The following is a 110254-nucleotide window of genomic DNA, read 5'->3' as shown; positions in this document are numbered from 1 at the left end:
AGAAGCTCGTCGTCTCCCTCGATCCGACGGCGACGGGGTCCTGACCGGCAGGTCAGAGAGGTCGTGCGGCAGCCCTCCGTCGCGCTCAGCGGATGAGAGAACCCAACGCCCGCCGCTGTCAGGCCGACTCTCAGGCGATGCCGGACGTTCCGAGCAACGAGCCGAGAGCGAACGTCGCGGCGAGAGCGAGCGCCCCTCCGATCACGACCCTGACCGTCGGCCGGCCCGCAGGGTTCCCGCCGATCCTCGCGCTCACGAACCCCGTCAGCGCCAGCGCGAGCAGGACGACGATGAACGTGATCGGGACGCGCAGGTCGACGGGCGGCAGCAGGATCGCCAGCAACGGGAGCAACCCACCGATAGTGAAAGCAAGAGCCGACGCTCCAGCCGCAGCCCACGGGCTCACCACGTGGTCTTCGGTCATTCCGAGCTCTGCTTCGAGGTGCGCGGTGAGGACGTCGTGGGCGGTCAGCTCTTCCGCGACCTTGCGTGCTGTCTCCGGAGTGAGCCCCTTCGCCTGGTAGATACCGGTGAGCTCTTCGAGCTCCGCAGCGGGATCATCGACCAGCTCCTGGCGTTCCTTCGCGATCAGCGCCCGCTGGCTATCGCTCTGACTGCTGACCGAGACGTACTCGCCCAGCGCCATCGAGACCGCCCCACCGACCAGCCCTGCGATACCCGCCGTCACCAGAGGCGCGAAATCCGTCGTCGCCCCGGCGACACCCACGACGAGCGCAGCAACCGAGACGATGCCGTCGTTCGCGCCGAGCACTCCGGCGCGCAACCAGTTCAACCGCCCGCTGATGCCATCATCATGCGGCTCATCGGGGTGGCCACCGACCGGCTCGACGTCGTTCATATCGGTAGCTAAGCAGCGTCAGGGGTGCTCCGCCAGAAGGGGCGAGCGGCGATCGACAGCGACGGGAGCACGACGTTCGACTCCGAACACGGAAAAACCCCCTCACGAGGAGGGGGTTTCCATGGCGGTGACGGTGGGATTTGAACCCACGGTAGGGGGTTACCCTACACAACTTTTCGAGAGTTGCACCTTCGGCCGCTCGGACACGTCACCGCGGACAAGCTTACGACACCGCGCGCCCGCGCGCGAATCGAGACGGCTCACCAGCGCCCTCACCAGGCGGCGGCGACCTCCGCGTGCGTGTGCAGGATGCCCTCGGTCGATCCGGCCGGGGCGCGGCCGATGCCGCACTCGGTCGCGACGCCGAACGTCGGAACGTACGTCCGGGCGGCGGCGATGCGGCGCTCCGCGCCCTCGGCGCCGTCTTCACGGTGCACGAGTCCGAGGTACAGCTCGTTCACCGGCAGCAGGTCGGCGAGCGGGGCGAAGTACGCCTCGTCGTCTCGGTCGATCGGCACCGGCAGGTGCAGCCACGTGAACGCGCGATCGGATGCCTCGGCCACCGCGTTCGCATACGCCACGAGGTGCGAGGTGTCGGTCGGCTCGAAGAAGTGGTGCTCACCCGCATCGCCGTAACAGAGGTGCACGCCCACCTCGACGTCGGCGGGCACGGCGTCGACGAGCGTCGCCAGCCGCGCGACGAGTCCGGTGAAGACGTCGCCGTCCCACCAGGCATCCATCAGCGCGCCGTAACCGGACGCACCCTCGATGATTCCCATCTCGCTCGCGACGTCCCACTGGATCGCGAGGTCGCCGTGCGGGATGGCCTCGGCGATCTCGTCGAGCTCGCGCAGCATCGCGGCGGTGTAGTAGACCTCGAACGCCTCGCGATCGGCGCCCTGGAAGAACGACGAGATGACCGCGAGCGGCGTCGGCAGCGCGACCTCGAAGCGCGTACCCTCGGCGATCACGCCCTCCTCGCGCAGACGGCGGAACACCTCGTACGACTCGATCGCCGCCGACGCATAGCCGAGCGGAGGGATCGCGATGGTCGACGGGTCCACGCCCTCGGCGAGGCGCAGCCCGCGAGCGTCGATCCCCGCACCGAACGGGATCGGCTCGTCACCCACACGCTCGATGCCCTCGGCCTCGCCGAGCACGTCGGGCTGGAACATGATCCAGTGGAACCGCTTGCCGACCTCGCCGTCGGGAATGCGTCGGAGGCGATCCCCGAGCAGCTCCGATGCCGTGCGCATCGTCGTCTCGGCGTCGTCGAAGTTCACACTGCCCACGAGAAGGGCGCCCTGTGGCTGCGTCATGACCTCAGGGTAGCCGCGGCATCCGACATCGGTCCCGTCCGGTTAAGCACGGTGAGGTCCCCGGCGGGCGCCGGACCGCCAAGTTAGGATGGCCTCAGGGAAACCGAAGGAAGGATGCACCATGGCATTCATCACCTCCGATGCTCTGGCCGAGACCGGATACGTCGTGCTCGACGACCACGATCAGGCCGCCGACCCCACCGAATGGCTCGACCTCGAATACATCCCCTGGCGGTCCTCCGGCATCACCCGCTTCGCCCCGCTGGCCAGCTACGCCGGCGACCTCGAGTGCAACGGCTTCTGGAACCACACTCCCCCGCGCACCGACAAGCACGGCGTGTGGGTCGAGCCGCAGGTCGCGCTCGCCCCGACCCTGCAGGCGCGGGCGCTCGCGCCGGGCGCCGCGGTCGGCCGCTGCCGCGTGATCGAGCTGCAGCCCAACGAGTACGCCGACGCGGTCTACAACCTCCACCAGGACGACAACAACCGCCTCAACGACGAGGGCACCGGCTGGGTCGTGCGCGGGTACTACAACCTCACCGACGACCCCGACTCGATGCTCATCCTGCGCAGCGACCGCTTCGACCCGGCCACCGAGATCCGGCTGCCCCTCAGTGCGGGCTCGCGCATCATCGTCGACACCCAGCGCTTCTGGCACGCGGTGTGGCACCGCGGCAGCGCCCCGCGCTACGCCCTCATCACCTCGTGGACCTCGGGTCCCGAACTCGACGCCTACATCGCCGCGAACCACGGCGATCCGCACCCCGCGACCGTCGACCTCGACCCCGCGTTCGTGGACGCCGCGCAGGTCGAACTGCACCGCCGCATCGAGGAGCGCCGCCGCGCCTTCGAGGCGCAGGGCATCGTCATGGAACCCCCGACGCCCCTGCACATCTGACGCTGCGCCCTTCGTCACCTCGGTTCCTGAGCGAGCGCAGCGAGACGAAGGGCCGCCCATCCGCTCATCTGCACGGACAGGCCCCGTCTGCACGACCGTATGCCGCATCTCGCCGTGCAGACGTGATCACTCCGTGCACGTGAGCGCGGCATCCGCTCGCCCCCCGCTCATCGCGCCATCCCCCGCATCCGCAGGGAGAAATGACACGTGCAGGAAGATCGGCCGATTCGCCCTGCACATGTCACTTCTCCCTGCAGGTGGCCGGCCCGACCGGTCGACGGACGGATGCCGCGGCGCCCGCGCACGCGCGACCCCTCAGACCGTGCGCCCACCCTCGAGCCGCACGACCCGGTCGACCGACCCGGCGGGCGGTGCGATGTGCGAGATCAGCAGCACCGCCTGCTCCCCCGCGGCGCCGAGCAGGTCTCGCAGCAGGGCGTCGGAGGCATCCGGATCGACACCGGCGGTCGGTTCGTCGAGCACGAGCACCGGGAATCCCCGCAGCAGCGCGCGCGCCAACGCCAGCCGCTGCGCCTGCCCGCCCGACACGAGCGCACCGCGGTCGCCGACGCGGGCATCGAGTCCTCCGCGCTCCTGCACCCACTCCGCCAGCCCGACCCGTGCGAGCACGGCGAGCAGTTCGTCGTCGGTCGCGGTGTCGCGGGCGAACAGGAGATTCTGGCGGATGTCCTCGTCGAACAGCTGCGGGCTCTGCTCGCACAGTCCGACCACGCTCCGCAGCGCGGGCCCCGCGAGCGACGACGCATCGACATCGCCGACGAGGTACGAACCCTCCGCCCGCAGGAAACCCACGAGCACCGCGGCGAGCGAGCTCTTGCCCGCGCCGCTGGGGCCCGCGACGAGCACGCGCTCCCCCGGCTCCAGGTCGAGAGACACCCCGCGCAGCGCCGGAGCACCGCCGGGCCAGGATGCCGTCACATCGCGCAGCCGCAGCGCGGGAACGCCCGTCGGCGCCGCGTCGTCTCCCGCGTCGGAGCGCAGCTCGACCGGCATCCGCTCGGGCAGCACGTCGACGATGCGCGCCGCGCTCGACCGCACGCTCCGCCAGGATGCCGCGGCGATCGGCACCGCCCCGAACACCTCGAACACGACCATCGGCACGAGAACGACGACCGCCAGCCAGGGGCCGTCGATCGCGCCGGTCGCCAGGCCCGGCGAGGCGGCGGCGACGGCCCAGACGGATGCCGCACCCGCGACAGCCGAGACGACACCGGCGGCTGTGGCCTGCGCGAGCGAGGCGCGGGTCACGACGCGGCGGAGCGCGGCATCCGCTGCCGTCACCCGTTCGCGCGCCTGCGGCTCGGCCCCGTAGGCGAGGAGCACGTCGAGGCTGCCGAAGTAGTCGACGAGTGCGGCCGAGAGGTCGGCGCGACGATCCGAGACGAGGGCCTCGGCGCGCGAGCCGAACAGCCACCCCATCCCGATCGCGGCGGCGCCCGCGACGATCAGGCAGGCGAGCAGGGTGAGGGCGGCGATCGGCGAGACGAACGCGATGAACACGACCGCGCCGACGGCCACGAGCCCGGAAACGCCCAGCGGCTGCACGACGCGCAGGGGCAGGTTCTGCAGGTTCTCGACGTCGTCGACGAGCGCCGAGAGCACCTTGCCGCGGTCGGTGCGGCCGAGTCCCGCGGGCGAGAGCGGGATGAGGCGGCGCACCATGTCGGCGCGGGTGGTGGCGAGCTGGCGGAGCGCGGCGTCGTGTCCGCTGAGACGCTCGAGGTAGCGGGTGACGGCACGCGAGACCGCGAAGAATCGCACCCCGACCACCGCGATCGACAGCGGAACGAGCGAGTCGACGATCGAGGCGCTCACGATCAGCCAGCCGCTCACGGCGAGCAGGCTCACGGCCGCGGCGGCCGACAGCATGCCCCAGATCAGACCGGGCGTGAAGCGGCCGAGCGGCGGCTGCGCGAGACGCAGCACCTCGCGGATGCGCGCGGCGCGGCCGGCATCGGCGCGGCCGGCGTCCGGGCGACTCGTGTCGGGGCGAACGGCGGCGCTCATGCGTGCACCCCCAGTGCGACGATGTGGTCGGCGATCTCGCGGGCCGTGCGACGGTGCGAGACGAGGAGGATCGTGGCCCCGGCATCCGCCCGCTCGCGCAGCGACGACCACAGGCGCTGCTCGGTGTCGGGATCGAGGGCGCTGGACGGCTCGTCGAGCAGGAGCACCCGACGCGCGTCGCCGGCCTGCCGGTAGAGAGCGCGCGCGACGGCGACGCGCTGCGCCTGTCCGCCCGAGAGACCGTTGCCCTGCACGCCGAGCTCGAGTTCCGGATCGAGGTCGGCGCACGCCGCGTCGAGCGCGCCGCGCACGCGGGCCTCATCGGGCTCGGCATCGCCGAGCGACACGTTCGCGGCGATCGTGCCCTGCATCAGACCGGGTGTCTGGCCGGCCCACGCCGTCCAATCCGCCGGCGACAGCTCCCGCACGTCCACCCCGCCGAGCGTCGCCGCGCCCTCGAACGCCACTGCTCTGCGCAGCGCCGCGAGCAGACTGGTCTTGCCCGACCCGCTCGGCCCCTCGATCAGAGTGATCGTGCCGGGTTCGGCGGCGAACGACACCGGCGGCAGATCGCGCACGCGCAGGTTCTCGACGGTCAGGGCGGCCGGGGCATCCGTACCCAATTCAGGAAGAATGCCGGAAACGGGCCCCGAAACCCCGGAATCGGCGCTGCGCCGCTCCGTTGTTCCTGAGTTGGGTACGGCCCCCGCCCGCGCCCCCGCCTCGTCGAGCACCGCGAAGATGTCCTCGGTCGCCGCGACCCCCTCGGATGCGGCGTGGAACTGCACCCCGACCTGCCGGATCGGCAGGAACGCCTCGGGCGCCAGCAGCAGCACGAACAGCCCGATCTCGAGCGACAGGTCGCCCGAGAGCAACCGGAACCCGACCGCCACCGCGATCAGCGCGACCGCGAGCGAGGCCAGCAGCTCCATCGCGAAACCAGACAGGAACGAGAACCGCAGCACCTTCATGGTCTCGCGGCGGTAGTCGTCGGCCGTGGACTCGATGCGGTCGGCGGCGCGGCGCTCGCGCCCGAACAGCCGCAGCGTCGACAGCCCCTGCACGGTGTCGGCGAACCGCACGGCGAGCCGCTGCAGCGTCTGCCACTGCTTCTGCTGCACGGTGCGCGTCGCGATGCCGATGAGGATGAGGAACAGCGGGATCAGCGGCAGGGTGACGGTGGCGATCAGCCCGCTCTCCCAGTCGAACCACCACATGATCGCGAGCAGCACGGGCGTCGCGATCGCGGTCATCACCAGCTGCGGGATGTACCGCGCGAAGTACGAGTCGAGCGCTTCGAGTCCGTGCCCCGCAGTCACCGCGAGCCCGGCCTGGTTGCGCTGCGCGAGCCACGACGGCCCGAGCTTCCCGACGGCGCGGATGAGGGCGCCGCGCAGCTGCATCCCGGTCTTCGCCGCGGCGCGCGTGCCCGCGGCATCCGAGGCGGCGATCAGCAGCCCGCGCAGCAGGGCGGTGGCGAGCAGGGCGAGGAGGGATGCCGAGACGTCGCGGCCCGCGATGGCCCCGGTGACGGCATCCGTCAGCAGCCAGGCGAAGACGATCACGACCGCCGTCTGGACGACGCCGATCAGCGCGGATGCCGCGAGGAATCCCCTCGCGGCACCCGCGTAACGCAGCAGTCTCGGGTCGACGGGTTTCACGCGTGCGCCGGAGCCCCCTCGATGGACGAGCGCGTGACGCGCTTGCGGAAGACCCAGTACGTCCAGGCCTGATAGGCGATGACGAGCGGGGTGGCGATCAGCGCCGTCCAGCTCATGATCTCCAGCGTATATTGCGTGCTCGAGGCGTTCGCGATCGTCAGGCTGTAGGCCGGGTCGATCGTCGAAGGCATCACGAACGGGAACAGCGCGGAGAACAGCATGACCACCGCGAACAGCACCGTCAGCATGCCGCCGATGAACGCCCAGCCGTCGCGGCGCACGAGCGAGAATCCGACGGCGGCGATCAGGCTGACTGCGGCGAGCGCCCCCGCACCGATCACGAGCCACAGCAGCGGAGCCTCGCGGTTCATCGCGATCAGCACGGTCCACACCACGGTCGCCGCGGCCGCGAGGATCGTGGGTCCGGCCGCGAGCTTCGCGAGACGATGGGCGTCCTCGTGCACGGGGCCGTCGGTCTTGAGGGCGACGAACAGCACGCCGTGCAGGAAGAACAGCAGCAGCGTGGTCACACCGACCATCAGCGCGTACGGGTTGAGCAGCGAGAAGAAGCCGCCCACGAAGATGTGGTTCTCGTCGAGCGCGACGCCCTGCACGATGTTGCCGAACGCGACGCCCCAGAGCAGGGCCGGCACGACCGAACCGATCACGATCATCCGGTCGAAGCCCTGCTTCCACTTCTTGCTCTCGCGCTGGTGGCGGTACTCGAACGAGACGCCGCGCAGGATCAGCGCGAGCAGGATGAGCAGCAGCGGCAGGTAGAACCCGCTGAACAACGTCGCGTACCACTCGGGGAACGACGCGAACAGCACGGCACCGGCGACGATCACCCAGGTCTCATTGAGGTCCCAGACCGGACCGATGGTGTTGATGACCTGACGGCGCGAGACGTCGTCCTTGCCGAGGAAGGGCAGCGACATGCCGACGCCGAAGTCGAAGCCGTCGAGCACGAAGTAGCCGACGAAGAAGAAGGCGACGATGAAGAACCAGAGCGTTGCGAGATCCATGGTGTTCCTTCCTCTCAGTACACGACCGACGGCAGCTGGGCCGTCTCCTCGTGGGGTTCTTCGGTGGTGTCGGGCCCCTTCTGGGCGGCCCGGATGATGAGGCGGATCTCGACGACCGCCAGCGAGGCGTAGATCGCGGTGAAGGCGATGAGCGAGATGAGCACCTCGAGTCCGCTCACGCCCGGCGAGACGCCGTCCTGCGTGGTCATGAGCCCGAACACGATCCAGGGTTGGCGCCCCATCTCGGTGAAGACCCAGCCCATGATGTTGGCGGCGAGGGCGAGCGGGAACGACCAGATCGCGATCTTCCACATCCACGGCGCGGGCTCGCGCTTGGCGTTCTTGCGGGTGATCCAGAGGCCGACGAGAGCGACGAGGGCGGCGGCGATGCCGAGGCCGATCATCCAGCGGAACGCCCAGTAGGTGACCCAGAGGATCGGGGCGAAGTCGGTGATGCCGGTGTCGGCGAACGTCGTCAGGTACTCGGCGTTCAGGTCGTTGATGCCGTGCACGCACGCGTCGAAGGAGTGCGTCGACAGCAGCGACAGCAGGTACGGCACGCGGATCGAGAACAGCTCCGAGCTGCCGTCGGGTGTGCCGAGCGTGAAGATGCTGAACGAGGCGTCGTAGCCGCAGACGGTGTTGAACGTCGCCTCCGCCGCGGCCATCTTCATCGGTTGCGCCGCGTACATCGCGAGGCCGAGCTGGTCACCGGTGAGCACGACGCCGGCGGTCGAGACGATCATCGCCCAGAGGCCGAACTTCAGCGAGATGCGCATGGTGTCGAAGTGCTGGCGACGGGCGAGGTGCCAGGCCGAGACCGAGATGACGACACCGGCGGCGAACATGAGAGCGCCGAAGATCGTGTGTGGGAAGGCCGCGAGCGCGACCGGGTTGGTCAGCAGCGCCCAGAAGTCGGTGAGCTCGGCGCGGTTCGTCTCGGGGTTGTAGACGTAGCCGACCGGGTTCTGCATGAACGCGTTGGCCGCGATGATGAAGTACGCCGAGAGGATGCTGCCGATCGAGACGCACCAGATGGTCGCGAGGTGCAGCTTCTGCGGGAGCTTGTCCCACCCGAAGATCCAGAGGCCGATGAACGTCGCCTCGAAGAAGAAGGCGAGCAGACCCTCGAAGGCGAGCGGTGCGCCGAAGACGTCGCCGACGAAGCGGGAGTAGTCCGACCAGTTCATGCCGAACTGGAACTCCTGCACGATGCCGGTGACGACGCCCATGGCGAAGTTGATGAGGAAGATCTTGCCGAAGAAGCGCGTGAGGTGCAGGTACTGCACCTTGCCGGTGCGCACCCATGCGGTCTGGAAGATCGCCGCCACCAGCGCCATGCCGATCGTGAGCGGCACGAACAGGTAGTGGTAGACGGTCGTCAATCCGAACTGCCATCGTGACAGGACCAGGGGGTCGAGCCATTCCATGGAGCACTCCTCTTTCTCAGCCTGCTGCCACGCTAACGACGGGCCTGCCGCCCTCGCGGGGCTGCGGGCCGTGAATAAAACGGATGCTCGCCTAGGCGGCGGACATCTCCGTCAGACGCAGCTGCACGGTGCAGTCCGCCGGGAGGGCGGACGTGCGCACGGCATCCGCAGAGATCGGCCCACCCGCTTCGGTGAGCACCCCCTGCATGAGGCCGAGGTGCACGCTGCAGAGCATCGGACGGTCTTCCGCGCGGCCCGCGGCATGCGGGCACGGGCTGAGATCGACGGTGAGCTGCTCGTCGTCGACGACGGGCTCGAAGCCGCTCTCTTCCAGGTGTTCGATGAGTGCATCGAGTTGATAGGTCGCGTCGCGACCGAGATCGGATGCCGCACCCGGCATGACCCGGCGCAGGAGGTCTCCGCGGCGGGCCGCGGCGCTGACCTTGTCGCGCGCGACGGGGCTGGAGGCATCCGCCATCCCGGTCGCGGCGCTGTAGAGGGTGCGGGGGCGTCCGCGGGTGGTGCGGTGCTCGGTGGCCGCGATCACGTATCCGCCCTCGATGAGGCGCTGCAGGTGCTCGCGCACGGTGTTGGGGTGCAGGCCCGTGGCCTCGCACAGCTCACCGATCGTGCGCTGCGCACGCGTCTGCACGAGGTGCAGGAGCTGCACTCGCGAGTACGTGGAGATCGGCCCGCAAATGGGCCCGGCGCTGGCCATGACTCCAGTATGGCCCGCGGGGATCGGCGGATGAAGCCGTTCGCGATAGGGATGTCGGATGCCCGCGATAGCCCGGTCGCATGGGTGTCCGAGGCCCTCGCGACCGACGCGTGCGCCGCGATGTCGGATGCCGCGGCTAGCCTGGCTGAATGGCCACCCGTCGTCCCGCCCCGCCCGCGTACGTCTGCACCGAGTGCGGGTGGACGACCGCCAAGTGGGTGGGCCGCTGCGGCGAGTGCCAGCAGTGGGGAACGGTGCAGGAGCAGGCGACGCAGACCGGCATCGTGCAGCGTGTGAGCGCGCAGGCTCCCCTGGCGGCGAAGGCCGCGCGTCCGATCACGCAGATCACCACGACCGATGCCCCTCGCCGCACGAGCGGGGTCGGCGAGTTCGACCGCGTGCTCGGCGGCGGCATCGTGCCCGGGGCGGCGATCCTGCTCAGCGGCGAGCCGGGAGTGGGCAAGTCCACGCTGCTGCTCGAGGTCGCGGCGAAGGCCGCGCACGCCGGGCGGCGGGTGCTCTACGCGAGCGCCGAGGAGTCCCCCGCGCAGGTGCGTCTGCGCGCCGAGCGCACCGGGGCGCTGCACGACGAGCTGTATCTGGCGAGCGAGACCGATCTCGCCACGATCCTGGGCCACATCGATGAGGTGCAGCCGCAGCTGGTGATCGTCGACTCGGTGCAGACCGTCTCCTCGGCGATGATCGACGGCGCGGCCGGGCAGCCCAGCCAGGTGCGCGAGGTGGCCTCGACGCTCATCCGCGTCGCGAAGGACCGTGGACTGCCGATCATCATCGTCGGGCATGTCACGAAAGACGGTCAGGTCGCCGGGCCCCGTGTGCTCGAGCACCTGGTCGATGTCGTGTGCCACTTCGAGGGCGACCGGCAGACGTCGCTCCGCTTCATCCGCGCGCTCAAGAACCGGTTCGGCCCCACCGACGAGGTCGGATGCTTCGAGATGACCGGCGACGGCATCGCCGAGGTTCCCGACCCCTCCGGGCTGTTCCTCTCACAAGGGGCGACCGAGCCCGGCACGTGCGTGGCCATCTCGCTCGAGGGGCGCCGCGCCCTCCCCGTCGAGGTGCAGGCCCTCACCGTGCCCACGCAGGCCCCGAACCCGCGGCGCGTCGTGCAGGGCGTCGATGCGGCGCGGGTCGCGATGGTGCTCGCGATCCTCGAGCGGCGCGCGGGAGTACCGACCAGCAATCTCGACGTGTACGTCTCGACCGTGGGCGGAGTGCGCTTCACCGAGCCGGCCGCCGACCTGGCGATCGCGATCGCGGTGGCCGGGTCGATCCGTCAGATCTCGGTGCCGCGCACGGTGGCGGCCGTCGGCGAGCTCAGTCTGGCCGGCGAGATCCGCCCCGTGACCCAGTCGGCGCAGCGCCGATCCGAGGCCGCGCGCCTGGGCTACGAGCAGGTCGTCGACGACCGGTCGAAGACGCTGCGCGCCGCCCTCACCGATGTGAAGGCGCGCAGCGGCGGGGGCGGTCGACGCGACGAGCGCGATATTCCGCCGTTCTGAGGACAGTGCGGGCGGGAAGCCGTCGGGAAGCCGGCGGGAAGCCGCCGAGAGCGCGGCGTCGCGCGGCTCAGGCCTCGAGCGCCTTGAGCAGCTCCTGCGGCGAGGCCTGCATCGGGTGAGGACCGGCGATGTCGAGGAACACGGTCGTGATCGGATGCGTGCCGAGGAACTTCCGCAGCCACTCGGCCGTGTAGATGCCGACGCCGGGAGGCAGGTTGTCGGGCTTGTTCTTCGCGTCGCTGAACAGCAGCAGGGCGAGGTCGCCGCTGTTCGGGTCGCGGTAGGTCCACACCTCGCCGGTGTCGAGCGGGTTGTCGCGTGCGCCGGGCTTCACCAGCGGCACGACCGTCGTGCCGTTGCGCAGCGCGAGAGCGACCGCCGCGACGTCCTGCTTCTCGAGCGCCAGTGCCAGGGCATCCGATCGGAAGTCCTCGGGTGCCGGCTTCTGCTTCGCGCTCTTCGCCTTCTTCGCTGCCATGCCTCCAGCCTAGGCGCGCGAGAAACCACATTCGCCGCGAACCATCACGTCTGGCGTGGTGTCTCGCGGCGAAAGCGACGTCTCGACGCGGGCGAAGCCTGCGGAAACGATTGGGGCCCTCTCGAGTCCCACATTGGGGACTGGGGTACTCGAGAGGGCCCTCGGATTCTCGAGCGGCGGTGTCGAAGCGCTGGGGACGCTGTAAGTCGACGCCACTGGGGATGGCATGGTGCCGCATGAATCAGAGAATCGACTTCAATGGTATCCCAAAGAACCAGCCCTGTCAGCCGTTACCGATGCATCAGAGCTTTTCGGAACAATAAACCGGGACTTATACGCTTTTCGAAGCGTTCCGAGCAGAAGACGATCGGAATCGACTCAGTAGAGCAGGATCTGCTGCGTGGATACGCTGGCGAATCCACCGATCGACACGGCCACGTGATACGACGCGCCGCCACCCGGAGCCCGCTGGCGGTTCTCCTGCTCGCAGGTTTCGACGCTCGATCGCGTGCGATCCCAGGTGACCGGATCCTTGCTCGTGACGGTCGTTCCCGCGGTGAGCGTCGCGATCATGCTGCTCGGGTTCTGCTGGCAGTCGGTCGAGCGCCACCACACGTCGGAGCCGCTCGAGACCGTGATCGACTGCATGGTCGAACCGACGTCGAGCGTGCAGTCGCTCGAGCCTTTGTTGGTGAGCGAGATCGACAGCTTCGGCAGCACACCGTCGGCGTACGATTCGGCGTCGGCGACGGCCTTCACCTCGATGTCCTTCGCCTGGCACGCCACGATCGCGGGCGCCTGCGATGCGTCCGGCACATCCTCCGGAGCCTCGTCCGGCGGAAGCTGCGGGTTGGACGCCTCGGCATCCGGACTCGCGACCGTGCCGGGCGTCGGGGTCGACGCGGTCGACGAGGTCGTCGGGGTGGGCTTCGGGGTGCTCTCGGACGCGGCCGAGGCCCACGGCTGGGCGAGCAGCAGCCACACGCCGATACCGATCGCCGCGAGCACGAGGATCAGCCCGCCGAGCAACACGATGCGCCGACGACGATAGACGGCTGCGGACTGACGGGGCATGGGTTCCAGGCTAGTTCAGGTGCTTCAGCATCCGCGTGTTGCCGAGCGTGTTGGGCTTGACGTGCGCGAGATCGAGGAATTCCTCGACACCCGCGTCGCCGCTGCGCAGGAGCTGCGAGTACACGTCGGGATCGACGACCTGCTCGCCGATGGTCGTGAAGCCGCGGCGCGTGAAGAACTCGACCTCGAACGTCAGGCAGAACAGCCGCGAGAGTCCGAGCGTGACCGCGTTCTGCTCGAGGCGGTCGACGATCGCTCGCCCCACCCCGTGGTGCAGCCAGGCGTCGCTGACGAGCAGCGTACGCACCTCGCCGAGGTCTTCCCAGAAGACGTGGAGCGCGCCGCAGCCGATCAGCTCGCCGTCGGCCTCGGCCACGACGAACTCCTGCACCGCGCCGTAGAGCACGGCGAGGTCCTTACCCAGGAGGATGCGCTGCTCGACCATCGGCTGCAGCAGATTGCGGATGCCGACGATGTCGGCGCTCCGCGCCGGCCGGACGATGTAGTCGCTCACCCCTCCAGCCTAGAACCGCCGCCTACCTGCGACCTTGACGCGGGCACAGGAAAGGGGGCGGATGCCGAAGCATCCGCCCCCTTTCAGGATTCGTGCGGGGTCACTCCCCGCTGGCGATCGCCAGGTCGGGGGTGCCGGAGATGTCGCCGCCGGTGTTGACGCCGACCGAGACCGGGCCACCCTCGCGCGGGCCGTGCTCGAACAGGAACTCCCCGTCCTTCGCGTCGACCTTCACGTGGTCGCCCGAGTCGAGCTCGCCGTGCAGGATCTTCTCCGACAGGCGGTCTTCGACCTCGTGCTGCATCGCGCGACGCAGCGGGCGGGCACCGAGCGACGGGTCGAACCCGATCTCGATGAGACGCTCCTTGGCGGCCTGCGACAGCTCGATCGTCATGTCGCGGTCGAGCAGCCGCTCGCTGAGGCGCTTGGTGAACAGATCGACGATCTGCACCAGCTCCTCCTTGTTGAGCTGCGGGAACACGATGATGTCGTCGACACGGTTGAGGAACTCGGGCTTGAAGTGCCGCTTGAGCTCTTCGTTCACCTTCCCCTTCATCCGCTCGTAGGTCGTGGCGTTGCTGCCCTCGATCTGGAAGCCGACGGGACCACCGGCGATGTCGCGCGCACCGAGGTTCGTGGTCATGATGATGACGGTGTTCTTGAAGTCCACCACGCGACCCTGGCCGTCGGTGAGCCGACCCTCTTCGAGGATCTGCAGCAGCGAGTTGAAGATGTCGGGGTGGGCCTTCTCGATCTCGTCGAAGAGCACCACGCTGAACGGCTTGCGACGCACCTTCTCGGTGAGCTGGCCACCCTCTTCGAATCCGACGAACCCGGGAGGGGCACCGAACAGACGCGAGACGGTGTGCTTCTCGCCGAACTCGCTCATGTCGAGCGAGATGAGGGCGGCTTCGTCGTCGAACAGGAACTCGGCGAGCGCCTTGGCCAGCTCGGTCTTTCCGACACCCGTGGGGCCGGCGAAGATGAACGAGCCCGAGGGACGCTTCGGGTCCTTGAGGCCGGCACGCTGACGACGGATCGTCTTCGACAGGGCGGCGATGGCCTCTTCCTGACCGATGACGCGCTGGTGCAGGGCCTTCTCCATGAAGACGAGTCGCGAGGACTCCTCTTCCGTCAGCTTGAAGACGGGGATGCCGGTGGCCTGTGCGAGCACCTCGGCGATCAGACCTTCGTCGACCACCGCGGAGGTGGCGACGTCGCCCGCACGCCACTGCTTCTCGAGGCGCAGACGCTCGGCGAGGAGGCTCTTCTCCTCGTCGCGGAGGGCGGCGGCCTTCTCGAAGTCCTGCTCTTCGCTGGCGACTTCCTTCTGCTCGCGCACCTTGGCGATCTTCTCGTCGAACTCGCGCAGCTCGGGCGGGCTCGACAGGATCGACAGACGCAGGCGTGCGCCGGCCTCGTCGATCAGGTCGATGGCCTTGTCGGGCAGGAAGCGGTCGGAGACGTAGCGGTCGGCGAGGTTCGCCGCCGCGACGATCGCGCCGTCCGTGATCTGCACCTTGTGGTGCGCCTCGTAGCGGTCGCGCAGACCCTTGAGGATGTTGATCGCGTGCGGCAGGCTCGGCTCGTTGACCTGCACCGGCTGGAAGCGGCGCTCGAGGGCGGCATCCTTCTCGAAGTGCTTGCGGTACTCGTCGAGCGTGGTGGCGCCGATGGTCTGGAGCTCACCGCGGGCGAGCAGCGGCTTGAGGATGCTGGCCGCGTCGATCGCGCCCTCTGCGGCACCCGCACCCACGAGGGTGTGGATCTCGTCGATGAAGACGATGATGTCGCCGCGCGTGCGGATCTCCTTGGTGACCTTCTTCAGGCGCTCCTCGAAGTCACCGCGGTAGCGGGAACCGGCGATGAGCGAGCCGAGGTCGAGCGAGTACAGCTGCTTGTCCTTCAGCGTCTCGGGCACATCGCCCTTGACGATGGCCTGCGCGAGGCCCTCGACGACGGCGGTCTTGCCGACGCCGGGCTCACCGATCAGCACGGGGTTGTTCTTGGAACGGCGGGAGAGGATCTGCATGACCCGCTCCGCCTCCTTCTCGCGCCCGATGACCGGGTCGAGCTTGTTGTCGCGCGCGGCCTGCGTCAGGTTGCGACCGAACTGGTCGAGAACCTGCGAGCCGCCCTGCGCGCTCGGGGTGTCGTTGCTCTGCGCGCCGACGGCGGCCGGCTCGCGGCCCGGGGCGCCCGAGAGCAGCTGGATGACCTGCTGGCGCACCTTGTTGAGGTCGGCGCCCAGCTTGACGAGCACCTGCGCGGCGACGCCCTCACCCTCGCGGATGAGACCGAGCAGGATGTGCTCGGTGCCGATGTAGTTGTGGCCGAGCTGCAGGGCCTCGCGGAGGCTGAGCTCGAGCACCTTCTTGGCGCGGGGGGTGAAGGGGATGTGGCCGGTCGGCTGCTGCTGACCCTGGCCGATGATGTCCTGCACCTGCTCGCGCACCGCGTCGAGGGAGATGCCAAGGGACTCCAGCGCCTTGGCGGCGACGCCCTCGCCTTCGTGGATGAGACCGAGCAGGATGTGCTCGGTACCGATGTAGTTGTGGTTGAGCATCTTCGCCTCTTCTTGGGCGAGGACGACCACACGACGGGCTCGGTCCGTGAATCTCTCGAACATTGTCAACTCCTTGGTTCGCACGTTCCCTGTGGGTGCGAGCGCTTGTATACCGAGAGTAACGACCGCGGATGCCGTGTATGCCCGTGTTCGCCGTCGGCATAGTGCGGTGACGCCCCGCTACGGCGCCGATGGGACGGAAGGGTTGACGCCTTTATCGAGAGTCGATATGTTAACGGGAATCGATAACAACGATCATCGATAAGGAGTGGACATGAGCACCTCGCATCAGACCCGACCGTCGCGCGGCGACCGCTGGTCGATCGCCGCCTTCTCGCTCGCCGGCGTCGCGATCGCCGCGTGGATCGGCGTCAGCGCCGTGATGCGCATCATCGTGCTGGCGGGCGGCACGAACGTGCCGGTGACGCTCGAGTTCGTCGACGGGGTCGCCGATGTCGCTCTCACCGACGGCTCGGCGACGGTGCCGATGGAGCTCGACCGCGGCATCCTCGTCGCCCCGCAGCTCACGCCGATCGCGATCGTTCCCGGCATCCTGGGCCAACTCGTGCTCATCCTCACGGTCGTGACGGTGGTCGGATGCCTGCTGCTGCTCGCGCGCAGCATCCTGAGCGGTCACGTCTTCAGCCGCCGCAACTCCGCCCTCGTCTCGATCGCCGGCATCACCGGTCTGATCGGCTTCGCGGCCGTGCGGTTCTTCGACAACATGCTCGCGAACGCCACCGTCTCGCTGATGACCGACAATCGGCTCGCGACCGCGGTGCTCACCGTCGAGCCCTTCACCTGGGTGCTCGCGTCCTTCATCGTCGCCGTGATCGCCACCGCCTTCGCCGTGGGCGATCGCCTGCAGCGCGAGAAGTCGGCGCTCGAGAAGGAGACGGAGGGCCTGGTCTGATGTTCGCCTCCGCAACCGAACTTCCGGCCGCTCTTCTGCGCATCGCCATCATCCTCATCGGTGTCGCCGTCGTCGCAGGCATCGTCGTCGTGATCGGCCGCCGCCGAAAGAGCACCACGCTCGCCCTCGACGTGACGCTCACCCTCAGCTCCTGGTGGGCACTCCTCTCCGCCGTCGGACTCCTCTTCATCGTCGGCAAGGCCATCGGCGGCGAGTTCGCCGAGATCGGCAACGCGCAGATCCCGACCCCCTGGGCATCCGATCTCCCCTGCCGGACGACCGGCGAGACGTCCGGCCCTGAACTGTGGTGCATCGGTGCGACGTCGTCGACCCTGACGATCTCGCACCCGGACGATGCCACCCGGGTGCTCGCGGCTGCGGCACAGGCCGGCACTCTTCTCTATTCCACGATCCCCGCGGTGCTGATCGCGATCGTCTGCTTCCAGACTCTTCGCGGTCGCCCGTTCAGCACCACGATCACGCGAGCTTTCGTAGGCGGCTCGATCGCGGTGCTGGTCCTGGGTACCGTGAACGACCTGTTGCCGGCAATCGCCTCGACGGTCGCTCTCCGCTCCGTTCTTCCGACCGACAACGCGCTGTACCCGGAGACCTTCCAGATAGGCGTCACACCGGTACCGATCGTCGCCGCCCTCGCCCTGCTCGCTCTCGCGGCCGTCTTCCGGCAGGGCATGCGCTTGCAGCGCGAGAACGAGTCCCTGCAGAAGGAAACCGAGGGTCTCGTATGAGCCCCGCGGAGAACGACGACGAGCTCACCGGCATCCACTGCCGCCTCGACGAGCTGCTCGCCGACCGCGGCATGACGCTCACCGAACTCAGCGCGCGCGTGGGGGTGAGCATCGTGAACCTGTCGGTGCTCAAGAACGACCGCGCCCGCGCCATCCGTTATTCGACACTGCGGGCGATCTGCGACGCGCTCGACTGCGAGGTCGGCGAGCTGCTGGTGCTGGCCGAGCGCCCCTAGAACCGGGGCGGCTGCGGCGGCGCGGGCTGCGGGGCCTGCGGGGCGAGGGGCTCGACGACGACCGCGGTGCCGTACGCGCAGATCTCGGTGAAGTTCTGGATCGATCCGGCGTCGAAGCGCATCGCGACGATCGCGTTGCCGCCGCGCTGCTGGGCCTCGGCCCACATGCGCCCCATGACGACCTGCCGCGCCTCGTACATGACCTGGGTGTACTCGGGGATCTCGCCGCCGCCGAGCGAACGGAAGCCCGCGGCGAACCCCTGACCGAAGTCGGTCGAGCGCACCGTGAGGCCCATGACCTCGCCGAGCACCTGGGTGATGCGGTAACCCGGAATATCGTTCGTCGTCACCATGAACATGAGGCCATCGTGCCAGAGCACGGCGCCATTATCAGAAAACCGGATGGGTAAATATCCCCATCCAGATATTCCTATCAATGGGCTGAGAGCCGATAACCTGGCCGCATGATGAACTTCGACCGGAAACTGCGCACCCGCTCCCGCCTGCTGCTGGCCCTGCCTGCCGCAGCCCTCGCCCTCTCGCTCGCCGCCTGCGGAGGTGCGAGCCGTCCGTCCGAGACCCAGGTCGCCGACGGACTCACCAAGTACTTCGAGGAGGCCGGCCAGGGAGACATCTTCACCGCCGACGCCGCCTCCTGCTTCGCCGGATACCTCGTCGACTCCGACCTCAGCAACGAGACCCTCAACTACCTCGCCAACGGCGAGGACAAGCAGGCCAACCAGGACGACTACGACCTGCTCCAGACGGTTCTGAAGGACAACATGGAAGAGTGCCTCGGCACGGGAGAGTGATCCTCCCCGTCTGACCTCCGGTCGGATCGACATCGAAGGATGACGGATGCTACGGCATCCGTCATCCTTCGTCATTTCCGCCCAGGGAATTCTCAGACAGACCTAGCGTTGAACGTTCTGGCGTGTATATCGGCATGCCGCAATCTGTTCTGGAGTTCCCCCGCAATGAGTACCACCGCTCGCGCGCAGAAGGCGCCTGATACCCGCGGACCGATCCGGAAGCTGCTGACGTCGTTCGGCTTCCAGATCCTCGCCGCCCTCGTCCTCGGCATCGCCGCCGGCCTCATCGGCCGCCAGCTCGGCGCCACCGCCGAGAACCCGAACGGCCTGTCGGCCACCCTCGACACCATCGGCAGTTCGTACGTGACGCTGCTGCGCGCCGCCGTCGTGCCCCTCATCTTCACCGCCATCGTGGCGAGCATCTCGAACCTGCGCCGCGTGCAGAACGCCGCCCGCCTCGCCGGCCAGACGCTGCTGTGGTTCGCGATCACCGCGTTCATCGCCGTCGTTATCGGCATCGTGCTCGGCCTCGTCATCCAGCCCGGCGCCCGCGCGGGCGAGGGCCTCGAGCCCGGCGAGCCCTACACGGTCGGCACGTGGTGGAACTTCCTGCTCGGCCTCATCCCCCAGAACTTCCTCGGCATCGGCGTGAGCAGCTCGTTCGACGCCGAAGCCGGCGCCGTCTCGTCGAGCGTCAGCTTCAACATCCTGCAGGTCATCGTCGTCGCCGCCGTCGTCGGCATCGCCGCCCTCAAGGCGGGCAAGAAGGCCGAGCCGTTCCTCGTCTTTACCGAGTCGCTGCTCAAGGTCATCCAGCGCGTGCTGTGGTGGATCATCCGCATCGCCCCGCTCGGCACCTTCGGCCTCATCGGTGCCGCCGTCATCAAGTACGGCTGGGAGAAGCTCGCCTCGCTCGGCTGGTTCGCGATCGCGATCTACATCGGTCTCGCCCTCGTGCTCTTCGTCGTCTACCCCGTGCTGGTGAAGACCCACGGCCTGTCGATCAAGCAGTACTTCTCGGGTGTCTGGCCCGCCGTGCAGCTGGCCTTCGTCAGCCGCTCGTCGATCGGCACCCTGCCGCTCACCGAGCGCGTCACCGAGCGCAACCTCGGCGTGCCCCGCTCGTACGCCTCGTTCGCCGTGCCGTTCGGCGCCACCACCAAGATGGACGGCTGCGCCGCGATCTACCCGGCCATCGCCGCGATCTTCGTCGCGCAGTTCTTCGGCATCGAGCTCAACCTCGTGCAGTACCTGCTCATCGTGATCGTCTCGGTCGTCGGTTCCGCCGCCACCGCCGGCACCACGGGCGCGGTCGTCATGCTCACGCTCACCCTGTCGACGCTCGGCCTGCCGCTCGAGGGCGTCGGGCTGCTGCTCGCGATCGACCCGATCCTCGACATGGGCCGCACGGCGGTCAACGTCGCGGGCCAGGCGCTCATCCCGACGATCGTCGCCAAGCGCGAAGGCATCCTCGACGAGGGTCTCTACAACGCGCCGCGCGAGGGCCTCCCCTTCGCCGAGGACGATGACGACGACGCCCCCGAGGCGGATGCCGGCACCACCGCCGCACCGGAGCCCGCCGCCACGCGCTGAGCGCCACCCGCCGCATCACCGAACGAGCGCCCCGTCCTCTTCCAGGACGGGGCGCTCTCGTTCGTCAGCGGGATGCCGCGGCTACGCGCGCTCGCCCGGACGGGTCGCCCCGCGGGTGTCCATGGCGAGCTCCTCAGCATCCATCGCCGCGATCAGCTCGCGCATGACCTCCTCGTCGAGGTTGCCCTTGTCGCGTTCCTCGAGGAGGATCTCGCGGCGCACCTGCAACCAGCCCTTCGACAGGGCGACGAGGTCGTCGTACGAGGGCTTGGCAACCGAGTCCTCGACCTCCTGCGCCTCGTCGGTGTCCTTCTCGACGCGGGTCATGCGCTTGGCAAAGGCGTCGAAGATCGAGAGGTCGACCTCGCCGTACTTCTCCTCCCACTCCACGCGCTTCTCGGCGAGGAACGCCTTGCCGGCCCGACGACTCTTCTCCTTCACCGCGGCGAGGGCCTTCTCGTCCTCGGCATGATCGACGTCGCTGGCGATGCCGAGGCGGCGGATCAGCATCGGCAGCGTGAGCCCCTGCAGCAGCAGCGTGCCGACGGTCACGATGAACGCGACCACGACGATCGCGTGCGAGGCCCGCTCGTCGAGGGTGGCGAGGTCGGCCGCGGCGAGCGCCGTCGCGAGCGTGACCACGCCGCGCATGCCCGCCCAGGAGATGACCGCGTTGTCCTTCCAGGTGAGCTGGAGGCCCGCCATCCGCTCGCGCACGATCTGCGTGCGCAGCTCGTCGGGGGTGTACTGGCCCCAGCGCCGCGACTGCTTCTGCCGCTTCTGGAACTCTCCCGATTCGACCCCGCGATCCCAGCGGGCGAGGCGCCGACGGTCCTGGAAGTTCGCCCAGGCGTTGGCCGGGAAGATGAACAGCGGGCGCACGAGCAGCACGACCACGAGCACGGCGCCCGAGAGCAGCAGGATCTCGCCGATCGATTCGGCGCCGAGGTCGCTGACCACGCGCGGCAGCTGCAGACCGATGTACGCGAACACGAAGCTCTCGAGCAGGAAGTCGGCCGAGAGCCAGATCGGCTTCTCCTGCTGACGGGTCGTGTAGTCGGTGCGCGGAGCGTTGAAGCCGACGTAGAGGCCCATCGCGACGACAGCCAGCACGCCCGAGCCGTTGAGGTGCTCGGCGATCGCGTAGGCGCCGAAGGGCGCGAGCAGGCCGAACGTACCGATCACGACGGGGTCGGAGATGCGCATGCGCAGTTGGTGCAGCGCGACGCCGAACACCAGGCCGATGCCGACACCCACCGCCACCGCGACGACGAACTGCCAGATGCCGCCCCAGACGCTCACGGTCGCGCCCGCGAGGATCGCCGCGAATACCCGGTACAGCGTCAACGAGGTCGCATCGTTGATGAGGCTCTCGCCCGACAGCACCGTCATGATGCGGCGCGGCAGGCCGAGCTTGCGGCCGATCGCGGCGGCCGAGACCGCATCGGGCGGAGAGGCGATCGCGCCGAGCAGCAGCGCCCCGGGAAGGCCCAGATCGGGGAAGATCCACCACGCGATCAGACCGACGGCTATCGCCGTGATCAGCACCAGCCAGATGCCCAGGCGGCGGATCTGCGGCAGGCTGCGCCGGAACCCGACGAACGAGACGTCGAGGGCCGCCGAGTACAGCAGCGGCGGCAGCACGAGGTTCAGCAGCAGGTGCCCGTCGGCACGCAGCTCGGGCACGAACGGAAGGAACGACACCGCGAGCGCGACGACCGTGACGAGCAGCGGGGCGGGCCACCCGCGCCAGCGCGCGATGGCCGCCACGACCACGGCGCCGACGAGGACGTAGAAGATCTCGGCATCCATCCGGCCAGATTAGCGCCCGCGCCGGCGTCACCCCTCGTCGAGAGCGTCGCGCAGGTCGGCGTTCCGGCCCTGCAGATCGGCGTTCTCGTCCTGGAGGTCGAGCACCCGGGCGATGCCCGCGATGTTGATGCCGTCGTCACGCAGCTGCGCCGCCCTCCGCAGGCGATCGATGTCGTCGTCGCTGTAGCGCCGGGTGCCGCCGTCGCTCCGCGCGGGCGTCAGCAGCCCTCTGCTCTCGAACAGGCGGAGGGTCGCCTCGGGCAGTTCGACGAGCTGCGCGGCGACGGCGATGCCGTAGAGCGGGGTGCGCGAATCGCGATGCGGCATCCGGTTCTCCTTCGAGACGTCGGGACTTGCGGAAGTGGCTGGATCTGTTCTATAAAAAATCTACATCAAATGATGCAGATCTTCTGCATCGGTCATCGAGCCCGAGAGGGCCGCACGAAAGGAGACACCATGGCACTCACCTTCGATCCGTTCAGTCAGCTCGACCGCTTCGCCGCGAGCGTGCTCGACTCCGTTCGCGCCCCCCGGTCCATGCCGGTGGACCTCTATCGCGACGGCGACCGCTACATCCTGCACGCCGATCTGCCGGGCGCAGACCCGGGCTCGATCGACGTCGATCTCGACGGAGCGCAGCTGACCATCCGCGCCCAGCGCACCGCCGACAGCCAGGAGGGCGTGCGCTGGCTCGCTCGCGAACGCGGCGCCGGCACGTTCCTGCGCCAGTTCACGCTCGGCGAGGGTGTCGACCTCGACAGCATCAGCGCCTCCTACGAGAGCGGCGTGCTGTCGGTCATCATCCCCGTCAGCGAGCGCGCGAAGCCGCGCAAGATCACCGTCGAATCGGCCGACCAGCGGCAGGCGATCGACGCCTGATCCTCGGGGGCGCGCGATCGCGCCTCGCGCGGTCGCGCCTCCCCGCGGTCGCCTCCCCATGCACGGATCGGTGCGAACCGTCGGTTCTGAGAGACCATGAGCGACATTTCGCACCGATCCGTGTAGCCCCCACCTCTCGTGAAAGGAACGTCATGACCACCTCCCCCGACCTCGACCGCTTCCTCGCGTCGATGGAGTACCCCGCCACGCGCGACGACCTGCTGCGCGAATCCGCGCGCGACGGGCTTCCCGCCGAGGACCGCCGGCTGCTCGCCGAACTGCCCGAGCAGAGCTACAGCGCCGGCTGGAGCATCCGCTATCGCCTGGCGCGCCGCTCACTGGCGGATGCCTTCACCGCGGCACGCACGCCGGTCGCCGCCTGACCACTCTCTGCACGATCGGGGGTGCGGCGGGAATGCCCCGCCGCTCCCCCCGGTTGCAGCAGGGGATGAATGACGTCGCACTCTCCGTCCTCGACCTCGTGCCCGTGCGCACCGGTCAGACCAGCGCCGAGGCCATCCGCGCCTCCCTCTCGCTCGCCGAGATCGCCGACCGGATCGGCTATCGCCGTTACTGGTTCGCCGAGCACCACAACATGCCGGCCGTGGCATCCACCACTCCCCCGGTGCTGATCGCCGCCGCCGCGACCCGCACCTCGAGCATCCGCCTCGGCTCCGGCGGCGTCATGCTGCCGAACCACGCGCCGCTCATCGTCGCCGAGCAGTTCGCGGCCCTGGCCGCGATCGCCCCCGGGCGCATCGACCTCGGCCTCGGGCGCGCACCCGGCAGCGACCCCGTGATCACGCAGTTGCTGCGCGGCTCGGGCGTCACCAGCGACGTCGAGCAGTTCCCCCGCCACGTGCAGGACATCGCCGCGCTCGTCTCGAACGAGGGGGCGACCGTGCGCTTCACCTCCGGCGGGGAGTACACGGTGCGTGCGACGCCCGCGGCGACCGACGCCCCCGAGGTGTGGCTGCTCGGCTCGAGCGACTACTCGGCTCAGCTCGCGGCATCCCACGGCCTGCCGTACGTGTTCGCCAACCACTTCTCGGGCGAGGGCCTCGAGCGCGCGCTCGATCTCTATCGCACGAACTACCAGCCGAGCGAGGAGCACCCGACGCCGCTCACCTTCCTGACGGTCAACGCCGTGGCGTCGCCCACCGTCGAGGAGGCCGAGGCGCGCGCCCTGCCGCAGCTGCGCATGATGTCGCGGCTGCGTCTCAACAAGCCGCTCATCGCTCTCGAGACGGTGGAGGAGGCGCTGGCCGCCGAATCGGATGCCGCGACCGATCAGATCGTGCAGGCCGCCCGCTCACGCTGGTTCGTCGGAACGGGCGAGTCCGTCGCCGCCGAGGTGCGCGAGTTCGCGAGCCGCTGGGGCGTCGATGAGGTCATGCTCTCCCCCGTCGCCGGCGCCTACGAGTCCGAACCCGCCGACTCGGCCGCGGGCCGCGCCCAGACCCTGGAGCTGGTCGCCGCAGCACTGTAGCGGTTCCCGTTCCTCTCTCATTCCCTCCCGTTCCTCTCGCGTTCCCTCCCGTCCCTCTGCGCCCGCCCTCTTCCGTGCACTGATCGGTGCAAAGCGTCGGTTCTGCCGCGCCATTCCCGACATTTCCGACCGATCAGTGCATGTCGGGGGCTGCGCGGCGGGGCCGGCGCGACGGGGGCGGCGCGGCGGGGGCGGCGCGGCGGGGCGCGTCGGGGCCGCTACGACTTCTCCTGCACCGATCGATCGAGCGGGTGAAACGCGCGCAAACGCGGAGAGAAGGCGGATGCTCGATGCCGGCGCCGCCGAGAATCATCGGGTGCGCCGCTCGAACCCTCTCCCCCGTTCGCTCCCCGACAGCTTCGGCGTGCGCGCCGCGGCGGAACGTGGCGTCGGCAGGAGTCGCCGCGACGGCGTCGACCTCGAACGGCCGTTCCACGGCATCCGCTCGCGGAGCACGCCGAGCACCCTGAAGGAGCAGGTCGCCGCATATCTGCCGCGCCTGCGACCGCGCCACCGTTTCGTGGGGCGCACCGCCGCTCACCTCTGGGGCCTTCCGCTCTCTCACGACTGGAGCGCGGCCGACCCCGTGGAGGTCGCGGTGCCGCAGGAGTGCACGCCTCCCCGCACTCGCGGCGTGGTCGGGCGGCGACTCGTCGAGGAACGCGCACGCACCTGGCGGCTCGACGGCGCGAGCGTCGTCGACCCGATCGCGACCGTCTTCACCTGCGCACGGATGCTGGGGATCGATGAGCTGACCGTGCTCCTCGATGCTCTGCTCACCTCGGCCGAGAACTATCCGGGGCGCGTGGCGGGGCGTCCCTTGCTTACCCATGACGACATCGCCGCCCGGCTCGATGAGTGGGGACCGTTCGCCGGTTGCACCCGCGTGCGTGCGGCACTCCGAGCCGCGCGCGAAGGTGTGGAGTCGCCGAAGGAGACCGAGACCCGACTACTCATCGCGCGCGCGGGCCTCCCGGAACCGAGCGTGCAGTTCGAGGTGCTCGAGGACGGACGGCTGATCGCTCGCATCGACCTCGCCTACCCCGATCTCAAGATCGCGATCGAATACGAGGGCGACGGTCACCGCACCGACAGGCACCAGTGGCGACGGGACATCCAACGGCAACGCGATCTCGAGGACCGCGGTTGGACGGTCATCCGACTGACCGAACTCGACCTGCAGTCGCCCACGTCGGTCATCATGCGCATCCGTCGCGCGATCGCCGCCGCGAAGCGCCACTGATCGGCGCGAAGACGCGCACTGATCGGTGCGAAATGCCGGCTTTCGGACGCCATAAGCGTCGTTTCGCACCGATCGATGCACGGCAAGGCACGGCGCGGCGCGCGACGGAGGTCTGGCGCACCGGCCCCGGCGGGCGTAGCCTCAGCCCTGGAGAGGAGTTCGATGATGAGCACCAGCACCACACTCGGCCTCTGGGTGGCCTACGGCCCGAACGGCGTCGTCGGCAGCATCCGTCACGACGACGAGGGCTATCGGGTGACGATGGCGGGGGCGGATGCCTCGGCCGGAACCTACCCGTCGCTCGCCGTCGCCAAGAGTGCGCTCCACGCGCGCATGCGGCCGGGCAGCGACTGGCCGAACTTCCGGGAGCACTGACCCGGGACGGACGGAGCCGGAGGGCCGAGGGCCGAGGGGGCTGAGTGGGCGCGATCCGCGCCGGAGGGGGCTCAGGCCTCGGGCTCACCCGAGACGATGCCGCGCAGCCAGTCGCGCGCCTCGACGAACACGTCGTCGGCGTAGCGATCCGGGTAGTGCACGATCTGACGGTCGGCCCGCGGGTACGACCCGAGGAACACCACGCGCGGGCTGAACCGACGGATGCCGAGCAGCGCATCCGCCATGCGTTCGTGCTCGATGTGGCCGTCGGCATCGATGACGAAACGATAGCGGCCGAGTTCGTCGCCGATCGGGCGCGACTCGATGAGCGACAGGTTGATGCCGCGGGTCGAGAACTGCTCGAGCATCTCGAGGAGCGATCCCGGGTGGTCGTGGGGCAGCTCGACGATGAGCGAGGTCTTGTCGGCACCGGTCGGCGCGGGCGGCGCGGTCGTGCGCGAGACGAGCACGAAGCGGGTGACGGCGTTGGCGTTGTCGCCGATGCCGGAGGCGAGCACGTCGACGTCGTAGTGGTTGACGATGCCGGGGGCGGCGATCGCGGCCTGGGCGGGCAGGCTGCCGTCGAGCACGCCGATCGCCGAGGCGACGTTGCTGGATGCCGGAACGTGCGAGTGCGCGGGGATGTTCGCGCCGAGCCATCCGTGGCACTGGGCGTAGGCGACGGGGTGCGCGGCGATGACCGACACCTCGTCGAGCGTGGTGCCGCGCGGGGCGACGAGCACGAAGTTCACCTTAACGAGGTACTCGCCGACGATGCGCAGACCGGGGAGGGTCGCGAGGGCGTCCTGCGTGGTGGAGACGCCGCCTTCGATCGAGTTCTCGATCGCGATCATCGCGGCGTCGCTGCGGCCCTCGAGCACGTCGGCGAGGGCTTCGCCGACGTTGTGCACGGCACGCCACTGCTGGCCTCGGGCTTCGGCGACCTGGTCGAGCGCCGCCTCCGTGAACGTTCCGGCGGGTCCCAGATAGCTGTAGGTACGGCGTTCGGTCACGCGTTTCACCTTAGCCCTCCGCGTCAAGGCTCCGACGCGAAGTTTCCTCTCGGGCCGGATCGGTGCAGACTGAACTCATGACGAGCCGTGCCGGCCTCCCCGCGGAGGAAAGTGACCTCATCGATGTCGACGAGTTGATCGCCGCCTACTACGACCGCATCCCGCGCCCGGATGTCGCCGCCGAGCGCGTCGCTTTCGGCACCAGCGGCCATCGCGGGTCGTCGCTCAGCGGCAGCTTCAACGAGGTGCACATCCTCGCCACCACGCAGGCGATCGTCGACTACCGCGCGGGCCAGGGCATCACGGGCCCGCTCTTCCTCGGTCGCGACACGCACGCGCTGTCGCTGCCGGCCGAGCGCAGCGCGATCGAGGTGCTCGTCGCGAACGGCGTCGACGTGCGCGTCGACTCCCGCGACTCGTGGGTGCCGACCCCGGCGCTCAGCCACGCGATCCTCACGTACAACCGGGCCCTCGCGGCATCCGAGGGGAACGGGGGGCGCGCCGACGGCATCGTCGTCACCCCCTCGCACAACCCGCCCCGCGACGGCGGGTTCAAGTACAACCCGCCGCACGGCGGCCCCGCCGACACCGACGCCACGGGCTGGATCGCCGACCGCGCGAACCAGCTCATCGAGGCGAACCTCGAGGGCGTGAAGCGCGTGCGCTTCGCCGACCTCGACGCCGACACGATCGGCAGCTACGACTTCCGCGACGCCTACGTGCGCGACCTCGCGTCGATCATCGACGTCGAGGCGATCCGCCGCGCGGGTGTGCGCATCGGGGCCGACCCGTTGGGCGGAGCATCCGTGGAGTACTGGGCGCTCATCAAGGAGGTCTTCGACCTCGACCTCACCGTCGTGAACCCCGAGGTCGACCCGACCTGGCGCTTCATGACGCTCGACTGGGACGAGAAGATCCGCATGGATCCGTCGTCGCCGTCGGCCATGGCCTCGCTCGTCGCCAAGAAGGGCGACTTCGACGTACTCACCGGCAACGACGCGGACGCCGACCGCCACGGCATCGTCACCCCGGATGCCGGCCTCATGAACCCGAACCACTACCTCGCCGTCGCGATCGACTACTTGTTCTCGCACCGCACGGAGTGGCCGCGGGATGCCGCGATCGGCAAGACGCTCGTGTCGTCGATGATCATCGACCGCGTCGCCGAGTCGCTCGGCCGTCGCCTGCTCGAGGTTCCGGTCGGGTTCAAGTGGTTCGTCCCCGGTCTGCTCGACGGCTCGGTCGCGTTCGGCGGCGAGGAGTCGGCCGGTGCGTCGTTCCTGCGCTTCGACGGCTCGGTGTGGTCGACCGACAAGGACGGCATCTTGCTGTGCCTGCTGGCCGCCGAGATCATCGCCGTGACGGGCAAGTCGCCGTCGGAGCGCTATGCCGAGCTCGAGCAGGCGTTCGGCTCGTCGGCCTACCAGCGGGTGGATGCTCCGGCCACGCCCGAGCAGAAGGCCACGCTCGGCAAGCTCGCCCCCGAAGCTGTCAGCGCGACGACCCTCGCCGGCGAGGACATCACCGCCAAGCTCTCGCACGCCCCCGGCAACGGTGCGGCGATCGGTGGCCTGAAGGTGCAGACCGAGCACGCCTGGTTCGCCGCGCGCCCCTCGGGCACCGAAGACGTCTACAAGCTCTACGCCGAGAGCCTGCGCGGCCCCGAGCACCTCGCCGAGGTGCAGGCCGAGGCGCGCGCGGTGGTGTCGGCAGCGCTGGGGGCTTAGCGCGGCCGGCGCTCCGGCGCTACTCACGGTCGGAGCGCGAGGCTTCCCAGGCGTCGAGGTACTTGTCCGGTAGCTGCAGTCGCGCGAACATATCGAGCAAATCGAACGCTCTCGATGTCCTCTTTCGTGTTCGACGAACGTCAGGCTCGTGCCGAGGAACCTCTGAGTGAAGCGCTGCTCCGAGACTCTGTACTGGAACGCGAGGCTCGTCCAATGCCACTCGGGCATCGCGAGTCGGAACTCCTTCACCCCGTAGAGCACCAGGCAGACCGTTTCGTCTGCGCAGTTGATGGACGTCGGTCCTCCTCGCCCATGAAAGTACGCGCGAGCCCAACAGTTGGCTCACCTTTCTCGGTCGGTTGCGGGCCGACATGATCACCCCTCGCAGCCCTGCTTCTCGGCCGCCTCACCATCGAACAACTCAAGTACTTGTCAGGCAGCAACAGTCGACAATAGGCATCGACCACAGCGAACGCCTTCGTCACATCAGCCTCGAGGTTCTCGATGAAAGACAGGTCACCAGAATGAAGTCGCTGATGGGAGCCTCGCCCTCGACGCGGCGGCTCACCCCGAGCGAGCTGTAGGGACGCTCCAGGACCACGAAGTAGAAGCAAAGCGCCTCGTAGAGCAGGAACTGAACGTAGCCCCGCTCAGGGTGGCTTTCGCTACGATGCGTAGCTAAGTACCTCGCCGTCTTTCCGAAGTGATCCTCCACGGCATCGCGGAGTTCTCTCAAACTCGAGATGTACATCTGTACCGGTGACCCCCTCAACGCGTTTCCCGAGGCGATGCTTCGTCCCAGGGTCCAGATTTGCTCGTTACGATTCCTTGGGCGCGACTGGCGCCACGGCTGCAGGCAGGTCGCGCGCTGCAAGCACCTTGCCGACAGCTCGCCATTGCGCCGCTGATTCGGCCGAAAGCGGGCCTGCAGCCGAGCGAAGTTCGCGATCAAGCCGAAGGTTCTCTCGGTGTACATTTTGTGTTCTTAGCACTAAGCCACTAACCAAAGTCGTCGAGCGTCCAGGTGTTCTCTCGTCTTGACGGTCGGCGTTCATGGTCGCACCCGTAGGCTCGCGTTTACTTAGACGCAGTCGCAACTTCCCACGCTTCGAGGTACTTATCGGGAAGGTGAAGCCGAGCAAAGTTGTCGATCACGTCAAACGCTCTCTCAACATCTTCCTGGGTGTTCTCGACAGCGCTCAGCCTCACGCCGAAGAAGTCCTGAGTGCGAGTTGTCGCGGACACCTCATACTGAAACGTGATACCCGCCCTGGGATTATTTGGCAGCCCCAGATAGAACACATCTACACCGTATAGGAGTAGCTTTACCTTTCCGTCCGCCGAGTTCATGGACCTAACACGCCCTCGAGAACCGAAGTACTCGTTAGCTTTTCTGTAGAAATCTTTGAGATCTAAGATATACATATTCGACCCTTCGGTGGCGTCATCGTAAGCGTATCCTCGTCGAAGACATAGCCTTTTTCACCCAGGAACAGATACTCGTCATTCAGGTACCCCTCGTCTTTGTCGGGGTTTTCGGTGAACTTCACGGGCAGCCTCTTGTCAACGATCTCCTGGAGGAACGGCCGGTTGTAAAGCTCGAACATTTCGGGCCTGCTCAGACCAAACCTATCCTTCGCGTCCGTCCAGAGATCTTTCGGCGAAGATGGCATGTTCGTTTCTTGATTCAGAATTGCATATCGTCAATTGGCTGAATCCGGTCAGGACGGCTCGGATACCGACTCATCCCAGGCCCGCAGATACTTGTCGGGAAGGCGAAGCCGAGCAAAGTTGTCGATAACGTCAAACGCTCGCTCGACATCTTCGCGGGTGTTCTCTACAGCGCTCAGCCTCACGCCGAAGAAGTTCTGACTCCGAGTCGTTACCGAGACTTCGTACTGAAATGTGATGCCCTCCCGCGGCGATTTCGGCATGCCCAGGTAGAACACTTCCGTGCCATACAAAACGAGCTTGGCAGTCTTGTCCTCGCTGTTGTAGGAACGCGATCGACCGCGCGAGCCAAAATAGTCGTTAGCCTTTCGACGAAAATGTCGAATATCGCTCACATACATATTATTCTCAATTCCTGGTGCTGTCGTCGTTCGACATACGAGCGAGCTCGGCGCACGCACGTGCAAGCCAATCCACCGCCTTCGTGCACAAACTCAGCAAACATCGGCCAACGCCACTCTGAGGTGAAGCCACCTCCAAGTCGCCGAATCTGGTCAGGAAGGATCAGATACCGAAGCATGCCAGGCCTGCAGATACTTGTCCGGAAGATGGAGCCGCGCAAAATTGTCGATCACGTCAAACGCTCTTTCCACATCTTCCTGGGTGTTATCAACCGCGCTCAGCCTCACGCCGAAGAAGTCCTGAGTGCGAGTGTTCCCGGACGCCTCGTACTGAAATGTGATACCCGCTCTGGGGTTATTCGGAAGCCCCAGGTAGAAAACTTCTGATCCGTAAAGAAGTAGTTGCACCGTTCCACCTGTCGGGCTCATGGACCTACTATGCCCTCGAGAGCCGAAGTACTCACTAGCTTTTCTATAGAAATCCTCGAGATCCAAGATATACATCTTCAGCCTTTCGATACAGCAGTGTAAGCGCATGCCCGATGCCGGGATTGTTGGCGTCCGTAAGCCCGTGTCCGAGTGCGCCGATGGACGAGTTCCCTGACCGCTGCCGACGATGATGCCGTTTCGGGTCTGCAGAGAGAAAGATTTGCACATCGGTTTCCGGGCAGCTCTTGATCCCGACAGCTTCTGCGCCGAAGCGCTAATCTCGGGCTAGGAGTCAAAGAGCTTGAGATACTTGCCCGGGAGAAGCAGGCGACAATACGTATCGATAATATCGAATGCGTTCAATACGCTCATCTCGTCATTTCCAATGAGCGTGAGATCACCCAGAGCAAACTGGCTTATCGACTCATTCCCGTCGATTTGACGACTAATACCAAGCCCATTATAGGGTGGATCCCCTATAATGAACCGAAAGTGAAGCGCCTCATAGAGCAGGAAACGAACATACCCCCTCGATGGGTCGTTCTCACTCGCAGCCGTTGCGAGGTACCTCGCCTTCCCTCCAAAGTAGTCTTCAGTCGCATCACGAAAGTCTCTCAAGTTGGATATATACACAATTCACCTTCCGGGCGCGGGGGTAGCAATCAGCGTGTTTTCATCGAAATCATATCCGGCGGATTTCAGGAAATCGAGTTCTTTTTTCAAGGAAAGCGCTTCCGGATGATCGCCGGGGTTTACCGTGAATCGCACCGGCAGTCGCGCTTCGGCGATCTCTTTAAGAAATGGTGCATTGTATAAATCGAACATCTGGTCGGGGCTGAGCCCGTATTTCGAGACAGTTTCCGCCCAAATATCCTTCGGTGAGGACGGCATAGGGAAGAAGCGGGTACCGAACGGATGCCGTCACGGACGATCCGGATCGGTCTGCGGCGTCACGATCATGAACGCGAGTTTCTGCGCATGAGGCGGCGGGACGGTGTACACCTCGACGACAAGGTGGTATCCATCACGGTAATAATCACGCTCAAAACTCCGCTCGCCCGGAGGGAACTCAGACTCCTCGTTCCGCTCCCACCCCTGCCCCTCCAGCCACGGCTCAAGATCATCAGCCACCTCAGACGGCGCCCGTGCACCCTCGGCCTTCAACTCGACGATCTGGTCCCAGTAGTAGTACTTCGGCCAGTCGTCGTAGTCGCTCACCTTGCGCACGCCACCGATGTTGTACGACTCCGCCGCCGGCTCGATCTCCGCCACCGGAATCTGCGCAACGATCTCACCACCCCAACCATCAGCCTGCGCGACAAACACGTTCAACTGCGCTTCCTGCGCAGCCACGCTCTCCTCCGCACTCATCCCGGCACATCCGGTCAACATCACCAGCGAGACGAGTAGACCCGCCGCAAACGAGCGAGCACGCCCGGCGAGAACACGCGGGTAACGAACGGATGCCGTCACGGGCGATCCGGGTCAGTCTGCGGCGTCACGATCATGAAGTTGATCGACTGAACGCGGGGAGGCGCCTCGGTGTATACCTCCACCACGAGGTGATAGCCGTCCCGGTAATAGTCGCGCTCGAAGCTCTCCTCGCCTGGAGGGAACTCAGAACCCTCGTTCCGCTCCCACCCTTGCTCTTCGAGCCATGGCTCCAGATCATCTGCCACGTCCGAGGGTGATCGCGCCCCCTCCGCGTGTAGCACCAACATCTGGTCCCAGTAGTAGTACTTCGGCCACTCCTCGTAGTAGTCACTCACTTTGCGACTGCCTCCCGCATTGTCAGAGATCAACTCGATCTCCGACACGGGTATCTGTTCCAGAATCTCGCCGCCCCACGCATCAGCCTGCGCGGCCATGCTCTGTAACTGATCCGCTTGTGCCACTGTTCGATTCCCCTCGCCTACCCCGCACCCGGACAAAACGGCCCCAAGAACTGCGAGAAGGAGCAGCATCTTACGGGAACGCGCTCGACGATTCACTCGTCTACCTCCTCCAAGGTCTCTGACGAGATGATCTCATCTGGCCTCAAGTCCTCGGCTCCTGCACCAGCAATACTTGTCGGCACTCGCCCGCGCGAGCGGTTCCGCTCAAAGAGGCCGTCCTCGTGGAATAGAGACACCGGCTCGCCCATCACAGCGCCCGTGATGTTCCACATTGATGTGCTCCATCAACCATCACGGGCGCGAAGCCACCGCGAAGCTCGACATCGTCAGGGTGATACAACGACACTGGTTTACCTTCGACCACCCGCGTGATGTTCCACATCGATGTGCTCGTAGGCTCAAACACAGACGAGTGGCTCGGCACGGGCCCGTGCTGTAGCTGCGCGACGATTTCCGCGCCCCAACCTTCAGCCTGAACAATCATCTCCCACAACTGTTCGTCCTGCGCTGCCACCTTCTCCTGCGCTACGAACTCGCCTAACTGTGTTCTCTGCACCACCTGTTCTTTCGTGCTCGATCCGCATCCGACAAGCATCAACGAGGACGCGATGACGGCAGCTAGTAAGGCAGCGACCGGACGAAGAAGAATCGGATTAGGAGAGGACACAACTCAAGCGCGGTCTGGATCAGTTTGGGGCGTCACGATCATGAATCTCACCTTTTGAACGTGAGGCGGAGGTGTGGTGTAGACCTCCACGACGAGGTGGTAGCCATCCCGGTAATAGTCCCGCTCAAAGCTCTCTTTGCCGGCCGGGAACTCATTGTCTTTGTTTCGTTGCCAGCCTTGCTCTGCTAGCCACGGCTCGAGGTCGTCAGCGATCTTGGTGGGCGTTCGGACGCCCTCCGACTTCAACTCGACGTTCCGATTCCAGTAGTAGTACTTCGGCCATTCCTCGTAATAGTCGCTCGCTTTGCGCACTCCGCCGCTTGGGCTCGCCTCCGACTCGGGATCGAGCTCCGACGCCGGGATCTGCGCGAGGATATCCTCGCCCCACTCGTCTGCCTGAGAGATGAACTCGTCCAGTTGTTGCTCCTGAACCACTACCTTCTCCTCCGCACTCATCCCACCGCACCCCACCAACAACGCTGCACAGACCAACGATGCAACGATTGCACTCTGCTTTCGTAATCGATCACTCATTATTCGATTTCTTCCAGTGTCGTCGAAGAGATGAGCTCCTCCGGCGCCGCAGCGCCGCTGTCTGGATCCACATAGCTCCGTGGTACGCGTCCTCGGGTACGGATACGCTCATCCGCATGGTACAGCGAGACTGGGTCCCCTTGGACCGCGTTCGTGATGTTCCTCATTGACGTGCTCCCTGGGGTGAATACCGTTGAATGGGTGGCAACTAATCCAGGGTTCTTGCTCTCGATGGTTCCGCTGGTTGGATCGTCGGCATCGAGATAGCCAGTCTCCAGTCGCGTGACACCATCTGTTGTCAATGGATTGGTAGGTCCATGCCCCAGTCCCAGCCCGACGAGTCCTTGGTTCCACCCAACGACGGCATCGTTGCGCGCCTGCAGCGCGAAATGGGGGACATCCTTCGTTTTGGGAAAGTCTTCGATGCCGTCGACGTTATGCCCAAGACCGGCAGGAGCGACGTAAACCACACGGTCGGCTTTCAGGCCCAGGTATTCAGCTCCTCCGAGGACCGGGGCGCCATAGCTATGTGCCACCGGCACGACATCAACTCCGGCCGGAAGCCGAAGACTGTTGACGAATGCGGCCAGTCGTGGAGCAGCAACATCTGCATATCCCTGTTGCGCGGGCGGCAAGATCTGACCCAACATCGGGTCGAACCGGGGCATCGGCGCGCCGTGCCAAACGAAATAGCCGGACTTGTCTCCAGACTCCTTCATCAGATCATCGCCGAGGTTGATTTGATCCGTAAACCCCGCAAGTCGGGAGTTTGTGCCTGGGATCACGACCCCTGTTTGGTCCATCCACGCAGGGACGTCGCCTGTGGTGGGGTCGAGTGCGCCCTGGAACGTGATGTAGCTGTCTCTCAACGGATTGAACCCGACGACAATCACGCCGCGCTGATCACGCTCTACGCCGTTCTCGTCAAAGACCTTGTAGACACCGAGGGTCGGCTTGCCATCGGAGTCAAGATACTTCTCGTTGCGGTCTCCGAGCATCGCGTCGATGCTCTTCACCTCGTTCTTGAGGTCGTCGATCGTGCGCCCCATGGCGTGTGTATCAGTTCCTTTGTCCCAGAGGCCGAACAGCTCGATCTGCTTCTCCAGTTCGGCACGGTAAGCCTTCGCCGTGATCGCGTTGGCGGTGTTGCGATCGCGAAGCGGGATGCCTTCAAGGTTGCCGATCAGCATCGGGTAGTCAGAGATCAGCGCCTCGCGCTGCTCCGACGTCATTGCATCCCACACAGCGCGGATCGCCGCAGGGTCTTTGAGCCCAGCGAGATCCACCGCCGATACCGATCGAGTGGTGCCGTCGGGCATCGTCACGGATACCGAGACGCCAGCAGACAGGTGTGGCACCGCGGGCATGGCGTTTCGCGCCGCGCTGTATTGGGCAAGCGATGACTGGATGCTGGTCGCAGCTGTCGAGTCGATGCCCCGACGCTCCTCGTCCAGCGCAGTAAGTCGCTGCTGCGAGGCAGAGACCGCCTCTTCGGCGTGATCGACCGCCCTTGCGAGGCCGCGGCGTGAACGCATGTAGTCGTCGTCATCGTCGCTGGTGCGGTCGTAGGCATCCAGCGTGTCTTGCTTGGACATCACAGTCGCCTTGGCCTCGGCGAGTGTCAGGCGCTCGCTCCTCGTGCGAGTGGCGATGTCTTCCATCTGGCTGCCGAGGCTCTCTGACGCATCACCCCACGATTGGTCAGACAGGTGGACGAGCTCAGCTGGTGCTTGCGCGGCCTTCACGACGATGGCCAGGCGATCGAGCGATGCTGCTTGGCCCGATTGATCCCCCGCCAACAGATCGTAAGTACTGACCAGCTTCGTCCGAACGTCGGCGGCGAGCGTCCGTCCGCGCAGGTTGGCACCGACATCGCGCACGGTACCGGAGTTGCCGGCGAGCGCTACGTCTCCTTCAGTCATCGCGTACTCCTATGCTCCAGGCACTTGTGAGGCGATCTGCGCATCAAGGAGCTTGAACAGATTGATGAGTTCGGTGCATGCCTTGCTCTGCCCGATCATCACCTCGCCCATTGCTTTCGTCGTCGCGTTTCGCTCTGTGAGCGTGCTCGTATGGGCACTATCGGGGCCGGAGGCCCCGGATCCGAGATCACTTGGAACCGCACCCTCGGCGCTCACCGCAGACGCAGCCGTCGACAAAGCCGAGGCTGCAGCCTCCAGTGATCCGTAATCCACTTTCATCGCTCATCCCCCCCATTTCGAGCGAGGCGTGCCTCAGAGGTGCACCACTGGGCGCACCCGAGAGACACGCCTCGTCATCGACGGCGCTCGATCGCGATCAGTTGATCTTCGAGGCGATCTGGGAGTCGAACTCGCGACCCGCGTTAGCCGTGCCGCTGATGAACGCCGAGATCTCGGTCAGCTGGGCGATCACGGTGTTCGCGCTCTGCGTGTAGCGCGTGTAGGCATCGTTGAACTTTCCCGACGCCTGGTCGGTCACGAAGCCCGAGGCCACGAGCCCCTGGATCTTCGTCTGCATACCCTGCAGCTTCTGCGTGATCTCTTCGCGGCCGGCGTCGAGGTCCTTCGCCGCCGCGTCCATCTCGTCGTAGCTGAGCTTCACATTCGCCATGACAACATCCTCCGATTTCTCGGCACGAGATGATTTCTCGCGCCCCCGATCGGTTACATTAGCCGAACGCGTTCGCAAAATCGCCAATTCTGGCGATATACCAATTCGGGACGCGGCCGACAGGGGGGTCTGTGAGGCTCAAGTTCACGCTGCTCGAAACCGGGCAGGACGGTCAGAATCGCGCGCGCGACATCGTCGTGACGGCCGACGTCACCGCGACGGTCGCCGACCTCGCCCGCACCGTCATCCGCGCCGGAGCGGGCGACGGACGACTACTCCCGCATGCCCTCGACCGGACGGCGTCGCTGACGATCCTCGTTCACCGTCGCGGCGGGAGGGCCGTCGTTCTCGACCCCGCCGATCCGATTGGTATATCGGGCGTGCAGGCCGGAGCGGTTATCGAGGTAATTCGCGAGCAGGACGCCGGAAATGCGGAGCGAATGGTCGAGCCAGCAGGATATATCGACGTTCTCGATGGGCCGCAGTCCGGTGCGCGATATACCATTATTCAGGGCGAGAACGGTATCGGCCGCGAGCGCACGAATCGCGTCGAATTGCATGATCGCAGCGTCTCCCGGCACCACCTCGAGATGACCGCGTTCGGATCGATCCGCAGCGTGCGAGACCTCGGCTCCGCCAATGGCACCGACCTCGTCACGGCATCCGGAGAACTGCATCGCCTGACGGCCCCGACCCACCTCTCGCACCCCACCGTGCTGCGCCTGGGCGACGTGCACCTGCGCATCCATCCCGTCGCCACCGGTGGACCGGGCGCTCCCCGGGCCCGCGCGACCGTGCGCCATCAGCGGTCTCCCCGGGTCGATCCCGTGCATGCGCCGACGCCGCTCGAACTACCCTCGCCGCCCACCCCGGCCGAGCCCTCGCGCTTCCCGCTCGTCGCGATGGTGGCGCCTCTCGCCATGGGTGCGGCTCTCTTCGCCGTCACCCAGTCGGCCCTCAGCATCGCCTTCGTCGCGCTGTCGCCGCTCATCATGATCGGCAGCTGGCTCGACGGCCGCGTCGGACAGCGCCGTCGGCTGAAGAAGCAGCGTCGCGAGTTCACCGAAACGCTGGCGACCGTGCGCGACGAGGTGACGCGACGCCACGAGGTCGAGCGCCCCGCTCGCCAGCAGGAGAGCGTGCCGCTCGCCGACCTGCTCGCCGCGGCTCGCGACCGCACTCCGGTGCTCTGGACGCGACGGTCGGAGCATCGCTCCTACCTCGAGATCCGCCTCGGCAGCGGCGAGCTGCCCAGCCGCACCGTGCTCGACCTCCCCTCCCGCGGATCCTCCACCACCGAGGACTGGGCCCAGGTCGAAGACGCCCACACCGCGCTGTCATCGATCGCCGACGTTCCGGTTCTCGAACGCCTCGACCTGAGCGGGTCGCTCGGCATCGCCGGAGAGGGCGTCTGGGCCGACTCGATCACGCGCTCGGTGCTCGTGCAGCTCTTCGGGCTGCACTCCCCGGCCGACGTGGTCTTCACGGCCTTCCTGCCCGACGCCGAGACCAACGCCCAGACCAACGCCCAGACGAACGCCCAGACCCACGCCGGTGCGGATGCCGTGACGGGCAGGCACGCGGAAGCCGACTGGGACTGGCTCAAATGGGTGCCGCACGCCGATTCGGTCTACAGCCCGATCCGCACCCCGCACCTCACGGCGACCGCACGCGACCGGGCGCTCCTGCTGACGGAACTCGAGGGGATCATCGCGACCCGCACGGCATCCGCCTCGTCACGCACGATCCGATCGCGGGACCAGTCCCAGGCATCCGACACCGACTCCCGACTCGCCGCCGTGCAGAAGCAGCCGCTGCTGCCCACGATCATCGTGCTCGTCGTCGCCGGCGACGACGACGCGGAGCAGGACCTCACCCGCCTCGTGGGCCTCGCCGAGGACGGACCCGACGTCGGCGTGCACGTGATCTGGTCGGCACGCTCGATGGCCGATGTCCCGGCCGCCTGCCGTACGACCGTCGACGCGACCACCACGCCGACGACCGCGCATTTCGTACGCTCGGGAACCGTCGTGACGCTCGACACCGTCGAACGTGTGGACGTGCCCGAGGCCGAGGCTTTCGCCCGCAGTCTCACTCCCGTCGTCGACGCCGGCGCTCGAGTCCTCGACGAGAGCGACCTGCCCCGGAGCGTGAAGCTCGCCGACATCGATCGGCGCAACCTGCTCGACGACCCCCGCGAGGTCATCGCCGGCTGGGAGAGCACCGACTCGCTCACGAGCCGCTGGACGCCGGGGGCCGAGCGCGACCCCGGCACCCTTCCCGCCCGCATCGGCCAGAGCGATGCCGGAACCGTCGAGATCGACCTGCGCACCCACGGCCCTCACGCCCTCGTCGGCGGCACGACCGGTGCGGGCAAGTCGGAGTTCCTGCAGACGTGGATCCTGTCGCTCGCCGCAGCCTATTCCCCCGACCGCGTCACCTTCCTGCTCGTCGACTACAAGGGCGGAGCGGCCTTCGCCGACTGCGTGGCCCTGCCCCACACCGTCGGCCTCGTCACCGACCTCGACCAGCACCTGGTGCGCCGCGCGCTCACGTCGCTGCGGGCCGAGCTTCGTTACCGGGAGGAGCTCCTCAACGAGCACGGCGCGAAGGACCTCGCCGGTCTCGAGCGGCGCTCCGAGGTCGCCGCCCCGCCCCTCCTGCTCATCGTCATCGACGAGTTCGCCGCCCTGGCGAAGGAGATCCCGGAGTTCGTGGACGGCGTCATCGACATCGCCCAACGCGGGCGCTCCCTCGGACTGCACCTCATCATGGCGACGCAGCGTCCCGCCGGTGTCATCGGCGACAACCTCCGCGCGAACACCAACCTCCGCGTCGCGCTGCGCATGGCCGATGCGAGTGACAGCAACGACGTCATCGGAATCGCGGATGCCGCGCATTTCGCCCCGGAGACGCCGGGGCGGGCCGTGGTCAAGATCGGTGCCGGCCGGGTCGTGCACTTCCAGACCGCCTACCTGGGCGGACGCTCCGACGGCCAGCGCCGTGATGCCATCGACCTGAGCGACCTGAGGTTCGGGCACGCCCGACCGTGGGCCATCGCCCCGGAACGCGCCGGCGGAGACACGGGGGCCGCGGCATCCGCTCGTGACATCGAACGGCTGGTGCGCAACATCCAGGTCGCCGCCGACACCCTGCGACTCGAACGCCCTCGCAAACCCTGGGTCGATCAGCTGCCCGCATTCATCCCCCTGCCCGGCGAAGCCGCGGGCAGCGCCACCGACTCCGATCTGCTCATATCGGTCGGTCGCGTCGATGACCCCACGCAGCAGCGCCAGACCGATCAGATCGTCGACCTCAAGGCAGCGGGCAACGTCGCGATCTTCGGTGCGCCCGGCGCCGGGAAGACCACGGCACTCATCACCTTCGCGATCGCAGCGATCCTGCGCGACGAGAGGACGCGGATCTACGGCATCGATGCCGCAAGCGGACGGCTGGCCACACTCATCGGGCTGCCCGCCACCGGCGACATCGTGCCGGCCGACGACACCGACCGCGCGGTGCGCCTGCTCGGAATGATCCGCGACCTCATCGACGAGCGCGAGAACGACCGCTCTCCGGCCCCGCCCGTCATCCTCCTGCTCGACGGGTTCGGGGCCTTCCGCGACCTGTACGAGCACCACGGACCCGACACCGGCATGTTCACCGCACTCGTCGACATCCTCCGCGCTGGGCGGCACGTCGGCGTGCACGTGGTCCTCGCCAGCGAGCGCGCGATGTCGCTGCCGAGTGCCATCGCGGCGAGCATCGGCGAGACGTTCGTGCTGCGCATGCTCGCCGACCACGACTACGGCATGGTCGGCGCATCGGCCGACATGCTGCGCACCGCCCCGGCAGGACGGGCCATGCATCTCTCGTCCGAGCGGGAAGTGCAGTTCGCCATGCCCGCATCCGCACCCGACGACGAGGCCCTCGACACCGCACTCGCTCACATCGCGCAGACACTGCGCTCCCGCGGGATCGAGAACGCGCCCGGCATCCCGGAAGTCCCGACCTCGCTCGCGCGACACGAGCTGCCCCGCGCCGCGAACCCCCAGGCGTTCGCCGTCGAGACCACTCGCCTCACCGCCGTCGATGTGCCCCTCACCGGCATGATGCTGGTCACGGGACCGGCGGGATCGGGGCGCACCACCGCGGTGCGCAGCATCCTGGCGGCGCGGCGAGCGCACGCCACGGAGCACGGCATCGCGCTCGATCTCGCCCTGCTCTCACCGCGTGCGTCGACGCTGGCCCACGACGTCGCGTGGAGCCATCGCGGCGACTCCGCGCAGGATCGCCCGGATCTCATCACGGCGCTCATCGAGGCGCTCGGTGGGACACCGCGTACGTCGACGGCGTCGCTGCTCTCGGCGATCCCGCTGATCGGCAGCACCGGCGCTGCCGCCGACGAGCCCGAACCGGCCCGAGCGCAGCTCGCGTTCCCTCGTGCCGGACATCAGGGCATCGTGGTCATCGAGGACGTCGGCGGTTTCGACGGCAGCGGTGACGAGTCCGCCCTGGCGACGCTGCTCAAACTGCTGCGCCGCAGCGACCTCACCGTGATCGTCGAGGGCGAGAACGCCACGCTCACCTCGGTCTGGGAACTCGCGAGCCCCCTCCGCGGCGCGCGATGGGGACTCGCCCTCCAGCCGGACGCCAACGACATGCCCAGCGTCTACACCGCGAACTTCCCCCGCGCCCGGCGCGCGGACTTCCCGCCCGGTCGAGGGTTCCTGGTGCGGGGCGGCGCGGTGACGGGCGTCCACGTCGCCCAGCCGTAGCGGGGGTCAGCGGGCCCGGGGTCAGCGGGCCGCGGTGCTCGAACGCACGACCAGCGACGTCGGGACGACCGACGTCGCCGGCGCCTCGGCCGCGGCATCCGCTCCCCCCTCGATCTCGGCGACCAGCGCGGCGACCGCGCGGTCGGCGAGCGCCGGGAAGTCCTGTCGGATCGTGGTGAGCGGCGGGCGGTAGTTCGCGGCATCCGGCACGTCGTCGAAGCCGACCACCCCGACATCCGTCGGCACCCGGCGGCCCGCGTCTTCCAGGCCGCGCACGAGTCCGAGCGCCATCTGGTCGTTGGCGCAGAAGACGGCGGATGCCTCGGCCAACGACCCGGCGGCGGCGTGCCCCGAGTCCGACGACCAGTCGCCGCGCACGACGGCGGGCGGGCGGATGCCGTGGGCGACGAGCGTCTCGCGCCAGCCGCGTTCGCGCTCGGCGGCGGCGAAGGAGTCGGCGGGTCCCGCGAGGTGGTGCACCGTCTCGTGGCCGAGGTCGAGGAGGTGCCGGGTGGCGGCGGCGGCCCCTCCCGCGTGATCGCTGTGCACCGCGCGGAGGCCGTGGTCGGCGATCGCATCGACCACCACGAGACGCAGCCCCGCCGGGCGGGCGGCGGCGGGCACGAGCGCGGAGGCCTCGTTGAGCACGATCGCGCCGTCGACCTCCTGTTCGGCCAGCCGGTCGAACGCCGCGTCGACCCCGGCGGATCCCGCGGCGGCCGTGACGACCGTGAGGGCGTAGCCGCGGTCGGCGGCGGCCTCGGCGGCGGCCTGCAGCATCCGCGAGTTGCCGACCGTGGCGAGCGTCGTCACGACCAGCCCGATGGTCTGCGAGCGCCCGGTGCGCAACGCGCGGGCGGCGCGGTGCGGGCGGTAGCCGAGGTCGGTCATCGCCTGCTCGACCCGGGCGCGGGTGGCGGGGTCGACGCGAGGACTGTCGTTGACGACGCGCGAGACGGTCTGTCCCGAGACCCCGGCCCGGGCGGCGACCATCGCCATCGAGACGCGGCCCGAGGTCGCACGCGGAGAGGAGACGGGGTCGTTCACTCCTCCATGTTGACGTAATCACGGCCGCGGATCTACCATGTTTACGTGAACACGCCTGAATCTGCGGAGATGCGCACCTCGACCCTGAGCGCCGGCATCGTCAAGCGCGCGACGCTGCTCGCCGACGGCCGCGACATCATCTATTACGACGACCCCGACACGACGCTCGGCGCCGAGCGCGCCGTCGACGCCCGCACGCTCGACCCGCGCCCCGCCACCGCGACCATGCGGCAGGACGTGCTCACCGGCGACTGGATCACCGTGGCCGCCAACCGGCAGAACCGCGTCATGATGCCGAGTGCCGACGCCGACCCGCTCGCCCCGCAGACCCCGACCAACCCGTCGGAGGTGCCGTCGCGCTACGACGTCGCGGTGTTCGAGAACCGCTCCCCCGCGTTCGGCCCCGCCCTCGCCGAGGCGGTCGGCACCGCCCCCGCGGCGAGCGACGCGCCCCGGGGTCTCGACGACCTCGACGCCCTCGGTCTCGGCCGCACCCGCACCTCGGTCGGCCGCTGCGAGGTCGTGTGCTTCAGCCCCGAGCACTCGGGATCGTTCGGCACCCAGTCGGTCACCCGCGCCCGCACCGTGATCGAGGCCTGGGCCGACCGCACTGCCGCGCTCTCGCAGCTGCCCGGCATCCAGCAGATCTTCCCGTTCGAGAACCGCGGGGAAGCGATCGGCGTCACGCTGCCGCACCCGCACGGGCAGATCTACGCGTACCCGTACGTCACCCCGCGCACGGCCAAGCTCCTCGACTCGATCGACCGCACCGCGCCGGACCTGTTCGCCCGCATCCTGGAGTTCGAGCAGGCCTCCGAGCGGGTCGTCTTCCGCGGCGAGCACTGGACCGCCTTCGTGCCCTTCGCCGCCCGCTGGCCCCTCGAGGTGCACCTGATGCCGCACCGCCACGTGCCCGACTTCGCCGCCACGACCGAGGCCGAGCGCGACGAACTCGCCCCGCTCTACCTGCGCCTGCTGCGCGGTGTCGACGCGCTCTACGACACCCCCACCCCGTACATCGCCGCCTGGCACCAGGCACCGGTGAACGTCGGCCGCGACACCGTGCGTCTGCACCTGCAGCTCACGAGCCCGCGCCGCGCCGCCGACAAGCTCAAGTTCCTCGCCGGCTCCGAGGCCGCGATGTGGGCCTGGGCCGCCGAGGTCACCCCCGAGCAGGGGGCGGCCCGCATTCGCGACGCGATCGCGGCCGCCGAGGCGGCAGCCGCGGCATCCGCCCCGACCCCCGAGGAGACCCCCGCATGACCGTCACGGAGACCGGCCCGGAAACCACCGCTCAGGATGCCGCGCGCGCACTGTTCGCCGAGCTGACCGACCGCACGCCCGACGGCATCTGGTCGGCACCGGGGCGCGTCAACCTCATCGGCGAACACACCGACTACAACGAGGGCTTCGTGCTCCCGTTCGCGATCCCGCACCGCACGGCCGCCGCCGTCGGACTGCGCGACGATGCCCGCATCCGCGTCGTCTCGACGTTCTCCGACGAGACGGTCGAGGTCGGGATCGACGAGCTCGACGGGCTGTTCCCGACCCTTCGACATGCTCAGGGACCCAGTGGAGAGACGCCGGCCGTTCCGGAGTGGGCCGCGTACCCGCTCGGCGTCGCGTGGGCGCTGCGACTCGCGGCTCCGGAGGGAGCGTTCCGCGGGGTCGACATCGCGATCGCCTCCGACGTGCCCGTGGGTGCGGGGCTGTCGTCGTCGGCGGCGATCGAGGGCGCGACCGCGACCGCCCTCAACGACCTCTGGCACACCGGACTCGACCGCACCGCGCTCGCCCGCGTGGGCCGCCGCGCCGAGAACGAGGCGGTCGGCGCGCCCACCGGCATCATGGACCAGATGGCATCGATGCTCGGCGAGACCGATGCCGCGATCTTCCTCGACTGCCGCTCTCTCGAAGCGCAGCTCGTCACGGTCGGCGTCGCCGAGGCCGGTCTCGCGATCCTCGTCATGGACACGCGCGTCAAGCACGCCCACTCCACCGGCGGCTACGGCGAGCGCCGCGCCTCGTGCGAACTCGGCGCCGAGATCATGGGTGTGCCCAGCCTGCGCGACGTGTCGACCTCCGACCTCCCCCGCGCCGAGGAGCTCATGGACGACGTGACCTTCCGCCGTGTGCGGCACATCGTCACCGAGAACCAGCGTGTGCTCGACACGGTGCGCATGCTGCGCGAGCGGGGCGCCCGCGCGATCGGTGACCTGCTGGTCGCCTCGCACGCCTCGATGCGCGACGACTTCGAGATCTCGGTGGCCGAGCTCGACACGGCCGTCGAGGCCGCGCTGGCCGCCGGCGCGCTCGGCGCGCGCATGACGGGTGGCGGATTCGGCGGCGCGGCGATCGCGCTGATCGAACAGGATGCCGTCGCAGCCGTGTCGGATGCCGTGACCGCGGCCTTCGCCGACGCGGGCTTCACCGCCCCGCACCTGTTCACGGTCGTGCCGTCGGCGGGCGCGCACCGCGACGCGTGACCTGCGCTGTATCGGTGACGGCGGCGCCGGAGTCCACAGCATCCGCCTGAGAGAATCGAACCCGGAGTCGCGCGGTCGTGCGCGGCCGGAGAGGAACGCAATGTCCTGGATCGTCACCGGCGGCGCCGGCTACATCGGCTCGCACGTCGTCCGCGCCCTCGCGGATGCCGGGCTCACCCCGGTCGTCCTCGACGACCTGTCGAGCGGTGTCGCCTCGTTCGTTCCGGAGGGCGTGCCCTTCGTGCAGGGCAGCATCCTCGACCGCGACCTCGTCGAGAAGGCGCTCCGCGACCACGACGCCCAGGGCGTCATCCACGTCGCCGGCTACAAGTACGCCGGCGTCTCGGTGCAGCGCCCGCTGCACACCTACGCGCAGAACGTCGAGGGCACCCGCGTGATCCTCGAGGCGATGGAGGCCGCGGGCGTCGCGAACATCGTCTTCTCATCGTCGGCCGCCGTCTACGGCACTCCCGACGTCGCCCTCGTCGTCGAGGACACGGCCAAGAAGCCCGCGAGCCCCTACGGCGAATCGAAGCTCATCGGCGAATGGTTGCTGCGCGACCAGGCGGTCGCCACCGCAGAGTCGGCGACCCCGCTGCGGCACACCTCGCTGCGCTACTTCAACGTCGTCGGATCGGCCGACCCGACGGTCTACGACGTCAGCCCGCACAACCTCTTCCCGATCGTGTTCGAGGCGCTGCTCGAGGGGCGCACCCCGCGCATCAACGGCGACGACTACGACACCGAAGACGGCACCAACGTGCGCGACTACGTGCACGTGGGCGACATCGCCGCCGCGCACGTCGCCGCCGCGCAGCGTCTCGCCGCCGGTGAGCCGATCGAGCCCGCCTACAACCTCGGCTCGGGCGACGGCCTCAGCGTGAAGCAGATCATGGACGCGATGGTGCGCGTCACCGGCGTCGAGTTCGCCCCCGAGATCGGCCCGCGCCGCCCCGGCGACCCCGACCGCATCGTCGCCGACGGCACCCTCGCCGCCCGCGACCTCGACTGGCGGATGCGGTATTCGGTCGATGAGATGGTGCGTACGGGCTGGGAGGCTCGGGTTTCTTCGTCTTCTTCTTCGTAAGTTTCTTGTGGGGCGGGCGCAGGGATGCCGCCTTCGCTCGCAGAACGGGCGCCCTCCCCGCAAGCGGGTCCCCTCCCGATGCTCGCGCCGGCGGCATCCCTGCGCCCGCCAGTGGCATGCGTCGGCTCGCGTCCATCTTTCTGGGGGAGGAGCTGGCTCGCGCCGGCGGCATCCCTGCGCCCGCCAGTGGCATGGCAGTAGGGGCGGGTACGAGCGCTCTCAGCTTGCCGGGTTAGCGGCGGCCAGGTCGCGGGTGCGGATGGGGTAGAAGAAGAAGCAGATCCAGGCGAGCGCGACGAAGCCGACGGGGATGACGGCGAGCATCAGACGGATGCCGCCGTCCACCGCGTCGGGCTGCGCGTCGCCGAGCGCGGCATCGAACCCGGATGCCGTGAGCACCCACGCCGCGACGATCGCCTGCAGCACGACGGAGCCGCGCACGATGAAACCGTTGACCCCGAAGTAGGCGCCCTCCCGACGGTGCCCGGTGCGCACGGCATCCTCGTCGATGATCTGCGCCAGCACCACCTCGAGGAGCTGCAGCAGACCGCCGACACCGATGCCGACCGCGACGCCCACGAGGGCTGCGGCGAGGATGCTCGTCGGGGCGAGGAACCCGAGCACCGAGAGCCCGAAGACGGCCACGCTCCACAGCAGTGCGGTGCGGGGGCTGGTGCGACGGACGACTGCGCTCCACAGCACGATCGCGGGGATGGCGGTCACGAAGATCGCGCCGAGCAGGATGCTGCCCTCCCCCTCGGGCGCGCCCAGCGAGTAGCGCACGTAGAAGGGCAACGCGGCGAGGATCACGGCGATCGCCGTCTGGATGAACAGCGAGCCGATCACGTAGGGCACGAAGGCCCGGTTCGCGAACGTGTACCGCATCTGCATGCCGAACGGCAGCGGAGCCGCGACGGATGCCTCGGGCACGCGCCGCTCGACCATCCCGCCCGTGAACGACCAGACGAGGAACGCGAGGCAGACCGTGCCGAGCACGATCGCCATGCCGGGCCAGCCGATCGGCGAGGCGTAGAGCAGCGGCGCTCCGGCGGTGCCGAGGATCATGCCGAGGATCGCGAAGATCTGCCGGGGGACGTTGCCCCGCGCACGCTCGTCGGTGGTGCGGAAGATCTCGGGGAACAGGGCCGAGATGTTGAGCACGACCACCACGTAGGCGATGTCGTACACGGCCACGACCACGAGGAACCAGGCGATGAGGCCCGCGGTGGGCAGCTCCGGCGGCATCCACACCAGCGCGAACGCCACGACCAGCGGGACGATCCCGAGGCCGATCCACGGGATGCGGCGCCCCCACGGGGTGCGCAGGCGATCGGAGATCGCGCCGACGAACGGGTTGAGCACCGCGTTCAGGATGCCGTGGGCGATCATCGCCGCGGCCACCCACCCCGCCGGCACCGCGAGGTGCGAGACGTAGAAGTAGACGATGAACGCCGAGAAGGTCTGCGCCATCAACTGCGTGGGGAACCCGGAGGCCCCGAACGCGATCGACTGCGCCCGGGTGGGGGCGGCGTCGAGCCGCCGGTCGCGCAGACGCTCGGTGAAGGTGGTCATCGTGCGGTGCCCCTCTGCAGATCGCGCAGCGCCCGCCAGCCGATGCGCACGAGCCCTTCGTCTTCGATCACCCGGAGCACGACGGGGTCGGCGAGCAGTTTCCGCTCGAACTCGCGCTTCGGCGAGGCGAAGTCCACGGCGGCCCGCAGCTCCTCACCGTCGACCATCGGATGCAGGTAGATCTCGGTCACTCCCGCGGGCACCGCGCGCAGCAGCGTCACGAAGCCGTCGCGCACCTGCTCGTAGGTCTCCTCCGCCGCAGTGCCCTCGCCGACGAGTTCGAAGGGGTGCGACCACAGCCGGTCGATGATCTCGACACCGAGCGAGTCGGCCGCGGCGGCGGCGCGCGCGAGCTTGTCGCGCAGCTCGGCATCCGATTCTGCGCCGTCCATGCGGCGCGGAAGGCGGAACGGGAGGCCGTTCGCGGCGGCCAGCGCGAACACCTGCTCGAGGAAGTCGCGACCGGTCGCGAGGCCGTATACCGAGCCCATGTGGTTGTCGAGGTGCGTGACGTCGACGCCGGCGTCGAGCGCGGTGCGCAGCTGCGCGGCGATCTCGGCGGCGACCTCGTCGTACGCCGCGCGGGTCTCGACCGCGACGACGTCGACGGGGAAGAATCCGTCGCCGTCGATGAGTGAGGCAGCGGCCGTGAGCGGGCGCCAGCGGTAGCGGGTCCACTCGCTGGTGAGCACCAGATGCACGCCGACGTCGAGGTCGGTGCGGGATGCCGCGAACGCGAAGGCCTCGGGCGACCACGAGCACGGCACCATGATCGTGGCGGAGTCGACGTGGCCGGCATCCAGCAGCTCGGCGATCGCGACGTTGGCCGCATGGCACATGCCGAAGTCATCGGCGTTGAGGATGATGGCGCGGGTTCCGGGGGCGTGCCCCAGCCGTTCGATCAGGTCGGAGGGTGCGGTCATCGTCGGGTCCTGTCAGAAGTGCCGGTCACCGGCCGGGCTTTTCGGGTGTGGTGAGAACGCGGGCGAAGAGCGTGGCACGCAGGGCGGATGCCGCTTCGCCGACCGCGCCGACGAGCGGCGCCTCCGGGCCGAAGCTGGAGACGACGAACCGCAGCGGAAGGCGGGCGGAGTACTGCTCGGCGACCTGATGGATGATGTCGACGAGCACGGGGTGCGCGGCCTGCCCACTGAGGATGAACGCTTCGGGATCGAGGACGAGACCGATGCTGCCGGCGACGAGCGCGAGGCGTTTGCCGAGCTCGAGCGCCATCTGCATCGCCGCCTCGTCGCCGGCGGCCGCGGCATCGAGGTGCTCTTCGAGGGGCGCGTTCTGGTCGCGGCCGTTGATGAGCGCGAGGTCGGCGACGACCTGCTCGTTCACGACGGGGGCGCCGACGGGCAGGGGCGTCTGCGGCAGGTACATCACTTCGCCCGCCACTCCGGAGAACCCGCGGTGCAGGGCGCCGTCGATCACGATTCCGGCGCCGAGACCCTCGTCGAGCAGCAGCAGCGAGAAGCTCGACAGCTCGGCGCCTGCACCGGCGGTGAGTTCGGCGAGGGCGGCGAGGTTCACGTCGTTCTCGATGCGCACGGGGCAGCCAAGCCGGTCGGTGAGAGCAGAGCGGAACGCGCCGCCGTCGGGCCCCTGGTCGTTGCGGATGCTGCCGTCGGCGGTCACGATACCGGGCACGCCGATCAGCGCGAGGTGCAGGGGGCCGGCGACGGTCGCATTGCAGCGGTCGATGAGCGCGGCGATGTGCGCGACCCGGGTCTCGTTGTCGTCCTTCCGCGGGAAGTCACCGTGCGCCTCGGCACGCACCGCACCGGTCGCATCGACGAGCACGACGTGCGCCGCGCGGTGGTCGACGTGCACGGCGGCGGCGAATCCGAGGTGCGGGTGCAGTCCGACCTTGCCGGCGGCCGGCCCGCGCGAGCTGCGGTCGACACCGTCGGGCGCGACGGCGCCGGCGCTCTCGAGCATGCGCAGCACCTGCGTCACGGCGGTGCGCGACAGCCCGGTGGCCTCCATCAGATCGGTGCGCGTCTGCGGACCTTCGCTGGCGAGCGTCTCGAGGATCGCGCGCCCGTTGATCGAGCGCAACAGTGTCTGCGGTCCGGCGAGGGGCCTGCTCATCGCGCTCCGGTCGGTCTTTCTGTGAGACGTTCGATTGGTGAGAGTGGCCGATCCCCCATCGGCTTCATCGAGCATGGCATACCGGAGACCGCAGGTCGACACTTCGTGTCGCATTCGGGTGTGCGGCGCGCGCCGAGCACCGAGACATCATTTCGAGCGCGAACCACCACGGGAGGCGGGATGCCTCGTGCCGGAGATGGTGTCTCGACGGGGCGCGCTCAGTCCAACGCGCTCATCACGTGCTTGATGCGGGTGTAGTCGTCGAAGCCGTACTGCGAGAGGTCCTTGCCGTAGCCGGAGTGCTTGAATCCACCGTGCGGCATATCGGAGACGAAGGGGATGTGCGTGTTGATCCACACGCACCCGAAGTCGAGGTCGCGCGAGAACCGCATCGCCCGGGCGTGATCGGTCGTCCAGACCGACGCGGCGAGCGCGTACGGGACGTCGTTCGCCAGCTCCAGCGCCTCCTCGTCGGAGGAGAACGACTGCACCGTGAGCACCGGCCCGAAGACCTCGCCCTGCACGATCTCGTCGTCCTGCCGCACCCCCGACACGATCGTCGCGGGCCAGAAGTAGCCGCGATCTCCCTGCCGCACGCCCCCGGTCTCCACCCGGGCGTGCGCGGGCAACCTCGACACGAATCCCGACACCTGCTCCAGCTGCGCCGCACTGTTGAGCGGGCCGTAGAGCACGCCGTCCTCGCGCGGTCCGCCGGTGCGGGCATCCGACTCCGCCCGCGCGACCAGCGCCGCCACGAGCTCGTCGTGCAGGGACTCGTGCACGAGCACGCGCGTCGCCGCGGTGCAGTCCTGCCCGGCGTTGAAGAACGCACCGGTCACGATCCCCTCGACCGCCTTCGACACCGAGGCATCCGCGAAGACGATCGCCGGGGCCTTGCCGCCGAGCTCGAGATGCACGCGCTTGACGTCGTTCGCCGCCGACCGCGCCACCGCCATGCCCGCGCGCACCGAGCCGGTGATCGCGACCATCTGCGGGGTCGGATGCTCCACCAGCGCGACGCCGGTCTCGCGGTCGCCCAGCACGACGTTCAGCGTTCCGGCCGGGGTGTGCAGCGCCACGATCTCGGCGAGCAGCAGCGTCGACAGCGGGGTCGTCTCGGCGGGCTTGAGCACGACGGTGTTGCCCGCGGCGAGCGCCGGCGCGATCTTCCACACGGCCATGTTCAGGGGGTAGTTCCAGGGCGTGACCTGCCCGATCACGCCGATCGGCTCGCGGCGCACGAACGACGTGTGCCCGGCGAGGTACTCCCCCGCCGCGCGCCCCTCGAGCGACCGCGCGGCACCGGCGAAGAACCGCAGCTGATCGACCGACTGCATGATCTCGTCCTCGACGAGGCTCGCGCGCGGCTTGCCGGTGTCGCGCGACTCGAGATCGGCGAACTCCTCGGCACGCGCGGCCATGTCGTCGGCGATGCGGAAGAGGGCGAGCTGCCGGTCGGCGGGCGTCGTGTCGCGCCACAGCGGGAAGGCAGCGGATGCCGCGGCGTAGGCGGCATCGACGTCACCGGCATCCGACACCGGGAGCCGGCCGTACTCCTCCTCGGTGGCGGGGTCGATGAGCGGAAGGTCGCCTGCGCCGGACACGGGGACGAACCGACCGCCGATGAAGTTCTGCAAGCTCTCAGTGCGCATGCGGCCACAGTAGCGCGGCACTTTCGGAATCGGAAGGCCCGGAAGCCACCGACGACTGAATCGGTTGCACCACCGGTATCCGCCTGTCAATATCGACGCATGGGCACGAAGACACAGCCGGTGCTGGACGACATCTCGAAGCGGATCATCGAGCTGCTCCAGGAGGACGGCCGGCGCCCCTACGCCGAGATCGGGCGGGAGGTGGGCCTCAGCGAGGCCGCCACCCGCCAGCGCGTGCAGCGCATGACCGATGCCGGAACGATCCAGATCGTCGCGGTCACCGACCCCCTGCAGCTCGGATTCCACCGGATGTCGATGATCGGCATCCGCGTCACCGGCGACCCGCGTGCGGTCGCCGAGCAGCTCACCGCGATCACCGAACTCGCCTACGTCGTCGTCACCCTCGGCAGCTTCGACATTCTCGTCGAGGCCGTGTGCGAGAGCGACGCCGACCTGCTCGAACTGATCGCGACGCGCATCCGCACCATCCCCGGCATCGTGCACACCGAGAGCCTGCTCTACGCCGGGCTCTACAAAGACCTCTACAACTGGGGAACGCGCTGACCGCGCACCTCATCCGCTGAGAGAACCAACTGAGAACAAGGGAGCGCGCATGGGAACCACCGTCTTCGAACGTCGCCGCCCGCAGGACTCCGTCATCGACGAGTCCCTGCGCGACACCTCGTTCGCCGTGTTCTGGCTCGACGACGTGCAGCGCACCGAGTACCCGACACTGACCGGTGCGATCGAGGCCGACCTCGCGATCGTCGGCGGCGGGTACGCGGGGCTGTGGACCGCGATCCGCGCCAAGGAGCGCGACCCCGACCGCCGGGTCGTGCTCGTCGAGGCGTCGCGCGTCGCGTGGGCGGCCTCCGGCCGCAACGGCGGGTTCTGCGAGGCGAGCATCACCCACGGCCACGAGAACGGCGTGAACCGCTGGCCCGACGAGATCGAGCAGCTCGAACGGCTCGGGCTCGAGAACCTCGACGGCATCGCCGACACCGTCGCGCGCTACGGGATGGATGCCGAGTTCGAACGCACCGGGCAGCTCGCCGTCGCGGTCGAACCGCACCAGGTCGAGTGGCTGCGCGAGGAGGAGGGGTTCCTCGACCAGGATGCCGTGCAGGCCGAGGTGCACTCCCCCACGTTCCTCGCAGGTGCGTGGGAGCGCGACACCACCGCCCTCGTGCACCCCGCCAAGCTCGGGCTCGAGCTCGCCCGCGTCGCGACCGACCTCGGCGTGGAGATCTACGAGCACACTCTCGTGCAGGACATCCTCGGCGACGGATCGGGCGCGATCACCGTCGAGGCCCGCGACGGCCGGGTCGTGGCGGATGCCGTGGCGCTGGCCACGAACGTCTTCCCCTCGCTGCTCAAGCGCAACCGTCTGATGACGGTGCCCGTGTACGACTACGTGCTGATGACCGAGCCGCTGAGCACCGAGCAGCTCTCCTCGATCGGGTGGCGGAACCGGCAGGGCCTCGCCGACAGCGCCAACCAGTTCCACTATTACCGGCTCACCGCCGACGACCGCATCCTGTTCGGCGGCTACGACGCGGTCTACCACTACGGCGGCAAGGTGCGCCCCGAGTACGAAGACCGGATGGAGAGCCACCGGCGGCTGGCCTCGCACTTCTTCACCACGTTCCCCCAGCTCGAGGGGCTGCGCTTCACGCACCGCTGGGCCGGGGCGATCGACTCGTCGAGCCGCTTCTGCGCGTTCTTCGGCACCGCACGCAAGGGCCGGGTGACCTACGCCACCGGGTTCACCGGACTCGGTGTGGGCGCGGCGCGGTTCGCCGCCGACGTCATGCTCGACAAGCTCGCGGGCGAGGAGACCGAACGCACCGCGTTGCAAATGGTGCGGCAGCGCCCGGTGCCCTTCCCGCCCGAACCCGCCGCCGCGGTGGGCATCAACCTCGTGCGCGCCGCGATGGATCGCGCCGATCACAACGGGGGCAAGCGCAATCTCTTCCTCAAGACGCTCGACGCGCTCGGCATGGGATTCGACTCGTGAGCGACACGATCCCCGACGAGGGGCTCACCCCCGAACCGGCCGAGGGGCTCACCCCCGGCACGGGAGCGGATGCCGCGACCCTCGCGCTCGTGCACGTGCCGCTGCCTGCATCCGACGTCGTCTCGGGCGACCCGACCACCGCCGTGCACCCGCTCGCCCTGCTCGGGGGCACCGAGGTCGGCATCTGGGAGATGACGCCGGGAACGGCATCCGACACCGAGACCGACGAGGTCTTCGTCGTGCTCTCGGGCCGGGCGCGCATCGCGTTCGACGACCCCGACCTGCCCGATCTCGACGTCTCCCCCGGCTCCGTCGTGCGCCTGGCCGAGGGCCAGCGCACGGTCTGGACCGTCACCGAGACCCTGCGCAAGATCTACATCGCCTGAGACGAGCCGATGCTCGGGCTCAGCCGACGCGGGTGACCTCGGCGTGCGGCATCCGCTCGCGCATCACCCGGATCGCCTCGGGGTTGTCGTCGACCAGCACGCTGTCGCGCCCCAGCGCCGACGCGACCGCGCCGGTCGTGCCGCTGCCGGCGAAGAGGTCGAGCACCCGGTCGCCGGGGCGGCTCGACGCCCGGATGATGCGTCGCAGGATGCCCTCGGGCTTCTGCGTCGGATACCCCGTCTTCTCGCGCCCGGTCGTCGGCACGATCGTGTGCCACCACACATCGGTCGGCAGCTTTCCACGCGCCGCCTTCTCGGGCGTGACGAGGCCGGGGGCCATGTAGGGCTCGCGGTCGACCTCGTCGGAGTCGAAGAAGTACGCGCGCGGATTCTTCACGTACACGAGGATCGTGTCGTGCTTGGTGGGCCAGCGGCTGCGCGACTTCGCGCCGTAGTCGTAGGCCCAGATCAGCTCGTTGAGGAACGAGTCGCGTCCGAACACCGCGTCGAGCATCACCTTCGCGTAGTGCGCCTCGCGGTAGTCGAGGTGCAGGTAGAGCGTGCCGTCGTCGGCGAGCAGTCGCCACGCCTCCTCGAGACGCGGCATGAGGAAGTCGCCGTAGTCGTCGAAGCGGTCGTCGTAGGTGCGCAGCATCCCGCGCACCCGCTCGTAGCGATGGCCGTGGAAGCCGTGGCGGATCTCGGCGGGCGCGGTCTCGGGGACCGGCTGCTCATAACTCCGGACGGATGCTTCGGACTCAGCCGATTCCGGGTCGATCTGCCCCTCGGCATCCGATTCGTCCTGAATTGCGGCAGCCCGCGTCGCGGTGACGATCTGCCGTTCACGCGCGCGGCCCGTGTTGAAGGGCGGATCGAGGTACACCAGCGTGAACGAGGCGTCGGGCAGCGCGCGCACGGCGGCGAGGTTGTCGCCCTCGAGGATCGACACCGCCCCGACCCGCACCGGTGCGATGGAGACGTCCTGTTCGATCGGGACGGGCGGAGTGGGTACCGGGTCGGTCACGGCACCCGGTGCAGCCACGCGTCGGTCGAGAACTTCGTCTCGACCAGTTCCTCGGCCGCGGCGTACTCGTCGTCCGCGACCGTGCCGTCCTCGGCCGAGGTGAGCGAGCGGAAGGTCTCGATGAAGCGGTCGATGATCTCCTCGCGGCTGAGCCCGGTCTGGCTGCGCAGCGGGTCGACGCGCTTGGCCGCCGACGTGGTGCCCTTGTCGCTCAGCTTCTCGCGGCCGATGCGCAGCACCTCGGTCATGACCTGACCGTCGAGGTCGTACGACAGCGAGGCGTGGTGGAGCACGCCTCCGTTGGCGAGACGCTTCTGCGCGGCCCCGCCGATCTTGCCGGTCGAACTCGCGATGTCGTTGAGGGGGCGGTAGACCGCATCGATGCCGAGCGAGCGCAGCGCCTGCAGGGCGAAGTCGTCGAGGAACGCATACGAGTCGGCGAACGTCATGCCCGCGACGAGGGATGCCGGAACGTACAGCGAGTACGTGATGATCTGCCCCTCGGGGATGAGCATCGCGCCGCCGCCCGAGATGCGGCGGACGACGTCGAAGCCGTGACGCGCGGCGCCCTCGGGGTCGACCTCGTTGCGGTACGACTGGAACGATCCGATGACGACCGCCGAGCCGTCCCACTCCCAGATGCGCAGGGTCGGGCGACGCCGTCCCTCGCCGACGCGTGAGGTGAGCACCTCGTCGAGCGCGAGGTTCATGGCCGGCGAGACCGCCTTGTCGTGCACGATCTCCCAGTCGAAATCACGCCATCCCGGAGCGGTGACCAGCGCGCGGCGCACGACGGTGCCCACGGCCTCGGGCGTGAAGCCGAGCAGCTGAGCGCCCTCGGGAAGGGCCTCGCGCACGGCGGTGGCGATCACGGAGGCATCCGATTCGACCGGCAGGCCGTTCACGGCGTCGTTGATCGCCTCGAGCGCCGTGTCGGGCTCGAGGAAGAAGTCGCCCGCGAGCCGGAACTGCGCGATCCTCCCGTCGTCGACCTCGAGGTCGACGACGACGAGCTTTCCCCCTGGGACCTTGTATTCACCGTGCACCTCCCCAGCCTACGGCCGACGGGGGTTGTTGGTCGCGGTCGAAGTTGTGGGATCCTTCGACAAGCTCAGGGACCCAGGTCCAGAAACTGGGTCGCTGAGCCTGTCGAAGCGTCCCCCGACGCGAAGGGTCAGCGGCCGAGGACGACGGCGCGCTCGCCGGCGCGGATGGGTGCCGTGAAGCGGTTGCCCGCGGGCGGGAGCGGGCACACGAACTGGTCGGAGAACGCGCACGGCGGCAGGTACGCCCGATTGAAGTCGACGACCGCGGTGCCGTCGTCATCGGGCTCGTCGATCGCGAGGAAGCGGAACGGGAACGTCTCGATGCCGTTGGTCCCGTCGGCGAACACGGCGCCGAGGCCACCGCGCACGTTGCGCGTCACGGTGAGCTCGTGCGCGACCCCGCGGATCTCGAACCGCAGCCGCCCGGCGATCGGAGCCTCGTGCTGGTCGCCGTCGATCGCGACGATCGTGATCGACTCGTCGGTGGCGGGCTCGAACGTCGCCGGCAACCGCCAGGCGGGATCGGGACGGTAGGCGTCGATCGCACTGAACCGCTCGCGCTGCGGGCGGGCCGGGTTGAACACCCGCAGCGCCACGGTCTCGCGCCGCGGGAACACCCGCAGTTCGCGTCGCCCGAAGCGCAGCGCCTCGCCCCGGCGCAGCGTGACGGTGGCCCCGGCGACCCCGAGCTCGGTGCCGCGGATCTCACCCTCGGCACCGACCGCCCAGAGCCCCGGCACGTTCTCGACCGCGGCGGGTTCGGAGATCAGCCAGTTCGTGGACTCCAGGGCCGACGGGCCGTAGTCGGCACCCGCCACGCGTTCGCGTTCGTCGTGCCACGCACGCCAGTCGCTCTCGAAGCTCATCGGACCCTCCTCCCGTCGCGAGGAGGGTCGTGCGGGGGCACGTCTCCTCGGATGCCCGCGGAATGTTGCCCTGAATCTACGGCGGGGGCCGAGCATCCGTCGGGCCGGTGTCATGCACCTTCACCCGACGTCATCCGGCGTCATACCGCCGCTCGTGGGGGGGGGCGGCCCCACCGAGAGAACGCTCAGCGCGCGGGGATGTGCGTGTCGAGCCAGGCGAGGGTGTCGGCGTGCACCTCGTCCTGCTGCAGCTCGGCGAAGACCTCGTGCCGGGCATCGGGGTAGACGAGGGTCGTCACATCGGTGAAGCCCGAGCGGCTGCGGTACTCGTCAGCGAGCTTGTGCACGCTGCGGGGTCCGCCGACCGGGTCGTCTCGCCCGACGAGCAGCAGAAGGGGGATGTCACGGCCACCCGTCTCGCGAAGGTCGCGGCGCGGGCGCCCGTAGAGCTTCGCGGCTTCGATCGGCCCGAACAGCTTCAGCAGCGGCTCGCCCGTGGTGAGCGGGTCGATCTCGAATGCGGCCCACACCTCCGGGTCGCGGCTGAGCCACTCGTAGCCGGTGGCGTCGGGCCCCGCCCAGCGGGCGTTGAGGGGTGCAGCGCTGAGCGATCCCGGCATCCGCAGTGCCGACCCCGACAGGATCACGGCATCGAACGCCTCGGGATGCTCGTTCAGCAGCATCTGCGCGAGGAACGATCCCCACGAGTGCCCGAGCAGCACGAGCGGCAGGTCGGGGTTCTCGTCGCGGATGATGCCGGTCAGCTGCCAGACGGCATCCTTCGCGGCGCGCAGCCCGCCCTTGCCCAGCCGGCCCAACCGCGCGGGACCCCCGTGCTGGCGGATGCCGGTACGGCCGTGGCCGCGGTGATCGTCGGCGTAGACGGTGAAGCCCGCCGCGGTGAGCGCGGCGATCAGCGCACCGTAGCGACCCGCGTGCTCGCCGACGCCGTGCAGCAGTTGCACGACACCCCGGGGCGTCGTGGCCGCCGGGTGCACGTCGTAGACGATGGCGATGCCGTCGGCATCCGTGAACTCTCGGGTATCCGTCACGCTGCGAGCCTACCGATCGCGGGCGCGGCTCACAGCCCCAGGGCGGCGCGCACGGCCAGGGCGGTGTCGCGGTCGGTGACCTCGTACCCGCCCACGCCGTCTGAGGCCGACCCCATGCGCACGCCGCCCTCGGCGGTGACGGTGCGCTTGGCCGAGAAGTGCAGGGCGTCGACCCCGGTACCGGCGAGCTCGGCGGCGTTCGCGGCACCGACGCCGCTGCCCGCCATGATCTGGATGCGTCCGTCGGCGCGGGCGACGAGAGCGCGGAGGGTGTCGATGCCGTCGATCGCGGCGGATGCTCCGCCCGAGGTGAGCACGCGTCGCAGACCGAGCGCGATCGCGGCGTCGAGGGTCGCGAGCGGGTCGGGGCTGACGTCGATCGCGCGGTGCAGGGTGACGGATGCTCCGCCGGCCGCATCGCGCAGCCGGGCCATGGCGTCGACGTCGAGAACACCGCGCGCATCGAGAGCACCGATCACGACGCCCTCGGCCCCGGCCTCGATCGCGCGACGCACGTCGTGCTCGCAGATCGCGATCTCCTCGTCGGTGTAGTGGAAGTCGCCGCCGCGCGGGCGCACGAGCACGTGCACCTCGACATCTGCCTCGCGCGCCGCCTCGACCGACAGCTCGAGCGTGGCGGGCGACGGGGTGAGGCCGCCGAGCGCCAGCGCGGTCGCGAGTTCGACGCGCGCGGCGCCGACCTCTCCGGCGATGCGCACTCCGGCGGGATCCTGCACGGCGATTTCGAGAGCGGGCGTTCGGGTCACGCGCTCCATTCTGCCGTTCCCGCCCCGCGCGTCGATTACTTAGATAGACTAACTAAGTAATGACTTCGCCTGACGACTCCCTCCAGCTCACCGCCACCGAGTTGCGCATGGCCACGTTCCGGCTCGCGCGACGCCTGCGCTGCGCCCGCGCCGCCGACTCCATGAGCGATGCGCAGCTCGCCGTGCTCGCCGACCTGCGCATGAACGGTCGCCGTACCGTCTCGACCCTCGCCGAGCGCGAGCGCGTGACCGCCCCCTCGATGACGAACACCATCAACGGCCTCGAGGAGCAGGGCTACGTCACCCGCGCCGTCGACGAGGACGACCGCCGCCGCGTGCAGGTCGAGATCACGGATGCCGGCGCCGAACTCGTCGTCGAGACCATCCGCCGCCGCGACGTGCTGCTGGCCGACATGCTCGCCGATCTCGACTTCACGGAGGACGAGCTCACGACGCTGCGCGAAGCGAGCATCCTGATGCGACGGGTGACCGACCGATGAGCGCGATGTTCCGTTCGTTCGCGAACATCAACTACCGCATCTGGTTCGCCGGCGCCCTCGTCTCGAACGTCGGCGGCTGGATGCAGGCGACCGCGCAGGACTGGGTCGTGCTCACCGAGCTCACCGACAACGACGCGGCGGCCATGGGCTTCACCATGGCACTGCAGTTCGGCCCGCCGCTGGTGCTCGTGAGCCTCACCGGATGGGTGGCCGATCGGTTCGAGCGCCGCCGCATCCTGCTCGCGACCCAGAGTGCACTGCTGCTGCTCGCGATCGCCGTCGGCGTGCTGCTGTTGAACGGCCTCATGACGCTGCCGATGATGTTCGGGTTCGCACTCGGGTTCGGCATCGTGAACGCCTTCGACGCCCCGGCGCGCCAGGCCTTCGTGTCCGACATGGTGTCGGCATCCGACACCTCCAACGCCGTCGCCCTGAACTCGGCCTCGTTCAACCTCGCGCGCATGATCGGACCGGCCGTCGGCGGTCTGCTGATCGTGGCGATCGGGTCGGGCTGGGTGTTCATCGTCAACGCGGCGACGTTCCTGGCGATGATCCTCGCGCTCGGTCTGTTGCGCACGAGCCTGCTCGCGAAGCGGCCCAAGAACCGCGGGCGGGGCGGACTCGCGGCGGGCTTCCGCTACGTGTGGGGCCGCAGTGACCTGCGGGTCGTGTTCGTGACGGTGTTCCTGATCGGCGCCTTCGGCATGAACTTCCCGATCTTCGCCTCGACCATGGCCCTCGAGTTCGGGGCCGGAGCCGACGGCTACGGCGTGCTGTCGTCGATCCTCGCGATCGGCTCTCTCGCCGGCGCCCTGCTCGCCGCGCGGCGCGATCGGGCGCGGGTGCGCGTCGTGATCCTCGCGGCCGGAGGCTTCGGCGTCGCCGCGTTCGTGTCGGCCGCCATGCCCACCTACCTGACCTACGGCATCACTCTGATGTTCACCGGATTCATGATCGTGACGCTGCTCACCACCGCGAACGGCTACGTGCAGATCACGACCGATCCGACGCTGCGCGGGCGCGTGCTCGCGCTGTACATGGCGGTCATCATGGGATCGACCCCGGTGGGTGCACCGATCGCCGGATGGGTGGCGGATGCCTTCGGTCCCCGCACCGCGATCATGCTCGGCGGTACGGCGGGGCTCGTCGCCTGCGCGATCGGCGCCATCTGGGTGTTCACGTCCGGGCGTCTGCACCGCGACGAGAATCGGCGCTTCCTGCTCACGCTCGACGAGACCCGACCCCTCAGCGTGATCGACGAGGTCGACCCGGTGGAGTTCAGCGACGAGGCCGCGGTCACCACGCCCATCCGCCGCCCGAAGGACCCCGAGGCTCCGTAGCCTTCGGCATCCGCCACGGCATCCGTCACGGCATCCGTCACGTCCGCGTGCGCAGAACCGCACGGACCGGTGCGGAATGTCGACTCCGGGGCGTTCATCACCGGCATTTCGCACCGATCGGTGCAGGGACAGCGGAACGGGGTGCGGTGAGTGCAGTAAGGCGAGCCTTGTCAATGGGGTCTTCGGATGCCGAGACCCGCGCGTAACGTCGCGCCCATGGACGAGAACACGGAACACACCCCGCACGCGGAAGATCCGGCCGAGGGCGCGGAGCGCGTCGGCGTTCCGGAGTCCGGACAGGGCGGCGCCATCCAGGGCGACAGCTCTCACGGCGACTCCCCGCGCGGCGCTCTTCAGGGCGATGCCGACGAGGACGCCCCGGGCGACGAGCACGGCAACCAGGGCGCAGCCCAAGGCGGAGCGCTCCAGGGAGACAGTTCGCACGGCGACTCGCCCCGCGGCGCCATCCAGGGCGACGCCGGGCCCGATCGCGAGGCGCCTCTCGGAGGCGACGAGACCACGGAGCGACAGCTCCAGGCCGACAACGAAGCGGAAGAGGACACCCTGAAGCTCCTCGACCCCGATAACCCGCCCGCGTAGTCCCCAGCTTCGCCGGCGCGCGCGTCATCCCCCGTGACGCACGAACCACCCCCTCGAGAGCGAGCCACCCGCATGCGGGAGGCCCCGGAGGGGGTGGTTCGCGCTGTGGGCAGGTACGGGCTCAGCGCAGGGGCGGCCACTCGTCGAAGCGGTAGGTGAGTCCGAGACCGAGGTCCTCGTCGGCCTCCCCCAGCTCCTGACGGATGTCGGACGTGTCGCCCCACCACGAGGGGCTCTCGATCGCGACGACCAGCCGGTCGACGTTCTGCCGCTGGTCGACCTCGAGGGTGAAGCCGTCGGCATCGGTCCACCCGTAGCCGCGCTCGGACGGCATCCAGCCGAGTTCGCTCAGCCGGGAATCCCACGCGTCGTCGTACGAGTCGAAGCCGGTGGGCGTCGTCTCCAGGGCGAATCCGACCTCGAAGACGTAGCACTCGGCATCCGATCCCCCGCAGGCGCCGTACGACGAGGCGAAGGCCGGTCCTCTCACCCAGCCGCCGTTCTCGTCGCGCACGCGCCAGTCGTCCTCGGCGATCATCTCTCGCACCTCCGAGAGCTTCTGCTGCGTGAGGGTGTAGTTCACCTCGGCACGGTCGGCCTGCGCGGAGATCGGCAGCGCCTCGACCTGCGCCACCGTGTCGCCCGCGGCATCCGCCTGCAGCGCCGTGACCTGCACGCCGAGCGCCACCGCGCCCACGAGCAGAGCGGGCACCAGGAAGGCCGCGTTCCACGAGACCGCGTCCCAGGCGCCGCCGCGGGTCGGCGCTCCCGGGCGCGGCGGCGGCTGAGCGATGCCGAGCAGCAGCACCGCGAGCCACGACAGCGCCGCGATGACGACCGCTCCCACGAAGATCCCCTGCTCGTAGGTCGACGAGAGTCGGGCGGGAACGAGGCTGCCGAGCAGCGTCTCCAGCGGCCCCGAGTCGCCGGCGTCCTGCATCGTGATCGTGAAGGCGACCCACGCCCACCAGTTCACGAACAGCAGCCAGACGAGCGGAGCGGGAGTGGTCGTGTGCCCGCGCTTGCGCAGGATGAATCGCGGCAGCATGCCGAGCAGCCCCATCGCCGGGATGAAGATCGGCGACGTGAACATCAGGATCAGCGTGCCCCACCCGCCTCCGCCGAGGAACCCGTGGAACACGAAGAACACCGGCAGCAGCCAGCTCATCACCGGCCAGAGCGCCCAGACGAAGCCGCGGATGCCGCCCGATGTCGGGCGCGGTTGCGGTGCGGGCAGGTGCCAGGGCGGCGCTCCGGCCGCCACGGCATCAGGATTCTGATATGCCATCGGTTCCCCCTCCGCCGACAGCCTAACGATGTCGGCGTCGACGGAGGGGACGACGTAAGGATGCCGCGGCGCTACGCGCCCAGCACGACCCGGAGCTGTTCAACCGCCCAGTCGAGCTCGGTCGCGCGGATCACGAGGGGCGGGGCGATGCGGATCGTCTGGCCGTGCGTGTCCTTCACCAGAACACCGCGCTCGAGGAGCTTCTCGGCGATCTCGCGACCGGTGCCCTTCGCGGGGTCGATGTCGACGCCCGCCCAGAGACCGGCGATGCGCACCGCGGTGACACCGTGCCCGATGAGTGGTTCGAGTGCCGTGGCGAGGTGGGCGCCGAGGGCGCGGGCGCGCTCCTGGAACTCGCCCGTCTCGAGCATCTCGACCACGCGCAGACCGACGGCCGCCGCGAGCGGGTTGCCGCCGAAGGTCGAGCCGTGCTCGCCCGGACGGATGACACCCAGCACGTCTTCGTTCCCGACGACCGCCGACACCGGCAGCAGTCCGCCGCCGAGGGCCTTGCCGAGCAGGTAGAGGTCGGGCACGACGCCCTCGCGATCGCTCGCGAACGTCTCGCCCACGCGGCCGAGTCCCGACTGGATCTCGTCGGCGATGAAGAGCACGTTCTTCTCGTCGCAGATCTCGCGGATGCGACGCAGATACCCCTCGGGCGGGATCACGACGCCGGCCTCGCCCTGGATGGGCTCGACGAGCACGGCGGCCGTGTCATCCGTGATCGCGGCGGCGATGGCATCCGCGTCCCCGTAGGGCACGATGTCGAAGCCGGGCGTGTACGGTCCGAAGCCGTCGCGCGCCTGCTCGTCGTCGCTGAAACTGACGATCGTCGTCGTGCGGCCGTGGAAGTTGCCGGCCGCGACGATGATGCGGGCCTTGCCGTCGGCGATGCCCTTGACCCGGTAGCCCCAGGCGCGCGCGACCTTGATGCCGGTCTCGACCGCCTCGGCGCCCGTGTTCATCGGCAGCACCAGGTCTTTGCCGGCGAGCTTCGCGAGGGCGGCGGCGAACGGCTCGAGCCGGTCGCTCTGGAACGCTCGGCTGATGAGCGTCACGCGACCGAGCTGCTCGGTGAGGGCAGCGACGAGCGCCGGATGCCGGTGCCCGAAGTTCACGGCCGAGTAGGCGGCGAGCAGGTCGAGGTAGCGCTTACCCTCGACGTCCGTCACCCACGCACCGTCTCCGCGCGCGATGTTCACCGGCAGCGGGTGGTAGTTGTGGGCGACGTGCGTGGTTGCCGTCGCCACCGCGTCGGTCGTCACTTCGCGCCCCGCAGTTCGAGCGTGCAGCACTTGATGCCGCCACCGCCGAGCAGCAGCTCGGAGAGGTCGACGGTGATCGGGTTGTAGCCGCGCTCGCGCAACTGCTTCTCGAAGCCCTTCGCGCGCGGCGAGATGATGACGTTGTAGCCGTCGCTCGCCGAGTTGAGGCCGAAGACGGCGCCGTCCTCGTCCGACACGAGGATCGCGTCGGGGAAGCGCTCCTCGAGGATCGCGCGGCTCGCGTCGTCGAAGGCGCCCGGGAGGTAGGCGATGTTGGCGCGCTCGGGGCCGCCGTTCTCGATGCCCTGCACCGGGTCGAGCACCGCGATGGCCGTGTCGAGGTGGTAGAAGCGCGGGTCGGTGAGGTTGAGCGAGACGACCTCGCGGTCGAAGACCTCGCCGACCTCGCGGTGGCTGTCTCCGGTGGACCGGAAGCCGGTGCCGGCCAGGATCACGTCGCCGACGAGCAGGAAGTCGCCCTCGCCCTCGTTGACCTCCTTCGGCATGACCGTGTCGTAGCCGGCCTGGCGGAACCACTCGGCGAACGCGGGCGCCTCGCCCTGGCGCTCGACGAAGCGGAACTCGGGCACGTACGCGCGGCCGTCGATGAGGAATCCGCCGTTGGCCGTGTAGACCATGTCGGGGTAGCCGGCGAGCGGCTCGATGAGCTCGACCTCGTGGCCCAGTTCGATGTAGAGGTCGTAGAGCTTCTGCCACTGCGCGACCGCGTTGGCGGTGTCGGTCGGCTTCGACGGCTCCATCCACGGGTTGATGGAGTAGTTGACCGTGAAGTGCTCGGGCTTGCACATCAGGTAGCGGCGGTGGTGCGCGGTGCGCGCGGGGGCGGATGCCACGGCGGTCTCAGGCGTCGACATGGATGCTCCTCGAATGAACGGGTGCGGCGGACGCTGTCCAGGGGCCCGGCGGAAGTTCGACCCGGAACTCTTCTCAGAGCGGGGACGGGGAAGATGCGACTCGGGCACGCCGGTTTCATTGTGCCATCCGTGGGCTGTGGGGTGCCAGAGCGCCGGGGGTTCGGTTGATTCGCGTTTCGAATCGCCGGGGTTGGTCGCGGTGAGGGGTGCTCGCGGTCGATCACCGCGCGCGGCGACATGCCGAGCGACATCCGGCACCGGCATCCGGCATCCGGCATCCGGCATCCGCACGCAGCGGAGGAGTTCACACGCATTGCAGGATGCTTCGCGCGAAACGCTCCTGCAGTGTGGGAGATCTCCTCCCTCACGTGAGAGACGCAGCGCCCTCAGATCACCTCGGCGAACACCGGGTCGGGATTGCCGAAGCGGTGGGCGGTGATCGAGATCGCCTGCTCGTGCACGAAGGGCAGCAACTCGATGCGACCGGCCGAGGTCACCTCGCCGTCGTAGACCGCGAGGCCGGGATCGCCGTCGACCGCGCGGGCGAGCGCCGCGTGCGCCGCCGCCACCGCGGGGCGCGATCCGATCAGGCGGATGCGCGCGGCCCGGGCCGTGAACACCCCTTCGCCGTCGGCATCCGATTCCGATCCCGAGCCGCTCACGCGCGCGAGCCACTCGTCATCCGTCTCGAGGAACACCGCCGCGTCGAGATCGCCGAGCGCGTGGCGCACTCCGGCCGGCAGCCCCGCCGAGACCGACAGCACGAAGCCCGCACCGGCCCGCACCGCGGCGAGCACCGTGCGCAGCACCTCCTGCAGCGGAGCATCCGCCGTCGCCCGCAGCTCGACGGGCAGCGGGCGGTACCGGAAGAGGTTGCGTTCGACGCCCAGCCGCGAGACGTCGCGCACCTGGCCGAACTCGCGGTCCCAGGCGAGGGCGTCCGACAGGGCCGACCGCCGCAGCCACTCGAACGACTCGAAGTCGAGAGAGGGCTGGGCCGACTCGATCAGGGCGGTGATGCGCGAGTCGAGGCCGCGCAGGTGCAGCGTGCTCGACGGGGTGGATCCGGGACGCGAGCGCCACGATCCGAGGCCGATGAGGTAATTCGGACCGCCGGCCTTCGTACCGGGACCGACCGAGGAGCGCTTCCATCCCCCGAACGGCTGACGCTGCACGATCGCCCCGGTGATGCCACGGTTCACGTAGAGGTTTCCGGCCTGCACGGTATCGAGCCACGTCGCGAGATCGCCCGGGTCCTGGGTGTGCAGGCCCGCGGTCAACCCGTAGGCGACGGCGTTCTGCATCTCGATCGCGGCCGACAGCGTCGGCGCGTACATCACGCCCAGCACCGGCCCGAAGAACTCCTCCAGGTGGAACCGCGATCCGGCCCGCACGCCGACGCGCACTCCCGGGGTCCACAGGCGTCCGCTACCGTCGTCGTCCGCCGAGAGCGACGGTTCGATGAGCCACTTCTCGTCACCCTCGAGCTGCGACAGCGCCCAGGCCAGCTTGCCCTGCGGCTTCTCGATGACGGGCCCGACCTCGGCGAGCGGGTCGGTGGGCCATCCGACGTGCAGCGAGCGCACGGCATCCGACAGCTGCCGGGCGAAGCGCTGCGAGCGGCCGACCGGCCCGACGAGGATCGCGAGCGACGCCGCCGAGCACTTCTGCCCCGCATGACCGAAGGCGCTCTTGACGAGGTCGGCGACCGCGAGGTCGAGGTCGGCGGAGGGGGTGATGATGATCGCGTTCTTGCCGCTGGTCTCGGCGAGCAGCGGCAGGTCGGGGCGCCACGAGCGGAAGAGCGCCGCCGTGTCCCACGACCCGGTCAGGATCACGCGATCCACCGCCTCGTGGGTGACGAGCTGCTGGCCGAGCGCGCCCTCCTCGATGTCGACGAGCGCGAGCACGTCGCGGGGCACCCCCGCCTGCCAGAGCGCCTCGGCGATCACCGCGGCGCACCTCCGCGCCTGCGGCGCCGGCTTGAAGATCACGCCCGAGCCCGCGGCGAGCGCGGCCAGCACTCCGCCGGCGGGGATCGCGACGGGGAAGTTCCAGGGCGGGGTGACGACGGTGACGGATGCCGGAACGAACGCCGCCCCCGCGATCGCATCGAGCTCGCGCGCGGTCGCCGCGTAGTAGCGGGCGAAGTCGACGGCCTCGCTGACCTCGACGTCGGCCTCGGCGAAGACCTTGCCGGTCTCGGATGCCGCGACCTCGATCAGTTCGCCGCGACGGGACTCGAGTGCGGCGGCCGCCCGCAGCAGCACCTCGGATCGGTCGGCGGCGGGGCGGGAGCCCCAGGAGGGCGCGGCATCCCGCACCGTCGCGACGATGCGCTCGAGCTCGTCCCCCTCATCGATGCGGGCCGTGGCGAGGGTGTCGTCCCCGGCGGTCGAGGTGGCGATGCGTTCGCGGATGCCGCGTGCCCACTCGCGGTTGGCGGGGAGCGCCGGGTCGCTGTCGACCGCGTTCGTGAAGCCGGGCGCACCCGCCGTCTCGTCGACCAGCTCGCGGGGCGCGTAGACGGCGGTCTCGAGGAACGGCTCGCCGTCGAATCCGTCGTCGCCGGTCGATCCGCGCGAGATGCCGAGCACGGCCTTCGTGAGGTCGACCTCGGGCTGCGGGGCCGCCGGCAGCGGACGCACGGACTCGTGCATCGGGGCGAGCCGGTCCTGACGTCTGCGGGGCCCGGTGCGCAGATTCGGGTCGGTCGAGCGGTCGAGGGCGTCGAGGAAGCGATCCTGCTCGCGCTCGAACAGGGTCTCGTCCTCGCCGAGCTGGAACGCCGCCGAGAGGAAGTTGTCGCTCGACGCGTTCTCTTCGAGACGGCGCACGAGATAGCTGATCGCGACGTCGAACTCGGCGGGTGCGACGACCGGCACGTAGAGCAGCACGGGGCCGACCTCGCGCGAGACCGCCTGCACCTGCCCCTGCGCCATACCGAGCAGCATCTCGAACTCGACCTGGTCGCGCACTCCGCGCTCGCCCGCGAGCAGCCAGGCGTAGGCGATGCCGAACAGGTTGTGCCCGGCGATGCCGAGGTGCACGGCCTCGGTGCGTTCGGGCCGCAGCGCCCAGTCGAGGCAGCGGAGGTAGTTGGCATCCGTGTCGAGCTTGGTGTCGTAGGTCGCCCGCGCCCACCCGTGCATGGTCGCCTCGACGCGCTCCATGGCGAGGTTCGCGCCTTTGACGAGACGGATCTTGATCGGGGCGCCGCCGTGGGCGACACGGTCCTGCGCCCAGGCGGTGAGCTCCTGCAGGGCGGGCAGGGCGTCGGGCAGGTACGCCTGCAGCACGATGCCGGCATGCAGGTTCGCCAGGCGCGGGTCCTCGAGGATGCGCGTGAACACCGCGATCGTCAGGTCGAGGTCGCGGTACTCCTCCATGTCGAGGTTGATGAAGGTGCCGTCCGACGCCGCCGTCAGGTACAGAGGCAGCAGCCGCTCGACCACCCGGTCGACGACTTCGTCGAACGCCCACATCGAGATGTGGCTGACGACGGCCGAGACCTTGACCGAGACGTAGTCGACGTCGGGGCGGCGGACCAGATCGTGGATGCCGTCGAGCCGGCGCTGCGCCTCGCCCTCCCCGAGCACGGCCTCGCCGAGCAGGTTGAGGTTGAGTCGGGCGCCCGATTCGCGGATCTTCGCGATCGCGGGACCGAGCTTGGCGGGGCGGGCGTCGACGACGAGGTGCCCCACCATCTCACGCAGCACGCGGCGGGCGATCGGAACGGTCGGGGCGGGGAGCACCGGGGCGATCCCGCCGCCGAGCTTCACCGCGCCGCGCAGGTACCAGGGCAGGAACTCGGGCACGATCGGCGCGATCCGATGCAGACGGGATGCCGCCGCGCCCAGGCTCTCGGGCCGCATCACACCGTCGACGAAACCGAGCGTGAAGGGCAGGCCGTTCGCGTCGCGCAGCACCCCGGCGAGGCGTGCGGCGGCGGGATCGACGTCGGCCGCCGCGGCCTCGATCACCCAGCGACGGGCGAGCTCGACGGCCCGGTCGGCCAGAGGAGCGGATGCCGCGGCATCCGAAGAAGGAGACGACGACTCTGCCATGTCTCTCACCCTAGGGCGGGGGCGGTGTCTCGGCCCGCTGGCTCGCCCGTGATTCCGCGGGTGGCGCCCTGTCAGTTCCAGACGCTCGGAGCCTGATCGCGCACGGGCGGCAGGGCGGATGCCGCGGCCCACTCGTGCACCCACGCATCGATCTCGGGCACGCCCTCGGGCTTGCCGACCGCGGCGAACAGCTCCTCGTTCGACACGGTGCCGCCGGAGCGGCGCAGCATCCGCGCCCGCACGATCGCCCGCGCATAGATCTGACCCTTCACGACCGCTCGGTGCTCGAGGAACAGCGCCCGATCGTCGTGCCCGATGAACCGCGACTGCACCTCGAACCGCTGCCACGGCACGAGCGACCTGCGGAAGGTCACCGTCTCGCTCGAGACCACCGCGTACCAGCGGTTGTCCTTCATCGCGTCGAACAGCCCGGTGCGGATGAGCAGATCCCAGCGCCCGAGGTCGAACAGCGACAGGTAGCGGCCGTTGTTCATGTGCCGCAGGATGTCGATGTCGGTCGGCAGCGTCGTCAGACGGATGCTGCCCACCGCCGTCGGATCGAGGGTCTTGCCCCGCCGCACGCGGGAGCGGGCACGGAAGATCACCAGGAGGGTGCGCCAGATCACGTTCACGAGGAATGATCGTATTCATCCGCGCACGATCCGCGAAGATCGTTGTCGAGATCCTCCATGCCCCTGCGGGCGGCCATCGACGGCATCCGCTCGATTTCCGGATAGCGGATGCCGCGCGTAGAGTCACGAACATGAGCGCCGAAGCCCAGCCCGAAGTCATCGTCCGTCCGGTCCGTGATGTGGACGCGGAAGCCCTCGGTCGCGTGCACGCCCAGTGCTGGCACGAGACCTACGACCACCTGATCAGCAAGGCCGCCCTCGAGAAGGTGTCGCCGCGCCGCATGGCCGAGCTGTGGACGCACTGGGCCTCACAGGGCCCCGACTTCACGATGCGCGCCGCCCTCGTCGACGGCGAGATCGTCGGCTTCGCCGGCTCCGGTCCCGCCCGCGACAAGGACGCCCCGGCACTGCGCGAGCTGTACTTCATCTACCTGCTCGATGCCTGGCACTCCACCGGCATCGGCCAGAAGCTCTTCGACGCCACCGTCGAGAAGGACGCCCCGCTCTACCTCTGGGTCGCCGAGGACAACCCCCGCGCGCACCGCTTCTACGCGCGCAACGGCTTCACGCTCGACGGCGCCACCCACACCGAACCGTTCCTCGGCGAGACGCTGACCGAGGTGCGCTTCACGCGCTGAGCATCCGTTCCTCGGGCGCCGAGACCCACCACGATCGCCGAGACCCATCACCGCCCACGTCGGGCGTGATGGGTCTCGGCGTTTTCGGTGGGTTTCGGCGTTTTCGGGGGTCTCGACGATCGCAGGGGTGCGCGGGGTTAACGCCCCGACACGTTGCCGAAGACCTTCGCGATGGGGGCGAGCACCAGGGGGCGCGCTGCCACCCACGCGCCGGCGATCACCACGAGCGACACCACGAACACCCAGAAGCCCGTCCACGTCACGGCATCCTGAGACGCGTACATGTGGTTGAGGTTGCGCAGGAATCCGGTCAGCATCACCAGCGCCACGTGCGCGATGATAAACGCCACGAAATACAGCATGATCGGGAAGTGCAGCGCCCGCGCCCACTCCACCGGGTACGCCTTCGAGAGCTTCTCGGCCTTCTTCGGCCACAGCCCCGACATCCGGAAACCGGTGATCGCCGCCAGCGGGGCAGCGATGAACACGGTCGCGAAATAGGCGAGCTGCTGCAGGCTGTTGTAGTTGTTCCAGCCGTTCTCGTGCGGCCAGTCGAACGACACGTACTGCAGCGCCGCCGACAGCGCATTCGGGAAGACCTCCCAGCTCGTCGGCAGGATCCGCACCCAGTGCCCGGTGACGATCAGCAGCACCACGAACACGACACCGTTCACGAGCCACAGGATGTCGAGCGCCTGATGGAACCACAGCGTCAGGCTGATCTTGCCCTTGGGATTTCCCCGCGGCGCCCAGAACACGGTCGGCCGCTTCTCGGTGCGCACCCGCAGACCCGAGCGGATGATCAGCACCATCAGGAACACGTTGAAGAAGTGCTGCCACCCGATCCACGGCGCGAAGCCCGGCTCGACGGCGATCGGCGAGGTGTACTCGCCGGGGAACGCCGCGAGGAAGTCCTGCATGAACGGGAAGCTCAGCAGCGTGCGCACGAGCGCGACCGCGGCCGCCGCGAGAACACCGAGGGCTGCGGCACCGAACAGCACGGCGATGCCCTGCGTCCAGGTCGGGCGCGAACGAGCGGATGCGGCGGCCGCGGTCGCGATTCGGCGCGGGGCAGTGCCGTTCCAGGCCGTGGGAGGGCGGGGCGGGGCGGTCGCGGTGACGACGAGTGCCGCGCGGGGGGACGCTTCGCCTCGCTCCGCGGATCCCGAGCGAGGCCCTTCGTCTCGCTCCGCTCGCTCAGGAACCGCGGAGCGACGAGACGAAGGGTCCGCGACGGTGCCGGCCGGCGGCCAAGGCTCGCCGCCCGGAGTGCGCGGGAGACCACGGCGGATGCCGGACGTGACGGGCGACTCGGGGTGGGACGCTTCGACAGGCTCAGCGACCCGGTTCTGCTCAGTGCGAGGCTCCGCCACCGGGGTTCCTGGACCTGCCGAAGGGCCTGCGTCCGCGGGAGCCGGGGTCCGCGAGCTCGTCGATGGGCTCGTCTCCGCAGGCGCCGCACCGACCGGCGGCCAGGGCTCTCCGCCCGGCACGCGTGGCAGACCGCGGCGGATGCCGGTGGCGGCGGGCGACTCGGGCGCCGGCCCTTCGTCTCGCTCCGCGGATCCTGAGCGAGGAGCGAAGCGACGAGACGAAGGGCGCTCAGGAACCGGCGTGAGGTTCGACTCAGGAACCAGCGCAAGAGACTCGGTCCCTGAGCGAGGAGCGAAGCGACGAGACGAAGGGTCCGCCACGACAGGCGGCCAGGGCTCTCCCCCGGGTACGCGCGGCAGACCGCGACGCAGCATCCGCCCCTCCTGAGCCTCGGAGACCATGGACTCCCCTACTTCCGGGCCTCGAGGGCGGCGATCACCTGAGGCACGATCGTGAACAGGTCGCCGACGATACCGAAATCGGCGACGTCGAAGATCGGGGCCTCGCCGTCTTTATTGATCGCCACGATGGTCTTGGAGGTCTGCATGCCCGCGCGGTGCTGGATCGCACCCGAGATGCCGAGCGCGACGTACAGCTGCGGCGACACCGAGACACCGGTCTGCCCGACCTGGTGCGACTGCGGGATGTACCCCGCGTCGACGGCGGCGCGCGAGGCGCCGACCGCGGCGCCGAGGGCATCGGCGAGTTCCTCGACGAGCACGAACTTCTCCTTCGAGGCGAGTCCGCGTCCACCCGAGACGACGCGGGTCGCCCCGCGCAGTTCGGGCCGTGACGAGGCCTGCTCGACGGCTTCGATCGGGCCGACGGATGCCGCGGCGACCCCCGACCCGGCGACGTCGAGCACCTCGACCGAGGGGGAGGCGACGGCCTCGGCCCGGGCATCCACCGCGCCCTGACGCACCGTGATGACCGGCGCGCCGTAGGTGGGAGCGGAGTCCACGAGGTACGCGCCGCCGTAGACGGAGTGGTGCGCGACCACGCCCTCGTCGTCGCGCGACACCCCGATCGCGTCGACCGACAACGCGAGCCCTGCGCGCACGGCGAGACGGGCGGCGGCGTCGCGTCCGGCGATCGAGTTCGACACGAGCACCGCGTCGGGCTGCACCCGTTCGAACGCGGCCTGCAGGGCGTGGACCACGGGCACGGTGAGGACGGCGGCATCCGCATCGGCCGTGAGCACGACGGATGCTCCGAGCGCCGCGACCTGGGCGGCGGCATCGGAGGAGCCGCCCACGATCACGGCGACCGGCGCACCGATCGTCGAGGCCGCGCCGAGCAGCGCGGCCGCACTCGAGGCGGGAGCACCCGCAGGGTCGACGTCGACGAGCACGAGGATCGGATTCTCGGGGTAGCCCATGTCACACCAGCCTGTTCTGCACGAGGTAGTCGACGAGCTGCTGGGCGGCATCGCCCTCGTCGGTGATCTTGACGCCCGCCGCGCGCGGGGGCTTCTCGGCGACCGCGGTCATGATGGTGCGCGGCGCCGCGGAGGGATCGGCCGAGACGTCGAGGTCGGCGAGCGAAAGCACTTCCACCGGCTTCTTCTTCGCGGCCATGATGCCCTTGAAGTTCGGGAAGCGGGCGTCCGGCAGCGCCTCGGTGATCGAGATCACGGCCGGCAGCGCGGCGCTCACCGTCTGCGACCCGAAGTCGGTCGCGCGGGTTCCGGTGACGGCATCCGCGCCGATCTCGACCGTCGTGAGTGCCGTCGCCTGCGCCCAGCCGAGGTGCTCGGCGAGCATCGCGGGGATGACCCCGCCCGAGCCGTCGGTCGACAGGTTGCCGGTGATGACGAGGTCGGGGGCGCCGCGGCGGATCGCGGCGGCGAGCACCTCGGCGGTGAGACCGAGGTCGGCGCCGGTGAGCTGCTCGTCGGCGATGTGCACCGCGGATGCCGCGCCGATCGCGAGCGCACGTCGCACCGTGGCGGTCGACCCCTCGGGGGCCATCGAGATGGCGACGACCTCCGTGCCCTCGCTCGCGTCGGCGTGGCTCAGGGCGACCTCGAGGGCGCGCTCGGTGATCTCGTCGAGCACCACGTCTCCGGCGGCCCGATCGGCCAGCCCGGTCTCCAGGTTCAGCTTGCGGTCGCCGTAGGTGTCGGGCACCTCTTTGACCAGGACGAAGATCTTCATCGATTGCTCCTCACGACTATGTCGATTCTAGTCCTGCGGCACTGCGTCTCAGCTTGGATGAAACTGAGAACCAGTGGTGACGGCATCCGCTCGGCGGCGCGCGCGCCGAGTACCGTAGAGGCGTGGTCCGTCCCCGCCCCCTGCCCGTGGATCCGCTCGCCGAGGCGAAGCGGCAGTGGCTCGCGCACGGATGGACGGATGCCGCCGACGGCATGGCCGTCGTGACCTCGGTCATGCGGGCGCAGCAGCTGCTGCTCGCCCGCGTCGATCAGGCCCTCAAGCCCTTCGCACTGAGCTTCGCGCGCTACGAGGTGCTGCGCCTGCTCGCGTTCAGCCGCGAGGGGCGCCTGCCCCTGTCGAGCGTGGTGGCACGCCTGCAGGTGCACGCGACCACCGTCACCAGCACCGCCGACCGCCTCGTGCGCGACGGGCTGATCGTGCGCGAACCGCACCCGCACGACGGCCGCGCCGCCCTGCTCGCACTCACCGTGGCCGGTCGCGACCTGGTCGAGCGGGCCACCGCCGCGCTCAACGCCGACGTGTTCGCGTCTCCCGGCATCGATCGCGACGACGCGGCCGAGCTCGTCGCGATCGTCGCGCGCCTGCGCAAGGATGCCGGCGACTTCACCGACCCCCGCCCGACCCCGGAGCCCCTCTGACATGGCGCAGTTCGTGCTCGAGACCGTGATCGCCGCTCCCGTCGACGCGGTGTTCGCGGCATCCCTCGATCCCGAGCTGCACGTGCGATCGATGGCGGCGCACGGCGAGACGATGGTCGAAGCTCCCGCCGGCGGGGCGTTCACCGAGGGCTCGACGGTCACCTGGCGGGCGCGGCACTTCGGCATCCCGTTCCGGCTGCGGTCGCGGGTGTTCGACATCGATCCCCCGCGCGGGTTCCGCGACCGGCAGATCTCGGGGCCGTTCGGGTCGTTCCTGCACGTGCACTCGTTCGCGGAGCATCCGCGGGGCACCCTCATGCGCGACGTCGTGACGTTCCGCTCGCCGTTCGGCCCGATCGGGCGCGCGGTCGACGCACTGTTCCTGCGCGAGTACATGCGTCGCGTGGTCGCCGCGCGCAACCGCACCCTCGTGGCGGAACTCGAGAACCCCTGATCCCGGCGTACCCTGTGCGCATGAGAGAGCTGCGCATCCACACGACCCTCCCGGCGGGCGGCCCGGCGACCGCCATCGTCCTCACCGATGAGCAGGTCGAATCGTTCGGCGCGGGCAAGGCCTTCCCGGTGGCGGTGACGATCGGCGAGCGCACCGCCCGCCTGCGCCTCAGCCGCATGGGAGGGCGCAACCTCATCGGCCTGAGCAAGGCGTCGCGCGCCGAACTGGGCGTCGAGATCGGCGACGAGGTCGACGCCGTCATCCGCCTCGACGCCGCTGAGCGCACCGTCGACGAGCCCGCCGAACTCACTGCCGCCCTCGACGCCGACCCCGCGCTGCGCGCCGCCTTCGACACCCTCGCCTACTCGGCCCGCAAGGAGCACGCTCGCGCGATCGCCGAGGCCAAGCAGGAAGCCACCCGCGAGCGCCGCCTCGCCAAGATCGTCGAGTCGCTGCGGGGCTGAGGCGGGCGCGGGAGTCATCTGTTCCGGAAGTCGGGCTGCCGCTTCTCACGGAACGCGGCCATGCCTTCCTTCTGATCCTCGGTGTCGAAGAGCAGCGCGAACGCCTGCTTCTCGTGCGCGAGGCCGTCGGTGAGCGAGGTCTCCATCGCGGTGTCGAGCGCGGCCTTCGCGGCATAGAGCGAGGGCAGCGACTTCGACGCGATCGTCTCGGCGAGTGTCGTCGCCTCGGCGAGCAGATCGGATGCCGGCACCAGCCGCGAGACCAGACCGATCCGCTCGGCCTCCTCGGCGCCGATGATCCGCCCCGAGAGCACGAGTTCGGCGGCCTTGTAGTACCCGACCGCACGGATGAGCCGCTGCGTTCCTCCCATGCCGGGTATCACGCCGAGGTTGATCTCGGGCTGCCCGAACTTCGCGGTGTCGGCGGCGAGGATGATGTCGCACATCATCGCCAGCTCGCATCCGCCGCCCAGTGCGAAGCCCGAGACCGCCGCGATCACGGGCGTGCGCACGGCCGCGAAGTCGCTCCATGCGCCGAAGTGGTCGGTGGCGAGCATCTCCGCCGACGACATGCCCTCCATCTCCTTGATGTCGGCACCCGCGGCGAAGGCCTTCTCGGACCCGGTGACCACGATCGCCCCCACGCCCTCATCGGCGTCGAACGCGACCGCTGCGGCCGTGACCTCCTCCGACACCCGGCCGTTCAGGGCGTTCAGGGCCTGCGGTCTGTTCAGCGTGATCCACCCCACGCGTCCGCGCTGCTCGACCAGGATCGTCTCGTACTCGGTCATGTCTCTCCTTCGTCGCGTGGTCTTCAGTATCGCGCCCGCGTCCTTCCTCTCGCTCCACTCGCTCAGGAACGGGGTGCGGAGTCGCGGATGTCGGTGATGATGCCGGAGAAGTCGCGGCCGCCGCCATCGCCCGCGGCGTAGGCGGCGTAGAGCTGCTGGGCGAGCCGACCCATGCGGGCATCCGTCGAGGTCTGCTCGATCGCCTGCAGGGCGAGCCCGAGATCCTTGGCCATCAGCGCACCGGCGAAGCCCGGCTGATAGTCGCGGTTCGCGGGACTCGTCGGCACCGGACCCGGCACGGGGCAGTTGGTGGTGATCGACCAGCACTGACCGGATGCCTGCGACACCACGTCGAACAGCGCCTGATGTTCGAGCCCCAGCCGCTCCCCCAGCACGAACGCCTCGGCGACGGCGATCTGCGACACGGCGAGCACCATGTTGTTGCACACCTTCGCCGCCTGGCCGAGCCCGGAACCGCCGCAGTGCACGATCCTCTTACCCATCGCCTCGAGCAGCGGAAGGGCAGCGGCGAAGTCCTCGTCGCTGCCGCCCACCATGAACGCGAGCGTTCCGTTCTCGGCTCCCACGACCCCGCCCGAGACGGGAGCGTCGATGTTGCGGTGCCCCGCGGCGAGCGCGAGCGCGTGCGCCGCGCGCGCCTCGTCGACCGCGATCGTCGACGATTCGATGAACAGCGTGCCGGGCCGGGCCGCCGCGAGCAGCCCGCCGTGGTACGCGTCGAGCACGTGCTTCCCGGCGGGGAACATCGTGATGACGGCATCCGCATCGGCTGCGGCATCCGCCCCGCTGGCCGCGATCGGGATGCCGGCGGCCCGCGCCGCATCCACTGCCGCCGGCACCGGGTCGAACCCCTGCACCTCGTGCCCGGCCTTCACGAGGTTGACCGCCATCGGCAGGCCCATGTGGCCGAGACCGAGGAAGGCGATGCGGCTCATGATGCGCTCCGCATCGAAGCCGAGCCGGCGGGCCGCAGCATCTCGCGCCCGACGATGAGCCGCATGATCTCGTTCGTGCCCTCGAGGATCTGGTGCACCCGCAGGTCGCGCACGACCTTCTCGATGCCGTAGTCCTGCAGGTACCCGTAGCCGCCGTGCAGTTGGAGCGCGCGGTTGGCGATGTCGAACCCGGCATCCGTCGCGAAGCGCTTGGCCATCGCGCAGCGCATCGTCGCGTCCGGCGCCTTCGCGTCGACCGCCGCCGCGCCGTCGCGCACCATGAGGCGCGCGGCCTGCAGTTCGGTGCGCATGTCGGCGATCTGGAACAGGATCGACTGTTTTTCGGCGAGCGGCTCGCCGAACGCGACCCGCTCGTGCACGTATTGCACGGCCCGGTCGAGCGCCCACTGCGCGCCGCCCAGCGAGCAGGCCGCGATGTTGAGGCGGCCGCCGTTGAGGGCCGACATCGCGATCGCGAAACCGCGCCCCTCCTCGCCGAGCAGAGCGGATGCCGGCACCCGCACTCCGTCGAAGATCACCTGGCGCGTGGGCTGCGCGTGCCACCCCATCTTCTTCTCGAGGGCGCCGAAGCCGAGCCCCTCGGCATCGCCGGGGACGAGGATGGCGCTGATGCCACCGGCACCGGGGCCGCCGGTGCGCGCCATCACGACGTACACCGCGGCCTCGCCCGCGCCGGAGATGAACTGCTTCACGCCGGTGAGCACGTAGTCGTCGCCGTCGCGCACCGCGCTCGTGGCGATGTTCGCGGCATCCGATCCGGCGCCCGGCTCGGTGAGGCAGTAGCCGCCGAACTCCGCCATGGAGGCGAGATCGGGCATCCACCGGGCGATCTGCTCGTCGCTGCCGTAGGTGTCGATCATCCACGCCACCATGTTGTGGATCGAGATGTACGCCGCGACCGCGGGGTCGCCCTGCGCGAGCTCCTCGAAGATCGCGACGGTGTCGGTGCGGCTGAGCCCCGTGCCGCCGGACTCCTCGCGCACGTAGATGCCGCCGAGGCCCAGCTCGCCGCCGCGGCCCAGCGACTCGCGGGGGAAGATGTGCTGCTCGTCGCGCTCGAGCGCGTGCGGGGCGAGCTCGATCTCGGTGAACTCGCGCACGGCCTCGAGGATCGCGTCGCGCTCGTCGGCGGTGAGGGGGGTGGTCACGTCGGTCATGGTCATCATCGACTCCTTGATCCTGGGTTCCTGCCCTTCGACAGGCTCAGGAACCGCAAAAGATGTGGTCAGTGCATCGTGGGGATGACGAAGCTGGCACCGTCGCGGATGCCCGCCGCGGGCCAGCGGCTCGTCACCGTCTTGGTCTTCGTGTAGAAGCGGAAGGCGTCGGCGCCGTGCTGGTTGAGGTCGCCGAACCCGCTGCGCTTCCAGCCGCCGAACGTGTAATAGGCGATGGGCACCGGGATCGGTACGTTCACCCCGACCATGCCCACCTCGACCCGGGCGGCGAAGTCGCGGGCGGCGTCGCCGTCGCGCGTGAAGATCGCGACGCCGTTGCCGTACTCGTGCTCCGAGGCCATGCGCAGCGCCTCCTCGTAGTCGGCGGCGCGGGCGATCACGAGCACCGGGCCGAAGATCTCCTCGCGGTAGATCGCCATGTCGGTCGTGACGTGGTCGAACAGCGTCGGTCCGAGGTAGAACCCCTCCTCGTGGCCGGCGACCGTGAACCCACGGCCGTCGGCGAGCAGCGTCGCGCCCTCGTCGACGCCCTGCTGGATGTATCCCTCGACCCGTTCCACCGCGGCGCGGGTGACAAGGGGTCCGTAGTCGACATCGGCCGCGAGCGACGGCCCGACCCGCAACTGCCCGACGCGTTCGAGGAGCTTGGCGGCGAGAGCATCCGCCGTCTGCTGCCCGACCGGTACCGCCACCGAGATCGCCATGCACCGCTCACCGGCCGATCCGTATCCCGAGCCGATCAGCGCGTCGACCGCCTGATCGAGGTCGGCGTCGGGCATCACGATCATGTGGTTCTTCGCGCCGCCGAAGCACTGGGCGCGCTTGCCGTGCGCCGCTGCGGTGGCGTAGATGTACTCGGCGATCGGCGTGGAGCCGACGAATCCGACGGCGCGGATGCGGTCGTCGGTGAGCAGCGCGTCGACGGCCTCCTTGTCGCCGTGCACCACGTTGAGCACGCCGGCGGGGAGCCCGGCTTCGAGGAAGAGCTCGGCGAGGCGCACCGGCACCGAGGGGTCGCGCTCACTGGGCTTGAGCACGACGGCATTGCCCGCGGCGAGCGCGGGGCCCGCCTTCCAGAGGGGGATCATCGCGGGGAAGTTGAACGGGGTGATCGCGGCGACCACACCGAGGGGCTGGCGCATCGAGTAGACGTCGATGCCCGCGCCGGCGCCGGTCGAGTACTCGCCCTTGAGCAGGTGCGGGGCGCCGGCCGAGAACTCGATGACCTCGAGCCCGCGCTGGATGTCGCCCTTCGCGTCATCGACGGTCTTGCCGTGCTCGCTCGCGAGCAGCTCGGCGAGAGACTGCATCTCGCGCTGCACCAGATCGAGGAAGCGCAGCAGCACACGGGCGCGCTTCTGCGGGTTGGTGGCGGCCCACTCCTGTTGGGCGGCCTCGGCGTTCGCGATCACCGCGCGCACCTCGTCGGCCGAGGCGAGCGGCACGCGGGCCTGCACGGCGCCGGTGCTGGGATCGAACACGTCGGCGAAGCGCCCGTCAGCCGGCGTGAGGTGCGATCCGCCCACGAAATGCGGGATGGTACGAGTCATTGTGCGACGTCCCTTCGTGCCATCGTTGGCACATCGCGAGTTTACTTCGATCCCCGCGTATTTACTAGGGCGTCCATGCATCTCACGGCCACCCCTCCCGAAAAGCGCACCGATCGGTCGCGAATGCCGGGTATCGAGCCCCAGAATCGACATTTCGCACCGGTCGGAGCAGCATCCGGATGTTGAGGCGGCGTTCACCGGCCGGTCACTTCGGCGAACTACAACTACAGATGCGCGGACGACTCAGACCGGATCGGGAAGTCACAGGATTCCGCGCCTCGGGCGCCAAGCGCCCGCAGACCCCCGCCGAATCGGGTCGGCGGGGGTCTTCTCCGTCTTCCGGGCGCGTCAGCCGCAGCATCCACCGTCCATGACTCCGGACGAACGGCGCCGATCGGCCGATTCGGGCCCGGTTCGCGGCCGATTCGGCGCATCCGTCCTGAGTTATGCCCCCTCACGCACTCGGGACGACGACGACCTTGCCGCGCAGCGTGCCGGCCGCGGCGGCCGCGTGCACCGACGCGACCTCCTCGAGACCCACGCGACGCGACGCCACCACCCGCAGCGACCCGTCGTCGACCAGGGTGACGAGATGCGCGAGCTGATCGGGATCACTGCGCACGTACACGGTCTCGCCGCGCACGCCTCGGCCCTCGTCGCCGGGCGTCGGCATCCACGCGGTCGAGCTGACCACGAAGCCGCCGTCGCCCACCAGTGAGACGAGCGCCGCGAACTCCTCGGGCTCGATCGGCGCGAGATTCAGCAGCACCTCGACCGGAGCCCCCACCCCGTCGCGCACCGAACCCACCGTGTGATCGACGACCTCGTCGGCGCCGGCAGCCTCGACCGCGGCACGGCTGCGCGGGCTCGCCGTCGCGATCACGAACGCCCCCGCGTGCTTCGCCAGCTGCACGGCGTACTCACCGACCGTTCCGCCGGCGCCCACGATCAGGATGCGCTGCCCCTTCTGCAGCCCGGCGACATCGAACAGCGCCTGCCACGCCGTCAGTGCGACCGACGGGAGCGCCGCGGCATCCGCCAGATCTCCCACCGCGGGCGCGGCGACCAGCAGATCCGCGGGCGCGACGACGCACTCGGCATCCGCGCCGTCGTCGGTCATCGAGAGGAATCCGATGACGCTGTCGCCGATCGCCCGACCGTCGACGCCGACCCCGATCGCGTCGATCGTGCCGGCGACGTCGTAACCGGGGGTGTGCGGGAGCGCGACGGGGAACGGGAGGGTTCCCCCGCGGATGCCGCCGTCGGCGGGGTTGAAACCGGCGCCCGCGACGCGGATGCGCACCTGACCCTCGCCAGGCTCGGGGACCTCGACCTCGTCGACGCGCAGGACCTCGGGGCCGCCGAGCTGGTGGAAACGTGCTGCCTTCATGATGACTTCCTTCTCGATTCAGATGCTTCGAAGTCGAAGCACTTATCGAACCGTATCACTGCTTCGATATCGAAGCAACTAATTCGAGATCGAAACACCTACACTGGAGAGCATGGCCGCCGACACCCCTCCCCTCGACCCCGCCGAACTCGGTGCGTACTTCGCACTGATCGAAGTGAGCAGCCTGCTGCGGCACGCCGTCGAACAGCAGCTGAAGGAGACCGGAGACCTCAGCTACGTGCAGTTCCAACTGCTCGCGACCCTCGGGGATTCACCGAACGGCAGCGCCCGCATGACCGCGCTGGCCGATGGCATCGTGCTCAGCCGCAGCGGCCTCACCCACCAGGCCGGCCTGCTCGAGAAGAGGGGCCTGGTGACGCGCGCCCCGTCGCCCGACGATGAGCGCGGCGTGACGCTCACGATCACCGACGCCGGGCGGGCCGTACTCTCCGCCGTCTTCCCGGGGCATATCGGCGAGCTGCGAAGGTTGTTCCTCGCGCCGCTCGACGCCGACGACGTCCGCTCGCTCACCGCACCGCTCGAGAAGGTGCGCGAGCACATGCGCCGGATCCCCCCGCGCTCGGCCGCGCCCCGCCGCCGCAGGACGGCCGAGTAGCCCTACAGCCTCTCGACGATCATCGCGTTGGCCATGCCGCCGCCCTCGCACATCGTCTGCAGCCCGTAGCGGCCACCCACCGCGTCGAGGTGATCCACGAGTGTTCCGAGCAGGCGCGTACCCGACGAGCCGAGCGCATGGCCGAGCGCGATCGCGCCGCCGCGCGGGTTGAGCCTGGCCGGGTCGGCACCGAGCTCGGCCGCCCAGGCCAGCGGCACCGACGCGAACGCCTCGTTCACCTCGTACGCATCGAGGTCGTCGATCGTGAGGCCGCTGCGGTCGAGGATCCGCCGGGTCGCCGGGATCGGCCCCGTCAGCATCATCAGCGGGTCGTCGCCGACGACGGCGAACGAGCGGATGCCGGCGCGCGGAACCAACCCGAGCGATTCGGCTCTCTCGGCGCTCATCAGCAGCGCGGCCGAGGCGCCGTCGGTGAGGGGCGAGGAGTTGCCCGGGGTGATCCGCCAGTCGAGGTCGGGGAAGCGCGCGGCGAGCGCGTCCGTGCGGAAGGCCGGGTTCAGACCCGCGAGCCCCTCCGCCGTGGTTCCCGCTCGCACGGTCTCGTCTGTCACGGCATCCGGCGCTTCGACGACCCCGACGACCGTGCGATCGAAGAAGCCCTCGGCCCAGGCATCCGCCGCCCGCCGGTGCGACTCGGCGGCGTAGGCGTCGAGCGCGTCACGGTCGAGCCCCCAGCGCTGCGCGATCAGCTCGGCCGAGACTCCCTGGTTCACCAGCCCCTCGGGATACCGGGCGCGCACGCGCGGCGACATCGGGGAGCCGCCGGCCGCCGACGATCCGAGGGGCACCCGGCTCATCGACTCGACCCCGCCCGCGATCACGATGTCGTAGGCGCCGGCCATGATCCCCTGCGCCGCGATGTGCACCGCCTGCTGGCTCGACCCGCACTGCCGGTCGATCGTCGCCCCCGGCACGCTCTCGTCGAAGCCCGCGGCCAGCACCGCCTGGCGCGCGATGTTCGTCGACTGGTCTCCCACCTGACTCACGCAGCCGAGCAGCACGTCGTCGATCTGACGCGAGTCGAGGCCGTTGCGCTCGAGCAGCGCCTGCAGCACTCCGGCGGCGAGATCGACCGGATGCACTCCCGAGAGCGCACCCCCGGGCTTGCCGCGCCCGACCGGGGTGCGAACGACATCGACCAGAACGGCTTCGCTGCGCGTGCTCATTCCCCCATTCTGCGCCGATCGCTGCGCCCGCGCCGTAATCCGCCCGTCACACGCCGCGAATAGAATCGACGACGCGCCATCACCCCGGTGCACCCCGCACGCAGGCCCGCGACCCGGGCCGCCCGCTCTCTCGAGGACCCCACCATGTCCAGTGATCCCATCACCGTGTCCATCCGCCGTGAAGTCGACCCCGCCCGCATCGCCGAGGCGACCGCGTGGGTGCAGACCGGCGTCAACCTCGCCAACAAGTACCCGGGATTCCTCGGGTCGGGCTGGGTGCGGTCAGGCGATGAGACCAACGTCTGGCACATGCTGTACCGGTTCGCCGACGAGCAGACGCTCACCGCGTGGGAGGACTCCGGCGAGCGCGGTTGGTGGTTGTCGATGGGCGAGGGCTTCGTGCGCAGCGAGCGCTCGCGCCGCCGCACCGGAATCGAGGGCTGGTTCGACGAGCCGACCACCGGCACGATCACGGTGCAGACGACGGATGGCCGGGCCGAGGTCGCGGTCGTGAACGCCCCGCCGCGGTGGAAGCAGGCGGTGTCGATCTGGCTCGGGTTCTTCCCGGTCAACCTCGCCTTCACGTACGCGATGTCACCCGTGCCGGGATGGGATGCGCTGCCGATCTGGCTGCGGGTGCTCGTGACCACCGCGGTGCTGACGCCGATCATGGCCTACCTCGTGCTGCCCTGGGTGACCCGGCGCCTGCGCCACTGGCTGGCGCGCTGAAGTCAAGGGACACCCCCGGGAGCGGATGCCGTGGCACTGTGGTGACATGCGCATCGCTCTCACCGGATCATCGGGCAAGCTCGGCCGCGTCGTCGCGAGGGAACTCCGGGCGAACGGGTACGAGGTCATCGGGATGGACGTCACGGGGGTCCGCGGTCCGGACTTCGTGCAGGTCGATCTGACGGACTACGGGCAGGTGGTCGACGCGTTCACCGCGGTCGGCGACCGGCACGAGGGCATCGACGCGGTCGTGCATCTCGGGGCGATCCCCGCTCCCGGCATCCGCAGCGACGTCGCCACCTTCCACAACAACATGCCGGCCACGTTCAACGTGTTCTGGGCGGCGGTGCGCCTCGGCATCCGTCGCATCGTCTACGCGTCGAGCGAGACCGTGCTGGGGCTGCCGTTCGACGTGCCGCCGCCCTACATCCCGGTCGACGAGGACTATCCGGCCCGGCCCGAGTCGGTGTACTCGCTGGTGAAGACGCTCGAGGAGCAGCTGGCGACCGAGCTCGTGCGCTGGCACCCGGAGGTCTCGATCACCGCGCTGCGGTTCTCGAACGTCATGGACCCCGAGGACTATGCCGCGTTCCCCGCCTTCGACGCCGACGCGACGCTGCGCAAGTGGAACCTGTGGGGGTACATCGACGCCCGCGACGGCGCCCAGGCCGTGCAGCGCGCCCTCGAGGTCGCGACCCCCGGGTTCGACAGGTTCATCATCGCGGCCGCCGACACGGTGATGTCGCAGCCGAACGCCGAGCTGATCGCCGAGGTCTTCCCCGGCGTGCCGGTCACCCGCGACGTCGGGCCGAACGAGACGCTGCTGTCGATCGACAAAGCGCGGCGGGTTCTGGGCTACGACCCGCAGCACTCCTGGCGCGACGAGGTCTGACGCGCCCTTCGCCTCGTCGCTGCGCTCCTCGCTCAGGGACCGGACTCGAAACCCGGTTCCTGAGCGAGCGAAGCGAGACGAAGGGCCACCCGCCCTACCGCCGGGCGATGGTCGAGCCGCGGATGACGAGGCGCACCGGCAGGTGGTGCGAGCCCTCGCCGATGTCGACGCCGTCGATCGCGTCGAACACGCGCTGGGCGGCCTGTCGACCGAGCTGCTGCAGGTTGGCGTCGATGCTGGTGAGCTCGGGCCGCGCGTTGGTGGCGAGCACCTCCCAGTTGTCGTAGCCGATGACGGCGAGGTCGTCGGGCACCGAGCGTCCGAGGTCGCGGGCCGAGTCGAGCACGCCGCGGGCGATCTGGTCGGAGCCGCAGAAGATCGCGTCGATGTCGGGATGCCGCTGCAGCAGCAGGGCGCCGGCATCCCGCCCCCAGTGCTCGGTCCACTCCGAGAACATGGGCTCACCGACGAGTTCGAGCCCGGCTTCGCCGAGCGCGGCGCGGGCCCCGGCCAGGCGGTCTTGCGCGGCGGCGTACGAGGGCTCGCCGGAGATGTGCGCGATGCGGCGGCGCCCGCACGCGAGCAGATGCTCGATCGCGAGGCGTCCCCCGGCGTAGTTGTCGGGCGTGAGCGAGAGGTCGCGCGGGTCGTCGGACGGCGCGTACGCGTAGACGACGGGCACGGGCAGGTCCTGCCCGAGTGAGGGCCGCGGGTCGGTCTGGCGGCCCACGACGATGATCCCGTCGACGCGCCGGCTGAGCAGTTCGCGCAGGTGGTGCTGCTCGCGGATGCTGTCACCCCGGGCGTCGCAGAGGAAGACGTTGATGCGCCCCGCCCCGAACGCGTCTTCGGCACCCATGAGGATCGGGATCATGAAGCGGCCCTCGAGGTCGCTCGTGAGGAGGCCGACGGTGCCGGTGCGTCCGGCGAGCAGGCCGCGCGCCATGGCGTTGGGCGTGAACGAGAGTTCGTCCGCCGCGGCGAGCACGCGGGTGCGGGTGGCGGCGGCGACGTCGCCGCGGTCGTTGAGCGCCTTGGATGCCGTCGCGGTCGACACGCCCGCCAGGCGGGCGACGTCGCTGAGCGTCGTCGTCTTGCCCGCTGACTCGTTCATTGCCATCACTCGCCCCCTGAAGGTTGCTGAAAGGTTATCGGACGATCTCTTGACCGCGCGCCGAACTTCACGATATACCTTTTCGAAAGGGGTTTCGGAGATTTCGAAAACCGCCCCTCAGATCGACCTCGACACCGCCGTCGCCCGACGACAGCATCCGCTCACCGAAGAGTCCTGGAGGCAATCCCATGCACATCACCCGACCCCGTGCATTCAGACGCACGGTCACCGTCCTCGCCGTCACCGGCCTGCTCGTCACCCCGCTCGCGGCCTGCGCCGCCGGCGGCGACGACACCGGCCCCGCCGAGCCCATCCCCGCCGAGGGCGTCGACGACGGCTCGACGCTCACGCTCTGGACCCGCGCTCCGATCGAGCGCCAGGCCAACCTCCTCGTCGACGCGTACAACGCCTCGCACGAGAACCAGGTCGAGCTGACGGTCGTCCCCAACGACGACTACGTCGCGAAGGTCGGCGCCGCCGCCGGGTCGAGCGGACTGCCCGACCTGTTCGCCGCCGACATCGTCTACGTGCCCAACTGGGTCGAGCAGGGCCTGTTCCAGGACCTGTCCGAGCAGATCGACGGCCTCGACTACAAGGACGCGATCAACCCGGGCCACCTCTCGGCCGGCACCCTCGACGGCAAGGAGCACGTGCTGCCGTTCGCCCTCGACCTGTCGATGCTGTTCTGGAACAAGGAGCTCTTCGCCGAAGCGGGCCTCGATCCCGAGAAGGCCCCCGCGACGCTCGAGGAGTTCTCGGCGGCGGCGCAGGCCGTGCAGGCGCTCGACAAGCCCGACGTCTACGGCACCGCCACCGGCCTCAACTGCGGCGGATGCCTCGTCTTCACCTGGTTCCCGTCGATCTGGGCCTCGGGCGATCAGGTCATGAACGACGACGGCACCGAGTCGCTGCTCGGCAGCGACAGCGCACAGGCCGTGTACGACACCTGGGCCGAGCTGCAGGATGCCGGAGCGGTGCTGCCCTCGTCGACCGACGAGACCGGCCCCACGTGGACGGCCGCGTTCAGCGAGGGCAAGGTCGGCGTCATGCCGTTCCCCGCGACCCTGCTGCCCTCGCTCGAGTTCGACGCCGGAGTCGCCGGCATTCCCGGAGTCGACGGCGGCGCCTCGACCTTCGTCGGCGGCGACGGGATCGGCGTCTCGAAGGACTCGAAGAAGTCCGCGCAGGCCTGGAACTTCCTGCAGTGGATGATGTCGGAGGAGGCCCAGGTCGAGGTGCTCGCGAAGGACGGCAACGCCGTCTCGCGCTCCGACCTCGCCGACAACGAGTACGCCGCCGCCGACCCGCGGCTCGTCACGATCAACGAGGTCGCCGCACAGGGCAGCACCCCGGTGGCGATGAACTTCCAGCAGGCGTTCAACGCCCCCGGCAGCCCGTGGCTCACGCTCGTGCGCAACGCCGTGCTGAACGGCGAGGACTCGGTGCCGGCCGACAACGAGGAGATCACGGCGATCCTGTCGCAGTGATCCACCGGTGGGGTGGCGTCCGCGCCCCCCCCCCCCCCCCCCCCCCCCCCCCCCCCCCCCCGGCCCCAACAAAGACGAAAAAGTCCCCGATTAACACGCACCCACCCGCGGGGGCCCACCGCGGGGGTGAGGGGGGCGTCCGGGGGGCCGCCCTACACGGTGTAGATCCGGGGTACGGTGTCGCCTTTTACCCGGGGGGGGGGGGGGCCCCCCCCCCCCCACCGCACCCCTCGCCCGCCCCCGCCTCCCGGCCACGACACTCGACGAAAGAGACCGAGATGACCTCGACCGCACCACCGCTGCGCCGCCGCCGCGCGCGCACCGGCTTCGGCGGCCCCGTGCAGGGCTGGCTGTACGCCGCGCCGACGGCGATCTTCGTCGCCCTGCTGTTCGTGGTGCCCCTGGCGCTGGTACTGCAGATGTCGGCATCCGATTGGCCGCTGCTCAGCGGCAACCAGGGGCTCAACTTCCCCGAGAACTACGCGGATGCCGTCACCCACCGCCTCTTCTGGGACTCGGTGCGCTTCACCCTGCTGTACACGGTCATCACGACCGTGATCCTCATCGCGCTGGGCCTCGGTCTCGCCCTGCTCGTGCAGGAGTCGACGCGCTGGAAGGGGTTCCTGCGCACGGCCTTCCTGATCCCCAGCGCCCTCGGCCTGGCATCCGCCTCGCTGCTGTTCTACGTGCTGTACTCCCCGATCGCCGGCCCCTTCGCCGACCTGATGAAGTCGTGGGGAATCACGTTCCTCGGCACCCCCGACGGAGCGCTGTGGTCGACGATCTTCCTCATCGTCTGGCGCTACGCCGGGTTCTACATGCTGCTGATGCTCGTGGGCCTGCAGGGCATCCCCGACGACGTCTACGAGGCGGCCCGCATCGACGGGTCGAGCCGCTGGCAGACCTTCCGCTACATCACCGTGCCGCTGCTGAAGCCGACCTTCGCGCTCACCACCGTGATGTGCGTGACCGGGTCGCTGCTCGCGTTCGAGCAGTTCTACATCCTCACCAAGGGCGGCCCCGACAACAGCACCATGACGGTCGTGCAGCTCATCTACAACGTCGCCTTCCAGGGCCAGAACAGCCTCGGAATCGCCGGCGCGCTCTCGGTGATCGTGCTGCTCGCCCTCATCGTCATCAACGTCTTCCAGCTGCGCGCGTTCCGCCGCGCGGATGAGAACTGAAACGAGGATCCGCCATGTCTCAGACACTCACCCGCACCATCGTCGCTCCGCACAGCCCACCCACCTCCCCGCGCTACCGGTCGAAGGCCGCGCGCGTGGTCTACGGCATCCCATACTGGGTCTTCACGAGCGCCCTCGCGGTGATCTTCCTGTACCCGCTCATCTGGACCGGCGTCTCGTCGGTCAGCCCGATGGCCGGCACCAGCCAGACCGACGGCTGGGGCTTCGGCAACTACGCCGCCCTCGGCGAGTACCAGGCGGGAATCTGGGTCTACCTCGGCAACTCGCTGTTCGTGTCGGTGCTCACGGTCGCGCTCACGCTCTTCATCTCGCTGCTCGGCGGCTACGCGTTCGCCCGGTTCTCGTTCCCCGGCAAGAACGCGCTGTTCCTGCTGACGCTCGCGATCCTCATGGTGCCGTACGCCACGCTCCTGATCCCGCTGTACGTGATCCTCAACGCGGTCGGCCTGCAGAACTCGCTCGTCGGGGTCGCGCTGGTGATCACGATGTTCCAGCTGCCGTTCTCGATGTTCATGATGCGCATCTCGTTCGAGTCGATCCCGAAGGAGATGGACGAGGCGGCGATGGTCGACGGATGCTCCAGCTGGGGGGCCCTATGGCGGGTGCTGCTGCCGGCGGTGAAGCCGGGGCTGGTGACGGTCGGCCTGTTCGCCTTCCTCACCGCGTGGAACGACTTCATGGCCCCGCTGATCCTCATCAACGACACGAACCGCATGACGCTCCCGCTCGCGGTCGCGAACCTCCGAGGGCAGGTGCAGGGCGTCGTCGACTACGGCGCCACCGAGGCCGGGGTCGTGGTGCTCGCGCTCCCCTGCATCCTGCTGTTCCTGATCCTCCAACGACACTACGTGCGCGGCTTCATGTCGGGCGCTTTCAAGGGATGACCATGCTCGACACCACCGCACCGGCCGCGCCGGTCGTTCCCACCCGCGGGCGCCTGCGCCCCCTCGGCCTCGACGAGGTGCGCATCACCGGAGGATTCTGGGGCGAACGCCAGGCCGTCAACGGCGAGGCGACGCTCGCGCACATCGAGTCACGCCTCGAGAGCGAGGGCTGGCTGCCGAACTACGACCTCGCGGTCGCCGGCACCCTGCCCGACGGACGCCGCGGACGGGAGTTCTCGGACTCCGAGATCTACAAGTACCTCGAGGCGCTGGCGTGGGAGATCGCCCGAACGGATGCCGCGGCCGACGCGCCTCTCGAGCAGCGGTTCCGTCGGGTCGTCGCCCGTATCGCCGAAGCGCAGGAGCCCGACGGCTACCTGAACACGATGTTCGGACGCCCGGGGCAGGCACCGCGCTGGTCGGACCTGGAGTGGGGCCACGAGCTCTACTGCCTGGGACATCTCTTCCAGGCGGCGGTCGCCCGTCACCGCACGCGGCCCGACGCCGACGACGGCCTCATCGAGGTAGCCCGCCGCGCGGCCGAGCTGGTGTGCCGCGAGTTCGGCCCGGAGCGGCGCGACGCAATCTGCGGTCACGCCGAGGTCGAGGTCGGTCTCGCCGAACTCGGGCGCGCACTCGGCGAGCAGCGCTTCATCGACCAGGCCGCCCTCTTCGTCGAACGGCACGGGCACGGCTCGCTGCGCGAGATCGAGTGGGGGCAGGAGTACTTCCAGGACGACGTGCCGGTGCGGGAGGCGACGGCTCTGCGCGGCCACGCCGTGCGGGCGAACTACCTGTCGGCCGGGGCGACGGACGTCGCGGTCGAGCGATCGGATGCCGATCTGCTCGACGCCCTGCGCGCCCAGTGGGACCGCACGGTCGAGCGGCGCACCTACGTGACCGGCGGGCAGGGCTCGCACCACCAGGACGAAGCGTTCGGCGAGGACTGGGAGCTGCCGCCCGACCGCGCCTACTCCGAGACCTGCGCGGGGATCGGCTCGATCATGTTCTCGTGGCGCCTGCTGCTCGCGACCGGCGAGCCCCGGCACGCCGACCTCATCGAGCGCACGCTGTTCAACGTGGTCGCGACCTCTCCGGCATCCGACGGGCGCGGCTTCTACTACGCCAACACGCTGCATCAGCGGGTTCCCGGCGTGCCCGCCGACCCCGACGGCACCTCGAAGCGCGCCTCGTCGTCGCTGCGGGCGCCGTGGTTCGAGGTGTCGTGCTGCCCGCCGAACGTCGCCCGCACGTTCGCGAGCCTCGCCGCGTACCTCGCGACCGCCGACGACGACGGCGTGCAGCTGCACCAGTACGCGCCGGCCTCCGTGCGTACGACGCTGCCCGACGGGCGACGCGTGACATTCGACGTCGAGACGGGATACCCGGCCGATGGCGGCATCCGCATCACCATCGCCGAAGAGGTGGAGTTCACGCTCACTCTGCGGGTTCCGGAGTGGGCGACGGATGCCGTGGTGCGCGTCTCGACGGGCGACGGGGGGGCGGAGCATCCGGCCGCGCCCGGGGTCTTCTCCGTGCGCCGAGCTTTCCGGACGGGCGACGTCGTCGACCTGGTGCTGCCGCTGACGGTGCGTGCGACGGTTCCGCATCCGATGGTGGATGCCGTGCGCGGCAGCATCGCGATCGAACGCGGACCCGAGGTGTTGGCACTCGAATCGGTCGATCTCGGAGCGGACGTGGGAGAGGGCGTCGTCGCGGGCAACCCCGTCGAGGCGGGAGGTCGGGTGACGCTGCCGGTGCGGTTGCGCTCGACCGGTGACGTCGTCGACGCGCCTCTCGTGGCGTACCACGACTGGGCCCGCCGCGGCCCCTCGACCATGCGGGTGTGGGTGCCCGTCGAGTAGTGGCCCTTCATCTCGCTCGCTTGCGCCACACCACTGCGCGCATGTCCCGCGGGCGCCGCACATGAACCGGGGCGAGAAGCCTGCGGCCAAGCAGCGATCGCAGCGCACACTGTTCGATCGGACGTGAGCCAAGCCAAGGTCGTGGTCATGCGTCTCCAGGCACCGGTCGGATTTGCCACCGTTCCGCCGCAACGCTCTGAGTTGGAGAGCGCTGCGGCAATCGCATCCCCGCTGCCCGACTGCGCTCATTGCCATCTCCCGATAGAGCTGGCGCGCGCGTGCAAGACTTATCGAATGTCGCGTCGCCCCGACAACCTGTCGCACCCCGTTACCGACGAGAAGGAAGCTAAGCTGCTGGCGCTTCTCGACACGCCCGAAGCGCGCGCGCTCCAGGAGGATCTCGTCGAAAGCATCCTTCGCAGCGCCGCTCGCCTAATCATCCTCCGCGGCGATGTCGATGCCGCCACAGTCACGTTGGATGAGTTGCGGACACTCGCATGGCGTGAATTCCGGACCCACTGGGCATCGGGCACGTTTCAGGTCGCTCCCGTCGTCGACCACAGCAGCACAATTCTGGAAGATGCACGCAGATTTGCGGCGGACGGAAACCTAGAGTACGCCTTCGTCTTCTACGGGTTGCACCTGGAGCATCTCCTTAATCGATCCATCCGAGACGGCGGCGTCCGGCGCTCACTCTCGGAAGCCGAGACTATTGAGGTCATGAAGCGGTCGATTTACGACAAGACTGGAACCCTCTGGTTGCTGCTCTTCGAAGAGCGAATGCCCGAGGAATTGTCGCGGGATATCCGCGCCGTCGCGAACGTTCGCAATCAGTTCGCGCACTACAAATGGACACCGGAACAGAGCTTCGAGCTGTCGCCAGATGAGAGTGAAAGCAGGGCTGCGGCAGCACTAGAGACTGCGGAGCGCGCCGCGCTCGGCCTTCAGCGTTACGCCGACGAACTGATTCTTCCCGCCGAGAGTGAAGCCTTTGATTGGCTATCCGCTACAAGCGGATAAGCAGCGCAACCGAATGCGCAATCCCAGGTCAGCACTCACCGCCTTCTCCGAGGCTTCACGAGACATATAAGCGACCAGACGACGGCCCTACAGCCCGAGCCGCTCCAGATACGGGTTGACGAGACGCCGCTCCGGGTCGAAGCGCGCGGCCAGCGCGGCGAAGTCGTCAAAACGCGGATACCGTTCGCGCACCTCGGCGGCGTCGAGCGCGAACACCTTGCCCCAGTGCGGGCGGGCGGTGGGCGGCAGCGCCGCTTCGAGCGTCGGCAGGAACGCGCGCACGGCTGCTTCGTCGGGCTTCCAGGTGAAGTGGATGCCGACGGCCTCCGTGCCGTGCGACGAACTCAGCCAGAGGTCGTCGGCCTTCACCGTGCGGATCTCGTTCACCAGCAGCAGCGGAGAGATCTGCCCGGCGAGCGAGCGCACGGCTTGGATCGCGGCGACGGCGTCGGCGCGGGGCACGAGGTACTCGCTCTGGATCTCGGCACCGGCCGAAGGGGTGAACTCGAGCTTGAAGTGCGCGAGCCGCTCGAACCACGGCCCGGGCGCGCCGAGCTGTTCGGTGCACGCGACGGGGTCGACGCCGAGGATCGGATGCCGCTTGCTCGCCGCAGCTTCGGCCCCCAGGCTCTCGAACAGGGACTCGCGGGCGGCCTCGCGCGCCTCGGGGAGGCGCTGCTTGACCCAGATCTGGTCGGCGACGTCGGTGTGCTGCCAGGTCGAGAAGACGCTGACGCTCGTGCCGATGCCGGTGACCGCTTCGAGGTCGGTGAGGATCGCGTCCCACGACGGGTGCTCGAAGACGTGCTGCGCGACGTCGTAGGTCGGCTCGACGTCGAGGGTGAGGTCGACGACCGCGCCGAGGGCGCCGAGACTCACGACCGCACCGTCGAAGTCGACGTCGCCGCGACGCAGCTCGCGCGTCTCGCCACCCGGGGTGACGATCGTGAGGGCGCGCACGGCACTCGCGAGAGAGCCGATCGCGTCACCGGAGCCGTGGGTTCCGGTGGCGACGGCACCGGCGACGGAGATGTGCGGCAGCGAGGCGAGGTTGGCGAGCGCGAGCCCCTCGGCGGCGAGCAGCGGGGCGATGTCGCCGTAGCGCAGTCCTCCGGCCACCCGCACGGCGTCGCGCTCCGGGCTCACCTCGAAGACCGCGGGCAGTCGGTCGAGGGCGATCAGCGCACCCTCGGTGTCGGCGATGTCGTTGAAGCAGTGGCGCGAGCCCAGCATCCGCACCGGTCCACCCTGCGCGAGCAGCGCCCGCAGCGCGTCGATCGACGTCGGGTGCTCGACCCGGGATGCCCGATAGGTGAGGTTGCTCGCCCAGTTGCGTTCGTTGCCCATCGCGCCAGCATAGCCAGGAGCACATCCTCTACAACGATGTACTGCGGCGGATGACGACCCCGCCGGTAGGCTGACCGCATGACGACGATCCCGCCGCGCCGCGCGACGATGAAAGACGTCGCCGCTCTCGCCGGCGTCTCGCCGAAGACGGTCTCGAATGTCGTCACCGGCACCGTCCCCGTGAACGACGACACGCGCTCCAAGGTCGAAGCGGCGATGGCGCAGCTCGACTTCGTGCCGAATCTCAGCGCCCGCGGGTTGCGCAAGGGACGCTCGGGGATCATCGCCGTCGCCCTCCCCGATCTTGCGACCGCGTTCTCGGCCGAGCTCGTGCACCGCATCGTCGAAGCCGCGCACGAGCGGGGGCTGGCCGTGCAGATCGAGGAGACGGCATCCGAGCCCGAGCGTGAGAAGGAGCTGGTCTCCCGCGCCCGCGCCCACCTCGTCGACGGCCTGATCCTCAACCCCATCCGTCTCGAGGACAGCGTGCTCAAGTACGCCGACCGCCTGCCGCCGCTCGTCGTGATCGGCGAGGTCGAGCAGAACCGCGCCGATCATGTGCGCATCGACAGCCGGCTCGCCGCCGCCGACGCCACGCGGCACGTTCTCGCGCGCGGCGCCCGGCGGATCGCGGTGGTCGGCGCCGACGACGACCCCTCGGTCGCCACGGCGACGAGCCGCCTGCGACTCGAGGGCGTGCACGACGCACTGCGGGAGGCCGGCATCCCCCGCGACCCCGCGCTCGAGGTCAATCGCCTGCCGTGGGAGATGGCGGGCGGGGCGGATGCCGTGCGCACGCTGTTCGAGCGCGGCGTCGCCTTCGATGCGATCGTCGCCTTCACCGACTCCCTCGCCCTCGGCGCCCTGCACGCCCTGCACGACCGCGGTGTACGCGTGCCGGAGGACGTGATCGTCACGGGCTTCGACGACGTCGAGTTCTCGAAGTACACCTCGCCCTCACTGACGACCATCGCGTTCGACCGTCGGGCCTTCGCGGTCGCCGCCCTCGGCCTGCTCGAGACCCGCATGGACGACCGGGCCGCTCCCCCGCGGGCGCTGACACTGTCGCATCATCTCCTCGAGAGAGACAGCACGAAGGCCGCACCGCTCGGCTACCGCCCTTAGGACCCTGTATTCGTTCGGATCGCACGCTTGCGCCCGCGATTACATCGATGTAATGATGAGGCGTCCACCATCCGGTCACGAAGGAGTGACGATGACGCCCCCGCTCGATCTGTCCCGCCGGCAGTTCCTCACCGCCGCCACGCTCACCGCCGGCGCAGCACTGCTCGCCGGCTGCTCCCCTCTCTCCCCCACCGGCTCTCGCACCGAGACCCTCCAGTTCTGGCACCTGCTCTCGGGAGGCGACGGCGTGACGATGTCGTCGCTGCTAGACGGCGTGAACTCGGCGCAGTCCGACTACCGCATCCGCCCCACCGTGCTCGCCTGGGGCACGCCGTACTACACGAAGCTCGCGATGGCGGGCGCCGGCGGACGCGCCCCCGACGTCGCGATCATGCACGCCACCCGCGTGAACGGCTGGGCCCCCGGCGGGCTCCTCGACGCCTGGGACGTCGACCGCCTCGCCGAGCTCGGCGTCGATCGCTCCACCTTCCCCGGCCCGATCTGGGAGAAGGGCTTCGTCGGCGACCGGCTCTTCAGCGTCGCCCTCGACGCCCACCCCTTCGTGCTCATGTTCAACACAGACATCTGCGACGCCGCGGGGGTGCTCGACTCGGACGGCACGCTGCGTGAGACCTCGTCGCCCGAGGAGTTCGTCGACCAGCTCCGCGAGGTCGGCGCCCAGGCTCCCGATCACGCCCTGTCGTTCGGCTACCTCGGCGATGGCGCCCAGATGTGGCGCCTGTTCTACGGCCTCTACGCGCAGCACGGCCTGCAGATCGAACTGCCCGTGGGCGGCAAGGCCGTGATCGACAAGGATGCCGCGGTCGAGGCGCTCCGCTTCATGCAGACGCTCCTCGACGGTGAGATCGCGGCCGCGCGCGCCGACTACGGCGGAGCCGTGGCCGAGTTCGCGACCGGCAAGAGCGGCATGCTCATGACCGGTGTCTGGGAGCTGCGCACGATGCAGGCCGCGAACCTGCCGTTCGATGCGACCACGATCCCGACCCTCTACGGCACACCGGCGGTGTACGCCGACTCGCACTCCTTCGTGCTGCCGCACCAGGCGAACGCGAACGACGAGCGCCGCGACCTCGTGTACCGCTTCGTCGCCGACATGCTGAAGGACTCGTTCCAGTGGGCCGAGGCCGGGCACATCCCCGCTTACCTCCCCGTGACCTCATCGCCCGCCTACGACGACCTCGTGCCCCAGGCGCACTACGCCTCGGCCGCCGACCACGTCGTCTACGACCCGACCGCGTGGTTCACGGGCTCCGGCTCGAGCTTCCAGGGCGAGTTCGGTGCCGCGGTGCAGAACGTGCTCCTCTCGGGCGCCGATCCGGCCGCCGCGATCGACCGCTTCGAGGCGCGCGTGAACACGCTGCTGCGCCAACCCAATCCGGCCGACCCCGAAGGGACGTGGAAGTCATGACCTCGACCGCCACCCGCACCCTCGTCACCGGCGGGGCATCCGATTTCCGTCTCCGCCGCGCCGGCTCCCGCAAGCGCGAGCAGCTCATCAGCTGGGCTTTCCTGGTTCCGTTCCTCATCGCCTTCGTGCTGTTCCTGGCATGGCCGATCCTGCACGGCATCTATCTGAGCTTCACCGACCAGTCGCTCACGGGCGCCGGCGGAGGGTTCGTCGGCTTCGCGAACTACGCCGAAGCCCTCGTCGATCCCGTCATGTGGCAGTCGATGTGGAACACGGTGTGGTTCACGCTGCTGTCGACCGTGCCGCTCGTCGCCGTGGCGCTGCTCATGGCGGCACTCGTCGACCGCGGCCTGCCCGGGCAGTGGCTCTGGCGGCTGTCGTTCTTCATGCCGTACCTGCTCGCGTCCACCGTGATCTCGCAGATCTGGGTGTGGATCTTCAACCCGCAGATCGGCGCGGCCAACAACATCCTGAAGTTCTTCGGTCTCGAGCCGATCGCGTGGCTGCAGAACTCCGACACCAACATGCTGTCGATCGTGATCGCGACGGTGTGGTGGACGGTCGGGTTCAACTTCCTGCTCTACCTCGCGGCCATGCAGAACATCCCCCCGCAGCAGTACGAGGCGGCATCCCTCGACGGGGCCGGCGCCTGGCGCCAGTTCTGGTCGATCACGCTCCCGCAACTGGGACCGGCCACGGTGCTGATCCTCATCCTGCAGATCCTCGCGTCGCTGAAGCTGTTCGACCAGGCGTACCAGATGCTCGGCGGTGTCGCGAGCGACACCACGCGCTCGATCGTGCAGTACATCTACGAGGCCGGCTTCGTGAACTACCGCTTCGGATACTCCGCGGCGATCTCGTACGTCTTCTTCGCCCTCATCGTCATCATCGGCGTCGCGCAGGCCCTGGTCACGCGTCGCAAGAAGGAGCAGTGATGTCCTCCGCCACCCTCATCCCCACCGAGTCCGCATCCGACGACCACACCCGCACGCTCACCGTTCCCCGCCACCGGCGCACCGCGCGCCCGAAGCTCCCCGGCCAGAAGCCGTTCTCGCCGCTGCGCATCGCCGCGTTCGTGGTGCTGGCGCTCCTCGCGATCGGATGGCTGCTGCCGTTCCTCTGGGCGGTCGCGACCGCCTTCAAGACCGAGACGGATGCCGCATCCGGCGATCCCGGATGGATCGGCGCGAGCGGCCCCACTTTCGAGGCGTTCACGGCGATCCTCTCGCAGGGCAACGTGTACGTCTGGGCGCTCAACAGCCTGTGGACCTCGGTCGCCGTCACCCTCATCACGCTGACGATCTCGGCTCTGGCCGCCTACGCCTTCTCGCGGCTCGACTTCACCGGCCGCAAGTGGTTGTTCGTCGTGATCATCGCCTCGATCGTCGTGCCGCCGCAGGTGCTGATCATCCCGCTGTTCTACGAGATGCTCGCGTTCAACCTGATCGACACGCACTGGGGTCTGATCCTGCCGCAGGTCGTGGCCCCGGCGATGGTGTTCATCCTCAAGAAGTTCTTCGACGCGATCCCGATCGAGCTCGAGGACGCCGCCCGCGTCGACGGCGCCAGCCGCCTGCGCATCTTCTGGTCGATCGTGCTGCCGCTGTCGCGGCCGATCCTGGCATCCGTGGCGATCTTCGTGTTCATCGGAGCGTGGAACAACTTCCTGTGGCCGTTCCTCGTCATCAACGACACCACGCTCATGACGCTGCCGGTCGGGCTCCAGACCGTGATCAGCGCCTACGGCGTGCAGTACGCGCAGGTCATGGCCCAGGCCGTGCTCGCCGCGCTCCCGCTCATCGTCGTGTTCCTCATCTTCCAGAAGCAGATCGTCAAGGGAGTCGCGACGAGCGGCTTCGGCGGTCAGTGATCCCGCACCCCCGCACCCCGGCATCCGCCGCAATCAAGGAGAGCAATGTCTCACGCCCGCATCACCATCGACCGCGACTTCACCATCGCCGACGTTCCCCGGAGGCTCTTCGGGTCCTTCGTCGAGCACATGGGGCGCTGCGTGTACACCGGCATCTACGAGCCGGGGCACCCGCAGGCCGATGAACGCGGATTCCGTCAGGACGTTCTGGCCCTGGTGAAGGAGATGGGGCCGACGGTCGTGCGGTACCCGGGCGGCAACTTCGTCTCGGGCTACCGCTGGGAAGACGGCGTCGGCCCGGTCGAGGACCGCCCGGTGCGCATCGACGGCGCCTGGCACACGATCGAGACCAACGCCTTCGGCCTGCACGAGTTCATGGACTGGGCGAAGGAGGCCGACGTCGAGGTGATGGAGGCGATCAACCTCGGCACCCGCGGCGTCGAGGAGGCCCGTGCACTCGTCGAGTACGCCAACCACCCGGGCGGCACGTACTGGTCGGACCTGCGCCGCAAGAACGGCGCCGAGCAGCCCTTCGACATCAAGCTGTGGTGCCTGGGCAACGAGCTCGACGGGCCGTGGCAGATCGGCGGCAAGACCGCTGCCGAGTACGGCCGTCTCGCGCAGGAGTCGGCCAAGGCCATGAAGCTGGTCGACTCGTCGATCGAACTCGTGGCGGTCGGGTCGTCGAGCAGGTCGATGCCGACGTTCGGGTCGTGGGAGCACACCGTGCTCACCCACGCCTACGACGAGGTCGACTTCGTCTCGATGCACGCGTACTACCAGGAGCACGACGGCGACACCGAGTCGTTCCTCGCGGAGTCGGTCGACATGGACGGCTTCATCGAGGGCGTCATCGCGACGGTCGACGCCGTGAAGGCCGCCGGCAAGCACACCAAGCAGGTCGACATCTCGTTCGACGAGTGGAACGTGTGGGATCAGCGCAAGTACAACGACGTCGAGGCGGGCGAGATCGCGAAGGCCGGCTGGCGCGAGCACCCGCGCCTCATCGAGGACACCTACTCGGTGACGGATGCCGTCGTCGTCGGCACCCTGCTCAACAGCCTGCTGCGGCACGGAGACCGCGTGCGCATCGCCAACCAGGCGCAGCTCGTGAACGTGATCGCGCCGATCCGCTCGGAGGAGAACGGTCCGGCCTGGCGCCAGACCAGCTTCTGGCCGTTCGAGCGGATGGCGCGGCTGGCGAAGGGGCGCATCCTGCGCCTCGCCGTCTCGGCCTCGCAGATCGCGACGAAGCGCTACGGCGATGTCGACTCGGTCGATGCGGCCGCCACGTGGGACGAGGAGACCGGACGCCTGGTCGTGTTCGTGGCCAACCGCTCGCTCGACTCGGCGAACGACCTGACGATCGACCTGCACGGCCTCGGCGACCTCCGCGTGGGTCAGGCCGAGACGCTCACGATCCCCGAGGGCGGCGACCGCCGGACCGCCAACCTCGAGACGACCCCCGACACCGTGCACATGGTGCCGCTCGCCGCCGCCGAGATCGTCGACGGCACGGTGCGCGCGACCCTGCCGGCCCTGTCGTGGTCGGTCATCGAGCTCGAGGTGACGCGCGCCTGACGGCGCCTCTGGGGCCGTGAGCCACCCCGGGTCCCTGAGCCACCCCCGGGTCCCTGAGCCTGTCGAAGGGACCGGACCACAGAAAGGCCCGGCATCCATCTCGGATGCCGGGCCCTTTCGCATGCGAGAGCGGATGCCGCGACTACTCCCAGACGACCTGCGGGGTCTCCGCGGCGAAGTCGACCTTAGGGGACAGCATCCCCGCGCCGAAGAGCACCTCGAACGCACCGCGCTCACCGGCGGCATTCTGCCCCTCGAGCGTGATGTCGGTGCGGAACGACTCGTAGGTCGAAACGACCGCGCGGTCGCTGACCTCTCCGACGAGGGCGGCGAGCGACGCCTCGCCCTCGGCGGTGAGGGCGCGGGTCACGGTTCCGTCGACGGGGCTGAAGCCGTCCTGCTCGAGGCCGGTGACGTCCATGCCGCAGGGGGTCGCGAGAGTCTTCATCGCCAGGCACTCGCGCAGCGAGGCGGTGACCAGTTCGCGGAACGATGCCACCCCCGTCTCGCTCAGCACGGGACGCAGCATGCTCGCCGCCTCTTCGCTCTTCTCGTCCGCGACGAGAAGCGTCGTCTCGCCCTCGATCGTGAACTCTTCGAGGCTCGTCGCGAACTCGTACATGCCCGGGAAGACCAGGGCGTCCTCCGAGATCTCCACCCCGTTCACCGTGAGGCCGATGTCGTCGAACCCGTAGGTCGAGATTCGCGCGCCTCCGTTGTACATGGTGATGTCACCGTCGTACTCGCTCTGGTACATCTCGAACTCGCGCGTCACCTCGGTGCCGCCGACCGTGAAGGTCGCGGGCACGACGACGTCGCTGTACTCGCCCTCCTCGGCCTCGCCGACCTCGATATCGTCGATGGCGCCCAGCTCGAGGGAGGCCGCGAGCACTTCGTCCGTGAGGAGCGCATCGCTGTAGGACGAGGTGTCGACGTACTTCCGCGCCGTCTCGGCATCGCCCTCCGAAAGTGCGGTGAGGTACTCCTCGACCCACTCCTCCGGGGTGGCCGCGGGCTGCGCGGGCTCGCCGTTCGAGCCACCTCCGGCGTCACCGCCGCGACCCGCCAGCGGGATGATGATGGCCAGGGCGATCACGAGCAAGACGACGACTCCCGCCGCGATGATGCCGATGAGCGCACCGAGCGGAAGCTTCTTGTTCGGGCCGATCTCCGGCCCTGCCGGCGGAAAACCCGGCGCGGACTGGCCGTAGGGCTGTCCGGGTGCAGGCTGGCTGTAAGGCTGGCCCGGCACGGGCTGACCGTAGGGCTGTCCGGGTGCAGGCTGGCCGTAAGGCTGGCCCGGCGCGGGCTGACCGTAGGGCTGGCCCGGTGCGGGCTGGCCGTAGGGCTGTCCGGGTGCGGGCTGGCCGTCGGTCAGCCCCGGAGCGGGCTCGCCGGGTGCGTTCGCCGAGGCGTGGCCGGGAGCGTGCCGCGGATCCGCGGGCGGGAGGGAGTGTCCGCCGGGGACGTACTCCGAGCCATCCGGGCCGGTCGGCGGCGTGGTCGGGGGAGCGTCCGGGCCGTCCGACGGGGTGGGCGGCGCGGGCGGTGGCGTGCGGACCGCGTCCGACGCGGAATCGGCCGCCGCCGGGTCGTTGGGCTGGGGAGTCTCCGGTGTCTCGTGTTCACTCACAGATACAGCATAATGTCCTCGTTTGCGGCATATCGGGATGCCTGGCATGCCCCGCCGGAGCCATATCCGTACGAGGCGCTCACTTCTCGAATGCGAACCGCGCGACCTGCACGAGGGTCGCCCCCGAACCACGACGCACGAACCGCCCGCGTCCCGGCACCATCTGCTCGGCGTACACCTTCGCCAGCAGCGGGCCCTCGCCCCGATCACCGCTCATCACCAGCGTCGATCCGCCGGTGTCGCGCAGCGCCTGCAGCGACGTGTCGAACATCGCCCGCGATGCCCCCAGCACCGGCCGGGTGAGCACGACGTTCAGGCCGAGGTCGCGCGCCGAGGCGAGGTACGGCAGCAGCGGCCGCAGCGGCTCGGTGCCGCCCGCCGCCAGCACGTCGAAGTCGTCGATCACCACGAGAATCCTCGGCCCCGATGCCCTCGCCGCCTGCCGCTTGTCGAGCTCGATCGCGATCGACTCCGCGAGCTGGCGCGCCAACGGAGCGGTGGCGGCGTGCCCGCCGAGGTAAGGCTCGGGCACCTCGTCTGCGAGATCGCCGCGCACATCCATGAGTGCGATGACCAAGTCGTCCGGTGTGTGGCCCGCGAGCGCGCCCCGGACGATGCCCCGCAGCACGGTCGTCTTGCCGCACCCGGTGTCTCCGAGCACCATCAGGTGAGGGTCACTACGTGCGAGATCGAGCGAGAACGCCTTCATCGTGTCCTGCCGCAGCCCCAGGAGATGATCGACGGATCGATCCCGGCATCCGCAAGCGTCTGCGGGTCGAGGTCCTCCGGGAGCAGCCGGATCGGCGCCGCCTCCGGCCCCGCCCACGACTCCGCGGACTGCCGCGCGAGCGCTTCCAGCATCTCGCCGACGCCCACCGAGTCGTCGTCCTCGAGCACCGGCAGCGCCACCTGCGCGAACTCCGAGGCATCCGTCAGTGCGCGCCCTGGTTCATCGCGCCGCAGCGACGACGAGAGCTTGCGCGAGACCTGCGAGTCGCTCGGGTCGTTGAGCCCCAGTTCGATCCGTGTGCCGATCACTCCCTGCTGCGGCGAGCGCAGATCGTTCCAGCGATTGAGCGTGACCACGACGTGGATGCCGAAGCTGCCGCCGCAATCGAGGAGACGCTGCAGCGCACCCTCGTACTCCTCGAAATCGGTACGCAGCGTCGCATAGCCGTCGACGAGCAGCACGACATCGGCCGAGGGCAACTGCGGGAGTTCCCCGGCGGCGTGCCGGCGACGCAGCTCATCTACCGAGTCGATCCCCTCTGCGCGGAACGCCTGCTCGCGCACCTCGAGCATGGTCGTGAGTTCTTCAAGCACGCGACCCACGCGCTCCCGATGCCCGCGCGTCGCGACACCACCCACGTGCGGGAATCCCTCGATGCGTGCGAGGCCGCCGCCGGTGAGGTCGAGTCCGTACACGCTCACCTGGCGCGGTGTACGGGTCACCGCGATCGACGCCGCGACCGTTCGCAGGAAGGTCGAGCGACCGGACTGCGGTGCGCCCATCACGCTGACATGCCCGCCGGAGCGGGTCAGATCGAGCCTCCACGGATGCTGCCGCTGCTGCACCGGTTCATCGAGCAGACCGATCGGAATGCTCAGCCCCGCGGCATCCTCGATCGCACCGCTCGACGGCAGCAGCCCACCGAGCGTGACCCGCGTGGGAAGGGGCGGTAACCACACCGGACGCGTGCGGACCGCGCCCTTCGCGAGCCGCTCGACGGCCACGTCGACCACTGTCCGCTCGGGCGGCATGTTCTCCGTCGCGGAGATCTCCTGCACCGCCGCAGCCCCGTCGGCCTCGACCTCGGGGAGCGGCTGCACGACGTCGTACGCGGAGATCATCCTCATCCGTGGCACCTCGGTCGTCTCGACCGGCCGATCCCGGAGGTCGTCGACGGGCCCCGAGACATAGCCCGCGCGCAGTCGGGTGTAGATCGAGGTGTCGACCTTGAGATAGGCGTAGCCGGGGATCGCCGGCAGGTGGAACGCGTCCTGCGTGTCGAGCACCATGGCGCTCTCGGCGGCCGAGAACGTGCGCAGCCCGATCCGATACGACAGGTAGGTCTCGAGGCCGCGGAGCTTGCCCGCCTCTATCCGCTGGCTCGAAAGCAATAGGTGCACACCGATCGAGCGGCCGATGCGTCCGATCGTGAGCAGCAGATCGACGAACTCCGGCTCGGCGGTGAGGAGCTCGCCGAACTCGTCGATCACGAGGAACAGATGGGGCAACGGCGGTAACTCGGGCCGACTGCGTCGGAGCTGCCGGTACTGCGTGATCGATGCCGAGTTGTCGGCGGCTTTGAGGAGCTGCTGGCGGCGCACGACCTCCCCGTTGATGCTCGCGCGCGCTCGCTCGGTGAGCTGCGGATCGTCGGCGAGGTTGTCGATGATCCCGGCGACGTGCGGGAGACGCGCGAACGGCGCGAACGCCGCCCCGCCCTTGTAATCGACGAGGATCATGCTGAGGTCATCCGGCCCGTGCGTGGCCGCGAGCCCGAGCACGAGGGTGCGCAGCAGCTCGCTCTTGCCCGACCCCGTCGCACCGATGCAGATGCCGTGCGGCCCCATACCGAGCTGCGCGGATTCCTTGAGGTCGATGAGCACCGGAGCGCCCGTGTCGTCGACTCCGATCGGCACGCGGAGGAAGTCCGCGGAGGAGCGCGGCGCCCACGCCTGACGCGGATCGATCTGCGCCACGTCGCCGAGGCCGAGGAGTTCGCCGAGGTCGGGCGCCACCGCATCGGTCGCCTCCGCCGCCGTCGCCCTGCTCATCCGCAGCGCAGCGAGCGGACGCGCGACCGTCTCGAGCAGCGCCTGCCCGACGGCGTCCGCCGCGCAGAGCATCGGGCCCCCCGGCTCGGCCGGGTTCTCGATCGCGCAGCCGGCCGCATCGACCGCGACGCGGGCGACGACGTGCTCGGGCTCCTTGAGGCGATCGTCGACGATGTGCACGATCGTGATGCCGAGGTCGGCGGCGTCGAGCACCGGGTCCCAGCGCGGCGGAGTCGTCGCGTACCCGTCGCCCTCATCGACGAAGAGCACGAGCCGCACCGGCCGGATGCGGCGTCCGGCCCGGCGTGCCGCCGTCGTGGCGGCCACACGATCCCGCAGTTCCGGCGCGATCAGAGCGAGCAGGTCGTCGAGCGTCGGCGCGATGCGGCGCGCCAAGGGCTGATCGGCGGCAGGGCGCGGCGCTCCTGCGTGCGGGAGCAGGTCGAGTCCGCGCCAGTCGCCGAGGGCGGATGCCGGGACCACGGCCGCGAGGTGCACCTCGTCGGGAGAGTGGAACGTCGCGATCTGCACCGCGATCGATCGCGCCACCTGCAACGCCCGCGTCCGGTCGCCGACGATCGCGTACTGCCCGCCCGTCGAGAGGTCGATCGTCGCCGGCATCCCCTGCACCACTCCCGCGGAGCGCACCAAACGCTCGGCGGCCGCCTTCATGATCGGGTCGTACGGCTGCACCGGATTCGATTCCTCGGGCAGCACCACCGGGAGCACCGCGAGGTCGCCGGTGCCGATGCGCACCTGCAGGAAGTCGGGGTCGGAGGGGCGGCATTCCCAGCGACGCGCCGGGTCGTGCCCGAGCTCGACGAGCGCCGAGGGCGACGGATGCCGGGTGAGCGCCGCCCGCCGCACGTGCGCCACTCGGTCGCGCTGCTCGGCGCGGACGTGCTCGAGGTGGTCGAGATAGCGTTCTCGCTGCATCCGACGCTGACGTGCCGCGTTTCCGCGCGTCGTGAAGGCCATGCCGATGCCGCCGACCAGAGCGACGACGAGGATCACCGCGCCGATCACGACGAACATCGGGTTACCCCGGAGGAGCACCATCATGGTGATCGACGAAAGGCTGCCGACGATCGGCAGCACCGACTGCAACGGGAAACCGGCGGCGTTGTCGTTGCTCGCCGGCGGCGCGGTGAGCACGATGCCCTCCGGGGGTTCCGCCGGGAGGACGGCCCGAGCAGGACGATGGACGATGGACTGCGTCATGCGTCGACCTTCCCGATGAGGGTCCCCGCGAGACGAAGCAGGGCCTGGCGCGCCCGGAAGGATCGCGCCGGCTCTCCCCCGGCCAACCCCGTATCGTGCGGCACGACGATCACCGGCTGCTCGGTCTGCGCCGCGATCACCGCGGGAACCCGTCGCGATTCCCTGCTCGCATCGACGAGGGCGACGACCGCCCGCGGACTCCCCGGCAGGGCGTCGATCGCCTCGACCACGACCCGGGCCAGTTCCGCCCCCTCGCGCCGTGCGGGGGCGACGACGCAGACCGCATCGCAGAGCCCGGCGATCTCGCCGATCTCACGATCGGGATCACGCGGACCGAAGTCCGCGATCACGACGTCGTGGAAGCGCATGATGGGTGAGACCTCACGCTCCCACGCGGCGACCGGGCGGGCCCCGGCATCCGACGGCCGGGCCCCGAGCACACCCGACGTCATCTGCAGCAGCTGCCGAGCGTCGCCGCTCGTGCGGAACAGGCGTCGGTCCCGACGCGGTGATGTCTCGACGATCCCGAGCCGCCGGGCGAGATCGCCCTCGGGCGAGAGGTCCGCGACGAGCGGTGGAGCAGCGCGCCGTCGAGCCACGAGGCGTCCGATCTCACCCGCGACGGTCGTCGCACCGGCTCCGGCGGAGAGCTGGACGAAGCCGATCCGACGGACCGTGCTCATCGGTCGGGTGATCGCCGCGTCCCACGCCGCGAACCGGGTGAGGAGCGCTGCACCGCTGCCGAACATCGCCAGGGAGATCGCCCCGCGGTCGAGCGGCATCACGCGCCCCCTCCGAACAGTGCGAGCAGATCGGCGTAGATCCCGAAGACCCCCACCGCCATCGGCACGATCGCGATCACGGCAGCGGTCTCCAGCGCGTCGCCGAAGGAGCGGAGCCGCGCTCGCTGATGCGCTTTCGGGCGGGCGAGCCCGGCGATGGCCGCTGTCACGCCGATCACCACGGCACCGGCGACGACGGTCCACCCGAGCGAACCGTTCACGATCAGGGTCGCCGCGGCGACGGCGGCGATGCCGATCCCGGCCGCCCAGAGCAGGAAGCCCTGCGACCGGAGCGGGAACGCCCGCGATCGCAGCAGCACCACAAGCGCGAGCGACGCCGCGAGGAGCCTCGGCCAGACGGCATCCGTCATCCAGAGGACGATGCCGCAGAGGACGAGCACCGCGGCCAGCACCGCCACGACCCAGTCGAGGGTGCGATACGCGTCGGACACGGCGCCCAACGCGGCGGGTCTCGGCAGATCGGCGCTCTCGGCCGCCCGATGGTCGAGGCCCGTGAGACCGGAGGTCGAGAGCGCGAGCCACGGCACGAGTCCGAGGAGCACGGCGGCGACGACGCCGATCACCGCGGCGGCCTGATCGTGGCGCATGCCCATCGCCAGTGCCGTCAGCAGCGGCACCGTCAGCACGATCCCCAGGGCACCGCCGACCATCGCGCCACGCGAGCCCCGCGCGACCCCTCCCCCGATCAGGAGCACCGCCGACCAGGCGAGCGTGACCCAGAGAGCGGTGATCGGAAGGACGGATGCCGGGTGCGTCGCGGCCTGCGCAGCCGCCGCGTGCAGCGCGGCAGGCGCGCCCGCCCCCACCGCCGCGGTCGCCATGACGGCCGCCGGCCGACGTCGACCGAACAGACCGAATCCCACGGCGCAGACGAGAAGCAGGCCGAGCAGACCGAAGCGCGCGGCGCCGCCGGCGACGCCGTCGAACGGCACCGCGATCGACGCGGCAGCCGCGGACAGCGCGACGACGACCGCGCTGACGGCGGCCCTCGATGCGTCGCTCCAGCGGTCGTTGCGGTTCTCGAGCTCGTCGGCGAGCACGTCGACCACGTCGATGACCATCGGTGGCGGCGGCGCGGAGTCGAACGGGAGCAGGCGCAGCACCGAACCGTCGACGAGACTCTGCTCACGGGCGGAGCGCTCGAGGTCGAGCGAGTCCCCGATCGCGGTGACGAGCGCGAGGGGGCGTCCGCCGGCACCGGAGGGTTCCGCCAGGGCATCGATCAGCTGCGGCAGCAGACTGCCGAGCGGGTCATCGCTCGACACCGCGATCTCGACGCGCCGAGACGAACCCCGAACGCTCAGGCGCGTGTAGTCGCTCACACCGGCTCCTCTTCGATGATGCTGATCGACGCGTTCTGCCGCGCCTTCCCGGCCGCCTGCGCCTGGAGCAGGTCGGTGACGAACGAGATGCCGACGCACACCGCGCAGGCGAGCGCCGCCACGATGAGGGAGGCGATGAATCGGCGGACATTGTCGTTCACCGTGCGTCGATCCGAGATGCGCCCGTGCAGCAGTGCCGAACCGAGCCGGAAGCGCTGCGTGCGCGCCTCCTCGATGAGGGCGCGATCGCGGAGGTCAGGCATAGTGCCCTCCTCGGGAGTCTTCGTCGCATTCATCGGCCACATCAGAGGCACCCCGGCGATCTCGGCGGGAGCCGGCGATCGTGAGGCTGCGATCCCCCAGCCGGAGCACGGCATCCGCGGGCATGCGCGTCGGCACGAACGGGTCGAGCGACGCGCATTCCACGCCGACCTCCATCGCCGTCCCGTTGGCGGAGCCGAGGTCGGTGACCCACACGCTCTCGCCGTCCCATTCGAGCCGGGCGTGGGTCTTCGACAGCGTGCGCGAGAGGTCCGGCCAGGAGAATCGATGCTCGCCCCGGGCATCCGTCGTCGGGTTCCTGCCGACCACCAGAGCGCGCGCGAACGGGAGTCGCTGACCCGAGTCCAGCAACGCGACGGTGTTCGTCGCCGGCGCGGGCGGATGCTGCGCGGCGGCGCGCTCGGGGAACCGGTAGAGCGCCACGGCGGAGGAGATCGGATCGCGACCGCGACGGATGTCGAGCACCCGGAGCCGACGACCGACGAGGTCGGCGACGAGGAGGCGTCCGGAGGGGCATCCGCTCGACCGCTCGACGATGCGGAGCCCGAACATCCGGGCGCCGAGCGTACGCCCGTCGTAGGCGAGGGCGATCACCTGACCGCCTGCGATCCCCAGCGCGAGCAGCACGAGCCCCGCACCCGCGAGAGGCTCCCCTGCCGCAGACGTCAGCACGGCGCAGATCATCGGCACGAACACCGTGAGGGTGTCAGATACCAGGGCGGGACACCATGCCCTGGTATCGGCTCGCACGCTGTAGACGAACGCGTCGAGGCCGCCATCCGTCTTTCCAGCCGTGCTCATGACCCCCCTTTATGGAGTGCGCCCCACGCGCGCCCACGGTCGGCGAGTTTATACATATGAGGACACCTCGCGATGACCACCTGTGGATAAGGGTGTCGGCACGGGCATCGACGACGACCGCGACCGCGCTGTTCACGAGTGGGATTCCGAGGGCATTCTCGAGGTCGAACACATCGATGGTGTACGGAACTTCAGTTCGGAGGGCGGGATCGTCCACGACAAGCCCCGCGGCAATGGACCGGAGGTCACGGAGCGCGGATTCGCGACCGACGGGCACAACGCACAGCGCTCGAGTCTGCCCTACTACCGGGTGAACCCGGGTCAATTGCTGCTGAGCCCCGTGTGGGCGGCGTCGCACCCCTGGGAGGCACCCGCCGTCGGCTACCTCGACACCGATTCGCAGTCGTTCGAGCAGTCTGTCGTCGATGTCGCCCACGCAGCCGAGAATCCGCGCTCGGGCGAGTAACGTCCTCATCCATCGAAGAAAGAGTTTCAGGCGCGGTCTGTGGATAACTTCCGCGTCATCGCAGGCCGCCCTGTTACTCTCTCCTCGCCCATCGGGGGCGATGGCGTCTTCGCGACCGCGAGGACGGGAGGGCGACGAAAGGAAGACCGGAGCATGAAGTTCGATATGGGGGCCGAGACGCTCAGCGTCCTCGGCAAGCAGACGTCGGGATCCAGCGACGACCTCGGCGCGCTCGTGAAGCAGCTCGTGGTCGCCGCCGACCCGCTGATGCAGGTGCACGCGGGTGCGGCGAAGGCCGCATTCGACAGCTTCAAGGGCCGCACCGATGAGGTCGCCGCCGAGCTGAACTCGTCACTCGCCGCTGTGCTCGGAGGCATCTCGGGCATGGACCGCGCGTTCCGCGAGGGAGAGTCCGAGATGGTCGATCAGACCCGTGGGGCCGAGAGCGGTGCGTCGTTCGAAGCCGCCCGCTTCGGCGGATCGCGCTGAGAAGAAGGAGACAGAAAATGGCATACGAAGATCGCCGCGCCTACAGCGTCGCCGCCTCGCAGGAGGTCCAGGGAGAGTTCAACCGCGTCTCGGGTCTGCTCGAGAGCCTGATCGCCGACCGCGACAAGGCCGTGCAGAACGCCATGGCCGACTACTCCGCCGATGGGGTCTCCGAGGAGTACCGCGGCAAGGAGCTGCGGTGGAAGAACGCCGCCGACGAGGTGCGCAACATCATCACGCTGCTGCGCAGCACGATGGAGAGCAACGACGGCACCGCCTCGCAGGCGGGTGCTCGCGCACGCGCGGCCGTCGAGAACATCGGCTGACGCCCGCGAGCGGATGCGTCACCGAGAGAGCCTGGGTCCCTGAGCATGCCGACGGGCCCCAGGCTCTCTCACGCGTAAAGGGGCATCAGCCCGCGACGTGCCGCTCGTCCGGGCCGACGTACTCCGAGAGCGGGCGGATCAGCGCGTTGGCACCGGCCTGCTCGATCACGTGCGCCGTCCACCCCGTCACCCGCGCCGCGACGAAGAGGGGCGTGAAGGTGAGGGTGTCGAACCCGATCAGGTTGTACGCCGGACCCGAGGGGTAGTCGAGGTTCGGGTAGATGCCCTTGCGTGCGACGAACTCCGACTCGAGCGCGTCGTACAGCGCCGCGACCTCCGGCTTGTCGAAGTGCTCGACGAGCGTCTCGAGAGCCGCCTTCATGGTCGGCACCCGCGAGTCGCCCTTCTTGTACACGCGGTGCCCGAAGCCCATGATCTTGCGCTTCTCGGCGAGGGCCTTGTCGAGCCAGGCCTCGACGGCATCCGCCGACCCGATCTCGTCGAAGATGTGCAGCACGGCTTCGTTCGCTCCGCCGTGCAGCGGACCCTTGAGAGCGCCGATCGCCCCGACGACGGCCGAG

106 protein-coding genes and 1 tRNA gene (2 of these 107 only partly in view) are annotated in these 110254 nt (G+C 69.2%); 44 read left to right on the top strand and 63 right to left on the bottom strand.

What is annotated here, in order from left to right; genetic code table 11:
- Positions 1-44, top strand: the final stretch of a protein-coding gene (locus ACI2JZ_RS09705; RefSeq protein ID WP_404597360.1) for a zinc-binding alcohol dehydrogenase family protein. It extends 1096 nt beyond the left edge of the window; the window shows 44 of its 1140 coding nt (coding positions 1097-1140); the start codon falls outside the window, past its left edge; its stop codon occupies positions 42-44.
- An 86-nt stretch (positions 45-130) separates the two neighbouring features.
- Here the strand turns inward: ACI2JZ_RS09705 and ACI2JZ_RS09700 are convergent, their stop codons facing one another.
- The 3 genes from ACI2JZ_RS09700 to ACI2JZ_RS09690 all read right to left on the bottom strand — a co-directional run bounded on the left by ACI2JZ_RS09700 (position 131) and on the right by ACI2JZ_RS09690 (position 2178).
- Positions 131-859, bottom strand: a complete 729-nt coding sequence (locus ACI2JZ_RS09700) for a VIT family protein (RefSeq protein ID WP_404597359.1) — start codon at positions 857-859, stop codon at positions 131-133.
- Positions 860-981: 122 nt separating this feature from the next.
- Positions 982-1072, bottom strand: a tRNA-Ser gene (locus tag ACI2JZ_RS09695).
- Between the two features lie 59 nt (positions 1073-1131).
- Positions 1132-2178 carry a hypothetical protein gene (locus ACI2JZ_RS09690; protein ID WP_404597358.1) on the bottom strand — a complete coding sequence of 349 codons (1047 nt, stop codon included), beginning with the start codon at positions 2176-2178 and terminating at the stop codon, positions 1132-1134.
- Between the two features lie 121 nt (positions 2179-2299).
- Between ACI2JZ_RS09690 and ACI2JZ_RS09685 the strand changes: the two genes are divergently transcribed.
- Positions 2300-3076, top strand: coding sequence for a hypothetical protein (locus ACI2JZ_RS09685; protein WP_404597357.1), 777 nt, complete (start codon positions 2300-2302; stop codon positions 3074-3076).
- A 315-nt stretch (positions 3077-3391) separates the two neighbouring features.
- Here ACI2JZ_RS09685 and cydC read toward each other — a convergent pair whose 3' ends face one another.
- The 5 genes from cydC to ACI2JZ_RS09660 form a co-directional block, all read right to left on the bottom strand.
- Positions 3392-5104 (bottom strand): thiol reductant ABC exporter subunit CydC, encoded by a 1713-nt coding sequence (gene cydC, locus ACI2JZ_RS09680; protein ID WP_404597356.1) that lies wholly within the window; start codon positions 5102-5104, stop codon positions 3392-3394.
- On the bottom strand, positions 5101-6765 hold the full coding sequence (gene cydD / locus ACI2JZ_RS09675) for a thiol reductant ABC exporter subunit CydD (RefSeq protein ID WP_404597355.1): 1665 nt from the start codon (positions 6763-6765) through the stop codon (positions 5101-5103). Before cydD ends, cydC begins: the two co-directional genes overlap by 4 nt.
- The gene (gene cydB, locus ACI2JZ_RS09670; protein WP_247633858.1) at positions 6762-7790 is read right to left on the bottom strand and encodes a cytochrome d ubiquinol oxidase subunit II; all 1029 of its coding nucleotides are present in this window, start codon (positions 7788-7790) and stop codon (positions 6762-6764) included. The genes cydD and cydB overlap by 4 nt, the downstream gene beginning before the upstream one ends.
- A 14-nt stretch (positions 7791-7804) precedes the next feature.
- A complete protein-coding gene (locus tag ACI2JZ_RS09665) occupies positions 7805-9220 on the bottom strand; it encodes a cytochrome ubiquinol oxidase subunit I (protein ID WP_247624553.1) in 1416 nt (471 codons plus the stop codon).
- A gap of 91 nt (positions 9221-9311) precedes the next feature.
- Complete coding sequence (locus ACI2JZ_RS09660; protein WP_404597354.1) at positions 9312-9938, bottom strand: helix-turn-helix transcriptional regulator; 627 nt, start codon at positions 9936-9938, stop codon at positions 9312-9314.
- Positions 9939-10087: 149 nt separating this feature from the next.
- Here ACI2JZ_RS09660 and radA point away from each other — a divergent pair, with 149 nt between their 5' ends.
- Positions 10088-11461 (top strand): DNA repair protein RadA, encoded by a 1374-nt coding sequence (radA, locus tag ACI2JZ_RS09655; protein ID WP_404597353.1) that lies wholly within the window; start codon positions 10088-10090, stop codon positions 11459-11461.
- 67 nt (positions 11462-11528) lie between these two features.
- Here radA and ACI2JZ_RS09650 read toward each other — a convergent pair whose 3' ends face one another.
- The 4 genes from ACI2JZ_RS09650 to ACI2JZ_RS09635 form a co-directional block, all read right to left on the bottom strand.
- Positions 11529-11939 carry a dehydrogenase gene (locus tag ACI2JZ_RS09650; protein WP_247624550.1) on the bottom strand — a complete coding sequence of 137 codons (411 nt, stop codon included), beginning with the start codon at positions 11937-11939 and terminating at the stop codon, positions 11529-11531.
- 378 nt (positions 11940-12317) lie between these two features.
- On the bottom strand, positions 12318-13013 hold the full coding sequence (locus ACI2JZ_RS09645) for a hypothetical protein (RefSeq protein WP_404597352.1): 696 nt from the start codon (positions 13011-13013) through the stop codon (positions 12318-12320).
- 10 nt (positions 13014-13023) lie between these two features.
- Positions 13024-13527 (bottom strand): amino-acid N-acetyltransferase, encoded by a 504-nt coding sequence (locus tag ACI2JZ_RS09640; protein ID WP_247624548.1) that lies wholly within the window; start codon positions 13525-13527, stop codon positions 13024-13026.
- Between the two features lie 100 nt (positions 13528-13627).
- Positions 13628-16156 carry an ATP-dependent Clp protease ATP-binding subunit gene (locus ACI2JZ_RS09635; RefSeq protein ID WP_247624547.1) on the bottom strand — a complete coding sequence of 843 codons (2529 nt, stop codon included), beginning with the start codon at positions 16154-16156 and terminating at the stop codon, positions 13628-13630.
- Between the two features lie 211 nt (positions 16157-16367).
- On the opposite strand from ACI2JZ_RS09635, the gene ACI2JZ_RS09630 reads away from it, so the two are divergent.
- Genes ACI2JZ_RS09630 through ACI2JZ_RS09620 form a run of 3 tightly spaced genes read left to right on the top strand, consistent with a single transcriptional unit; the run spans position 16368 to position 17988 of the window.
- A complete protein-coding gene (locus tag ACI2JZ_RS09630) occupies positions 16368-17006 on the top strand; it encodes a hypothetical protein (RefSeq protein ID WP_404597351.1) in 639 nt (212 codons plus the stop codon).
- A complete protein-coding gene (locus ACI2JZ_RS09625; RefSeq protein ID WP_404597350.1) occupies positions 17006-17752 on the top strand; it encodes a hypothetical protein in 747 nt (248 codons plus the stop codon). The genes ACI2JZ_RS09630 and ACI2JZ_RS09625 overlap by 1 nt, the downstream gene beginning before the upstream one ends.
- The gene (locus ACI2JZ_RS09620; RefSeq protein WP_247624544.1) at positions 17749-17988 is read left to right on the top strand and encodes a helix-turn-helix transcriptional regulator; all 240 of its coding nucleotides are present in this window, start codon (positions 17749-17751) and stop codon (positions 17986-17988) included. Before ACI2JZ_RS09625 ends, ACI2JZ_RS09620 begins: the two co-directional genes overlap by 4 nt.
- On the opposite strand, the gene ACI2JZ_RS09615 is transcribed toward ACI2JZ_RS09620, so the two are convergent.
- The gene (locus ACI2JZ_RS09615; RefSeq protein WP_308209923.1) at positions 17985-18368 is read right to left on the bottom strand and encodes a YbjQ family protein; all 384 of its coding nucleotides are present in this window, start codon (positions 18366-18368) and stop codon (positions 17985-17987) included. The two genes, ACI2JZ_RS09620 and ACI2JZ_RS09615, sit on opposite strands and share 4 nt — an antisense overlap.
- 84 nt (positions 18369-18452) lie before the next feature.
- Here ACI2JZ_RS09615 and ACI2JZ_RS09610 point away from each other — a divergent pair, with 84 nt between their 5' ends.
- Together ACI2JZ_RS09610 and ACI2JZ_RS09605 are read left to right on the top strand one after the other, a co-directional pair.
- Positions 18453-18800, top strand: coding sequence for a hypothetical protein (locus ACI2JZ_RS09610; RefSeq protein WP_404597349.1), 348 nt, complete (start codon positions 18453-18455; stop codon positions 18798-18800).
- A 165-nt stretch (positions 18801-18965) separates the two neighbouring features.
- The gene (locus ACI2JZ_RS09605) at positions 18966-20393 is read left to right on the top strand and encodes a dicarboxylate/amino acid:cation symporter (protein WP_404597348.1); all 1428 of its coding nucleotides are present in this window, start codon (positions 18966-18968) and stop codon (positions 20391-20393) included.
- Positions 20394-20474: 81 nt separating this feature from the next.
- Here the strand turns inward: ACI2JZ_RS09605 and ACI2JZ_RS09600 are convergent, their stop codons facing one another.
- Positions 20475-22205, bottom strand: a complete 1731-nt coding sequence (locus tag ACI2JZ_RS09600; RefSeq protein WP_404597347.1) for a cation:proton antiporter — start codon at positions 22203-22205, stop codon at positions 20475-20477.
- A gap of 27 nt (positions 22206-22232) precedes the next feature.
- Positions 22233-22532 (bottom strand): MerR family transcriptional regulator, encoded by a 300-nt coding sequence (locus ACI2JZ_RS09595; protein ID WP_404597346.1) that lies wholly within the window; start codon positions 22530-22532, stop codon positions 22233-22235.
- Between the two features lie 129 nt (positions 22533-22661).
- Here ACI2JZ_RS09595 and ACI2JZ_RS09590 point away from each other — a divergent pair, with 129 nt between their 5' ends.
- From ACI2JZ_RS09590 to ACI2JZ_RS09570, 5 genes are all read left to right on the top strand, one after another.
- Positions 22662-23084, top strand: coding sequence for an Hsp20/alpha crystallin family protein (locus ACI2JZ_RS09590; protein WP_247633847.1), 423 nt, complete (start codon positions 22662-22664; stop codon positions 23082-23084).
- Between the two features lie 152 nt (positions 23085-23236).
- Positions 23237-23467 carry a DUF2795 domain-containing protein gene (locus tag ACI2JZ_RS09585; RefSeq protein WP_247633846.1) on the top strand — a complete coding sequence of 77 codons (231 nt, stop codon included), beginning with the start codon at positions 23237-23239 and terminating at the stop codon, positions 23465-23467.
- Positions 23468-23532: 65 nt separating this feature from the next.
- A complete protein-coding gene (locus tag ACI2JZ_RS09580; protein WP_404597345.1) occupies positions 23533-24573 on the top strand; it encodes an LLM class flavin-dependent oxidoreductase in 1041 nt (346 codons plus the stop codon).
- 283 nt (positions 24574-24856) lie between these two features.
- Positions 24857-25816, top strand: coding sequence for an endonuclease domain-containing protein (locus ACI2JZ_RS09575; RefSeq protein WP_404597344.1), 960 nt, complete (start codon positions 24857-24859; stop codon positions 25814-25816).
- Positions 25817-25981: 165 nt separating this feature from the next.
- Entirely contained in the window at positions 25982-26191 is a 210-nt protein-coding gene (locus ACI2JZ_RS09570; protein WP_247624535.1) for a methyltransferase, read from the top strand.
- Between the two features lie 71 nt (positions 26192-26262).
- Here ACI2JZ_RS09570 and pheA read toward each other — a convergent pair whose 3' ends face one another.
- A complete protein-coding gene (pheA, locus tag ACI2JZ_RS09565) occupies positions 26263-27213 on the bottom strand; it encodes a prephenate dehydratase (RefSeq protein WP_336641729.1) in 951 nt (316 codons plus the stop codon).
- Positions 27214-27281: 68 nt separating this feature from the next.
- Here pheA and pgm point away from each other — a divergent pair, with 68 nt between their 5' ends.
- Complete coding sequence (gene pgm, locus ACI2JZ_RS09560) at positions 27282-28931, top strand: phosphoglucomutase (alpha-D-glucose-1,6-bisphosphate-dependent) (RefSeq protein ID WP_404597343.1); 1650 nt, start codon at positions 27282-27284, stop codon at positions 28929-28931.
- Positions 28932-29412: 481 nt separating this feature from the next.
- On the opposite strand, the gene ACI2JZ_RS09555 is transcribed toward pgm, so the two are convergent.
- The 13 genes from ACI2JZ_RS09555 to ACI2JZ_RS09495 all read right to left on the bottom strand — a co-directional run bounded on the left by ACI2JZ_RS09555 (position 29413) and on the right by ACI2JZ_RS09495 (position 37120).
- On the bottom strand, positions 29413-29907 hold the full coding sequence (locus ACI2JZ_RS09555) for a hypothetical protein (RefSeq protein ID WP_404597342.1): 495 nt from the start codon (positions 29905-29907) through the stop codon (positions 29413-29415).
- Between the two features lie 101 nt (positions 29908-30008).
- Entirely contained in the window at positions 30009-30356 is a 348-nt protein-coding gene (locus ACI2JZ_RS09550) for a hypothetical protein (protein ID WP_404597341.1), read from the bottom strand.
- Positions 30344-30604: a hypothetical protein gene (locus ACI2JZ_RS09545; RefSeq protein ID WP_404597340.1), complete on the bottom strand. Its 261-nt coding sequence runs from the start codon at positions 30602-30604 to the stop codon at positions 30344-30346. The genes ACI2JZ_RS09550 and ACI2JZ_RS09545 overlap by 13 nt, the downstream gene beginning before the upstream one ends.
- Positions 30605-30652: 48 nt before the next feature.
- The gene (locus tag ACI2JZ_RS09540; protein WP_404597339.1) at positions 30653-30997 is read right to left on the bottom strand and encodes a hypothetical protein; all 345 of its coding nucleotides are present in this window, start codon (positions 30995-30997) and stop codon (positions 30653-30655) included.
- 159 nt (positions 30998-31156) lie between these two features.
- Complete coding sequence (locus tag ACI2JZ_RS09535; RefSeq protein WP_404597338.1) at positions 31157-31432, bottom strand: hypothetical protein; 276 nt, start codon at positions 31430-31432, stop codon at positions 31157-31159.
- Between the two features lie 636 nt (positions 31433-32068).
- Positions 32069-32323, bottom strand: coding sequence for a hypothetical protein (locus ACI2JZ_RS09530; RefSeq protein WP_404597337.1), 255 nt, complete (start codon positions 32321-32323; stop codon positions 32069-32071).
- 30 nt (positions 32324-32353) lie between these two features.
- Complete coding sequence (locus ACI2JZ_RS09525) at positions 32354-32785, bottom strand: hypothetical protein (protein ID WP_404597336.1); 432 nt, start codon at positions 32783-32785, stop codon at positions 32354-32356.
- 116 nt (positions 32786-32901) lie between these two features.
- Positions 32902-33300: a hypothetical protein gene (locus ACI2JZ_RS09520; RefSeq protein WP_404597335.1), complete on the bottom strand. Its 399-nt coding sequence runs from the start codon at positions 33298-33300 to the stop codon at positions 32902-32904.
- A gap of 274 nt (positions 33301-33574) precedes the next feature.
- Complete coding sequence (locus ACI2JZ_RS09515) at positions 33575-33841, bottom strand: hypothetical protein (protein WP_404597334.1); 267 nt, start codon at positions 33839-33841, stop codon at positions 33575-33577.
- Positions 33842-33997: 156 nt separating this feature from the next.
- Positions 33998-34450, bottom strand: coding sequence for a hypothetical protein (locus tag ACI2JZ_RS09510; protein WP_404597333.1), 453 nt, complete (start codon positions 34448-34450; stop codon positions 33998-34000).
- 77 nt (positions 34451-34527) lie between these two features.
- A complete protein-coding gene (locus ACI2JZ_RS09505) occupies positions 34528-36450 on the bottom strand; it encodes a hypothetical protein (protein ID WP_404597332.1) in 1923 nt (640 codons plus the stop codon).
- 9 nt (positions 36451-36459) lie between these two features.
- Complete coding sequence (locus ACI2JZ_RS09500; protein ID WP_404597331.1) at positions 36460-36729, bottom strand: TIGR04197 family type VII secretion effector; 270 nt, start codon at positions 36727-36729, stop codon at positions 36460-36462.
- 97 nt (positions 36730-36826) lie between these two features.
- Positions 36827-37120 (bottom strand): WXG100 family type VII secretion target, encoded by a 294-nt coding sequence (locus tag ACI2JZ_RS09495; RefSeq protein WP_247624526.1) that lies wholly within the window; start codon positions 37118-37120, stop codon positions 36827-36829.
- A gap of 131 nt (positions 37121-37251) precedes the next feature.
- On the opposite strand from ACI2JZ_RS09495, the gene ACI2JZ_RS09490 reads away from it, so the two are divergent.
- Entirely contained in the window at positions 37252-41898 is a 4647-nt protein-coding gene (locus ACI2JZ_RS09490) for an FtsK/SpoIIIE domain-containing protein (RefSeq protein WP_404597330.1), read from the top strand.
- Positions 41899-41919: 21 nt separating this feature from the next.
- On the opposite strand, the gene ACI2JZ_RS09485 is transcribed toward ACI2JZ_RS09490, so the two are convergent.
- Positions 41920-42897, bottom strand: a complete 978-nt coding sequence (locus ACI2JZ_RS09485; RefSeq protein ID WP_404597435.1) for a LacI family DNA-binding transcriptional regulator — start codon at positions 42895-42897, stop codon at positions 41920-41922.
- 117 nt (positions 42898-43014) lie between these two features.
- Here ACI2JZ_RS09485 and galT point away from each other — a divergent pair, with 117 nt between their 5' ends.
- From galT to galE, 3 genes are all read left to right on the top strand, one after another.
- Positions 43015-44208: a galactose-1-phosphate uridylyltransferase gene (galT, locus tag ACI2JZ_RS09480; RefSeq protein WP_404597434.1), complete on the top strand. Its 1194-nt coding sequence runs from the start codon at positions 43015-43017 to the stop codon at positions 44206-44208.
- Positions 44205-45431 (top strand): galactokinase, encoded by a 1227-nt coding sequence (gene galK, locus ACI2JZ_RS09475; RefSeq protein WP_404597329.1) that lies wholly within the window; start codon positions 44205-44207, stop codon positions 45429-45431. Before galT ends, galK begins: the two co-directional genes overlap by 4 nt.
- A gap of 100 nt (positions 45432-45531) precedes the next feature.
- Positions 45532-46518 (top strand): UDP-glucose 4-epimerase GalE, encoded by a 987-nt coding sequence (gene galE, locus ACI2JZ_RS09470; RefSeq protein ID WP_404597328.1) that lies wholly within the window; start codon positions 45532-45534, stop codon positions 46516-46518.
- A gap of 219 nt (positions 46519-46737) precedes the next feature.
- On the opposite strand, the gene ACI2JZ_RS09465 is transcribed toward galE, so the two are convergent.
- From ACI2JZ_RS09465 to ACI2JZ_RS09450, 4 genes are all read right to left on the bottom strand, one after another.
- On the bottom strand, positions 46738-48090 hold the full coding sequence (locus tag ACI2JZ_RS09465; RefSeq protein WP_404597327.1) for an MFS transporter: 1353 nt from the start codon (positions 48088-48090) through the stop codon (positions 46738-46740).
- On the bottom strand, positions 48087-49013 hold the full coding sequence (locus tag ACI2JZ_RS09460; RefSeq protein WP_247633838.1) for a polysaccharide deacetylase family protein: 927 nt from the start codon (positions 49011-49013) through the stop codon (positions 48087-48089). The genes ACI2JZ_RS09465 and ACI2JZ_RS09460 overlap by 4 nt, the downstream gene beginning before the upstream one ends.
- 25 nt (positions 49014-49038) lie before the next feature.
- Positions 49039-50187: an ROK family transcriptional regulator gene (locus ACI2JZ_RS09455; protein ID WP_404597326.1), complete on the bottom strand. Its 1149-nt coding sequence runs from the start codon at positions 50185-50187 to the stop codon at positions 49039-49041.
- A 218-nt stretch (positions 50188-50405) separates the two neighbouring features.
- On the bottom strand, positions 50406-51839 hold the full coding sequence (locus ACI2JZ_RS09450) for a gamma-aminobutyraldehyde dehydrogenase (RefSeq protein ID WP_404597325.1): 1434 nt from the start codon (positions 51837-51839) through the stop codon (positions 50406-50408).
- Positions 51840-51938: 99 nt separating this feature from the next.
- Between ACI2JZ_RS09450 and ACI2JZ_RS09445 the strand changes: the two genes are divergently transcribed.
- Genes ACI2JZ_RS09445 through ACI2JZ_RS09435 form a run of 3 tightly spaced genes read left to right on the top strand, consistent with a single transcriptional unit; the run spans position 51939 to position 54242 of the window.
- Positions 51939-52403, top strand: a complete 465-nt coding sequence (locus ACI2JZ_RS09445) for an Lrp/AsnC family transcriptional regulator (protein ID WP_404597324.1) — start codon at positions 51939-51941, stop codon at positions 52401-52403.
- A gap of 49 nt (positions 52404-52452) precedes the next feature.
- Positions 52453-53856, top strand: a complete 1404-nt coding sequence (locus ACI2JZ_RS09440; protein ID WP_404597323.1) for an NAD(P)/FAD-dependent oxidoreductase — start codon at positions 52453-52455, stop codon at positions 53854-53856.
- Positions 53853-54242: a cupin domain-containing protein gene (locus ACI2JZ_RS09435; RefSeq protein WP_247956913.1), complete on the top strand. Its 390-nt coding sequence runs from the start codon at positions 53853-53855 to the stop codon at positions 54240-54242. The genes ACI2JZ_RS09440 and ACI2JZ_RS09435 overlap by 4 nt, the downstream gene beginning before the upstream one ends.
- Before the next feature lie 19 nt (positions 54243-54261).
- Here ACI2JZ_RS09435 and ACI2JZ_RS09430 read toward each other — a convergent pair whose 3' ends face one another.
- The 5 genes from ACI2JZ_RS09430 to ACI2JZ_RS09410 all read right to left on the bottom strand — a co-directional run bounded on the left by ACI2JZ_RS09430 (position 54262) and on the right by ACI2JZ_RS09410 (position 58997).
- Positions 54262-55191, bottom strand: a complete 930-nt coding sequence (locus tag ACI2JZ_RS09430; RefSeq protein WP_404597433.1) for a DNA-methyltransferase — start codon at positions 55189-55191, stop codon at positions 54262-54264.
- Between the two features lie 71 nt (positions 55192-55262).
- Positions 55263-56312, bottom strand: coding sequence for a lipoyl protein ligase domain-containing protein (locus ACI2JZ_RS09425; RefSeq protein ID WP_404597322.1), 1050 nt, complete (start codon positions 56310-56312; stop codon positions 55263-55265).
- Positions 56313-56440: 128 nt separating this feature from the next.
- Positions 56441-57178, bottom strand: a complete 738-nt coding sequence (locus ACI2JZ_RS09420; RefSeq protein WP_336641718.1) for a DUF1684 domain-containing protein — start codon at positions 57176-57178, stop codon at positions 56441-56443.
- A gap of 185 nt (positions 57179-57363) precedes the next feature.
- Complete coding sequence (locus ACI2JZ_RS09415) at positions 57364-58230, bottom strand: alpha/beta fold hydrolase (protein ID WP_404597321.1); 867 nt, start codon at positions 58228-58230, stop codon at positions 57364-57366.
- A gap of 29 nt (positions 58231-58259) precedes the next feature.
- The gene (locus tag ACI2JZ_RS09410; RefSeq protein ID WP_404597320.1) at positions 58260-58997 is read right to left on the bottom strand and encodes a copper homeostasis protein CutC; all 738 of its coding nucleotides are present in this window, start codon (positions 58995-58997) and stop codon (positions 58260-58262) included.
- Between the two features lie 59 nt (positions 58998-59056).
- Between ACI2JZ_RS09410 and ACI2JZ_RS09405 the strand changes: the two genes are divergently transcribed.
- The 3 genes from ACI2JZ_RS09405 (at position 59057) to ACI2JZ_RS09395 (ending at position 61437) form a co-directional block, all read left to right on the top strand.
- Positions 59057-59497, top strand: a complete 441-nt coding sequence (locus ACI2JZ_RS09405; protein ID WP_404597319.1) for a MarR family winged helix-turn-helix transcriptional regulator — start codon at positions 59057-59059, stop codon at positions 59495-59497.
- Positions 59498-59502: 5 nt separating this feature from the next.
- Positions 59503-60837 (top strand): MFS transporter, encoded by a 1335-nt coding sequence (locus tag ACI2JZ_RS09400; RefSeq protein WP_404597318.1) that lies wholly within the window; start codon positions 59503-59505, stop codon positions 60835-60837.
- Between the two features lie 216 nt (positions 60838-61053).
- Entirely contained in the window at positions 61054-61437 is a 384-nt protein-coding gene (locus ACI2JZ_RS09395; protein ID WP_247624510.1) for a hypothetical protein, read from the top strand.
- 121 nt (positions 61438-61558) lie between these two features.
- Here the strand turns inward: ACI2JZ_RS09395 and ACI2JZ_RS09390 are convergent, their stop codons facing one another.
- The 5 genes from ACI2JZ_RS09390 to ACI2JZ_RS09370 all read right to left on the bottom strand — a co-directional run bounded on the left by ACI2JZ_RS09390 (position 61559) and on the right by ACI2JZ_RS09370 (position 69567).
- Positions 61559-62725, bottom strand: coding sequence for a hypothetical protein (locus ACI2JZ_RS09390; protein WP_404597317.1), 1167 nt, complete (start codon positions 62723-62725; stop codon positions 61559-61561).
- Positions 62726-62796: 71 nt separating this feature from the next.
- Entirely contained in the window at positions 62797-63993 is a 1197-nt protein-coding gene (rocD, locus tag ACI2JZ_RS09385) for an ornithine--oxo-acid transaminase (RefSeq protein WP_247633827.1), read from the bottom strand.
- Positions 63990-64868 (bottom strand): dimethylargininase, encoded by an 879-nt coding sequence (gene ddaH / locus ACI2JZ_RS09380; RefSeq protein WP_404597316.1) that lies wholly within the window; start codon positions 64866-64868, stop codon positions 63990-63992. Before ddaH ends, rocD begins: the two co-directional genes overlap by 4 nt.
- 386 nt (positions 64869-65254) lie before the next feature.
- Positions 65255-68935, bottom strand: a complete 3681-nt coding sequence (locus tag ACI2JZ_RS09375) for a proline dehydrogenase family protein (RefSeq protein ID WP_404597315.1) — start codon at positions 68933-68935, stop codon at positions 65255-65257.
- A gap of 71 nt (positions 68936-69006) precedes the next feature.
- A complete protein-coding gene (locus ACI2JZ_RS09370) occupies positions 69007-69567 on the bottom strand; it encodes an acyl-CoA thioesterase (protein ID WP_247633818.1) in 561 nt (186 codons plus the stop codon).
- A gap of 131 nt (positions 69568-69698) precedes the next feature.
- Here ACI2JZ_RS09370 and ACI2JZ_RS09365 point away from each other — a divergent pair, with 131 nt between their 5' ends.
- Entirely contained in the window at positions 69699-70205 is a 507-nt protein-coding gene (locus ACI2JZ_RS09365) for a GNAT family N-acetyltransferase (protein ID WP_247633817.1), read from the top strand.
- Positions 70206-70342: 137 nt separating this feature from the next.
- On the opposite strand, the gene ACI2JZ_RS09360 is transcribed toward ACI2JZ_RS09365, so the two are convergent.
- The 3 genes from ACI2JZ_RS09360 to ACI2JZ_RS09350 all read right to left on the bottom strand — a co-directional run bounded on the left by ACI2JZ_RS09360 (position 70343) and on the right by ACI2JZ_RS09350 (position 73735).
- Positions 70343-71206, bottom strand: a complete 864-nt coding sequence (locus ACI2JZ_RS09360) for a cytochrome b/b6 domain-containing protein (RefSeq protein ID WP_404597314.1) — start codon at positions 71204-71206, stop codon at positions 70343-70345.
- A 782-nt stretch (positions 71207-71988) separates the two neighbouring features.
- Positions 71989-72957, bottom strand: coding sequence for an electron transfer flavoprotein subunit alpha/FixB family protein (locus ACI2JZ_RS09355; RefSeq protein WP_404597313.1), 969 nt, complete (start codon positions 72955-72957; stop codon positions 71989-71991).
- Between the two features lies 1 nt (position 72958).
- On the bottom strand, positions 72959-73735 hold the full coding sequence (locus ACI2JZ_RS09350) for an electron transfer flavoprotein subunit beta/FixA family protein (protein WP_247624501.1): 777 nt from the start codon (positions 73733-73735) through the stop codon (positions 72959-72961).
- Positions 73736-73857: 122 nt separating this feature from the next.
- Here ACI2JZ_RS09350 and ACI2JZ_RS09345 point away from each other — a divergent pair, with 122 nt between their 5' ends.
- The 3 genes from ACI2JZ_RS09345 to ACI2JZ_RS09335 are packed head-to-tail and all read left to right on the top strand — an operon-like array spanning position 73858 to position 75312.
- Positions 73858-74394, top strand: coding sequence for a MarR family winged helix-turn-helix transcriptional regulator (locus ACI2JZ_RS09345; RefSeq protein ID WP_247956933.1), 537 nt, complete (start codon positions 73858-73860; stop codon positions 74392-74394).
- Position 74395: 1 nt separating this feature from the next.
- Positions 74396-74848 (top strand): SRPBCC family protein, encoded by a 453-nt coding sequence (locus ACI2JZ_RS09340; protein WP_404597312.1) that lies wholly within the window; start codon positions 74396-74398, stop codon positions 74846-74848.
- Between the two features lie 20 nt (positions 74849-74868).
- Positions 74869-75312: a YdeI/OmpD-associated family protein gene (locus tag ACI2JZ_RS09335; RefSeq protein ID WP_247624498.1), complete on the top strand. Its 444-nt coding sequence runs from the start codon at positions 74869-74871 to the stop codon at positions 75310-75312.
- Positions 75313-75326: 14 nt separating this feature from the next.
- On the opposite strand, the gene ACI2JZ_RS09330 is transcribed toward ACI2JZ_RS09335, so the two are convergent.
- The 5 genes from ACI2JZ_RS09330 to ACI2JZ_RS09310 all read right to left on the bottom strand — a co-directional run bounded on the left by ACI2JZ_RS09330 (position 75327) and on the right by ACI2JZ_RS09310 (position 81198).
- Positions 75327-76103 carry an enoyl-CoA hydratase-related protein gene (locus tag ACI2JZ_RS09330; protein WP_247624497.1) on the bottom strand — a complete coding sequence of 259 codons (777 nt, stop codon included), beginning with the start codon at positions 76101-76103 and terminating at the stop codon, positions 75327-75329.
- A gap of 62 nt (positions 76104-76165) precedes the next feature.
- Positions 76166-77059 carry a 3-hydroxyisobutyrate dehydrogenase gene (gene mmsB, locus ACI2JZ_RS09325; protein WP_404597311.1) on the bottom strand — a complete coding sequence of 298 codons (894 nt, stop codon included), beginning with the start codon at positions 77057-77059 and terminating at the stop codon, positions 76166-76168.
- Positions 77056-78243, bottom strand: coding sequence for an acyl-CoA dehydrogenase family protein (locus tag ACI2JZ_RS09320; RefSeq protein ID WP_404597310.1), 1188 nt, complete (start codon positions 78241-78243; stop codon positions 77056-77058). The genes mmsB and ACI2JZ_RS09320 overlap by 4 nt, the downstream gene beginning before the upstream one ends.
- Before the next feature lie 62 nt (positions 78244-78305).
- On the bottom strand, positions 78306-79808 hold the full coding sequence (locus ACI2JZ_RS09315) for a CoA-acylating methylmalonate-semialdehyde dehydrogenase (RefSeq protein WP_404597309.1): 1503 nt from the start codon (positions 79806-79808) through the stop codon (positions 78306-78308).
- A gap of 454 nt (positions 79809-80262) precedes the next feature.
- Positions 80263-81198: an NADP-dependent oxidoreductase gene (locus ACI2JZ_RS09310; protein WP_404597308.1), complete on the bottom strand. Its 936-nt coding sequence runs from the start codon at positions 81196-81198 to the stop codon at positions 80263-80265.
- A 112-nt stretch (positions 81199-81310) separates the two neighbouring features.
- Here ACI2JZ_RS09310 and ACI2JZ_RS09305 point away from each other — a divergent pair, with 112 nt between their 5' ends.
- Positions 81311-81814 carry a MarR family winged helix-turn-helix transcriptional regulator gene (locus ACI2JZ_RS09305; RefSeq protein ID WP_247624492.1) on the top strand — a complete coding sequence of 168 codons (504 nt, stop codon included), beginning with the start codon at positions 81311-81313 and terminating at the stop codon, positions 81812-81814.
- A gap of 2 nt (positions 81815-81816) precedes the next feature.
- Here the strand turns inward: ACI2JZ_RS09305 and ACI2JZ_RS09300 are convergent, their stop codons facing one another.
- The gene (locus tag ACI2JZ_RS09300) at positions 81817-83001 is read right to left on the bottom strand and encodes a thiolase family protein (protein WP_404597307.1); all 1185 of its coding nucleotides are present in this window, start codon (positions 82999-83001) and stop codon (positions 81817-81819) included.
- A 144-nt stretch (positions 83002-83145) separates the two neighbouring features.
- Between ACI2JZ_RS09300 and ACI2JZ_RS09295 the strand changes: the two genes are divergently transcribed.
- Positions 83146-83730 carry an antibiotic biosynthesis monooxygenase gene (locus ACI2JZ_RS09295; protein WP_336641695.1) on the top strand — a complete coding sequence of 195 codons (585 nt, stop codon included), beginning with the start codon at positions 83146-83148 and terminating at the stop codon, positions 83728-83730.
- A 46-nt stretch (positions 83731-83776) separates the two neighbouring features.
- Complete coding sequence (locus ACI2JZ_RS09290) at positions 83777-84622, top strand: NAD-dependent epimerase/dehydratase family protein (protein WP_404597306.1); 846 nt, start codon at positions 83777-83779, stop codon at positions 84620-84622.
- Positions 84623-84716: 94 nt separating this feature from the next.
- Here the strand turns inward: ACI2JZ_RS09290 and ACI2JZ_RS09285 are convergent, their stop codons facing one another.
- Positions 84717-85742: a LacI family DNA-binding transcriptional regulator gene (locus ACI2JZ_RS09285; protein ID WP_404597305.1), complete on the bottom strand. Its 1026-nt coding sequence runs from the start codon at positions 85740-85742 to the stop codon at positions 84717-84719.
- Between the two features lie 182 nt (positions 85743-85924).
- Between ACI2JZ_RS09285 and ACI2JZ_RS09280 the strand changes: the two genes are divergently transcribed.
- The 5 genes from ACI2JZ_RS09280 (at position 85925) to ACI2JZ_RS09260 (ending at position 92197) form a co-directional block, all read left to right on the top strand.
- A complete protein-coding gene (locus ACI2JZ_RS09280) occupies positions 85925-87223 on the top strand; it encodes an ABC transporter substrate-binding protein (protein ID WP_404597304.1) in 1299 nt (432 codons plus the stop codon).
- Between the two features lie 278 nt (positions 87224-87501).
- A complete protein-coding gene (locus tag ACI2JZ_RS09275; protein ID WP_404597303.1) occupies positions 87502-88407 on the top strand; it encodes a carbohydrate ABC transporter permease in 906 nt (301 codons plus the stop codon).
- 14 nt (positions 88408-88421) lie between these two features.
- Entirely contained in the window at positions 88422-89312 is an 891-nt protein-coding gene (locus tag ACI2JZ_RS09270) for a carbohydrate ABC transporter permease (RefSeq protein WP_404597302.1), read from the top strand.
- Positions 89309-91177 carry a glycoside hydrolase family 127 protein gene (locus tag ACI2JZ_RS09265; protein ID WP_404597301.1) on the top strand — a complete coding sequence of 623 codons (1869 nt, stop codon included), beginning with the start codon at positions 89309-89311 and terminating at the stop codon, positions 91175-91177. The genes ACI2JZ_RS09270 and ACI2JZ_RS09265 overlap by 4 nt, the downstream gene beginning before the upstream one ends.
- A gap of 294 nt (positions 91178-91471) precedes the next feature.
- Positions 91472-92197, top strand: a complete 726-nt coding sequence (locus tag ACI2JZ_RS09260; protein WP_404597300.1) for a hypothetical protein — start codon at positions 91472-91474, stop codon at positions 92195-92197.
- Positions 92198-92284: 87 nt separating this feature from the next.
- Here the strand turns inward: ACI2JZ_RS09260 and ACI2JZ_RS09255 are convergent, their stop codons facing one another.
- The gene (locus tag ACI2JZ_RS09255) at positions 92285-93544 is read right to left on the bottom strand and encodes a D-arabinono-1,4-lactone oxidase (protein WP_404597299.1); all 1260 of its coding nucleotides are present in this window, start codon (positions 93542-93544) and stop codon (positions 92285-92287) included.
- A gap of 78 nt (positions 93545-93622) precedes the next feature.
- Here ACI2JZ_RS09255 and ACI2JZ_RS09250 point away from each other — a divergent pair, with 78 nt between their 5' ends.
- From ACI2JZ_RS09250 to ACI2JZ_RS09230, 5 genes are all read left to right on the top strand, one after another.
- Positions 93623-94669 carry a LacI family DNA-binding transcriptional regulator gene (locus ACI2JZ_RS09250; RefSeq protein ID WP_247624486.1) on the top strand — a complete coding sequence of 349 codons (1047 nt, stop codon included), beginning with the start codon at positions 93623-93625 and terminating at the stop codon, positions 94667-94669.
- Between the two features lie 91 nt (positions 94670-94760).
- The gene (locus ACI2JZ_RS09245; RefSeq protein WP_247956944.1) at positions 94761-96098 is read left to right on the top strand and encodes an extracellular solute-binding protein; all 1338 of its coding nucleotides are present in this window, start codon (positions 94761-94763) and stop codon (positions 96096-96098) included.
- Positions 96095-97033, top strand: coding sequence for a carbohydrate ABC transporter permease (locus ACI2JZ_RS09240; RefSeq protein WP_247624484.1), 939 nt, complete (start codon positions 96095-96097; stop codon positions 97031-97033). The genes ACI2JZ_RS09245 and ACI2JZ_RS09240 overlap by 4 nt, the downstream gene beginning before the upstream one ends.
- Positions 97033-97968: a carbohydrate ABC transporter permease gene (locus ACI2JZ_RS09235; RefSeq protein ID WP_404597298.1), complete on the top strand. Its 936-nt coding sequence runs from the start codon at positions 97033-97035 to the stop codon at positions 97966-97968. The genes ACI2JZ_RS09240 and ACI2JZ_RS09235 overlap by 1 nt, the downstream gene beginning before the upstream one ends.
- 45 nt (positions 97969-98013) lie before the next feature.
- Positions 98014-99549: an alpha-N-arabinofuranosidase gene (locus tag ACI2JZ_RS09230; RefSeq protein ID WP_404597297.1), complete on the top strand. Its 1536-nt coding sequence runs from the start codon at positions 98014-98016 to the stop codon at positions 99547-99549.
- 142 nt (positions 99550-99691) lie between these two features.
- Here ACI2JZ_RS09230 and ACI2JZ_RS09225 read toward each other — a convergent pair whose 3' ends face one another.
- The 7 genes from ACI2JZ_RS09225 to ACI2JZ_RS09195 form a co-directional block, all read right to left on the bottom strand.
- Positions 99692-101182, bottom strand: a complete 1491-nt coding sequence (locus ACI2JZ_RS09225; RefSeq protein WP_404597296.1) for a hypothetical protein — start codon at positions 101180-101182, stop codon at positions 99692-99694.
- A 79-nt stretch (positions 101183-101261) separates the two neighbouring features.
- Complete coding sequence (locus ACI2JZ_RS09220) at positions 101262-101846, bottom strand: hypothetical protein (RefSeq protein WP_404597295.1); 585 nt, start codon at positions 101844-101846, stop codon at positions 101262-101264.
- 41 nt (positions 101847-101887) lie between these two features.
- A complete protein-coding gene (eccCa, locus tag ACI2JZ_RS09215; protein ID WP_404597294.1) occupies positions 101888-105184 on the bottom strand; it encodes a type VII secretion protein EccCa in 3297 nt (1098 codons plus the stop codon).
- Positions 105181-105966 carry a hypothetical protein gene (locus tag ACI2JZ_RS09210; RefSeq protein WP_404597293.1) on the bottom strand — a complete coding sequence of 262 codons (786 nt, stop codon included), beginning with the start codon at positions 105964-105966 and terminating at the stop codon, positions 105181-105183. The genes eccCa and ACI2JZ_RS09210 overlap by 4 nt, the downstream gene beginning before the upstream one ends.
- On the bottom strand, positions 105966-107309 hold the full coding sequence (locus ACI2JZ_RS09205; RefSeq protein WP_404597292.1) for an EsaB/YukD family protein: 1344 nt from the start codon (positions 107307-107309) through the stop codon (positions 105966-105968). The genes ACI2JZ_RS09210 and ACI2JZ_RS09205 overlap by 1 nt, the downstream gene beginning before the upstream one ends.
- Entirely contained in the window at positions 107306-107572 is a 267-nt protein-coding gene (locus tag ACI2JZ_RS09200; protein ID WP_247624477.1) for a hypothetical protein, read from the bottom strand. The genes ACI2JZ_RS09205 and ACI2JZ_RS09200 overlap by 4 nt, the downstream gene beginning before the upstream one ends.
- Positions 107565-108392 (bottom strand): FHA domain-containing protein, encoded by an 828-nt coding sequence (locus tag ACI2JZ_RS09195; RefSeq protein ID WP_404597291.1) that lies wholly within the window; start codon positions 108390-108392, stop codon positions 107565-107567. Before ACI2JZ_RS09195 ends, ACI2JZ_RS09200 begins: the two co-directional genes overlap by 8 nt.
- Positions 108393-108474: 82 nt before the next feature.
- On the opposite strand from ACI2JZ_RS09195, the gene ACI2JZ_RS09190 reads away from it, so the two are divergent.
- The 3 genes from ACI2JZ_RS09190 (at position 108475) to ACI2JZ_RS09180 (ending at position 109673) form a co-directional block, all read left to right on the top strand.
- Entirely contained in the window at positions 108475-108858 is a 384-nt protein-coding gene (locus tag ACI2JZ_RS09190; RefSeq protein WP_404597290.1) for a hypothetical protein, read from the top strand.
- A 153-nt stretch (positions 108859-109011) separates the two neighbouring features.
- Complete coding sequence (locus tag ACI2JZ_RS09185) at positions 109012-109347, top strand: hypothetical protein (protein WP_247624474.1); 336 nt, start codon at positions 109012-109014, stop codon at positions 109345-109347.
- Between the two features lie 17 nt (positions 109348-109364).
- Entirely contained in the window at positions 109365-109673 is a 309-nt protein-coding gene (locus tag ACI2JZ_RS09180; protein WP_247624473.1) for a pore-forming ESAT-6 family protein, read from the top strand.
- A gap of 85 nt (positions 109674-109758) precedes the next feature.
- Here ACI2JZ_RS09180 and ACI2JZ_RS09175 read toward each other — a convergent pair whose 3' ends face one another.
- Positions 109759-110254: the final stretch of a bifunctional 2-methylcitrate synthase/citrate synthase gene (locus ACI2JZ_RS09175; RefSeq protein ID WP_404597289.1), read on the bottom strand. Its footprint extends 638 nt past the window's final position; only the last 496 of its 1134 coding nucleotides appear in the window; its start codon lies beyond the right edge, outside the window — the gene reads right to left on this strand; the stop codon is at positions 109759-109761.

The organism is Microbacterium sp. NPDC087868 (genome assembly GCF_044900755.1).
Taxonomy (GTDB): Bacteria; Actinomycetota; Actinomycetes; order Actinomycetales; family Microbacteriaceae; genus Microbacterium; species Microbacterium galbinum.
The sequence above is the reverse complement of the archived record's forward strand: the minus strand, read 5'-3'. Positions and strand labels throughout refer to the sequence as shown.

Excerpts from the sequence above, each read along its gene's own strand:
- ACI2JZ_RS09460 (WP_247633838.1), bottom strand. The coding sequence starts at position 49,013 with ATGACCGCACCCTCCGACCTGATCGAACGGCTGGGGCACGCCCCCGGA.
- ACI2JZ_RS09340 (WP_404597312.1), top strand. The coding sequence starts at position 74,396 with ATGGCGCAGTTCGTGCTCGAGACCGTGATCGCCGCTCCCGTCGACGCG.
- galT (WP_404597434.1), top strand. The coding sequence starts at position 43,015 with ATGCGCACCTCGACCCTGAGCGCCGGCATCGTCAAGCGCGCGACGCTG.
- ACI2JZ_RS09305 (WP_247624492.1), top strand. The coding sequence starts at position 81,311 with ATGGCCGCCGACACCCCTCCCCTCGACCCCGCCGAACTCGGTGCGTAC.
- ACI2JZ_RS09575 (WP_404597344.1), top strand. The coding sequence starts at position 24,857 with ATGCTCGATGCCGGCGCCGCCGAGAATCATCGGGTGCGCCGCTCGAAC.
- ACI2JZ_RS09465 (WP_404597327.1), bottom strand. The coding sequence starts at position 48,090 with ATGACCACCTTCACCGAGCGTCTGCGCGACCGGCGGCTCGACGCCGCC.
- eccCa (WP_404597294.1), bottom strand. The coding sequence starts at position 105,184 with ATGACGCAGTCCATCGTCCATCGTCCTGCTCGGGCCGTCCTCCCGGCG.
- ACI2JZ_RS09485 (WP_404597435.1), bottom strand. The coding sequence starts at position 42,897 with ATGGCGATGGTCGCCGCCCGGGCCGGGGTCTCGGGACAGACCGTCTCG.
- ACI2JZ_RS09630 (WP_404597351.1), top strand. The coding sequence starts at position 16,368 with ATGAGCACCTCGCATCAGACCCGACCGTCGCGCGGCGACCGCTGGTCG.
- ACI2JZ_RS09520 (WP_404597335.1), bottom strand. The coding sequence starts at position 33,300 with ATGGCCGCGCAGGCTGATGCGTGGGGCGGCGAGATTCTGGAACAGATA.
- ACI2JZ_RS09500 (WP_404597331.1), bottom strand. The coding sequence starts at position 36,729 with ATGAAAGTGGATTACGGATCACTGGAGGCTGCAGCCTCGGCTTTGTCG.
- ACI2JZ_RS09545 (WP_404597340.1), bottom strand. The coding sequence starts at position 30,604 with ATGCCATCTTCGCCGAAAGATCTCTGGACGGACGCGAAGGATAGGTTT.
- ACI2JZ_RS09220 (WP_404597295.1), bottom strand. The coding sequence starts at position 101,846 with ATGGTGCTCGGAGACACCGGGTGCGGCAAGACGACCGTGCTGCGGGGC.
- ACI2JZ_RS09265 (WP_404597301.1), top strand. The coding sequence starts at position 89,309 with ATGACCATGCTCGACACCACCGCACCGGCCGCGCCGGTCGTTCCCACC.
- ACI2JZ_RS09555 (WP_404597342.1), bottom strand. The coding sequence starts at position 29,907 with ATGTACACCGAGAGAACCTTCGGCTTGATCGCGAACTTCGCTCGGCTG.
- ACI2JZ_RS09440 (WP_404597323.1), top strand. The coding sequence starts at position 52,453 with ATGGGAACCACCGTCTTCGAACGTCGCCGCCCGCAGGACTCCGTCATC.
- ACI2JZ_RS09250 (WP_247624486.1), top strand. The coding sequence starts at position 93,623 with ATGACGACGATCCCGCCGCGCCGCGCGACGATGAAAGACGTCGCCGCT.
- ACI2JZ_RS09650 (WP_247624550.1), bottom strand. The coding sequence starts at position 11,939 with ATGGCAGCGAAGAAGGCGAAGAGCGCGAAGCAGAAGCCGGCACCCGAG.
- cydC (WP_404597356.1), bottom strand. The coding sequence starts at position 5,104 with ATGAGCGCCGCCGTTCGCCCCGACACGAGTCGCCCGGACGCCGGCCGC.
- ACI2JZ_RS09185 (WP_247624474.1), top strand. The coding sequence starts at position 109,012 with ATGAAGTTCGATATGGGGGCCGAGACGCTCAGCGTCCTCGGCAAGCAG.
- ACI2JZ_RS09235 (WP_404597298.1), top strand. The coding sequence starts at position 97,033 with ATGTCCTCCGCCACCCTCATCCCCACCGAGTCCGCATCCGACGACCAC.
- ACI2JZ_RS09610 (WP_404597349.1), top strand. The coding sequence starts at position 18,453 with ATGATGAACTTCGACCGGAAACTGCGCACCCGCTCCCGCCTGCTGCTG.
- ACI2JZ_RS09245 (WP_247956944.1), top strand. The coding sequence starts at position 94,761 with ATGACGCCCCCGCTCGATCTGTCCCGCCGGCAGTTCCTCACCGCCGCC.
- ACI2JZ_RS09405 (WP_404597319.1), top strand. The coding sequence starts at position 59,057 with ATGACTTCGCCTGACGACTCCCTCCAGCTCACCGCCACCGAGTTGCGC.
- ACI2JZ_RS09420 (WP_336641718.1), bottom strand. The coding sequence starts at position 57,178 with ATGAGCTTCGAGAGCGACTGGCGTGCGTGGCACGACGAACGCGAACGC.
- ACI2JZ_RS09605 (WP_404597348.1), top strand. The coding sequence starts at position 18,966 with ATGAGTACCACCGCTCGCGCGCAGAAGGCGCCTGATACCCGCGGACCG.
- ACI2JZ_RS09505 (WP_404597332.1), bottom strand. The coding sequence starts at position 36,450 with ATGACTGAAGGAGACGTAGCGCTCGCCGGCAACTCCGGTACCGTGCGC.
- ACI2JZ_RS09255 (WP_404597299.1), bottom strand. The coding sequence starts at position 93,544 with ATGGGCAACGAACGCAACTGGGCGAGCAACCTCACCTATCGGGCATCC.
- ACI2JZ_RS09595 (WP_404597346.1), bottom strand. The coding sequence starts at position 22,532 with ATGCCGCATCGCGATTCGCGCACCCCGCTCTACGGCATCGCCGTCGCC.
- ACI2JZ_RS09280 (WP_404597304.1), top strand. The coding sequence starts at position 85,925 with ATGCACATCACCCGACCCCGTGCATTCAGACGCACGGTCACCGTCCTC.
- ACI2JZ_RS09260 (WP_404597300.1), top strand. The coding sequence starts at position 91,472 with ATGTCGCGTCGCCCCGACAACCTGTCGCACCCCGTTACCGACGAGAAG.
- ACI2JZ_RS09275 (WP_404597303.1), top strand. The coding sequence starts at position 87,502 with ATGACCTCGACCGCACCACCGCTGCGCCGCCGCCGCGCGCGCACCGGC.
- ACI2JZ_RS09330 (WP_247624497.1), bottom strand. The coding sequence starts at position 76,103 with ATGACCGAGTACGAGACGATCCTGGTCGAGCAGCGCGGACGCGTGGGG.
- ACI2JZ_RS09230 (WP_404597297.1), top strand. The coding sequence starts at position 98,014 with ATGTCTCACGCCCGCATCACCATCGACCGCGACTTCACCATCGCCGAC.
- ACI2JZ_RS09665 (WP_247624553.1), bottom strand. The coding sequence starts at position 9,220 with ATGGAATGGCTCGACCCCCTGGTCCTGTCACGATGGCAGTTCGGATTG.
- ACI2JZ_RS09570 (WP_247624535.1), top strand. The coding sequence starts at position 25,982 with ATGAGCACCAGCACCACACTCGGCCTCTGGGTGGCCTACGGCCCGAAC.
- ACI2JZ_RS09350 (WP_247624501.1), bottom strand. The coding sequence starts at position 73,735 with ATGAAGATCTTCGTCCTGGTCAAAGAGGTGCCCGACACCTACGGCGAC.
- ACI2JZ_RS09295 (WP_336641695.1), top strand. The coding sequence starts at position 83,146 with ATGTCCAGTGATCCCATCACCGTGTCCATCCGCCGTGAAGTCGACCCC.
- ACI2JZ_RS09535 (WP_404597338.1), bottom strand. The coding sequence starts at position 31,432 with ATGAGCCCGACAGGTGGAACGGTGCAACTACTTCTTTACGGATCAGAA.
- ACI2JZ_RS09400 (WP_404597318.1), top strand. The coding sequence starts at position 59,503 with ATGTTCCGTTCGTTCGCGAACATCAACTACCGCATCTGGTTCGCCGGC.
- galE (WP_404597328.1), top strand. The coding sequence starts at position 45,532 with ATGTCCTGGATCGTCACCGGCGGCGCCGGCTACATCGGCTCGCACGTC.
- ACI2JZ_RS09700 (WP_404597359.1), bottom strand. The coding sequence starts at position 859 with ATGAACGACGTCGAGCCGGTCGGTGGCCACCCCGATGAGCCGCATGAT.
- ACI2JZ_RS09270 (WP_404597302.1), top strand. The coding sequence starts at position 88,422 with ATGTCTCAGACACTCACCCGCACCATCGTCGCTCCGCACAGCCCACCC.
- pgm (WP_404597343.1), top strand. The coding sequence starts at position 27,282 with ATGACGAGCCGTGCCGGCCTCCCCGCGGAGGAAAGTGACCTCATCGAT.
- ACI2JZ_RS09240 (WP_247624484.1), top strand. The coding sequence starts at position 96,095 with ATGACCTCGACCGCCACCCGCACCCTCGTCACCGGCGGGGCATCCGAT.
- ACI2JZ_RS09310 (WP_404597308.1), bottom strand. The coding sequence starts at position 81,198 with ATGAAGGCAGCACGTTTCCACCAGCTCGGCGGCCCCGAGGTCCTGCGC.
- ACI2JZ_RS09450 (WP_404597325.1), bottom strand. The coding sequence starts at position 51,839 with ATGCGCACTGAGAGCTTGCAGAACTTCATCGGCGGTCGGTTCGTCCCC.
- ACI2JZ_RS09285 (WP_404597305.1), bottom strand. The coding sequence starts at position 85,742 with ATGGCAATGAACGAGTCAGCGGGCAAGACGACGACGCTCAGCGACGTC.
- ACI2JZ_RS09315 (WP_404597309.1), bottom strand. The coding sequence starts at position 79,808 with ATGACTCGTACCATCCCGCATTTCGTGGGCGGATCGCACCTCACGCCG.
- mmsB (WP_404597311.1), bottom strand. The coding sequence starts at position 77,059 with ATGAGCCGCATCGCCTTCCTCGGTCTCGGCCACATGGGCCTGCCGATG.
- ACI2JZ_RS09320 (WP_404597310.1), bottom strand. The coding sequence starts at position 78,243 with ATGACCATGACCGACGTGACCACCCCCCTCACCGCCGACGAGCGCGAC.
- ACI2JZ_RS09530 (WP_404597337.1), bottom strand. The coding sequence starts at position 32,323 with ATGCCGTCCTCACCGAAGGATATTTGGGCGGAAACTGTCTCGAAATAC.
- ACI2JZ_RS09195 (WP_404597291.1), bottom strand. The coding sequence starts at position 108,392 with ATGAGCACGGCTGGAAAGACGGATGGCGGCCTCGACGCGTTCGTCTAC.
- ACI2JZ_RS09375 (WP_404597315.1), bottom strand. The coding sequence starts at position 68,935 with ATGGCAGAGTCGTCGTCTCCTTCTTCGGATGCCGCGGCATCCGCTCCT.
- ACI2JZ_RS09620 (WP_247624544.1), top strand. The coding sequence starts at position 17,749 with ATGAGCCCCGCGGAGAACGACGACGAGCTCACCGGCATCCACTGCCGC.
- ACI2JZ_RS09200 (WP_247624477.1), bottom strand. The coding sequence starts at position 107,572 with ATGCCTGACCTCCGCGATCGCGCCCTCATCGAGGAGGCGCGCACGCAG.
- ACI2JZ_RS09210 (WP_404597293.1), bottom strand. The coding sequence starts at position 105,966 with ATGCCGCTCGACCGCGGGGCGATCTCCCTGGCGATGTTCGGCAGCGGT.
- ACI2JZ_RS09580 (WP_404597345.1), top strand. The coding sequence starts at position 23,533 with ATGAATGACGTCGCACTCTCCGTCCTCGACCTCGTGCCCGTGCGCACC.
- ACI2JZ_RS09290 (WP_404597306.1), top strand. The coding sequence starts at position 83,777 with ATGCGCATCGCTCTCACCGGATCATCGGGCAAGCTCGGCCGCGTCGTC.
- ACI2JZ_RS09455 (WP_404597326.1), bottom strand. The coding sequence starts at position 50,187 with ATGAGCAGGCCCCTCGCCGGACCGCAGACACTGTTGCGCTCGATCAAC.
- ACI2JZ_RS09445 (WP_404597324.1), top strand. The coding sequence starts at position 51,939 with ATGGGCACGAAGACACAGCCGGTGCTGGACGACATCTCGAAGCGGATC.
- ACI2JZ_RS09335 (WP_247624498.1), top strand. The coding sequence starts at position 74,869 with ATGAGAGAGCTGCGCATCCACACGACCCTCCCGGCGGGCGGCCCGGCG.
- ACI2JZ_RS09365 (WP_247633817.1), top strand. The coding sequence starts at position 69,699 with ATGAGCGCCGAAGCCCAGCCCGAAGTCATCGTCCGTCCGGTCCGTGAT.
- ACI2JZ_RS09590 (WP_247633847.1), top strand. The coding sequence starts at position 22,662 with ATGGCACTCACCTTCGATCCGTTCAGTCAGCTCGACCGCTTCGCCGCG.
- ACI2JZ_RS09585 (WP_247633846.1), top strand. The coding sequence starts at position 23,237 with ATGACCACCTCCCCCGACCTCGACCGCTTCCTCGCGTCGATGGAGTAC.
- ddaH (WP_404597316.1), bottom strand. The coding sequence starts at position 64,868 with ATGTCGACGCCTGAGACCGCCGTGGCATCCGCCCCCGCGCGCACCGCG.
- ACI2JZ_RS09660 (WP_404597354.1), bottom strand. The coding sequence starts at position 9,938 with ATGGCCAGCGCCGGGCCCATTTGCGGGCCGATCTCCACGTACTCGCGA.
- ACI2JZ_RS09625 (WP_404597350.1), top strand. The coding sequence starts at position 17,006 with ATGTTCGCCTCCGCAACCGAACTTCCGGCCGCTCTTCTGCGCATCGCC.
- ACI2JZ_RS09180 (WP_247624473.1), top strand. The coding sequence starts at position 109,365 with ATGGCATACGAAGATCGCCGCGCCTACAGCGTCGCCGCCTCGCAGGAG.
- ACI2JZ_RS09355 (WP_404597313.1), bottom strand. The coding sequence starts at position 72,957 with ATGGGCTACCCCGAGAATCCGATCCTCGTGCTCGTCGACGTCGACCCT.
- ACI2JZ_RS09690 (WP_404597358.1), bottom strand. The coding sequence starts at position 2,178 with ATGACGCAGCCACAGGGCGCCCTTCTCGTGGGCAGTGTGAACTTCGAC.
- radA (WP_404597353.1), top strand. The coding sequence starts at position 10,088 with ATGGCCACCCGTCGTCCCGCCCCGCCCGCGTACGTCTGCACCGAGTGC.
- ACI2JZ_RS09550 (WP_404597341.1), bottom strand. The coding sequence starts at position 30,356 with ATGTATATCTTAGATCTCAAAGATTTCTACAGAAAAGCTAACGAGTAC.
- ACI2JZ_RS09685 (WP_404597357.1), top strand. The coding sequence starts at position 2,300 with ATGGCATTCATCACCTCCGATGCTCTGGCCGAGACCGGATACGTCGTG.
- ACI2JZ_RS09300 (WP_404597307.1), bottom strand. The coding sequence starts at position 83,001 with ATGAGCACGCGCAGCGAAGCCGTTCTGGTCGATGTCGTTCGCACCCCG.
- cydB (WP_247633858.1), bottom strand. The coding sequence starts at position 7,790 with ATGGATCTCGCAACGCTCTGGTTCTTCATCGTCGCCTTCTTCTTCGTC.
- ACI2JZ_RS09390 (WP_404597317.1), bottom strand. The coding sequence starts at position 62,725 with ATGGCATATCAGAATCCTGATGCCGTGGCGGCCGGAGCGCCGCCCTGG.
- ACI2JZ_RS09645 (WP_404597352.1), bottom strand. The coding sequence starts at position 13,013 with ATGCCCCGTCAGTCCGCAGCCGTCTATCGTCGTCGGCGCATCGTGTTG.
- ACI2JZ_RS09510 (WP_404597333.1), bottom strand. The coding sequence starts at position 34,450 with ATGAGTGCGGAGGAGAAGGTAGTGGTTCAGGAGCAACAACTGGACGAG.
- ACI2JZ_RS09600 (WP_404597347.1), bottom strand. The coding sequence starts at position 22,205 with ATGGATGCCGAGATCTTCTACGTCCTCGTCGGCGCCGTGGTCGTGGCG.
- ACI2JZ_RS09395 (WP_247624510.1), top strand. The coding sequence starts at position 61,054 with ATGGACGAGAACACGGAACACACCCCGCACGCGGAAGATCCGGCCGAG.
- galK (WP_404597329.1), top strand. The coding sequence starts at position 44,205 with ATGACCGTCACGGAGACCGGCCCGGAAACCACCGCTCAGGATGCCGCG.
- ACI2JZ_RS09495 (WP_247624526.1), bottom strand. The coding sequence starts at position 37,120 with ATGGCGAATGTGAAGCTCAGCTACGACGAGATGGACGCGGCGGCGAAG.
- ACI2JZ_RS09635 (WP_247624547.1), bottom strand. The coding sequence starts at position 16,156 with ATGTTCGAGAGATTCACGGACCGAGCCCGTCGTGTGGTCGTCCTCGCC.